The 115343-nt window shown below is 43.5% G+C and carries 73 protein-coding genes (2 of these 73 cut by a window edge); 40 read left to right on the forward strand and 33 right to left on the reverse strand.

Annotated elements, in window-relative coordinates:
* The 4 genes in view from H8B17_RS02995 to H8B17_RS03010 are tightly spaced (at most 24 nt apart) and all read right to left on the reverse strand, a layout consistent with a single transcriptional unit that may run on beyond the window.
* Positions 1-295 carry the 5' end (the start) of a glycine--tRNA ligase gene (locus tag H8B17_RS02995; protein ID WP_190307672.1) on the reverse strand. Its footprint begins 1175 nt before the window's first position, so the window shows 295 of its 1470 coding nt (coding positions 1-295); the start codon lies at positions 293-295; the stop codon falls past the left edge of the window.
* Positions 296-319: 24 nt separating this feature from the next.
* Complete coding sequence (bcp, locus tag H8B17_RS03000) at positions 320-787, reverse strand: thioredoxin-dependent thiol peroxidase (protein WP_190307673.1); 468 nt, start codon at positions 785-787, stop codon at positions 320-322.
* 7 nt (positions 788-794) lie between these two features.
* Entirely contained in the window at positions 795-2525 is a 1731-nt protein-coding gene (locus H8B17_RS03005) for a M23 family metallopeptidase (RefSeq protein WP_190307674.1), read from the reverse strand.
* A 10-nt stretch (positions 2526-2535) separates the two neighbouring features.
* Complete coding sequence (locus H8B17_RS03010) at positions 2536-3147, reverse strand: fumarylacetoacetate hydrolase family protein (protein ID WP_190307675.1); 612 nt, start codon at positions 3145-3147, stop codon at positions 2536-2538.
* 354 nt (positions 3148-3501) lie between these two features.
* Here H8B17_RS03010 and H8B17_RS03015 point away from each other — a divergent pair, with 354 nt between their 5' ends.
* Positions 3502-4140 carry a hypothetical protein gene (locus H8B17_RS03015; protein ID WP_190307676.1) on the forward strand — a complete coding sequence of 213 codons (639 nt, stop codon included), beginning with the start codon at positions 3502-3504 and terminating at the stop codon, positions 4138-4140.
* A 73-nt stretch (positions 4141-4213) separates the two neighbouring features.
* On the opposite strand, the gene nrdF is transcribed toward H8B17_RS03015, so the two are convergent.
* From nrdF to H8B17_RS03035, 4 genes are all read right to left on the reverse strand, one after another.
* The gene (gene nrdF / locus H8B17_RS03020; RefSeq protein WP_190307677.1) at positions 4214-5197 is read right to left on the reverse strand and encodes a class 1b ribonucleoside-diphosphate reductase subunit beta; all 984 of its coding nucleotides are present in this window, start codon (positions 5195-5197) and stop codon (positions 4214-4216) included.
* A 65-nt stretch (positions 5198-5262) separates the two neighbouring features.
* Positions 5263-7368: a class 1b ribonucleoside-diphosphate reductase subunit alpha gene (gene nrdE / locus H8B17_RS03025; protein WP_190307678.1), complete on the reverse strand. Its 2106-nt coding sequence runs from the start codon at positions 7366-7368 to the stop codon at positions 5263-5265.
* Complete coding sequence (nrdI, locus tag H8B17_RS03030) at positions 7328-7735, reverse strand: class Ib ribonucleoside-diphosphate reductase assembly flavoprotein NrdI (protein WP_190307679.1); 408 nt, start codon at positions 7733-7735, stop codon at positions 7328-7330. The genes nrdE and nrdI overlap by 41 nt, the downstream gene beginning before the upstream one ends.
* A 26-nt stretch (positions 7736-7761) precedes the next feature.
* A complete protein-coding gene (locus tag H8B17_RS03035) occupies positions 7762-7995 on the reverse strand; it encodes a glutaredoxin family protein (protein WP_165293451.1) in 234 nt (77 codons plus the stop codon).
* A gap of 634 nt (positions 7996-8629) precedes the next feature.
* Here H8B17_RS03035 and H8B17_RS03040 point away from each other — a divergent pair.
* The 17 genes from H8B17_RS03040 to H8B17_RS03120 all read left to right on the forward strand — a co-directional run bounded on the left by H8B17_RS03040 (position 8630) and on the right by H8B17_RS03120 (position 40383).
* Positions 8630-10180 carry a DUF6377 domain-containing protein gene (locus tag H8B17_RS03040; RefSeq protein WP_223816323.1) on the forward strand — a complete coding sequence of 517 codons (1551 nt, stop codon included), beginning with the start codon at positions 8630-8632 and terminating at the stop codon, positions 10178-10180.
* A gap of 313 nt (positions 10181-10493) precedes the next feature.
* Positions 10494-12371, forward strand: a complete 1878-nt coding sequence (locus H8B17_RS03045) for an RICIN domain-containing protein (RefSeq protein ID WP_223816324.1) — start codon at positions 10494-10496, stop codon at positions 12369-12371.
* A 37-nt stretch (positions 12372-12408) separates the two neighbouring features.
* A complete protein-coding gene (locus H8B17_RS03050; protein WP_190307681.1) occupies positions 12409-14775 on the forward strand; it encodes an alpha-L-rhamnosidase-related protein in 2367 nt (788 codons plus the stop codon).
* 63 nt (positions 14776-14838) lie between these two features.
* Complete coding sequence (locus H8B17_RS03055) at positions 14839-16221, forward strand: SGNH/GDSL hydrolase family protein (protein ID WP_190307682.1); 1383 nt, start codon at positions 14839-14841, stop codon at positions 16219-16221.
* 16 nt (positions 16222-16237) lie between these two features.
* Positions 16238-18790, forward strand: coding sequence for a glycoside hydrolase family 38 N-terminal domain-containing protein (locus H8B17_RS03060; RefSeq protein WP_223816325.1), 2553 nt, complete (start codon positions 16238-16240; stop codon positions 18788-18790).
* 20 nt (positions 18791-18810) lie between these two features.
* Entirely contained in the window at positions 18811-21153 is a 2343-nt protein-coding gene (locus H8B17_RS03065) for a GH92 family glycosyl hydrolase (RefSeq protein WP_190307684.1), read from the forward strand.
* A 7-nt stretch (positions 21154-21160) separates the two neighbouring features.
* Positions 21161-23857: a glycoside hydrolase family 2 protein gene (locus H8B17_RS03070; protein WP_223816326.1), complete on the forward strand. Its 2697-nt coding sequence runs from the start codon at positions 21161-21163 to the stop codon at positions 23855-23857.
* Between the two features lie 4 nt (positions 23858-23861).
* Positions 23862-26147 (forward strand): GH92 family glycosyl hydrolase, encoded by a 2286-nt coding sequence (locus H8B17_RS03075; protein WP_190307685.1) that lies wholly within the window; start codon positions 23862-23864, stop codon positions 26145-26147.
* 31 nt (positions 26148-26178) lie between these two features.
* On the forward strand, positions 26179-27906 hold the full coding sequence (locus H8B17_RS03080; RefSeq protein WP_190307686.1) for a RagB/SusD family nutrient uptake outer membrane protein: 1728 nt from the start codon (positions 26179-26181) through the stop codon (positions 27904-27906).
* Positions 27907-27919: 13 nt separating this feature from the next.
* Positions 27920-28363 carry a DUF5004 domain-containing protein gene (locus tag H8B17_RS03085; RefSeq protein WP_190307687.1) on the forward strand — a complete coding sequence of 148 codons (444 nt, stop codon included), beginning with the start codon at positions 27920-27922 and terminating at the stop codon, positions 28361-28363.
* A gap of 5 nt (positions 28364-28368) precedes the next feature.
* Positions 28369-29358: a DUF4961 domain-containing protein gene (locus H8B17_RS03090; RefSeq protein WP_190307688.1), complete on the forward strand. Its 990-nt coding sequence runs from the start codon at positions 28369-28371 to the stop codon at positions 29356-29358.
* 46 nt (positions 29359-29404) lie between these two features.
* Positions 29405-32485: a SusC/RagA family TonB-linked outer membrane protein gene (locus H8B17_RS03095; protein ID WP_223816327.1), complete on the forward strand. Its 3081-nt coding sequence runs from the start codon at positions 29405-29407 to the stop codon at positions 32483-32485.
* A 19-nt stretch (positions 32486-32504) separates the two neighbouring features.
* Positions 32505-34190 carry a RagB/SusD family nutrient uptake outer membrane protein gene (locus H8B17_RS03100; protein WP_190307689.1) on the forward strand — a complete coding sequence of 562 codons (1686 nt, stop codon included), beginning with the start codon at positions 32505-32507 and terminating at the stop codon, positions 34188-34190.
* A gap of 28 nt (positions 34191-34218) precedes the next feature.
* Positions 34219-37263 carry a SusC/RagA family TonB-linked outer membrane protein gene (locus tag H8B17_RS03105; protein ID WP_190307690.1) on the forward strand — a complete coding sequence of 1015 codons (3045 nt, stop codon included), beginning with the start codon at positions 34219-34221 and terminating at the stop codon, positions 37261-37263.
* 42 nt (positions 37264-37305) lie between these two features.
* Positions 37306-37740: a hypothetical protein gene (locus H8B17_RS03110; RefSeq protein WP_190307691.1), complete on the forward strand. Its 435-nt coding sequence runs from the start codon at positions 37306-37308 to the stop codon at positions 37738-37740.
* 10 nt (positions 37741-37750) lie between these two features.
* Positions 37751-38902, forward strand: coding sequence for a prolipoprotein diacylglyceryl transferase (locus tag H8B17_RS03115; protein ID WP_190307692.1), 1152 nt, complete (start codon positions 37751-37753; stop codon positions 38900-38902).
* 11 nt (positions 38903-38913) lie between these two features.
* Entirely contained in the window at positions 38914-40383 is a 1470-nt protein-coding gene (locus H8B17_RS03120; protein ID WP_190307693.1) for a S41 family peptidase, read from the forward strand.
* A gap of 28 nt (positions 40384-40411) precedes the next feature.
* Here the strand turns inward: H8B17_RS03120 and ilvA are convergent, their stop codons facing one another.
* The 19 genes from ilvA to H8B17_RS03215 all read right to left on the reverse strand — a co-directional run bounded on the left by ilvA (position 40412) and on the right by H8B17_RS03215 (position 65696).
* The gene (ilvA, locus tag H8B17_RS03125) at positions 40412-41650 is read right to left on the reverse strand and encodes a threonine ammonia-lyase IlvA (protein WP_190307694.1); all 1239 of its coding nucleotides are present in this window, start codon (positions 41648-41650) and stop codon (positions 40412-40414) included.
* Between the two features lie 5 nt (positions 41651-41655).
* A complete protein-coding gene (locus H8B17_RS03130) occupies positions 41656-42021 on the reverse strand; it encodes a YraN family protein (protein WP_190307695.1) in 366 nt (121 codons plus the stop codon).
* A 2-nt stretch (positions 42022-42023) separates the two neighbouring features.
* Positions 42024-43178, reverse strand: a complete 1155-nt coding sequence (locus tag H8B17_RS03135) for a 2-isopropylmalate synthase (protein ID WP_190307696.1) — start codon at positions 43176-43178, stop codon at positions 42024-42026.
* A gap of 74 nt (positions 43179-43252) precedes the next feature.
* Entirely contained in the window at positions 43253-44326 is a 1074-nt protein-coding gene (gene leuB / locus H8B17_RS03140; protein ID WP_190307697.1) for a 3-isopropylmalate dehydrogenase, read from the reverse strand.
* A gap of 14 nt (positions 44327-44340) precedes the next feature.
* Positions 44341-45837 (reverse strand): ATP-binding cassette domain-containing protein, encoded by a 1497-nt coding sequence (locus H8B17_RS03145; RefSeq protein WP_223816328.1) that lies wholly within the window; start codon positions 45835-45837, stop codon positions 44341-44343.
* Positions 45803-46405 carry a 3-isopropylmalate dehydratase small subunit gene (gene leuD, locus H8B17_RS03150; RefSeq protein WP_190307698.1) on the reverse strand — a complete coding sequence of 201 codons (603 nt, stop codon included), beginning with the start codon at positions 46403-46405 and terminating at the stop codon, positions 45803-45805. Before leuD ends, H8B17_RS03145 begins: the two co-directional genes overlap by 35 nt.
* Positions 46406-46442: 37 nt before the next feature.
* Positions 46443-47870 (reverse strand): 3-isopropylmalate dehydratase large subunit, encoded by a 1428-nt coding sequence (gene leuC, locus H8B17_RS03155; RefSeq protein ID WP_190307699.1) that lies wholly within the window; start codon positions 47868-47870, stop codon positions 46443-46445.
* Between the two features lie 87 nt (positions 47871-47957).
* Positions 47958-49439, reverse strand: coding sequence for a ketol-acid reductoisomerase (ilvC, locus tag H8B17_RS03160; protein WP_190307700.1), 1482 nt, complete (start codon positions 49437-49439; stop codon positions 47958-47960).
* A gap of 37 nt (positions 49440-49476) precedes the next feature.
* Positions 49477-49944, reverse strand: a complete 468-nt coding sequence (locus H8B17_RS03165) for a DinB family protein (protein ID WP_190307701.1) — start codon at positions 49942-49944, stop codon at positions 49477-49479.
* Between the two features lie 13 nt (positions 49945-49957).
* On the reverse strand, positions 49958-50548 hold the full coding sequence (gene ilvN, locus H8B17_RS03170) for an acetolactate synthase small subunit (protein ID WP_190307702.1): 591 nt from the start codon (positions 50546-50548) through the stop codon (positions 49958-49960).
* A gap of 12 nt (positions 50549-50560) precedes the next feature.
* A complete protein-coding gene (gene ilvB, locus H8B17_RS03175) occupies positions 50561-52303 on the reverse strand; it encodes a biosynthetic-type acetolactate synthase large subunit (RefSeq protein WP_190307703.1) in 1743 nt (580 codons plus the stop codon).
* A gap of 25 nt (positions 52304-52328) precedes the next feature.
* Positions 52329-54029 carry a dihydroxy-acid dehydratase gene (gene ilvD / locus H8B17_RS03180; protein WP_190307704.1) on the reverse strand — a complete coding sequence of 567 codons (1701 nt, stop codon included), beginning with the start codon at positions 54027-54029 and terminating at the stop codon, positions 52329-52331.
* Positions 54013-54903 carry a branched-chain amino acid transaminase gene (locus tag H8B17_RS03185; RefSeq protein WP_190307705.1) on the reverse strand — a complete coding sequence of 297 codons (891 nt, stop codon included), beginning with the start codon at positions 54901-54903 and terminating at the stop codon, positions 54013-54015. The genes ilvD and H8B17_RS03185 overlap by 17 nt, the downstream gene beginning before the upstream one ends.
* 319 nt (positions 54904-55222) lie before the next feature.
* Entirely contained in the window at positions 55223-55471 is a 249-nt protein-coding gene (gene atpC, locus H8B17_RS03190) for an ATP synthase F1 subunit epsilon (protein ID WP_190307706.1), read from the reverse strand.
* Between the two features lie 34 nt (positions 55472-55505).
* Complete coding sequence (gene atpD, locus H8B17_RS03195) at positions 55506-57008, reverse strand: F0F1 ATP synthase subunit beta (RefSeq protein WP_190307707.1); 1503 nt, start codon at positions 57006-57008, stop codon at positions 55506-55508.
* A 190-nt stretch (positions 57009-57198) separates the two neighbouring features.
* Positions 57199-59697, reverse strand: coding sequence for a phosphocholine-specific phospholipase C (locus H8B17_RS03200; RefSeq protein WP_190307708.1), 2499 nt, complete (start codon positions 59695-59697; stop codon positions 57199-57201).
* A 180-nt stretch (positions 59698-59877) separates the two neighbouring features.
* Positions 59878-61341 carry a SusD/RagB family nutrient-binding outer membrane lipoprotein gene (locus tag H8B17_RS03205; protein ID WP_190307709.1) on the reverse strand — a complete coding sequence of 488 codons (1464 nt, stop codon included), beginning with the start codon at positions 61339-61341 and terminating at the stop codon, positions 59878-59880.
* A 27-nt stretch (positions 61342-61368) separates the two neighbouring features.
* Positions 61369-64608 carry a SusC/RagA family TonB-linked outer membrane protein gene (locus H8B17_RS03210; RefSeq protein ID WP_223816329.1) on the reverse strand — a complete coding sequence of 1080 codons (3240 nt, stop codon included), beginning with the start codon at positions 64606-64608 and terminating at the stop codon, positions 61369-61371.
* 491 nt (positions 64609-65099) lie between these two features.
* Complete coding sequence (locus H8B17_RS03215; protein ID WP_190307710.1) at positions 65100-65696, reverse strand: hypothetical protein; 597 nt, start codon at positions 65694-65696, stop codon at positions 65100-65102.
* 245 nt (positions 65697-65941) lie between these two features.
* Here H8B17_RS03215 and H8B17_RS03220 point away from each other — a divergent pair, with 245 nt between their 5' ends.
* From H8B17_RS03220 to H8B17_RS03240, 5 genes are read left to right on the forward strand one after another with little or no spacing between them, the layout of a single operon-like run.
* Positions 65942-68695: an alpha-d-galacturonidase gene (locus H8B17_RS03220; RefSeq protein ID WP_190307711.1), complete on the forward strand. Its 2754-nt coding sequence runs from the start codon at positions 65942-65944 to the stop codon at positions 68693-68695.
* Positions 68696-68715: 20 nt separating this feature from the next.
* On the forward strand, positions 68716-70254 hold the full coding sequence (locus H8B17_RS03225; RefSeq protein ID WP_190307712.1) for an MGH1-like glycoside hydrolase domain-containing protein: 1539 nt from the start codon (positions 68716-68718) through the stop codon (positions 70252-70254).
* Positions 70251-71834, forward strand: coding sequence for a glycoside hydrolase family 28 protein (locus H8B17_RS03230; protein WP_190307713.1), 1584 nt, complete (start codon positions 70251-70253; stop codon positions 71832-71834). The genes H8B17_RS03225 and H8B17_RS03230 overlap by 4 nt, the downstream gene beginning before the upstream one ends.
* A 4-nt stretch (positions 71835-71838) precedes the next feature.
* Complete coding sequence (locus H8B17_RS03235) at positions 71839-74628, forward strand: glycoside hydrolase family 95 protein (RefSeq protein WP_190307714.1); 2790 nt, start codon at positions 71839-71841, stop codon at positions 74626-74628.
* A complete protein-coding gene (locus tag H8B17_RS03240) occupies positions 74628-78122 on the forward strand; it encodes a malectin domain-containing carbohydrate-binding protein (protein WP_190307715.1) in 3495 nt (1164 codons plus the stop codon). The genes H8B17_RS03235 and H8B17_RS03240 overlap by 1 nt, the downstream gene beginning before the upstream one ends.
* Before the next feature lie 450 nt (positions 78123-78572).
* Here H8B17_RS03240 and H8B17_RS03245 read toward each other — a convergent pair whose 3' ends face one another.
* The gene (locus H8B17_RS03245) at positions 78573-79448 is read right to left on the reverse strand and encodes an AraC family transcriptional regulator (RefSeq protein ID WP_190307716.1); all 876 of its coding nucleotides are present in this window, start codon (positions 79446-79448) and stop codon (positions 78573-78575) included.
* Between the two features lie 664 nt (positions 79449-80112).
* On the opposite strand from H8B17_RS03245, the gene H8B17_RS03250 reads away from it, so the two are divergent.
* From H8B17_RS03250 to H8B17_RS03275, 6 genes are all read left to right on the forward strand, one after another.
* Positions 80113-80760, forward strand: a complete 648-nt coding sequence (locus tag H8B17_RS03250) for a DUF3826 domain-containing protein (protein ID WP_190307717.1) — start codon at positions 80113-80115, stop codon at positions 80758-80760.
* Between the two features lie 56 nt (positions 80761-80816).
* Entirely contained in the window at positions 80817-84050 is a 3234-nt protein-coding gene (locus H8B17_RS03255) for a SusC/RagA family TonB-linked outer membrane protein (protein WP_190307718.1), read from the forward strand.
* A gap of 22 nt (positions 84051-84072) precedes the next feature.
* Positions 84073-86094: a RagB/SusD family nutrient uptake outer membrane protein gene (locus tag H8B17_RS03260; protein ID WP_190307719.1), complete on the forward strand. Its 2022-nt coding sequence runs from the start codon at positions 84073-84075 to the stop codon at positions 86092-86094.
* Positions 86095-86299: 205 nt separating this feature from the next.
* Complete coding sequence (locus H8B17_RS03265; RefSeq protein ID WP_190307720.1) at positions 86300-87466, forward strand: DUF3826 domain-containing protein; 1167 nt, start codon at positions 86300-86302, stop codon at positions 87464-87466.
* A gap of 137 nt (positions 87467-87603) precedes the next feature.
* On the forward strand, positions 87604-89250 hold the full coding sequence (locus H8B17_RS03270; RefSeq protein ID WP_190307721.1) for a polysaccharide lyase: 1647 nt from the start codon (positions 87604-87606) through the stop codon (positions 89248-89250).
* A 153-nt stretch (positions 89251-89403) separates the two neighbouring features.
* Entirely contained in the window at positions 89404-91050 is a 1647-nt protein-coding gene (locus tag H8B17_RS03275) for a pectate lyase family protein (RefSeq protein ID WP_223816330.1), read from the forward strand.
* An 85-nt stretch (positions 91051-91135) separates the two neighbouring features.
* Here H8B17_RS03275 and H8B17_RS03280 read toward each other — a convergent pair whose 3' ends face one another.
* From H8B17_RS03280 to H8B17_RS03290, 3 genes are all read right to left on the reverse strand, one after another.
* A complete protein-coding gene (locus H8B17_RS03280; RefSeq protein WP_223816331.1) occupies positions 91136-92458 on the reverse strand; it encodes an OmpA family protein in 1323 nt (440 codons plus the stop codon).
* 130 nt (positions 92459-92588) lie between these two features.
* Positions 92589-93107, reverse strand: a complete 519-nt coding sequence (locus H8B17_RS03285) for a hypothetical protein (protein ID WP_190307723.1) — start codon at positions 93105-93107, stop codon at positions 92589-92591.
* Between the two features lie 158 nt (positions 93108-93265).
* Entirely contained in the window at positions 93266-93988 is a 723-nt protein-coding gene (locus H8B17_RS03290) for a LytR/AlgR family response regulator transcription factor (RefSeq protein ID WP_190307724.1), read from the reverse strand.
* A gap of 261 nt (positions 93989-94249) precedes the next feature.
* Between H8B17_RS03290 and H8B17_RS03295 the strand changes: the two genes are divergently transcribed.
* Entirely contained in the window at positions 94250-94714 is a 465-nt protein-coding gene (locus H8B17_RS03295) for a Crp/Fnr family transcriptional regulator (protein ID WP_380934276.1), read from the forward strand.
* Here the strand turns inward: H8B17_RS03295 and H8B17_RS03300 are convergent.
* Entirely contained in the window at positions 94711-95340 is a 630-nt protein-coding gene (locus H8B17_RS03300) for a response regulator (protein WP_190307726.1), read from the reverse strand. The genes H8B17_RS03295 and H8B17_RS03300 overlap by 4 nt on opposite strands.
* Before the next feature lie 95 nt (positions 95341-95435).
* Positions 95436-97361 (reverse strand): tetratricopeptide repeat protein, encoded by a 1926-nt coding sequence (locus tag H8B17_RS03305; RefSeq protein ID WP_190307727.1) that lies wholly within the window; start codon positions 97359-97361, stop codon positions 95436-95438.
* Between the two features lie 232 nt (positions 97362-97593).
* Here H8B17_RS03305 and H8B17_RS03310 point away from each other — a divergent pair, with 232 nt between their 5' ends.
* From H8B17_RS03310 to H8B17_RS03355, 10 genes are all read left to right on the forward strand, one after another.
* On the forward strand, positions 97594-98238 hold the full coding sequence (locus H8B17_RS03310) for a hypothetical protein (protein ID WP_190307728.1): 645 nt from the start codon (positions 97594-97596) through the stop codon (positions 98236-98238).
* A 24-nt stretch (positions 98239-98262) separates the two neighbouring features.
* Positions 98263-98541 (forward strand): Bor/Iss family lipoprotein, encoded by a 279-nt coding sequence (locus H8B17_RS03315; protein WP_190307729.1) that lies wholly within the window; start codon positions 98263-98265, stop codon positions 98539-98541.
* A 469-nt stretch (positions 98542-99010) separates the two neighbouring features.
* Positions 99011-101623, forward strand: a complete 2613-nt coding sequence (locus H8B17_RS03320) for an outer membrane beta-barrel protein (RefSeq protein ID WP_190307730.1) — start codon at positions 99011-99013, stop codon at positions 101621-101623.
* 62 nt (positions 101624-101685) lie between these two features.
* Positions 101686-104181, forward strand: a complete 2496-nt coding sequence (locus tag H8B17_RS03325) for a pectate lyase family protein (protein WP_190307731.1) — start codon at positions 101686-101688, stop codon at positions 104179-104181.
* Between the two features lie 302 nt (positions 104182-104483).
* Entirely contained in the window at positions 104484-104711 is a 228-nt protein-coding gene (locus H8B17_RS03330; protein ID WP_223816332.1) for a hypothetical protein, read from the forward strand.
* Between the two features lie 607 nt (positions 104712-105318).
* On the forward strand, positions 105319-106938 hold the full coding sequence (locus H8B17_RS03335) for a DUF4957 domain-containing protein (protein WP_190307733.1): 1620 nt from the start codon (positions 105319-105321) through the stop codon (positions 106936-106938).
* 38 nt (positions 106939-106976) lie between these two features.
* A complete protein-coding gene (locus H8B17_RS03340; protein WP_223816333.1) occupies positions 106977-110216 on the forward strand; it encodes a SusC/RagA family TonB-linked outer membrane protein in 3240 nt (1079 codons plus the stop codon).
* An 18-nt stretch (positions 110217-110234) separates the two neighbouring features.
* Positions 110235-112160, forward strand: coding sequence for a RagB/SusD family nutrient uptake outer membrane protein (locus tag H8B17_RS03345; RefSeq protein ID WP_190307734.1), 1926 nt, complete (start codon positions 110235-110237; stop codon positions 112158-112160).
* 41 nt (positions 112161-112201) lie between these two features.
* Complete coding sequence (locus H8B17_RS03350; protein WP_190307735.1) at positions 112202-113158, forward strand: hypothetical protein; 957 nt, start codon at positions 112202-112204, stop codon at positions 113156-113158.
* 353 nt (positions 113159-113511) lie between these two features.
* On the forward strand, positions 113512-115343 hold the 5' portion of the coding sequence (locus H8B17_RS03355) for a SusC/RagA family TonB-linked outer membrane protein (RefSeq protein WP_190307736.1). Its footprint extends 1288 nt past the window's final position; the window shows 1832 of its 3120 coding nt (coding positions 1-1832); it begins with the start codon at positions 113512-113514; its stop codon lies beyond the right edge, outside the window.

Consider the following 115343-nt stretch of genomic DNA (forward strand, 5'->3'; position numbering starts at 1 on the left):
TCTTGGAATCCTTATTGTCTATCATAGGGTCATTAAACCCATCGACATGTCCAGACGCTTTCCAAGTCGTGGGATGCATGAAAATTGCCGCATCGATACCGACAATGTTTTCATTTAGTTGCACCATAGATTTCCACCAATAGGTCTTGAGGTTGTTTTTTAATTCTGAACCCATTTGACCATAATCGTACACGGCACTTAGACCGTCGTAAATTTCACTCGAAGGGAATACAAACCCGTATTCCTTGGCATGTGATATAATGTTTTTGAAAAAGTCGTCTGTTTGCTTACTCATAATCGCAAATATAGCTAAAAGAACTTAATCCTTACGCACTAAATCCCGAATCTGCTGGGAAGCATTTTTACTATCTACTTTCTTAATAATATGTTGGATAATACCTTGTTCGTCAATCACAAAAGTAGTTCGTGCCGTTCCCATATATTTCCGCCCATACATATTTTTCTCGACCCATACACCGTAGTCGTTTACGATTTTCTGATCTTCGTCTGCTAGCAAATGGAAAGGTAAGTCGAACTTGCTGATAAACTTTTGATGCGATTGTTCGCTGTCAATGCTGACGCCTATTACTTCGAACCCATCTTTAACCAGTGATTGATAATTATCCCGGAAATTACAAGCTTCGGTGGTACATCCTGGTGTGTTGTCTTTTGGGTAAAAATACAGGATAACTTTCTTGCCCTTGAAATCAGATAGTTGAATGATTTCTCCGTTTTGGTTTTTTGCTTCTATTGCAGGCGCTTTGTCGCCTATTTGTAGTGTCTCCATCGTTATTTTATCTTGTAAATTTTGCTTCAAATACCTGTTCGTTATCTTTCCAGTCCGTCACGATTAATCTAAAAGTATGTTGTCCCTTGGGAAGGGCAGCGTCAAAGGTATGCCATAGATGTCTATTTTTGGGGTCGTACTCCATCAGTACCCACTTGCCATCTATATAGCCATTAAAAGACTGTATACCCGAAAAATTGTCGCGGATGGTGAAATCAATTTTTGCTTGTGTACTTACATTTTTTCCGTTGCTCAAATTGCGGGGCGCGATAGTGGGTGCGACGGTGTCTACGGCAACGTAGAAACTCCCAAGATTTCGTGTGTTGACGGTTACCCAACCATCTTCAAATTTGCCTCCTTCTGAACCGTTCTCTACAGATGCGAGAAGAGCCTTGCTTTCCAAATGAGCAGGTAGGTTCGTGGGCTTGATACGTAGATTATACGTGCTAAATAAAGGTATCAAGTTGTTATGTACACGGTGGATCACAGAGTATCCACCTGCAGGTTGAGGGGCCGCATTGTAGGTGAAGTCTAAATCGCTATAGAGAACGCCTTTTGGCATATTTATTTGGACATCTTTGTTCTCAAATGTGTTCTCCGTATCGTATTTGAATAATTGGGTACCCTGACGTTTTTGCGGTGTGCGCTGTGCAGCAGCACCATTTTGTATTTTAAAGTTCAGCTCACTACAATTCCCTGCAATATCTTTTACGACATATTTCGCATCGTATACTTTATCGTCGGGTAACGATAGGACACCTTCATTTTTTAGGACTTTGAATATTTTAATGGGATTCCCTGGGTCTTTAAAGCTTTTTTGAACTTTTGCTTTTGTTTTGCGCCAATAAGGATAATCAATATAAGCATGTATGCCACGGGAGGTGTTGAAGTCAAGTTCCTCGAAGACGACGGTGGAAACAGCTTCTCCGCCAATGAAAAGTTCGATCGAATAAACACCATTCCGGAAACCTCCTGCGCGATGTCGATCAATGCTATTGATCCCTAATCCAAATTTTCCATTTACGTTAATAGGTGTATTTTGTGCCAAAGTATACACGCCATTTCGAATCGCCTTTACTTGCATAGCGCGTCTGGGCGTATGCTCGTTGAACAAATCGTCGTTCAGATCGTACACCATGATGTTGTTGATGGTGGGAAGAAATCGATCGTTAAAACGCAACCCGAACAATTGTGGGTTAAGTGGATGCTGCGTTTTGGTATCTCGAATTTCAAAATGGAGATGAGGACCGCCCGATGCGCCGGTGTTGCCCGCATTCCCTATATATTGTCCTTTTGTCAGTTTTACCACCCCGGAGTCTACCGTGACATCCACATCAAATCGTTGTTGCTTATATTGCTCTGCTCTGATAATATTGGTTAGCGCATCGTTGAATTTGTCCATGTGTAAGTACACCGTCGTGTATCCGTTCGGATGATCGATATAGACGGAGTTTCCGCCCCCACCAATCTGTACACGTACACGCGATACATGCCCCTCGGCCGCGGCATGTAAAGGCAAGCCTATACGTTGCTGTGTGCGGTAGTCGTCGCCCGCATGGAAATGTGTGGAGCGGAGTTCACCAAAAGTGCCAGACGCATCCATGGCTATGTTGAGCGGGTTACGAAAATATCCTTGGGGGTATTCGCGCGAAGTGATGATATCTTGATGCTGTGCGTTTACGTGCATGCTGCTGACGGTAAGCCCTAAGCACATGTATAATAATCTGTATAGTTTCATATCGGAATATCTATTTTATCTGACAACTGAACACGGAGTTATCTTGTATAAATCCTTCAAATTGATCACCTATCGCGATCGGGCCTACACCTACAGGTGTTCCGGTATAGATAAGGTCTCCTTTGCGTAATGTAATATATTTTGAAATGAAGACAATCAAGCTATCGATATCGAAAATCATGTCTTTTGTATTTCCTGATTGTACGATTTCATCGTTTTTCTTTAAAGAGAAAGCTATATTCTGTAGGTCAGGGAATTCTTCTTTTGGATAAAGTGGACTGATAACAGCAGAGTGATCAAATGATTTTGCCAACTCCCATGGTAACCCTTTTTCTTTATGCATAGATTGGATATCACGGGCAGTGAAGTCAATGCCTAAACCTATAGCATCCACATATTTATGCGCAAACTTGGGCGAGACATGCTTGCCCTCGTTGCAAATACGAAATACCAGTTCGACTTCGTAATGCACATCATTGGAAAATTCGGGGTAGTAAAAATCTTTGTTGTCTTTTAATAATGCGGTATCTGGTTTCATAAAGATAACCGGCTTATCGGGAACGGGGTTATTTAACTCTTTAGCGTGATCGATATAATTCCTGCCTACGGCGATAATTTTCATCTATTTATTTTTTTCTTAATGGCTGATGAGCGCTCGAGCAAATAACCGAGCTTGCGAGCTTATCAGAGATAATCATTCCCCTGTGTTAATGGTTATTTACATCTCGGGTTCATATATATTATTATTGTGCTCATAACAAAGATAAATAAAATGTTATAGGAGACAAGTTAACTTCGAGTTATCTACTTATCTATTTATAGGGGGTTAACAGGGGGATAGTAGGGGTATAATAGGGTATTAGTAGAGATAAAATCCCTATTAATACCCTGTAATTTCCCTATAAAATTGCACTTAAGGGATAATCTGTGTATATTGAGATCCCTATTAAATGATAACGAATTAAAAACGAAAATTATGGCTATACAGAAAGACGGACCAAACGGAGCTTATATCGGAAAAGTAGGCAGTGTTTACGGGTATGTACTCCATGGTCAGAACATTATCCGGGGAGCGCGGAAGCCATCCACAAAGAAACCTACACCGGCAATGCTCCTTAACCGAGCGAAAATGAAGGTTGCCAGTAGTTTTTCTACGATGTTAGTCCCTTGTTTACGTTATGGATATAGAGCGTTAGCACCCAAGGGCAGTCGGGTAGGAGCCGTGCAATTGGCACAATCACATATTTTCAAAGAATGTTTGGGGATTGATGAGGAAGGTAAGCCATATGTCAATCCGGAAAAAGTACGTGTATTTCGTGGCAGCTTGAATCCTCCGAAAGATTATTCGGTTTGGCGGGTAGATAATAGTTTACATTTTAAATGGGGTTATGAACCCATACGGGGTAGTCAAACCTATAGAGTTAATATTGTAGTTTACGATATTGATCATGCGTTTGTATTCAAGATTGCTGAAGAAGATGTGCATAAAGGTGAGTACAGTATGTTGTGTGATTTGTTAGCGTATAAAAAAGGACCGCTACATGTATATATGGGCGTTGTTGATGCATATACGGAGGAGCTGTCGGACTCGGTGTATGTTGGGGCGGTGGAGTAGGAAGCAATAAAAAACAAGCCTTTCTCTATATCGAAAAAGGCTTGTTTATAATAGATACGGTTTGTTAAACTTTTTATACTTCTACGGTAAGATCTAATTTGAAATCGTCATCTTTTAGGTGTACAATTTCCATAGCCTTCTCGTAGTTTGTAGATTTCTTCGAGAAGAAATCGTGCTGTGTAGTTTCTGTGTTTAACCCATTTAACACAATCGGATTCACTTGTTTAACTTCAAAAATAGGGTCGAAGCCGAGATTCATCAATGCTTTATTTCCATTGTAGCGTACATATTCTTTCACTTCAGCTGTTAAACCCACAACAGTGTAGAGCTCTTCGGTGTATTTAATCTCGTTTTCATACAGGTCGTTTAACAAGTTGAGGAAGCGTGCTTTTACCTCTTCTTTGTTTGGAAGCTTCGCAAATACTTCTTGCGCTATTAAACCTACGAATACGCCGTGGATGGATTCATCTGCTACAATCTTCTTAATAATGTCTGCAGAAGCCACCATTTGTCCTTGACCACATAACCAAAGAGGTAGGAAGAATCCGGAATAGAATAAGAAAGACTCTAATAGCACGGACGCGCCTAAAGCCATGAAAAGTTCTTCATCAGAGACTTTTTCCTTGTCAACGCCGCGGTAATATTTATCGATGGTGGCAGCTTTGTATTGTAAAAATTTGTTTTCCCTTACCCAACCGAACACATCGTTGATTTCGTTGGTTGTTGATACGGTGGTAAAAATAGTGGAGTATGATTTTGCATGTATGGCTTCCATCATACACATATACGATAATACCGCTTTATTCTGCAACGAGTCGATATGATCGATGATTTTAGGCATACCCGTATGGCTTTGGAGTGTATCCAATAGCGTCAATCCGCCCAATGCTTTCTTATAGCACTCTTTCATATCCCAACTTAATCCTTTCCAGCTGTCGATGTCTTTGGAAGGAATATACTCCGTGTCAATCCAGAATTGCTTAATATTCTGTTCCCAGAACATCAGCACATAGTCGTTTTCCGGGGTGTTCCAGTTTACCGCTTTATATTGTTTCATTTTGTGTCTGTTTTTATTCGTGATCACCAATAACGAGTGATCGGTTTCTGCCTTTTTACCCCCAATTATGCTGAGCAGGAGATACATTCTTCTACGGTTGATTTACGTGTACGCGTGTAGTACAGCGATTTCAAACCGAGTTTATGCCCATATATATAGTATTTCGCTAAATCTCTCGTGGTGTCTTTAGAATTGGTGTGAAGAATCGTAGACACACCCTGATCGATATGACGTTGAATGACGGAGATCAACTTCAATACCTTAAACTGATCCATATCGTATGCCGACTTGAAATAGAAGTAATTGTCGTTTGTCAGGTAAGGCATTGGATAATAAGTGGTGCTGTCTCCATACTCACGCACCTCGATGATATCCACCACCGGCATAACGGATGCGGTAGCATTCATGATATAGGAGGTCGACTGATTCGGCGCAATAGCCATGCGATAGGCATGGTAAATACCGTGCTCCTGGATTTGTGTTTTTAAGTTTTCCCAATCTTGTCTTGTTGGCACGTGAATACCATCAAACAACTCTTTCACCTTATCGGTAGTTGGTACATAATCTTGCGACGTATATTTATCGAAATAGGTGCCATCTGCGTAAGCTGATTTCTCAAAGCCCACGAATGTCTTACCACGCTCTTTGGCAATTTCCATCGATGCTTCCAGGGAGTAGTAATTCATCATCATAAAGAATGTATTGGCAAAATCTAAGGCTTCTGTAGATTCATACATAATGAAGCTCTTTGCCAGATAACCGTGAAGGTTCATCGCACCGAGTCCTACAGAATGTAATTCTCTGTTGGCTTTAGCAATAGAAGGTACCATTTCGATATCAGTTACGTCGGTTACCACCGTTAGGGCACGAGTAGCCGTTTTCACCGCTTCTTTAATACGTTTGTTGTCCATCACGGTCGCGATATTGAGTGATCCGAGATTACAGGAGATACCATAGCGGATGGTGTCTTCTTTACCATAGATCTCAATATCAGAAACTTCGGAAACTTGCATGATTTCGGTACACAAGTTAGAGAATTTCACTTGGCCTACACCATTTAAGGCATGTGCTCTATTGGCGTTTTCCTTGAAGAAAATGTAAGGGTATCCCGATTCCTTTTGGATCTGCGCAATACGCACTAATAAGTGGCGTGCATTGACTTTTTTCTTTTTAACGTTTGGATTGGTAATCAACTCATCATACATCTTGTCCATATCCATGTCGTCTAGGTACTGACCATACTCCTGCATGACGGTATGCGGATAGATCAGGTAGCATGGCTCATCTTTTTCCGCCATCTCCATAAATTTATCCGGAACAATAATGCCTATAGAAAGCGACTTGATACGTACTTTCTCATCGACATTGATTTTCTTACAATCCAGGAATTCTTCGATGTCGGCGTGGAAGATATTGAGGTAAACCGCTCCTGCACCTGGGCGTTGCCCCAATTGGTTGGCATAGGAGAACGTGTCTTCCATGATTTTCATGATAGGAAGGACACCACCGGCACGACCATCCACACCTTTGATGGCTTCTCCACGCGCCCGGATTTTGGAGATGTTAAAAGAGACCCCTCCACCGATAGAAGATAGTTTCATGGCGGAGTCGACAGCATATCCAATACCGTTCAAGTTGTCACCAATCTCATCTAAAAAACAAGATACCAATTCGCCGGAACGTTTTTTTCCAGCGTTCAAGAACGTCGGGGTAGCAGGCTGATATTCTTGATTGATCATGATTTCAGCATACTCGATAGCTTTTTGTATACCTTCTTCACGCGCAAGGAAAAGTGCTACCGCCACCACACGGTCTTCATAGCGTTCTAAGAATTTTTCACCCGAGTCATCGCGTAATGCGTAGCTTTGGAAGAATTTAAACGCAGCCATGAACGATTGGAAACGGAATTTTTTGGCATGGACATAGTTGTATACTTGTTCCATTTCTTCGAAGCTGAACCACTCGTAGAAATTGATATAGTAATTATGCTCAATCAGATAATCAATCTTCTCTTTTAACGTATAGAAGAAAACGGTGTTCTTATTTACGTGTTCCAAGAAATAGGCACGTACAGCCTCTTTGTCTTTATGTAAGCTATACTCCTCATCATGCTTAATCATGATTTCGTTATTAAGCAATATCCAATTTTTTGCTACCTCGTTTGCTATCATTGTATTGGTGTTTTATAATTTCAATAAATTGATTGATATCTTCCATCGTGCCCGAAAGCTCGAATTTCGTGGCGAGTGGAATATCGTAATCTTCGGATACCTTGTCGGCTGCTAACCCAAAGTTCCTGCCCCAGTTTCTGTTACCGCTGGAGGTCACGGAATAGATTTTATCCGCGTGGTTATCCATAAACATCTTCGTTTTTTCCGGCATAGATCCTAACTTGGTCGTATAAGTAACCAAGTGCCCAGATTCTTGGATTTCCAAGCTTTCTTCAATCTTATGCGCTTGCCATCCGGTTATTTGGATAACTTTGTTAATAAAGCGCTGGACATTTCCTGTTTTTGAATCGTAATATAGATGAACCATATCTCGCTCCGTTAAGGGTGAAACAATTAAAGGGCTATCGACGCCAATTCCTCGGGTTTGAAACCGATGATGCGCTGTTGTACTTCTTCGTTGTCAAGTACAAGGACCGTTGGAACCGTTCTGATTTTAAACTTAGCAGCTAAATCAGGTTGGTCGAACGGGTTGATGGTTTCGTATGTGATCCCTCTGTTGTCTAAGAAGGCTGACACTTGTGCGCATGGCGCACAGTCATTTTTTTCGAATTTAATGATTCTTGCCATGTTGTTGTAAGTTTAAATTTGCGGAGGTGGTGAACCATCTCCAAGAAGTTAAAACACGAGACTTGAGGCAGGTCTGCATCTCAAGCATAACAAATATCCAATATTTTAATTCTGGACGGTAGTGATACTTTTCCACATGCATAACAAACAGATCGAATAAACCGCGTTCTACGACTGTTTTTAAGTGTAATCTGTTGATAGATAGATTGTGATGGGGATGTTGATAACTTTAAAATTGCTTTTATAGACGAAAATTTATAGGAGGATTCCTGAAAAAATATATACCTCAAACAAGTAAAAAGCTGACGATATTTTGACTTGTTTTTCATCGGCTCTGTGTTTGAATCAATTGACTTTTTTTATGCTATAATAGCAGGTGGACAATTTGTGAATTTATATTTTTTGGAGGAGCTTATAGATAGATCCGATAATTACTTTTTTAAAGAAAAATGCCGATATCGGGGAACGATACGGTGTGGATATTCCACACCGTATTTGGTTTGTCTATGCATTTCACTTATATTGTACAGCCTTTCACGTAAAGTGGCCTTTAATTATTATTACATATTTAGAAGTGAAAAAGACATTACTAACCGTATTTTTTTTCTTATTTTCTGTAGCAAACATTTATAGTATGAGTGAGACTGACTCACTATTGGGTATCTTGGATAAGATGATTATTAATCGTAAGGAATACACTACAAAGAAAGAAGCGTATATTGAAAGTATCAAAAAGAAACTCCATAACACCATTGCTTTAGAAGACCGGTTTCGTCTTCATGATGAAATTATATCGGAATACCAATCTTTTAAATGCGATTCTGCCCTAGCTTATGTGGATCGTAACATTGCGGTCGCGCAAACTTTGGGAAATGAGGAATACCTCCAGAACAGTAAATTGAAACAGGCCTTCGTACTGTCCTTATCCGGTTTGTTTTCGCCGGCACGGGCGGTTCTGGAATCTATGGATTACCAAAAGCTGCCATCCTATCTCAAGGTATCGTATTGCTGGGGCTATATCCGCTATAACGAAAACCTGATAAAGTACATGGATAACCGGACCTATGAAAAATTATACCTTTCGGAGAATAGACGTTATCGGGATTCGCTGATGAATTTGTTAGGCCAGGGTAGCGACATGTACCTGAAAGAGAAATCGTTTAAGTTGAAAGCAGAAGAAGCATATCAAGAGTCGGCAGAGATACAGTTGGAGCTGTTTGCAAAGGTAGCACCGCATACACATGGATACGCGATGTCTGCCATGGGCCTGGCCATGGTGTTTAAAGAACTGGGGAATGTAGCGCTCGAAGAAAAATACCTGCTCCTGGCAGCGATAACCGATGTGCAATTGGCCGTGAAGGAAAACGAATCTTTATTGGCTTTAGCCATTTTTCAATATGAGAAAGGAGATGTGGACCGGGCGTTTAACTACGTACAGGCGTCTTTGGAAGATGCCAATTTTTATAATTCACGTTTTAGGAATGCCGTTATTGCCAAGGTTCATCCTATTATAGAAGCAACTTATTTGGCGAAAATTGAGCAACAAAAGAAAAATCTACGATTGTATGCACTAACCATCAGTGTTTTTGTTGTCGTTTTGATCGTTACGCTTTATTTTTTATATAAACAGATGAGAATGGTGTCTAAAGCCAGAAAAAATCTGAAAACGATCAATAATCAGCTTGTATCTGTCAATCAAAAACTGGATGAGGCTAATCTTATACGTGAGCGTTATATAGGATATTATATTAATCAGTGTGCTATCTATTTAGATAAACTGGAAGAATATAGGAAATATGTTCATCGAAAGATAAAGGCAGGGCAAATAGAAGATTTACAAAAATTAAGTTCGTCCAATCTTGTTTTTGAACGGGATACGGAAGCCTTATATTATGATTTTGATAAAACATTTTTTGAGGTTTATCCTAATTTTGTAGAGGAATTTAATAGTCTCCTGAAAGAGGGCGAGCGTTATGATCTAAAGAGACATCAGCTGAATACGGAACTTCGTATTTTTGCACTTATACGTTTGGGGATAACAGACGTAAATCAAATTGCCACCTTTCTTCGTTATTCTATGCAAACTATTTATAACTATAAGAGTAAAGTAAAGGGGAAGGCACTTGTGGATAGTGATAGTTTTGAAGAAAAGGTTAAGAAAATAGGGGGTTTTACACAAGGATAAATTCTATCCGATTTACCAAACGAACAATTTTCGTTTTGCTAAGTGGCTTGTTTGTAGCTATTTATATTTTTTTGCTTTTTAAACATTTACCAATACGCCTACTTGTACATACAGGTAGGCGTATTGGTTTATAAATTTGTGAGAAGTAAAACGAGGATGCGCTATCATGTCATTTGAATAGCACCAGCGGAGCGCTTAACCATTTAAAATTATAAACGCATATATATATAAATCTATTTTTTACACCATAGCATGACAAGTGCATAAAATATTTTTTTACGATATGTGGAATGATTAATCAATTTTAAATTATATGAAAAAACTACTAACTTTTATGCTTTTTGTCCTCTTCTTTGGGTGTGAAAAACAACACGATCTTCCCCCTAGCCCGGGACGGATGATTAAAGATTTTAAGTTGGAAACCGGACAGTATGGTAATGCCATCATCTATCAGGACGGTGATACTTTTAAGATATTAATAAGACTCGTCCAGGGAACCGATCTGACGAAGGTCGTACCCATATTCACGTTATCGGACGGCGCTATTAGCCGTCCGGCCTCTGGCGAAGCCATCGATGTATCCAAGGGGAATAAAGTTATTTTTACCGTTACGGCCGCATCGGGGGAGGTCAGACAATGGGAGGCCGAATTTAGAGCGTATGACTCCAGTATTTCCGATTATGATACGTATAGTATATCGGTGAACGACGGGTCGGCTGTTATGCAGGTACAGGGCGATCTGACTTTCAATGAAAAATATCTTGACAATGCCATAATCAACACCGCAACAGCGGAGGCAGCAGAAGACGAAAACCTCAAAAGATGGCAAGAGTGGGCTATCATCTATCATTCTTCGGAAGGAGATACCAAATATTATCAGCTGCGGAATCTACATAGCGGCATGTTCTTGAACGGTGTTTCTGATGGTGAACAGCTGAAGCAAAGCTGGGAATTGAAAAACGATACTGACCTGCAGTTGTGGAATATCGAGGAGTCGGTGGAGACCGGAAAATTTGAATTGGTAAACAAAGCTAACGGCCTGTACTTGACGTTGAGCGGGGATGGAGCTGTTTTGGCAGGGGCTAAACAGCATAATGAGGCCCAGCGTTGGGCGATCACTAAATTGCCCAGGGACAGTTACCGGGATGGCGATGTGACGAATTTCTTTAGCCGGACGACAGGCTCTGTGGCGTTTGATCAGGGCACGAGCATACCGCTTTCGGATGGGCGTGTGCTTTGGGTTACACAGGATGCCTGGCACCATGGGTCAATGGCCCCTAACGGAAATCTGTATGGAAACCACTTTATCTCTTATACCAATTCCATCATTATACAACCCTCCATTGACGATTGGGATCCAAACGCACCGATGATGACCAGACAAGGAGCGCACCACAATATTGGTAATATATGCCCCATTCCATCGGGTGCGAGCCGGAATTGGGTTGGTCCCGGTGTCGAGCTGGGTGAATATGTATATATCCACGGTGGAGAAGGATATGGTCTTGATGACACAGATCAGGCGGTGTACAGACTGAAAAAAGAGTCCGGAAATGAATGGAATCAAGTCGAAAGACTGGCGATCGCGAACATGACCGGTCAACTTGATATCCGGTATAAGGATGGTATGGTCAAATCCGATGACGGTTATGTCTATGTGTACGGAGAACGCACGGCACCGGAAACATTTGGATTTAATACCCTGTTGTACGTAGCGCGGTTTTCGCACGATGAGCCGACTGAATGGTCTTTTTGGGACGGATCAACATGGGGGCATACGCCTTTAGTTACCTCTTCCTCGGTAATTGCAGAAGGCAACGGAACCAATAACTTTGGTTATTTAAATGGTAAATTTCTTCACTTAACCATGGATCAAGGTTTTTATTGCGGCATTCCTTCCATCAATATGTACATCGCTACGTCCAGCAGCCCGACCGGACCGTTCACTTCAAGAAAGCTGGTGTACCACTTTACCGAATTTTATAAGGGGTATAATGCGCGTATATACACACCAATTATCCATACGATAGCACAAAATGACAGGGATGAACTTCTGTTGACATACAGTATTAACTATGGCGCTTGTGAAGAAAACAGTGAAAATGTGGTCAAGGAAGATGACGGCAATTTTGATCCCTACTATTACCGGGTAAAAGGTGTACGTATTCCGTACGAGATGATCGGCTTTTAGAATATTAAAAAAATTATAAATAAAAGATCAACAAGATATGATAAAGTATCTGTCTATCCTTTGCCTATTGTCCGGCTTTCTTTTCTTGTCAAAAGCTGCTTTTTCGCATGGCTATATGCAGAACAGCAGGCTTTGGAACGCAAAATGGATTTCAGAGAAGAGCGATGAGGGGCTGACATACGGTGTGTACCATTTTCGGAAAAGTATCGAACTCGCTGGAAAACCAGAAAGTTTCGTTATACATGTTTCGGCAGATAATCGCTATAAGTTATATGTCAACGGTCAAGTTGTATCGATGGGTCCCGCGCGTGGTGACCTTCATTTTTGGAACTATGAAACGGTAGACATCGCCCCTTATTTGGTTTCTGGACAAAATGTGGTGTCAGCGTTGGTGTGGAACGAGGCTGAATACAGGCCGGAAGCACAGATTAGTTTGCGGACAGCGTTTATTGTGCAGGGACATTCAGCATCCGAGGAAATATTGAATACGAACGGAAGCTGGAAATGTGTGAAGAGCCACGGACACCACCCTATTCCTGGATTTTTCTTTGCGGCGAGTAAAGGAGAGCTGGTCGATATGAACCAGACTATCAAAGATGATTGGCATGCCGTGCATTATGATGATCATAGCTGGTCATCCGCTCGGGAACTTTCTGACGGAAAAACCAAGGGAACGTCTGACGGCTGGACCTGGCAACTTGTGCCTTCTCCTTTGCCACAAATGGAACTGAGCTACGAACGTCTTGTCAAACTGCGGGCGGTCAGCGGCATGGAAGCACCGGTTTCCTTTCCGGCAAAGAAAGAAAACCTCACTATTCCGGCCAACCGTACCGTTACCTTGTTACTCGACCAGACCTATATGACCAACGCTTATGTTACACTTCTTTTTAGCAAAGGTAAGGGGGCGGGTATTTCTTTGGGATACGCCGAAACATTGTATGACCGGCACGAAGGTGACGAGCTCCGGAAAAGCAACCGTAATGAAGTAGAAAACAAAATATTTGTCGGCAGAATAGACAGCCTATTGGCCGATGGGACGGAGAACCAAACGTTTACTACGCTAAACTATCGTACTTACCGTTATCTGCGATTGATTGTCAGCACAAGCAACGAGCCGCTAATCATCAAAGACTTGTACGGCACTTTTACAGGGTACCCTTTTAAACAAAATTATGTACTTAACACGGGCAATAGCGAAATAGACCAAATATTGGATATCGGTTGGCGGACTGCCCGGCTAAACGCCTGGGAAACCTATATGGATTGTCCGTATTACGAACAGTTGCAGTATATTGGTGATACGCGTATACAGGCTATGATTTCATACTACAACAGTGGCGATGACAGGCTTGCCCGTTATGCGCTTGACCTGATGGATCGCTCACGCTTGACGGAAGGAGTCACCATGAGCCGCTATCCTACGCGCGGAACGCAGATTATATCTACGTTCTCTCTTTGGTATATCGGTATGTTGCATGACTATTGGATGTACCGCCCCGACAGCGATTTCATCAAGGAAAAACTGACCGGGCAACGGGCTATACTCGAATTTTTTGAAAAACTACAGCAACCGGATGGCTCTATCAAAGATTTGCCTTACTGGCGGTTTGTGGATTGGGTGGGCGATATGGGGTGGGGGCCTATGGGGCCGGACGGAAGCGCAGCCATCTATGATCTGCAGCTGCTGCTGGCATACCAATGGGCCTCAGAAATGGAGGCCGCGTTTGGACTAACCCACTTTGCCACCTATTACGAAGAAAAAGCCGCCCAATTAAAAGCCACCATAAAAAATAAATATTGGGATGGCGAAAAGAAACTATTTGCCGACACCAAGGAAAAGAAAGGTTTCTCGCAACATGCCAATTCGCTGGCTATCCTAGCAGGATTGATCGGCGAACAAGATCTGGCTACGGTGGGTAACAGCTTGCTCCAAAACACCGAATTAACGCCTTGCACCATATACTTCAAGTATTATCTCCATCAGGCATTGGCAAAAGCGGGATTGGGCGATGATTATATGAACTGGCTGGGTATCTGGCGCGAAAATATACAAATGGGATTAAGCACCTGGGCAGAAGACTCCCGCTTGCAAACTGTTCGGTCGGAATGCCATGCCTGGGGAGCCAGTCCGAATATTGAGTTTTTCAGAATCGTATTAGGAATCGATACGGATGCTCCGGGGTTTGCCCGCGTAAAAATTGAACCGCGTTTGGGTATAATGACCGATGTGCGTGGTGAAATGCCCCATCCGAACGGAAAAATTTCAGTCCATTATAAACAACAAAAGAATAAATGGAAAATCAGTGTAAACCTTCCAGAAAAAACGACCGGAAAATTCATTTGGAAAGGTCAGATTTACGCACTGGAAGCCGGTTCAAATATATTGTCACTAGGCGTAAAGTGAAATTAGAAAAGCGATATTAATTGTATACGTGTTGATTATAAAACCCAAAAATAAGTATTATCCATGAGGAGATTTTTTATAGGAATTTTAGTGCTTGCTCTCGGAGCGAATCCGTTGTTGGCGCAACAAATAGCACCATTTAAGGAAAATGATCGTGTCGTTTTCTTAGGGAATAGTATCACGGACGGTGGGCATTACCACGCGTATGTATGGCTCTATTACATGACGCGTTTCCCGACGATGAACCTAACGATTCTCAATGCCGGTATTGGCGGAGACCGCGTAGGGGATATGCTCAAACGCCTAGACGGAGATGTGTTCAGCAAACAGCCAACCGTGCTGTTGACCACCTTTGGTATGAATGATTCCGGATACTTTGAATACAACGGATCAGAGCCGGAGAAATTTGCTGACGAGAAAGTGGAGGAGTCCCACAACGGCTATAAACAGATGGAGGAAAGGTATAAAGGACTCGTGGGCACCAGGATCGTATTATTGGGAAGTTCACCTTATGATGAAGATGTAGTTATTCCGGATAACACACCATTGAAAAATAAAAATAAAGCGATGCAGCGTATCGTCGATTTTCAAAGAGCATCGGCAACAGCCAATAAATGGGAGTTTCTTGACTTTAATGAACCGATGACAGCCATTAGTAAGCGTGTTCAGCAAGAAGACCCCTCCTTTACCTTATCTGGAAATGATCGTGTACATCCAGACCTGGATGGCCACATGGTGATGGCATACCTTTTATTAAAAGCACAGGGGTTTAGTGGGCAGAAGGTAGCCAAAATGGAAATAAATGCGCCTAGCCAAAAGGTAATAACTGCTTTGAACTGTAACCTGTCCGATATCGTGAAAACAGGTACGGGTTGGAGTTTTGATTATCACGCAAACGCCCTTCCTTATCCGTTGGATACCGTGACAAGAGGATGGGGGAGTAAGAAGAGCGCCTTCGATGCACTTGCGGTGGTGCCTTTTATGGAAGAAATGAACCAAGAACTTTTGATCGTAAAAGGTTTGAAAGGAAATTATAAACTTCTTATTGATGGAGAAGAGATCGGCAAATGGTCGGCTGCGGAATTCGCAAAAGGTATAAATCTTGCCGCTTTGGATAACACACCTCAATATCAGCAGGCACTCCGTATTATGCATCTTAATGAAGAAAGATGGGAAATAGAACGCCGTTTCAGGGATTATGCCTGGGTGCAGTATAATTTTTTCCAACCGAAAGGATTGTTGGATGCCAATAACCGGCGGGCCATCGAGGTGTTCGACCAGTTCAAAGAAAAGGATGGGTGGCTACGGGCCAAAAGAGATCTTTACAGCAAGGCGATGTTTCCCGAAGTGAGACAGGCCTGGCAGCATGAAATGGACGTGTTGTTGCAGACGATCAAACAGGTTAGCGTACCAAAAACAAGAAAAATCAGCCTTGTTCGTAACTAATGCCATAATCCGACATATGATGAAGATGAGAATATTAACCCTTTTATTTCTTTTGCTATCGTCGTTCACCGTTTATGCACAGAAACCCTACTTTGTGGATGGATATCACGGCGGGGTGTATGGGCACTATCCAATGTGGGTGACGCAATTTATGGTGGATAAGTTGGCTGCTCACCCCGAATGGAAATTGGGTTTGGAGATAGAACCTGAAACATGGGACACGGTAAAACGAAACGAACCAACGGCCTATGCGCAATTTTCCAATATCGTGCGAGATAAGCGCATTGAATTTACAAATCCCACGTATGCACAGCCCTACTGTTACAACATCTCAGGAGAAAGTATTATACGGCAATTTGAATATGGTATGCGTAAGATGCGTGAACATTTTCCAGATGTTACGTATACGACCTACGCTGTTGAAGAACCCTGTTTTACAAGCAGCTTGCCTCAAATATTAAAGCAATTTGGTTTTAAATATGCTGTATTGAAATGTCCGAACACGTGTTGGGGTGGTTACACGACCGGATATGGAGGAGAACTGGTGAATTGGATCGGACCGGAAGGAACGTCTATATTAACCGTGCCACGATACGCATCGGAAGATTTAGAAGAAAATTCTACTTGGCAAACGACAGCGTGGAATAACTCGACTGCTTTTATACAAGCGGCCTACCAACAGGGAATTGATAATCCCGTAGGCATGTGTTATCAGGATGCGGGCTGGAAAAACGGCCCTTGGCTTGGTTCCGGTAAGCATATCAAGAACAATTCTACTTATGTAACCTGGACAGGGTACATCGAAGATATATCGTCTAGACAAACGGACGATAGCTGGCATTTTTCGCAGGAAGATGTTTTGGTCAACTTGATGTGGGGAAGCCAAGCATTGCAACGTATAGCACAGGATGTCCGGAAATCCGAAAATAATAGGGTGATGGCCGAGAAAATCAGTGCGATGGCCTATTTGGATAATAACTACCAACCATTAGCTGACGACGAAGATGAAGCATGGCGGACCTTGATGATGGCGCAGCATCATGATTCTTGGATTGTTCCTTATAATCGTCTGGACCAACAGCAAACATGGGAACAGGCGGTTCGTTCGTGGACGAATACGACAGATAGGTTATCCGAAAAGATCATACAGGAGGCGGTCTCCAGTTATGTAAAGGGCACATCGAAAAAAGGAAAAGATTTGGGCTATGTCCGGATTTTTAATACCGTTGCCGCAAAAAGATCAGCGGTTGTCCGTGTAAAATTACCGGCAACTTGGACGCAAAGAGATGTGACGCTTCATGATCGTAAAGGAGAAGAGTTGGCTTGTGTTATAGAGGAAAAGGATAATGCTTTATGGATCGTTTTTAAACCAAACGTGGCCACCTTGGGTTATGTAACCTATGCTTTGCGAAAAAATAGTCAACCTGTCAACAAAAAAGTGCAACAGGTGCGTTTTGATGCAGAAGGAAATTGCATCATAGAGAACGATATGTATAAGATAACGCTCGACAAATCTAATGGGGGCGTAATCACTAGTCTTTTCGCTAAGCATATCGATAATAGGCAATTCGTTGATCCCTACGGACCTTACGGTTTAGGGGAGATCGCGGGCCATTTTTATGAGGAAGGAAAATTTCATTCGTCAAAGGATAACCCCGCTACCATAACTGTTTTGGAAGATAACCCGTTTATCGTAAAGGTAAGGGTCGCGGGCTATATCGCTTCACACCCGATGGTCCAAGTAATCACGCTTGAGGCTGGCCAGCGACGGATAGACTTTGAGCTAACGGTTGATTGGCAGCGAAATGTGGGCATCGGTGAATATAAACAAGAGCATGACTGGACAGACAATAGGCGCGCATACACAGATGACAGGTACAAACTTAAAGTGATGTTTCCCAATAATCTCCAAGGTGCTAAGTTGTACAAAAATGCGCCTTTTGATGTATGTGAGAGCCGACATGAAAATACGTTTTTCGGGAATTGGGACGAAATCAAGCACAATGTGATTCTTCATTGGGTAGATCTGGTGGAAGAAGACCAGGAATATGGCCTGGCGCTCCTGTCCGATCATACCACGTCCTATCTCCATGGTTCGGATTACCCCTTGAGCCTTACCGCACAATATTCGGGCGTCGGGCTGTGGGGCGTGGACTATGAGATAACGGAAGCCTTAAAAATGCGCTATGCGTTGATCCCCCACGCGGGCAGATGGGACACGGCACAGATTGCTACCGAAAGCAACTGTTGGAATGAGCCCTTGCTGGGCGTATATGGAGGAGATTTCGTAGGTGAGGATAGGCAATTTGTTGCGGCGGGTCAAGCAGGAATAGAGGTGTCGGCGATGAAACTTGATCAGGAAGACCTCCTGCTTAGGCTTTTTAATGCGGAAGGCGTATCGGGCGTACACCAGATTAGGCTTGATTTCCCGGTAGAAGGTATAGAAGAGGTTTTGTTGGACGGTGAAAAGGTAGGTGCGCTACAAGTAGCGGATCATATGGGCAAACCAACCTTTTCCATGGATATACCTCGCTTTGGAATAAAAACAGTTCGAATAAAGAAAAAATAGATATAGCTAATTAAACATCGATGTTAAGGAGTATACAATTATGGGGGAGCCTTGTATCCTGTTTCCTGTTATTAAAATCCTGTGCGGTGGGTGATACAACAGCATACTCGTCTCCGGCGGATTATGTAAATCCCTTTATAGGGGCCAGTACAAGTGTGGGGATTGCCGAAGTTTATCATGGTTTAGGGAAGACGTTTCCGGGAGCTGCTACACCCTATGGTATGGTGCAGGTCAGCCCCAATACCATTACAGGAGGGGATAATAGTCCGGGGTATAGTTACGAGCATCAGACGATAGAAGGATTCGCTTTTACACAGATGAGTGGGGTCGGCTGGTTTGGGGATTTAGGAAATTTTCTGGTGATGCCTACGACAGGAAAACTGAAGGTTATTGCCGGGAAAGAAGATGGCAGTATCGAAGGGTACCGTTCGCACTACAATAAGCAAACGGAAATAGCAAAGGCAGGTTATTATGCCGTGGATTTAACAGATTATCATATCAAAGTGGAGACGACGGCTGCCGCGCATAGCGGAATGATCCGTTTCACGTTCCCGCAACATAAAGAATCGCGCATACAGATCGATCTTGCTCGTCGGGTAGGAGGGACAGCTATAAAACAGTATATCCATAAGGTGGATGAGCACACGATTAGGGGATGGATGTTGTGCACACCGGATGGCGGTGGATGGGGAAACGGTGAAGGGAATGCGGATTATACAGTTTACTTCTATGCACGATTCAGTAAACCCTTGGAAAATTATGGTTTCTGGACAGCTGATATTCCCGACAATTGGAAGCGAAAAAGAGATGAAGTTGTTAGCATCCCTTATTTAAGAGCGGTGGAAAAGGCCACTATTATACGGGACGAGGAAACCTTAGAAGGAAAGCACTTGGGTTTTTTCTCTGACTTTGAAACAAGCGAAAATGAGGAGGTTACTTTGCAGGTGGGTATTTCTTTTGTTGATATGGGCGGAGCAGAAAATAATTTTAGGAAGGAAATGGAAGGGAAGTCTTTTGATCAAATTCGGGAGGAAGCGTATGATTTATGGAATCAAGAACTGGATAGAGTGCATATCCAAGGTGGAACGGATGATCAGAAAACAATCTTCTATACCGCGCTTTATCACACGATGATTGATCCTCGTACATATACGGATGTAGACGGACGTTATATCGGTGGAGACAAGCAGGTACACCAAGAAAGCGGGTTTACAAAACGGACGATGTTCAGTGGTTGGGATGTTTTTCGAAGCCAGTTCCCGCTGCAAACCATTATAAATCCAAGATTGGTGGATGACCAACTTAACTCATTGATTACACTTGCGGAGGAATCTGGACGTGGATATTACGAGCGGTGGGAGATTATGAACGCCTATTCCGGATGTATGATCGGGAATCCGGCTTTATCTGTGCTGGCCGATGCCTATGTAAAAGGTATCCGAGGATACGATGTGGAAAAAGCCTATGCATTTGCCGTCAATACGTCTGAAAAATTCGGAAACGATTCTTTGGGTTATACAGCGGCGCCGTTCAGTATTTCAAATACGTTGGAATATGCGTATACAGATTGGTGCATCGCACAATTGGCAAACCGGCTTGGAAAACAAGAAGATGAACAGCTTTTCTTAGAAAAATCACAAGCATACAGGAATATCTTTGATACTGAAAAAGGCTGGTTCCGGCCTAGAAATACAGATGGTTCTTGGGAAATCTGGCCGGAGGGAGCGAGAACAAAAGAGTGGTATGGAACTGTTGAATGTAATCCTTACCAACAAGGGTGGTTTGTTCCGCATGATATTCCGGGGATGATACAGCTCATGGGTGGAAGGGAGAACGTATTGGAAGATTTGACAAGTTTTTTTGAACAGACACCGGACCATATGCTGTGGAATGATTATTATAACCATGCTAATGAACCTGTTCACCTCGTACCATTCTTATTTAATCACCTCGATGCACCTTGGGATACCCAGAAATGGACACGCCATATCTGTGACGAGGCGTATAAAAATTCCGTAGAAGGTATTGTGGGAAACGAGGATGTAGGACAAATGTCTGCTTGGTATGTATTGGCTTCCAGTGGTCTGCATCCCTCCTGTCCGGGAAGTACCCGTTTGGAGATAACCAGTCCACTATTTGATGAAGTTAAATTCCGTTTGGATAATGATTATTATTCGGGAACGCATTTCACGATTAAGACCCATAATAATACAGCTAAAAATATATATATCCAGAAAGCACTGTTAAATGGAAATCCCTATGATAAATGCTATATCGATTTTCAGGAGATCGCTGCAGGTGGAAAACTTGAGTTGTTCATGGGAGAACAGCCGAACAAGAAATGGGGTGTAGAAAGTAATTAAAAAGACAATGGGTATAATAAAGAAGATATTGTTTACCATGTTATCCTTGCTATTGGTTTCTGTTGCATGTAACGGACAGCTTCAGCAGCTATCGTTAAATAGTACCAATCCGGATATAACATGGTGGGTACAACCAAAAACAGAAGGTTCACCGTCGGGGTTTGAGATTTCAACTTCAGGTTATCGGATGGAAGACGCCGTCAAAGGCGTAGTTCCTGGGGTAGTGTTTACAGCATATGTAGAGGCGGATGAAGTGCCTGATCCGAACTATTCGGATAATATCCACCGTGTTGATGCGGCTTTTTTTAATCGCCCTTTTTGGTATCGAACAACCTTTCAACTGCCTACCTCGGTAAAACCGGGACAACAAATCTGGTTGCAGTTCGACAATACGAACCGGTATGCAGATTTTTATATGAATGGTGTAAAATTATCGGGAACACGAGAATCTACGAAAGATGTCAGTGGGCATATGCTACGTACCAAATATGAGGTTAGCCATTTGGTTAGCCATGATCAGGAGAATGTCGTCGCTGTACTGATTACCGATGCTGACCAAAAGAAGACAAGGGATGCCAAGGATCAATTTGGCGTAGTAGCCAGTCCGACCTATTTATCGGCCGCAAGCTGGGACTGGATGCCCTATGTGCCCGGACGATTGGCCGGTATAACGGGAAATGTATCGTTAAATTTTACCGGTGATGTGACCATGGAAGATCCTTGGGTAAGATCTGAGCTGGAATCGAATGACATTGCGTACTTATTTGTTTCAACGGAGTTGAAGAATGCTTCCGATCAGGCAAAAGAGGTCTTGCTATCCGGACGCATTCAACCGGGTAATATACAGTTCTCAAAGCAAGTACACTTGGAGGCCAATACGTCGAAGAAGATATATATGGACCGTAAAGAAATGGAGGCCCTCATTGTAAAGCAACCCAAGCTTTGGTGGCCTAATGGTTATGGAGAGCCGCATTTATATACGTGTACGTTGCGAAGTGAGATTGATGGTGCGGTATCCGATCAAAAGGAAATCACTTTTGGCATACGTCAGTATGAATACCAATATAGTCGAAACAATGCGGGATGGCCTGTTCTCCAGTTCTTTATCAACGGACAGCGCATATTTTTGAAAGGTGGCAATTGGGGTATGAGTGAATATTTGTTGCGGTGTTCCAGAAAAGAATACGAGACGAAGATAAAATTGCACAAAGACATGAATTATAATATGATTCGTCTTTGGACGGGTTGTGTTACAGATGATGCTTTTTATGATTACTGTGACCGTTATGGTATCATGGTCTGGGATGACTTCTGGCTTTATGTGGCTTATAATGATGTCGCAAATGATGAAGATTTTAAAGCAAATGCGTTGGATAAAGTGAAAAGATTAAGGAATCATCCGAGTATTGCACTATGGTGTGGAGCGAATGAAACACATCCTAAGCCAGAGTTGGATGGCTATCTCCGCAGCATTGTTGCTTTGGAAGACCATAATGACCGGATGTACAAGTCCAGTTCTAATCAAGATGGGCTATCTGGTAGTGGTTGGTGGGGCAATCAGCCGCCGAAGCATCATTTCGAAAACTCGGGGAGTAACCTGGCGTGGAATAATCCGCCTTATCCGTATGGTTCGGACCGGGGTTACGGATTGCGAACAGAAATTGGTACAGCGACTTTCCCGAATTATGAGAGTGTGAAAGAATTTATGCCGGCCGAGTCATTGTGGCCTTTGCCTACAGATGAGCAACTGGAAAAGGATGATGACAATGTGTGGAACAAGCATTATTTCGGAAAAGAGGCATCTAACGCAAGTCCGATTAATTATAAACGAGCGGTAAATACCCAATTTGGAGAGTCAGATAACCTGATTGCTTTTTGCGAAAAGGCACAATACCTCAATATAGAAGTGATGAAAGGGATATATGAAGCTTGGAATGATAAGATGTGGGAAGATGCATCGGGGTTATTGCTCTGGATGAGCCAATCGGCGTACCCTTCCTTTGTATGGCAAACGTATGATTACTATCATGACGCGACCGGGGCTTATTGGGGCGCTAAATATGCCTGTGAACCTTTGCATATACAATGGAACGCCGCTAATAATAGTGTGAAAGCGATAAATACAACATCCGAAGATCTGAAAGGGGCCGTGGCGACCGCGCGGGTTTTCACTTTTGGGGGTAAAGAATTAGCAGCGTATGGCCGCAGGGAAAAAGTGAACGTGCCGGCAAGTAACAAAAAAGAGGTTTACCGTTTAAACTTCGATTCCTGCAAAGCGTGTTTCGATGCTGAACTTACACCTTTACATTTTATAAAACTGGAACTAAAGGACAGTTTGGGAAATATGCTCTCCGAGAATTTTTATTGGCGGAACGGTGAAAAAGAACTTGACTATACGAAGCTCAATAAGCTGCCTGCTGCAGATCTGACTTTTACATTATTGGACAAAGCAGATGATGGAAAGCAGATCTTACTTAAAAATCAAGGAAAGAGTGTGGCTTTTGGTAATCGACTCCGACTTGTCCGACATGATACGCAGGAGCGGGTATTGCCTGTATTGTTTTCCGATAATTATTTCACCTTGATGCCGGGTGAGGAGAAAATCGTCCAGATTTCGGATTTAGAAGCAGGTCAATTTGATCTACTGTGGAAGCAATATGGATATAAAGAGGAACATGTTTTAGTAGTGAAGAAAAAAAAATAAACGGATGAAAATAAAAAATATAGTTTGGGTTGTTCTTTTTTCGCTTGGGATAACAACAGGTTATGCACAGGAGAAGGACTTGGTAAAGTATGTGAATACGTTGCAGGGGACAGATTCCGAATGGGCGTTGTCCTATGGGAATACCTACCCCACGGTAGGCTTGCCTTTTGCGATGCATTTTTTTTCTGCACAGACAGGAAAGAATGGTGATGGTTGGAAATACACCTATAAGGCGAATACGATCCGTGGTTTTCAGCAAGTACACCAGTGTAGTCCTTGGATGGGTGATTATGCGGTTTTCTCCCTGATGCCGGGAAAGGGAAACCTCCTTGTCAATGAAGATGAAAGAGCTTTGCCTTTTAACCATGATAATGAAATTGCTAAACCACATTATTATTCCGTAAAGTTTGATAACGGGATACAAGCAGAGATCAGTCCGGTAGAGCGTGGTGCGCACATGCGGTTCTCCTTTCCGAAAAAGGAAAAGGCTTATTTGATCTTAGACGGCTTTCTGAAGCATAGTCAAGTAAAGATCATTCCGGAAGAGCGCAAAATTATCGGCTATGTTAATAATGGTCGGTTCGTTCCTGAAAACTTCCGTAATTATTTTGTACTGGTTTTCAATCAGGATTTTAAGAGCTATGGCACGTGGGAAAATAGAGCGAATAAAATCTCTTCGGGAAATAGAGCGGATGAAGGAGAAGGCATTGGTGCTTACCTAGAATTTAAGCCGGGCACACGTGTAGAAGTGAAAATGGCATCTTCCTATATTGACCCCGATCAAGCATTACGGAATTTAAAACAGGAGCTGGACGGAAATAAAAATTTTGAAACGACCAAAACCAAAGCGTTCGATGTTTGGAATGCATGGTTAAACCGTATCGTAGTAGAAGGGGGAACAGAAGAAGAAAAAGCAACCTTCTACTCTTGTCTGTTTCGTGCCAATCTCTTTTCCCGTAAGTTCTATGAAATTGATCCAGCGGGTAATCCCTATTATTTCAGCCCGTATGACGGAAAAATTCACCTGGGCTATATGTATACGGATAATGGCTTTTGGGACACTTTTCGTTCCCAATTTCCATTGAGTAATATCCTACATCGTGAAATGCAGGGGCGCTATATGCAGTCTTTATTGGATGCGCAGCAACAGGCAGGCTTTCTTCCAACTTGGTCTAATCCGGGTATGTCCGGTGTGATGATCGGAAACCATGCGATTTCCTTACTAACGGATGCCTGGGTAAAAGGTGTGCGTACTTTTAATCCCGATAGTGCTTTGCACGCCTATTATCATGAGGTAACCAATAAAGGTTTTTATGGAGGTTCGAATGGTCGACAGGGTTGGGAAGCGTACTTTATCAAAGGATATATTCCGTATCAGGATGATTTGCATGAAAGCACCGCCAAAACATTAGAGTATGCTTATGATGATTTTTGTGCTTATCAACTGGCAAAAATGACGGGTAATAAATTCTACGAAAATATATTTGCCCGCCAGATGTATAATTACGTCAACGTTTTTGATAAAGATAGCAAATTTATGCGCGGACGATTGGCAAATGGCGAATGGATGCCAGATTTTGATCCGGTGGAATGGGGTGGTGCTTTTACCGAGGCCAATGCCTGGCAATATACGTGGTCAGTGATGCACGACATAAACGGACTGATTAATCTCATCGGCGGCGTAGATCGTTTCAACGCGAAATTAGATTCTTTATTCACGATGGAACAGACGATCAAGTATGGCAGCTATAAACAGGAAATACACGAGATGCGGGAAATGCTCTTGGCCAAAATGGGACAATATGCACATGGTAATCAACCGGTACAGCATGTTGCGTATTTATACAATTTCAGCGGCCAACCCTGGAAATCGCAGGAGCGGACGCGTAAAGTCATGTCCCAGCTGTACAACGCTTCGGAAAAAGGCTATCCAGGAGACGAAGATCAAGGCGGAATGTCTTCTTGGTATGTGTTAAGTGCGTTGGGAATTTATAGCGTATGTCCGGGAACGGACGAATATGTTTTTGGCAGCCCGGTCTTTGAGAAAGCTACCGTGAAGCTGGAAAACGGGAAGGAGTTTGTCGTGATTGCCAAGAATAACAGTCCGAAGAATGTCTATATACAGTCGGCGCAGTTGAATGGTGTTCCTTATGATAGGAATTTCATACGGTATGAGGACATCATACAAGGCGGAAAACTGGAATTTGTGATGGGAGCCTCTCCTAATATGAACAGGGGAGTTTCGATAGAATCCCGACCGTTTTCGTTGAGCCAGCTAGCAGGAGAGTAGCAAATAATTATAATACATTATAAATTAAATTATGAACAAGGAATATTTGATTTACGCAGTGTGTGCCATGCTGGCATTTGTGTCGTGCGAAAAACAGGGTTTTTTGGATTCGACACAGTCGACTGATCTGAACGAGCAAGTTGTTTTTTCGGATAGTGCCTACACGATTAATTTTCTTTCGGGGATATATGAAAATATAGGTTTTGCCACGGCACCTAAGCGCTTTGGTGGTGGCGGATTAGACGCTAGTACCGACGAAGCGGAAGGAGCAGGACTGGGCACGATTAACACGTTCATACAATTTGCGACAGGTACGGTCAATGCGAATATGATTACAAAGGACGCTTGGTCTACTTGTTATACGAACATCCGCAGATCCAATATTATGCTTAAAAATTTGCCGGATGCTCAGTTTGCTAACGATATCAAGGTGCGGGCTACTGCAGAAACACGGTTTTTGAGAGCGTATTATTATTTTATTCTTCTGGAGCATTACGGAGGTGTGCCGTTGATGGGGGATAGTGTTTACCGTGCTGATGATGTCGTCCCTTTTACCCGGAATACCTTTGCACAATGTGTGGACTATATTGTGCAGGAGTGTGATGCCGCTGCCGACGATCTACCGTGGGTACATACCGGTGAAAATTATGGACGTGTCAATAAGGCTGCTTGCTATGGTCTGAAATCCCGGGTATTGCTTTATGCCGCCAGTCCATTATTTAATGGAGGAGGATTGGCGACAGAAGAACCGCTGCGTAGTATCGTAGGTTACCCTAATGCAGATCAATCCAGATGGGAACAGGCAGAAGCGGCGGCAGAAGAGGTGATGACATCCGGTCAATATAGCTTACACCTCAACAATACCACCGAGCCCGGCTATGGTTTTTATGAAGTTTTCCATCTGCGTAAAAACAGCGAATACTTGTTGGCGAGGATGCAAGGCGGCAACCGGGAATTGGAAGCGACTTGGAACCCTCCTACTTTTGGGGTGGACAACCCCGGCGCTTATCCTTATTTGGAAATCGTAAACGCTTTCGGTATGCGAAATGGCTTACCTATAGATGACCCCAATTCGGGCTATGATCCGGCACGCCCCTATAACGATAGGGATCCGAGGTTGGCGAATACGATTACACGCGACCAATCCATGGCTTTTCACCGAGACGGCTTAGCGCGTCGGCCTGTCAATATTTTTATCGATAAAACCAATCCCAATAATGTTAGTTCGGGACAGGATGCAATCTATAAGGGTACGTCGACGGGTTTTTATGTCTATAAGATGATACATAGATTCGTGGTGGTGGATCAGTTCAATACCGAAACGCCGCGATGCCTGCCGATTATCCGGTATGCAGAGATCCTACTGAACTATGCCGAAGCACGTAATGAACACCTTGCTGTACCGGATGGGAAGGTCTATGAAGCTGTGGAAGCCATACGCCAGCGGGCTGGGCTTTCTCCCTATACCTTGCCGACGGGCCTTTCTCAGGCAGATATGCGCGCAATTATCCAAAACGAAAGACAAAAAGAACTGGCGTTCGAGGGCCATCGTTTTTTCGATGTACGTCGCTGGAAGATTGCTGAAACGATGGAAAACCGCCAGCTACACGGTACCGAACCTGTACGCGTAGCAGGTGTTACTACCTACAATACGATCGATGTGCGAAAAAGAGTGTTTAACCAGCGCATGTATCTCTGGCCAATTCCGCAATCGGAAGTTGCGAAATCGGTTGACCTACTACAAAATCCTGGATATTAAAAGAAAAGAAGAGATGAAAATCAAGCACTTATTATTATTTGTCTTCATTGCATTTGGCTATTTATTTCATGTCTCCTGTGAGGATGAGATGGCAAATATCGTTACGGATGAGCCCGTTAAAGACATAACCGGAAGTTGGAAAGTTGTCCAGCTGATGAGAAATGGCGAAGATTTGAGCCAACGATTAAATCTGACCGATTTTCGTGTAGATTTCAAAGCAGACGGGAACTATATCTTAGCAAATGAATTACCATTTGTATTAGTGGGATCCGGAACCTACACCTTGAATGATCCGCAGTATCCTTTCAGCGTACTGCTGACTGCTGATGGAGAATCGGAACAGATTGCTGTGAAACTTCAGTATCCGGTGGTGCGTGGAAAAAGACAGTTAAGTCTTTCATTCAGTCTGGGATGTGCCGGCAATACCTACCAATATAATTTTGAACGTGAAAACTAACAACCATGAAAAGACCATTTCAAAACCTCGTGTATTTATATATTCTGGCAGGACTGTCTTTGACCATCTTTTTAGTCCACTGTGGACTAAAAGCATTGACGGTTACCGTCCCGGCGCAAGCGCAGGTTGATGAACGCGTGACCTTCGTGATGCACAGTGGTGCGGAACCTCGTATAGAGGAACCCGGAACGTATACGACCCAACTGCTAGCGGGGATTATGGTTCCGAAAAACTGGAATGCAAGAGAACAGGCCGTACTGACCTATACAAGCCCGAAAGGGAACGGAACGTTGCGCATGATACCGGATTCGGAAATAGAGCCGGTATCGGGTGTGAGCTGGCACCAAGCGGCCAAGAATATGTTTGGCATCGGTCCAAACCTCGTGGACGATTTCGAGTGGATTATCTACAGGAGTACGCAATCGTATACGTTTTCCAACAATGAAGATATAGACTTCAATGTGCAGGTTGCATGTCATGTAGGATCTGAAAATATGTTGGTCCGTTTAGGGTTCTATGTGGGGTCTTCTATCGAGAATTTACGACCTGAGGACGACCAGTATAAGAAATTCACTTTTTCGGATGTCTTTGAGGTAACCGGTGGCGAAGGTGATGTGATTGACTTTGTCAACCCGCAACTGGGCACCATCCAGCCGGTAAGAAGTCTGGACAACGATATCATTACCCTTGTTTTTAATGGGGGTGTGATGAACACCGCACTGGATGGACTGAATGAAGTTTATCTGCGCGCACAGGCATTTGACAGCGATGGCCAAATGATCGAAGCGGTGATGGAGCAGAACGACAAGACAAAAATGAGCAGTATAGGCGGCAGACAGTTTCGTATTGATATATGGCCGAGGGGGTTCTTTGCGATTGAAAAGGGAAAGCAAATTGCCCGCGTGGAATATTTTTTCACCAGCGCCGATGGAACAAAAACGGTGGGGTATGGCAATACGGAAGAGCCTTTTCGATATACTTTCCGCTGTGAATAAGTTATCGGGGCAATCCAGGAATATGAATCAAAAAATGATCTGAAATATGATGAATCAGTATATAAAAATCAGTTTAATAGCGATGTTGTTTCTTTTTGTCGGACAGCATAGTGTTTTGGCTCGCTCTTTCCGACAAAGTGTGAAGGGGCTTCCGGTGAACGTTGTTGACGAATACGGAAAACCGCTGTTGGGAGCAAAGGTATACTCCTTAGCGGATGAGCTGCTTGGAGAGACGGACGAAACCGGAGATGTGCATGTGGAGGCGATCGCAGGGACGGAGATTATTGTCCGGCATCCGGCATATTACCCCAAAACGATCGTGGTGGCGTCCGGCATCCGGATAGCGATGGTGGTCAATTATCTAAAACAGGAAGAAATACGGGAAGTGCTTTATGATCAAAAAACAGATCAAAATCTGTTAGGAGCTGTATCTAGCGTATACAATAGCCAGCTTAAGACCACACCGACCCCGCTTTATTTAAATGCGTTAACCGGTAGACTCGCCGGGTTCTATGCGCAGGAAATCAGTGGCTTCCGATCGGCACGGTCAACGGCCATTACCTATGGTGATCTTGCGGGTTCCTTGCCTACGGAAGGTACAAAATACAGTTCCGCGCTCAGCGATAATAGTGAGGTCTTCCTTCAATTAAGAGGACAGCAACCCGTCACGATTATTGACGGCGTGCAACGGGAGATTTATTCCATCGACCCGGAAAGCATTGAATCCATTACTGTTGCGAAAGATGCGCTATCCTCTATTTTGTTAGGACAGCGCAGTTCAAGAGGCGTATTGCAGATCACCACCAAAAAAGGTATGGCAGGCCCTCCCCGAATCTCCTTTACGGCGCAGACAGGTGTGCAGGAAGCATTGAAGATGCCTGAACCGTTAAATGCTTATCAATATGCTTACCTCTACAACGAAGCCTTGGCGAACGTCGGGCGGCTACCGGCCTATTCGCAGGAAGAATTTGAATTCTTCCGTAACGGAAACTCGCCCCTGTTGTATCCGGATGTAAATTGGTATGATGCGGTGCTACGGAACAATAGCCCAATTACAAAGTATAATTTGGGTGTAAATGGAGGCATCCGTAACGCCCGATATGCGCTTTCGCTCAGTTATTTAAATCAGGAAGGAATGTTTCGGGAGTCGGATGAATTTGACTACGCGACCAATGCGAGTCAAAGCCGATACTTGATAAATAGTTCCATCGATGTGGATGTTACGAAAGATTTCACGATTGGATTACAGCTTTTCGGCCGTATTCAGGATGGTAGACAGCCGGGAGCTGGAACATCAAACATTATGAATGCTCTTTTTGCTACGCCCAATCATGCTTATCCTATCTTTAATGATAATGGTTCCTACGGAGGTTCTCCTCAGTTCAGAACGAATATTTATCAGCAAGTAATGGGCTCAGGTTACTTGATCGATAATACAAGGGACGTTTTTGCAAACCTGGATTTCAACTATAGACTTGACCAATGGTTGCCGGGCTTATATGCGAAGGGAAAGGTGAATGTATCAGCAACTTCCTCTAGTTTCATTAACCGATATCGGCAGCAACCGGTTTTTGATGTGCAATATAATGATGCCGGTGAATTGACCTATATACGTTATGGAAATATTGCGGATCAACCCAATTCATTTTCGACCACTTCTACGGCAAATTTCGTTTATTTTCAGGGGGCAATCGGATATGACGGACAAATTGCCGATAACCACCAGATAGGCGGAAAGCTATTTGTCGATCAGCAGACGGCTAACTACCAGTTTGATTTGCCTGCCATCCATACCAATTTTGCCGCAACGGGTAACTACGCTTATAGGCAAAAATACTATGCCGAACTGGCGGTAAACTATTCCGGTTTCAATCGCTTTCAGCCGGGTAGGAAATACGGAACGTTTTATGCACTGGGCATAGGCTGGGACTTGGCAAAGGAATCGTTTCTATCCACACAAATAGATTGGCTGAACCAATTGAAATTAAGAGCTACCTATGGAAAAACGGGTAACACCAACGAAGGCGCTTTGGGTTACTACAGTTGGCGCGCGGCTTACGGTCAAGGAGGTAACAATGGTTATGAATTTGGTTCGGAATATTCGTATGTCAATAGTTTGGAAGAGCGGGGTTTGGCTAATGTAAATGCCACCTGGGAGAAAGGAAATAAATTAAATATCGGCATGGATGCCTCTTTATGGAATTCCATGTTCCGGCTGACGGTCGAATATTACAGGGATCGCTATTACGACTTGCTCCAACAGCGTGGGTCGACGATCGAGATGATTGGGATAGGCTATCCAAATGAAAATATCGGCGAAAATCTGTTCGAAGGACAGGAAATCGACCTAACCTATCAAAACAATGTGGGTAAGTTTAACTATTTTATTGCCGCCAATGCGTCCCGTATGCGCACGGAAGTGCTGTATATGAACGAAGTACGTCGCGATTATTCTTGGAATTATCGTACGGGTATGCCGGTCGGCCAAACTTTTGGATATTTGGCAAACGGACTGATACAGACACAGGCGGAGGCGGATGCAGCACCGTTATTGGGTGGTAATGTGGTACGTCCGGGCGATGTAAAGCTGGTCGACCTGAATGGAGATGGAATCATCAATATACACGACCAAACAGCGATCGGCAACACGAAACCTATAATTTACTATGGGGCTACACTTGGGTTTAGCGTCTCCGGATTTGATTTTAGTGTGCTTTTACAAGGTGTTGCGAACCGGACTTACCAACAAATGGATTACTCCTTTGGCAACAATGGCGATAGCCAGGGCTATTCGTATATGATGGGACGCTGGACGCCAGAGACAGCCGAAACGGCGACTTACCCTCGTCTTACGGTTGGCTTTGATCCGACGAACACGCCTTATCTCAATACCTCCAGCTACTGGACACGCTCCGGGGAGTATCTACGGGTCAGAAATGTAGATCTAGGCTATACGATCCCCACCCATTTAAGCCGCAAAATCAATCTTTCGTCGTTTCGTGTTTTTGCCAATGCACAAAACCTTTTCACCTTTACGTCCTATGACCGATTGGATCCGGAGATCTCCGGGAATGCTGCTTATCCGGCGCAACGGACGATCGTTTTTGGTGTCAATATCAAATTATAAACCTAAGACAGATACCGCTATGAGATATATAGAATTAAAATGGACTTTATGGGTTGCAGTGGCAATCTTTGCACTCTCTTCTTGCAAGAGTGATCTAGAAAACGTGCCTATCGAGAACCAAACCTTGGAACAGGTTTTCGACACGAATGATTCGGCAGGTACCAATGCGAATCGCTTTTTGACAGATTGTTACCGTTATCTTCCCAATACAGGAAACCGGGTCGGCGGCGATTTCCTAGACGCGGGTACGGACGACGCTGTATCTTCCAATCCCACCAATACTTCGGTACAGCAGTTGGCTTTAGGCACTTACACGGATGATAGTTATCCGGATAATCGTTGGTCAGATTTCTATACAGGGATCCGCATTGCCAGTATTTTTATCCAAAATATCGACCGGGTTCCGTTGAAAGGTCAGTTGTCAAACGGCACACCATTAAAGCGTGTATGGAAAGCGGAAGCACGCTTTCTGCGGGCGATGTTTTATTTTGAACTGGTGAGACGGCATGGTGGCATCCCCTTACTGGGAGACAAGGTCTATCAACTGAGCGATGATATCGAGTTGCCACGTAATAGCTTTCAGGAATGTGTGGATTTTATCGTAACTGAATGTGATGCGATAAAAGATAGCTTGCGGGTGGATCCGTTTGACCTTCCTAACTACGGACGGCCTACGAAGGCGGCAGCGCTTGCTTTGAAATCGCGCATCTTGCTATACGCTGCAAGCCCGCTATACAATGGCGGGAATATTGGCGGACAGAATCCCCTGACGGGTTATGCCGATTTTTCGGTAGCTAGATGGCAGGCGGCAGAGCATGCTGCCAAAGAAATCATCGATCTTAACTTGTTCCAACTAGAGCCCGAATTTAAGCAGGTATTTATTACCCGCAACAATGAGCGGATATTTTCGAAGCAGGGCGGAAACAACACCAGTATAGAGAATAATAATGGGCCGATAGGGTATGCTGCAGGTGTTAACAACGGAAGAACCAGTCCTACGCAGGAATTTATAGAGGCATTCGGTATGATAAATGGTTTGGATATTACAGATCCCAATTCGGGATATAATGAGGACGATCCGTACAGCGGCCGTGATAAACGTTTCTATGCCACTGTTTTTTATAACGGAGCGATGTGGTTGAGTCGAGCCGTTCAAACGTTTGAAGGCGGGGCAGACAAGCCCGGCGGAACAAGGCAACAGACCAAGACGGGATATTATCTGCGGAAATTCATGGGCAACTTTGAAGAATCTGTCAATTACAGCGGTGTAAACCATGATCATATCCTATTTCGTTATGCGGAGACGTTGCTAAACTATGCCGAAGCACGAAACGAACGGCTGAGCGTGCCAGACCAAGCGGTTTATCAGGCGGTTGAAAATATTCGGAAACGTGCCGGTTTAAGTCCTTTTGAGCTTCCTTCCGGATTGAACCAGGAACAGATGCGGGCGGTTATTCGGAACGAACGCCGTAAAGAACTTGCTTTTGAGGAGCATCGTTTTTACGATATGCGCAGGTGGAAAATCGCCGAACAGGAGTTCAATAAGGAACTACATGGGATGGTTATTTACGAAACGGGTACAGGGACTATTCGTCAAGCTGTTCCCGTCTTGAAGATGAATTTTGAAAAGAAAATGTATCTGGCACCGATTCCATTCAATGAGGTCATTAAAAACCCGAATATGGAACAAAATCCGGAGTGGTAGTCCAATTATAATCTTATAAGCTATTGTGATGAAAAGAGCATTATATAACTTCATAATAATGGTTTTTGTGCCATTTTTAACCTTTGCACAATCGACCGTTACGGGGGTTGTGAAAAACAGTGCCGGACCTTTGTCCGGCGTAACCATCTCGGAGAAGGGGGGTAACGCTGTACAAACGGATCGGAACGGACGATTCAGTTTGTCGTTAAGCCGAAATAAAGAATTGATATTTACAAGTGTGGGGTATGTCTCGCAGGAAAGAACGGTGAAGGGCGGGGAGGAGTTAGAAATTATTCTCCAATCCAGTAGTCAGGATATTAATGAGGTCGTTGTTATTGGATTTGGTACGACCAAAAAATTGACCAATACGGGAGCCGTCAGTTCCATAAAAGGAGCCGAGATTCGCAATGTACCTACTTCCAGTGTGCAGAATGCGCTTACCGGTAGACTGCCTGGTTTTGTTTCCGTCCAACGTTCTGGTCAGCCAGGACGGGATGCTTCCGACTTTTATATCCGGGGTGTGAGTTCGCTGAACTCGGAGGGCAATCAACCCTTGATTATCGTGGACGATATTGAATATACGTACGAACAATTGTCCCAGATCAATGTGAATGAGATCGAAAGCATATCCATCCTGAAAGATGCATCCACTACAGCTGTATTTGGTATCAAAGGCGCAAATGGGGTGCTTGTGGTAAAAACACGTCGGGGAGAGTCTGGGACACCTCGGATTAATTTCCGCGCAGAATCGGGGATGCAGAGTCCGGTAACAAGACTAAATTTTTTAAATGCCTATGAAAGTGCATTGCTGTGGAATGAAGCCATCATGAATACAGATGGAGATAATACCAACCAACCTTTTAGTGCCGAGTCACTGGAGCGGTTTCGCTTAGGAGATGATCCTTATGGTCATCCAGATATCAACTGGTATGAACGTATTTTTAAACCGGTAAGCTTTCAATATAATACCAATGTGGATATTTCGGGAGGTAGTGAGAGCATTCGATATTTTATTTCAGGGGGTGCATTTTCGCAGGATGGTAACTTGTATACCTTTTCCAATGAAGGGGATCAGATCAATAATAATTACTATTATAGACGATATAACCTTCGATCCAATCTGGATGTACAGGCTACTAAAAGCTTAAAATTACGGTTGGATTTCAGGACAAATTTTGGTAATATCAATTCGCCTAGGGCAGGTAATATCGTTGGTGAGGTGTTTGATTTCAATAAAATACGGCCGTGGTCGGCTCCTTTCCTGAATCCGAACGGTTCATATACGTATGCTAACGATACACAGGATCTATTACCCACTGTTAACGCACGCTTAGCCACTGCCGGATATAATCTGGATAGACGGAATGATATTAATATCTTATTTGGCGGTACGCAGGAATTGGATGTGGTGACGAAAGGCTTGTCTTTCTCGACACGCATAGCCTACGCCAGCGTGGAGTCTAACGTACGGGAGCAGGCTAGGGACGAGATACCTGTGTATCGGTATTACCCATACACCGATAGTTATCTTCTGAAAGGAGGTTCGCCGTATGTTTTAGGTAATTATACGTTGCGTGCTTACCAAGGCGATTACAATAACCGCATGAATTTTCAGGCCAATTTTAATTACGATAGAACTTTTGGTATGCATCACGTTAATTCTCTTTTATTATACAACAGGGAATCTTATAAAACCAAAGGTGATAAGAGTACGAACTGGATTCCGCAGAATTTCCAGGGTTTTACTTGGCGTACGGGCTATAATTACAGCGAGAAATATTTGGTGGATCTGACTTTGGCCTATAATGGTTCGGATCGCTTCCAATCGGATAAACGTTATGGTCTTTTCCCTGCTGTTTCTGTAGGATATAACCTGTCTCAGGAAAAGTTCTTTCAGGAGGCATTCCATTTTGTTGACCTGTTTAAGCTTCGAGCCTCTTATGGTGTTGTTGGCTCAGACAAGGTGGCGGGAGATCGATACCTGTTTCAACAAGTCTACAACGGAGGAGGGGGATATTCCTTTGGAGAAACGCATCAATCCTCGGGTACGATCTATGAGGGAAATTTAGGGAATCCGCGCGTGACTTGGGAAAAGCAACGCTCGTTCGACGTAGGACTGGAAATGAACCTATTAAAAAACAAATTCTCCTTAGTCGTGGACTATTTCAACAATATTCGTTATGATCAATTGGTAACATCACAATCATTGCCTATCCATATCGGTGTGGGCGTTTCTCCAACGAATATAGCGCGTGTTCGCAACCGCGGTGTGGAATTTGAGTTGAACTATAATAATCACATTGGCGAATTCAATTATACTGTAAAGGGTGTATTGACCTATTTCAAAAATAAAATATTATTCCAGGATGAGCCTATGCCGGCTTATCCCTGGTTACAGCTGACAGGCCACCAGATCAATCAGCCCATTGGTTATCTATTTGATGGATTTTATACAGCAGAGAATATACCGGATAGTCCCAAACCTACCGGAGGGTATATTGTACAACCGGGTGATCTGCGTTACAAGGACCTCAATGACGATGGTATCATTGACGACTACGACAGAACGACGATAGGCCGACCGAATATCCCCAATACCAGTTTTGGTTTAACGCTTGGCGGAAGTTATAAAGGTTTCAGTTTTAGTGCGCTGTTGCAAGGAACGACCGACTATAGCTTTAGCGTGCAGGGAAGTGGTATTGAGCCGTTCCAAAGCCAGTTCCAGCCCATACACCAAGAACGCTGGACGCCTGAAACTGCTTCAACAGCGATGTTTCCCCGCCTGACCACGAACCCGACAACGATCAGTAGTCCTTCCTCCTACATGTCGGATTTTTGGTTAATTGATGCGACTTATCTTCGATTAAAAACAGTCGAGTTGGGTTATCAGTTGCCGGATCGTTGGTTGCCTTTCAAGATCAACAATGCGCGGGCTTATGTTAGTGGGTATAATCTATTTACCTGGACAAACTATTCGTTATATCAGCAAGATCCGGAAGTAACTTCTAATACGGCAGGGGATGCTTATCAAAACCAGCGCGTGATTAATCTGGGGATTCAAATAGGCTTATAAATGTTTTTTTAATATTTTAACATGTTTAATATGAATAATTTAATGAAAATTCTAGTTTTTGCTATCGTGGCAATGGGAGTATTTACTTTAGCTGCAAGAGGTACACATCTAAACAAAAATGATGTCAACAAACTTTCCGTATCAAGCTATAAGATTCGAGTTGTTGTCAACAAGGAACCTGACCCTTCTCCCACCGTTAATCGATATCGTATTGTAGCGTACGCGTATGCAGATAATGATACCACTATAAATGTCCCTATTCCTGGACCTATTACGGTAAATGGTCGGATAACTTGGAATGGAGGTATCAGTTATCATCCCTTAAGTGTGACAATTCCTCATTCAGGCATTTATTCCCAAAATTTTGAATGTGCCAAACCCGATGAGCTCACGGCAAACACTTTGGAATATCTTTCTTTGTCAACCTATAGTTTGGGGGGAATACCTGTTTCTTTTGATGGACTTTATTTTCAATAATTGACAGGATATGTTTCCAACGTTCTCCTCGTTAATCAACTACATCTTTGGTACAGATTTCTCTTGGCCAATCCCAACCTTTGGCTTTTTTGTCACGCTGGCTTTTGTACTTTCCTATCGGGTATTCAAAAGCGAATTTGTACGAAAAGAAAAACGAGGAGAATTTAAAGCCTTCGAAGAGCACGTGCAGTGGGACGCGAAGGCTATTTCTCTTCTTTTTTTAGGGTATGGGTTTTTGGGTTTTTTGGTTGGCTATAAGGGAATTGGTGCGTTATTGAATCTGGAGGCATTTTCCCATAACCCGCTTCGTTTTATTTTTTCGACACAAGGAAATTGGACGGTCGGATTGTTGTTGGCGCTGATCTCTTGTGTGCTCATAGGTCTTTTGTATAGAAAATGGATTTTCTTAAGGAACACGAAGGAAACACGATGGGTAAGACCGGTAGAGTTACTTCCTATGATGTTATTATGGGCGGGAATAACGGGATTTATTGGATCCAAAGTCTTTAATGTTTTTGAGGACGGACAGTTGCATCACGCCCATTCTATTTTTGAAATCTTGGATTTCAGTGGTCTTACTTTTTGGGGTGGATTTATTTTTGGGGCGATCAGCTATCTTTATATTGGCATGCGAAAGGGGATGGGATGGCGACATTTGGCGGATGTAGGATCGCTAGGCATGTTGGTCGCTTATGGTGTTGGTCGGATTGGATGTCATCTTTCTGGCGATGGTGATTGGGGGGTGGTGAACACCGTAGAAAAGCCATTTTCTTTCCTACCGGATTGGATGTGGTCTTTCCGCTTCCCCCACAATGTTATTGGGCAAGGAGAACATATCTCGGGATGTGAAGGCAAATATTGTTATATACTCCCGGATGGCGTATTTCCTACTTCGTTTTATGAAGCCTTCGTTATATTACTTGTTTTTGCTGTTCTTTGGAAAATAAAAGAACGTATCAAAACACCGGGGAGACTATTTGTTATTTACCTGTTTATTACGGGGACAGAACGGTTTCTAATTGAATTTATACGCATAAATTATAAATTTAACGTTTTTGGACTCTATTTATCGGAAGCCCAATTGGTCGGTTTTTTTATGGTATTGCTTGCTTTTCTACTAGGCGGATATCTAAAAAATAACTGTTATCTTAGTCATCGATAAATAGACATTAAATGAACCTATATAAATATTTGTTGTTATGCTGTTTGGGTATTTTGTTTGCTTGTAAGAAGGAGATAAAACCACCTGTAGAACCAAGGCCGGAACCGACCGAAGATGACCATATCAAGGCAGACATCTACGATTATTTTAATAAGTATTCCTTATGGACAGAACAGATTCCGGACCGAGATGAAAAAGAACGACTTGACTTTGCAAAGACGTATTCTTCGAACGGAAATCTCTTGACAGCCTTAAAAAATATGACGCCTTTTTATGCCGGATATAATGGAAGCATTGATCGCTTTTCATTCTTGGATGAATCTGATTCGGAGGGAAATTTAAGTTATGCAGACGGTTTTCGGATGGACACCAATGATGGATATGGCCTTAGTTTTGGATGGGGTGTACTCACTGCGAACGCGACAAAAGCGTACCCTGTTATTTATTTTGTAGAAGGAGGGTCTCCCGCACAAAAGGGCGATGTAAAACGAGGATCGATCGTTTACGCCATTAATGGTGACGAAGATATTACCGTTAGGTATAATGGGAGTAATCTGAATCAAACCGATGTGCGAGACTTTGCGAAAAAACTGGATGCTGCATTGGCAGCAAACTCATTAGATTTAAAAGTGGAAACAGCGGAAGGAGAGGAGAAGGAGTACACGCTGGCATATGGGAATTCCTATGACATTGACCCCGTAATTTTAGATACGGTTTATACGTACTCAGATAAAAAAATTGGTTATCTGGCATATTCATCTTTTGAAGAAGTATGGCCGAAGACGCATCAGAATTATAAAAAGCTAGAGGATGTTTTTGAATCTTTTAAAGAAGCCCATATTAAAGACCTTATCTTGGACTTACGATATAATACGGGAGGCTATGTGAGCACAGCGGAATATCTGGCGAATAAAATGGTTAAGGCAACCGATCACGGAAAATTGATGTTTAAGTATAAAGTGAACGAATATCTCGCAACATCCCTTGCTTATAAGAGTGATTTTCAAGATGTTTATTTTGAGAACAGTAACACCCAATTGGTATTGGAAAATGTTTATATTCTAGCGACGGAGCAGACGGCATCGGCTTCAGAATTGCTTATCAATGTACTTAAACCTTATCTAAATGTCACGATTATTGCGGAAACGAATCGAACGTATGGTAAACCGGTAGGTTTCTTCCCCGAGGAGATAACGGACGACGTGACGTTGTGGGTAACTTCTTTCAAGACGGTGAATGCTGCTGGATATACGGATTATTGGAATGGTATGCAGGTCGACGTTCCAAATATCGATGATTATATTTTTAAAGATTTTGGTGATTCCGAAGAGGATATGACCGCTAAAGCGTTAAGTCTTGCAGGCGTATCGACGTCTGGTATGCGGGCCTCTTCCAGAAAAAGCGCCACGGCAAATCGAGGTGTAAAAGTAGGAATTATCAATAAACCACATGAACGCAATATGCTAAAGAAGAAGCTTTAAAATTAACCCCGCTTGCAGCGGGATTAATTTATACCAAATACTCAAATAACGTCTGATCCTTATTCACCTCAATGAAATCGAATTTGTAGGACTTCATTCTTTCAATAAAAATGGTATAATCCTTCGGGTCGTTTAGTTCGATACCAATCAATGCCGGACCTCTTTCGCGTTCTGTCTTCTTAATATATTCAAATCGGGTAATATCATCCTTTGGCCCAAGTACTTCTGTTACGAGTAAACGTAAAGCGCCAGGACGCTGCGGGAAACGAACGATAAAGTAATGTTTAAAACCCTCGTATAGCAAGGACATTTCCTTAATTTCACTCATGCGGTCAATATCGTTGTTACCTCCGGAGACGATGCAAACGACCTTTTTGCCTTTTATTTCTTCTTTATGAAAATCCAAAGCAGCGATAGACAATGCGCCGGCGGGTTCCGCCACAATAGCGTCCTTATTATAGAGTTGTAAAATAGTGGTGCAGATTTTACCCTCAGGTATCGGCTTCACACTATCGAGCAGCTTGCTGCTAATCTCATAGGTTAAAGCACCTATTTTTTTTACCGCAGCGCCGTCCACAAATTTATTGATGTGTTCCAGTTCTATCGGGCCATTATTTCGCATGGCAGCAATCATGGAAGGTGCGCCTTCAGGCTCCACACCATATAGTTTCACGTGCGGCGCATGTTTTTTCATGTGATAGCTCAGCCCAGAAGATAGCCCACCGCCCCCTATAGGAATAATAACAGCGTCTACATCTGGAAGGTCTTCCAATATCTCCACGGCCACCGTACCTTGTCCTTCGATAATTTTTTCGTCATCGAAAGGAGGAATGAACGTCATATTGTGTTCTTTCGTGTATTCCAATGCTGCTTTCTGACAGTCGTCGAACGTATCTCCGGTTAATACAATTTCAATATTACCGTTGCCCCACATTTCCGTTTGTGTAATTTTTTGACGTGGAGTTGGGCCGGGCATGAAAATAACACCTTTAATATCCAATTTTTTACAGGACAGAGCGACGCCTTGCGCATGATTGCCTGCACTGGCACAGGTAACGCCCCGACGTTTTTCGTCCTCCGATAGGCTAACAATTTTGTTGTATGCGCCACGCAGTTTATACGAACGAACCACTTGTAGATCTTCCCGTTTTAAGTATACATCCGCATCGTATTTTTCGGAAAGGTGGATGTTGTATTGCAAAGGTGTGCGGTTCACAACGCCTTTTATGCGTTCTGCCGCTTGCAATGAATCTATGTTTAAGGTCATATTGTTTAAGAATAACTGCCCCAAAAAGCGTCTTTAACGAGTGAAATATCTTTTTTGCCGTTACGGCTATAAATGGAAACAATATCAAATCTGATATCGCCCTGATGGTTGATTCGTTTTAAAAAAACGCCGGCTGCTTTAATAAGGTTTTTCTGCTTTTTAAAATCGACAAACTGAAAAGGCTGGCCAAACTGTGTGGAGCTGCGCGTTTTTACTTCTACAAAAGCGAGTATATCCCCCTCTTTAGCAATGATATCTATTTCCCACCACTTGTATCGCCAATTTATTTGTAGAATTTGGTAGCCTTGGGTACGTAGAAACTCTTGTGCTTCCCCTTCGCCCTGCTTTCCAAATTCTAAATGTTTGGCCATGATTATTTTAACAACGTATGTAGATCCTCGTCGTCGATGTCTTTTTTTGCATCTGCCATGACGAGAAACTTTTCATAGATTACCGATAGGTTATCTTTGTCTAGCTGGTAACCCAGGCGTTCCAAATGGTGTTTTAATGCATGACGACCAGAACGAGCAGTCAAGATAATATCGGCCTCCAATAAGCCCACATCTTCCGGACGAATAATCTCGTAATTTTCACGATGTTTGAGGAATCCATCTTGATGGATACCAGAGCTGTGCGCAAAGGCATTTTTGCCCACAATAGCTTTGTTTGGTTGCACAGGCATACGCATCATAGAACTCACTTTACGAGAGATGTGCGTAAACATTTTGCTGTTGATGGTAGATGTTAAGCCTGGGAAGTGCTTGGCGTGTACTTGCATAATCATCGCAACTTCTTCTAGTGAAGTATTACCGGCACGTTCACCGATACCATTGATGGTGCATTCGACTTGACGTGCTCCGTTTTGAACGGCCGCAATGGAATTGGCTGTCGCTAACCCTAAATCATTGTGGCAATGTGCAGAGATGATAGCGTCATCGATGTTCTTCACGTTTTCCTTCAAATACTTGATTTTTGCACCGTATTGGTCTGGTAAGCAATAGCCATTGGTATCGGGAATGTTGACAACGGTCGCTCCTGCGGCAATAACCGCCTCTACCATTTTTGCTAAATAAACTAAATCTGCCCGACCGGCATCTTCTGCATAAAATTCGACATCTTCTACATACGATTTGGCATGTTTTACGGCGGCAACTGCACGTTCCAGAATTTCCTCACGTGTGGAATTGAATTTATATTGTATATGCATATCCGACGAGCCGATTCCCGTATGGATACGTGGACGTTTAGCATATTGCAATGCATCGGCAGCGACATCAATATCATTTTTGTTCGCCCGTGTGAGCGCGCAGATAATCACGTTGTCTACGGCTTTCGATAATTCGACAACCGACTGAAAATCGCCCGGGCTCGATACCGGGAACCCCGCTTCGATGATGTCTACGCCCAAAAGTTCTAAATCTTTTGCGATATCTACCTTTTCCGGAGTCGTTAATTGACAGCCAGGAACCTGTTCACCATCGCGTAGGGTCGTATCGAAAATATATAAATGATTAGGATCGTGTAGCATAGTCTTATAATTATCTAAAGATGATCGCCAATTGGCGCATCGGTTAAAAACCTAAAATTAAAAAATATTTTTCCTTATCTCAAACATTCCAATACTTTGGCTCCCATCTCGTTTGTGCCCAGTATACGCGTAGTAGGTGTCTCTGCACTGGCGATATCACCCGTTCTCCAACCTGCTTTCAGCGTGTCTGCGACGGCTTGGGTTACGGCTTTGGCTTCTTCCTGTAAGCCGAATGCAATATCAAGCATCAAGGCGGCTGATAAAATAGATGCTAGAGGGTTGGCTTTATTTTGTCCGGCAATATCATGTGCGGAGCCGTGAATAGGCTCGAAAAATCCCGTCCCGTCACCAATAGAGGCAGAAGCCAACATACCCATAGAACCGGCAATTTGAGAGGCCTCGTCGGTCAGGATATCTCCAAACAGATTGGCTGTTAGTACGACATCAAATTTTTTAGGATTCTTCACCAATTGCATGGCCGCATTGTCAATAAACATGTGCTCTGTTTCTACGTCCGGATATTCACGTGCTATTTCCTGCACAACATCTCGCCATAAGCGGGACGTTTCCAATACGTTTGCTTTGTCAACAGAGCAGAGCTTTTTGCTTCGCGTGCGGGCGGCTTCGTAAGCTTTACGTGCTATACGTTCTACTTCATAACGGTGGTAATTCATTAAATCTGAAGCAAAGCTATTGTCTTCACTGCGTATTTTTTCACCGAAATATACATCTCCGGTTAACTCCCGAAAGAACAAAATATCTGTTCCGCGTAAGATTTCGGGCTTTAGACTGGAAGCTTCCAACAACTCATCAAATAACAATATGGGACGAAGGTTGGCGTACAAGCCTAATTCTTTTCTTATTTTTAATAGCCCTTGTTCGGGTCTTACTTTTGCAGAGGGGTCGTTGTCATACTTCGCATGGCCTATCGCACCAAATAGAATAGCATCTGACGTTTTGGCTTTCGCTAAGGTTTCATCAGGCAGTGGATTACCGGTCTCTTCGATAGCCGTATGTCCCATTATGGCCTCGTCGAAGTTAAACGTGTGATCGTATTTCTTTGCTATTGTTTCTAATGCTTGTTTTCCCCAAGTCGTTACTTCTTGTCCAATACCATCTCCGGGGATAATTAAAATATTTTTGTTCATTTGTATATAATTATTTATATCGTTATTTCCTCTACTACTTCACCGTTCTCCAAAATAAGTTGATGTTCGATGCAAGAGGGCAATTGTGATTCGTAATGACCGACGTAAATCAACGTATTGCCATGTGTACACAGTTCGTCTACCACACTATTGAAATGTGTCGTTTGCGCCACATCCAGTCCTTGACACGGCTCGTCCAGTATCAGCAGTGGTGGATTTTTGATGATGGTTCTTGCCAAAAGAGCCAAACGCTGTTTCCCTAGCGGGAGTGTATGAAGCAATTGGTCTTTATGAGGAAGTAAATCGAAGAAATCCAATAATTGCTCTATGCGTTTTTTTTCTTCGTGTTTTACATCGATAAACCAACCGATGCTATCATAAAAACCCGATGCCACCGTATGCCATACGGTCGCATTTCGATCAAAATACCAGTGCATCTCCGGCGAGATAATACCTACTTTTTCCTTAATGTCCCAAATACTTTCCCCCGAGCCACGTTTGGTTCCAAACAACCAAATGTTGGAAGAGTAGGCTTGGGGATGATCTCCATTTAATAGGCTCAACAAAGTGGATTTACCAGAACCATTTGGTCCTTGTAATAACCATTTTTCACCTGCTTTTACCCTCCAGTTTATATTTTTTAATACGACTTTATCTCCGTAGCGAACAGATACATTTTTCAGCTCAACCATGGTTTGGCTCGTGCTTTCCGGCTCCTTTTGTAAGAAATAGGGGAGCGGTTTCTTTTCGCGGACAGCATCTTTTGAAAAATCCGTTGCCTGTTCTACCACGTTGAGCTGACCGTTTTCGATTTCTGCAAAACGATTGATACAAGTGGGGAGCTGTGGAGCGTTTGTGATCAAGATCAGTGTTGTCCCTCTGTGCGCAACCTCGTCAAAAATAGATAGCAGGTTCGTTCTAGATCGTTTGTCGAGCCCGGTAAACGGTTCGTCAATGATTAAAAGCTGTGGGTTAAGCCAAAGAGCTTGTACCAGTTGCAGTTTTTTATGTTCGCCACTAGATAGTTCGATGAGTTGTGTATCTCTACAGTTTTCGAAACCCAATGCGTATAAAATAGGTTCGACATCCGAATATTGAAGGTCGTTTTTCTGACCAAAATGGATGAGCTCCGCATAGACCGTGAGGGTGTCGTTTTTTTGGAACTTATTATAACGTTGTTGGTAATAAAAGTTGCGGTCTCCCTCCAGATTCGTAAACTGATACCAGTTAGAAACATAGTAACTACGTGGCGGACATGGATTATGTTCGTTAAAATGAAAGGTGATCTTTCCTGTCGTTTTCTCTTCTCCTACAATCGCTTTGGCTAACGATGTTTTCCCTGTTCCGCTTTTCCCGCCGATAACCCAATTTTCGCCGGGATATATATGCCAATTGAAATCGGACAATACCGCCTGACCAGCGTAGTGGAGATTCAAATGAGCAATATGGACGATAGGGTTATTGTGCATCATCATATTAACGATAAAATGAAAAGGGTCTTGTCCTTTCAAATTCTTCGATTTCTGCTGTATGGCTCAAGATGTAGTCGATATCATCGTAACCATTAATTAAACAAGATTTTTTATACGGGTTGATTTCAAATATAAAACTGTCCCCCGTTGCATTGATCGTTACGGTTTGCGCCTCTAAATTAACGGTTAGTTCCGCATCTGGATTGGCAAAAGTGGTGTTAAATATTTTCTCTAAAAATTCATCTGGAACGGTAATGGGCAAGACCGCGTTGTTTAGCGCATTGCCTTTGAAAATATCGGCAAAGAATGAACTGATGACAACGTCAAAACCATAATCTTGGATGGCCCATGCCGCATGTTCGCGAGAAGAGCCACAACCGAAATTTTTACCAGCTACCAATATTTTTCCGCTGTATGTCGGATTGTTCATCACGAAGTCCGCTTTTGGTTGTCCGTCACTATCATAACGCCAGTCGCGGAATAAATTATCGCCAAACCCCTCTCTTGTGGTCGCTTTCAAAAAGCGTGCAGGGATAATCTGGTCGGTGTCGACATTCTCGATTGGTAACGGCACGACCGAGGATGTTAATTTTTCAAATTTTTTCATCAGAATAATTTTTTAATGGCCATGAAGCTTGCAGAAATTATGCATTGTCTTTCACAACATCATATTCTGCCAATAACTCCCTAACGTCTACAATCTTTCCGCTCACAGCAGCAGCAGCAGCGGTTAGCGGGCTAGCCAGCATCGTACGTGCATTCGGACCCTGGCGGCCTTCAAAATTTCTGTTAGACGTCGAAACGCAATATTTTCCAGCTGGAATTTTATCTTCGTTCATACCTAAACAAGCCGAACAGCCTGGTTCGCGAAGCATAAAACCTGCTTCCTCAAATATTTTGTCTATACCTTCTTCTTTCGCTTGTGCTTCTACTTGTTTAGAGCCGGGAACAATCCAAACCTCAACATGAGCTGCTTTTTTCTTTCCTTGTACAAAAGAAGCAACAGCCCGTAAATCCTCGATACGGGAGTTCGTACAAGAACCGATGAAAACATAGTCTACAGGATGGCCTAATAATGTTTCATTATCTTGGAAGCCCATGTAATCCAAAGCTTTTCTATAGGATGGACGTTCGGATTCGGGTTGATCGACAGTTGCCGGAATCACCTCGGAGATACCAATTCCCATTCCTGGATTAGTTCCGTATGTAATCATGGGCTGAATGTCGGCTGCATCAAATTCCAATACCGCATCGAATTGTGCGTCTTCGTCGGAATATAATGTTTCCCAATAAGCAAGAGCCTTGTCCCAGTCTTCCCCTTTAGGTGCAAATTCACGACCATGAACATAGTCAAATGTGGTTTGATCGGGTGCAATAAGTCCGCCACGTGCACCCATTTCGATACTCATATTGCAGACAGTCATCCGGCCTTCCATACTTAACGAACGAATGGCTGAACCTGCAAATTCGACGAAATATCCTGTGCCGCCAGCAGCTGTTGTTTTAGAAATAATATACAACACGATATCTTTTGCACCAACGCCTTTTGCTAGCTCACCGTTGACCTCGATTTTCATCGTTTTTGGTTTTTGCTGCAATAGACATTGGGTAGCAAATACCTGTTCTACTTGCGAGGTGCCAATTCCAAACGCAATGGCGCCGAAAGCACCGTGTGTAGACGTGTGGCTGTCCCCACAGACCATCGTTTTTCCCGGTTGGGTGATGCCCAGCTCTGGTCCGATAACGTGCACGATGCCTTGGTAGGGGTGCCCCAAGCCATATAGTTCAATGCCAAACTCTTTACAGTTTTTGGTCAACATATCCACTTGGTACCGCGAAAGTTCTTCCTGGATAGGAAGATGTTGATTGAGCGTAGGTACGTTATGGTCGGCTGTGGCTACCGTTTGATTCGGACGAAAAACAGGTATTCCTCGTTTTCGCAACCCGTCGAACGCTTGAGGCGATGTGACCTCATGAATCAAATGTGTATCTATATACAAAATATCTGGGAAGCCCTCTTGGCGCTTGACAACGTGCGCATCCCAAATCTTCTCTACTAATGTTTTTCCCATTTCTCTCTTTTTTGTGATAGAGTTACAAAGTTACAAGATAGTCCTCTATTCCCTTGTAACTTTGTAACCCTTTGTCACTTATAATGCTTAAACAGTTTTGATCGCTTTCATCGCTGTCATCGCTTGGCGTAATTTGACGCCTACGATTTCCACAGGATGGTTGCGTAAGATTTCGTTAACTTGCACAAGCTGAATGTTATCTACGGAACCGTCTTTTCCTTCGTTGAAGTTTTTACCAACGATATCGGTATCTACTTTTTTCATGAAATCAGCCAATAGCGGTTTACACGCCTGATCGAATAAATAACAGCCATATTCAGCCGTGTCGGAAATGACGCGATTCATTTCGAATAATTTTTTGCGGGCAATCGTGTTTGCAATCAAAGGTGTTTCATGCAGGGATTCGTAATAAGCGGATTCCGCTTTTATACCTGCTTCCACCATAGTTTCAAAGGCTAATTCTACACCTGCTCTAACGAAAGCAACCATTAATAGATAATTATCAAAGTATTCCTGTTCGTTGATTTTAACATCACCGGCAGGTGTTTTTTCAAAAGCGGTTTCACCTGTTTCGGCTCTCCACTTTAATAAATTAGCATCTCCATTTGCCCAGTCTTCCATCATCGTTTTGCTAAACTCACCTGACATGATATCGTCTTGGTGTTTTTGGAATAGCGAGCGCATAATGTCTTTCAATTCCTCGGATATCTCAAAAGCTTTGATTTTCGCAGGGTTGGACAAACGATCCATCATACCACTTACACCACCGTGTTTCAAGGCTTCTGTGATGACTTCTACGCCGTATTGTACTAATTTTGACGCGTAGCCGGGATCAATACCTTTTTCTACCATTTTATCAAAAGATAGAATCGAGCCGGTTTGCAACAAACCACAAAGTATCGTTTGCTCACCCATCAAGTCAGACTTAACTTCGGCGACGAATGAAGACTTTAATACACCTGCACGGTGTCCACCTGTGCCCACACAATAGGCTTTTGCATATGGCCATCCCTTACCTTCAGGGTCATTCTCCGGGTGTACTGCAATTAAAGTGGGGACACCGAAACCTCTTAAATACTCCGCGCGGACTTCAGATCCTGGACACTTAGGTGCTACCATGATAACCGTAATATCTTTACGTATCTGCATACCTTCTTCTACAATGTTAAAGCCATGTGAGTAGGATAGGGCGGCTCCTTGTTTCATTAACGGTTGAACAGCATTGATAACCGACGTATGTTGTTTATCAGGTGTCAGGTTGATGACCAAGTCTGCCGACGGAATCAATTCTTCGTAGGTTCCTACGTTGAAGTTATTGTCCGTCGCATTTTTCCAAGAATCTCTTTTTTGTTCAATAGCTTCCTTACGTAACGCATAAGAAATGTCTAACCCGCTATCTCTAAGGTTTAAGCCTTGGTTCAAACCTTGCGCACCACATCCTACGATTACGATTTTTTTACCTTTTAAAGCATTAACGCCATCCGAGAATTCGTTTGAATCCATAAATTCAGCGTGTTTCAATTGATTTAATTGCTCTCTAAGAGGTAATGTGTTAAAATAATTTGCCATTGTTTTTGTTGTTATAATACGTTTGTTTTTGATTGATTTACTTTTTAATTGCTCTTCGTTGCGCAATGGCATAACCTAAATGCAAGTTATCGTGCCCTGAAGTGGTGACCAATACATCCGCGAAGTTGTGCAATGTAGCACCATAAGTTGCTGTATCGTACGGTTCGATATGCTGAAATATACCATTTTTATAGTCTTCCTCGATTTTTCCTATCGTAGAAAGTGCTAGTTCTTTCAGGGCTGTTACCTCTTCTGCAGACACAACATATGTCGGTCTCGAGCCTTTCTTATAAGCATCTAAATACCTAACGGATGATGTATCCGAAGTAATGCCCGTCCGCACATAGCAAAGGGTTTGTGTACTCACGACGATATGCCCGAAATTCCAGATGATGTTGTTGTTGAATCCTGCGGGAATCTGGTTCATTTCATCTAAAGAAAGTTCGTCCAATAACTGGATAAAGGCTTTCCTTGTATCTTTGATAAATTTGAAAGTTTCTGTCATTTTCGTTCCATTTCTACATCGTAAATACGCGCTCTTGCTGATTGAGGTATTCATTTTCTACAATTTCCGGTGCAGGTTCTTCGCGTTCGAACTGTTTTATTTTTTTATGAAAGCCAGCACTGTCCTTAATGATGGCAATACGGGCGCCACGTACGAATTCGATGAGTCCGTATTCACCTAGAGCGGCCGTCAAACGGTCGATTTCTTCCCGATGGCCTGCTGTTTCAAATACCGTATAATCATGTCGGATAACGACAGCAGACGCGCCGTACTCCCGAAGTAATCGTTCCACGGACGCCTTTTCAGCGATGATCTCGGTTGGAACTTTGTAAAGAGCTTGCTCTTGCCAGATTAATTCTTCGTCTGTATTGTAGTAGGCCTTTAAAACTTCGACCTGCTTTTCGATCTGCCGACACAGTTTGCGGACCACATCTTCGCTCTCATTAATTAAAATCGTGAATCGGTGAATGCCTTCTACCTCCGACGGTGAGGTATTCAAGCTTTCTACATTGATTTTTCTTCTGGAAAAGATACCCGAGATGCGTCCTATCATACCGATAGAATTCTCTGTGTACAACGTGATCGTATATTCTTGTTTTTCCATTTTTTTAATTTTTTACTTTAAGCGTATTTCCGATACAGATGCACCTTGTGGAACCATGGGGAAAACGTTGTTTTCCTTGCCGACCATGATCTCTAATAAGTAAGACCCATCATGATCGAGCATCGTCTTCAATGCCGCGTGTAGATCTTTGCGTTCGGAGATTTTGTTGCCGTCAATATGGTAGCCTTTTGCAACGGCTACAAAATCTGGGCTCGTTATATTCACAAAGGAATAGCGTCTATCGTTAAATAACTGCTGCCATTGGCGTACCATACCTAAAAACTCATTGTTGAGGATGAGAATTTTGACTTTTGCACCAAATTGCATAATCGTTCCCAATTCCTGGATAGTCATCTGGATTCCACCATCACCAATGATGGCAATCACGTCGCGCTCGGGGGCTCCGTACCATGCACCGATCGCCGCAGGTAACCCAAATCCCATTGTACCTAATCCTCCCGAAGTTACATTTGACTTCGATTTGTTGAATTTTGCATAACGACAAGCAACCATTTGATGCTGCCCTACGTCCGTGACAATCACGGCATCACCGCCGGTTAATTCATTTAAAACCTTGATCACTTCGCCCATCGTCATGATATCCGACGTGGGATTCAACTCATCTTGGATTACTTCCTCGACTTCTCTTTTCTCTAATTCACGGAATTCGGCCAACCAGGCACTATGATCATGCTGTTCGATGAGTTGCGTTAACAAAGGAAGCGTTTCCTTACAGTCGCCCCATACCGGCACGGTTGCCGCAACATTCTTATCGATTTCGGCCGGATCAATGTCCAAATGGATAACTTTTGCCTGCTTGGCATATTTATCTAATCGGCCTGTTACACGATCATCAAAGCGCATCCCAACGGCGATCAAGACATCACATTCATTGGTCATCACATTGGGCGCATAATTTCCGTGCATACCGAGCATGCCGACATGCAAAGGATGACCAGTCTCTAACGCACTCAACCCCATAACGGTCGTTGCGGCTGGAAACCCTCCCTTTTCGATGAAGTTTTTAAAATCTTGTTCTGCTTGACCCAAGATGACACCCTGTCCGAACAAAACAAAAGGTTTTTTAGCATTGTTTATGATCTCGGCCGCCTTTTCAACATATTCTTTTCGTACAATCGGTTTTGGTCTGTAGCTACGCACATGATCACATTTTTCATAACCTTTGTAATCAAACAATTGTATTTGCGCGTTTTTCGTAATATCAATTAAAACGGGACCCGGGCGTCCGGTTTTCGCAATATAGAATGCTTTTGCCAAAACACTTGGAATTTCCGTAGCGTCAGTAACTTGATAATTCCATTTTGTGACAGGTGTCGTGATATTGATGACATCTGTTTCTTGAAAGGCATCCGTCCCCAATAAAGAAGCAAACACCTGCCCTGTAACACATACGATAGGATTGCTATCGATCATGGCATCCGCTAGTCCGGTCACTAAATTGGTTGCTCCCGGGCCACTCGTGGCGAACGCGACGCCGACACGTCCCGATGTACGGGCATAACCCTGCGCTGCATGGACGCCACCCTGTTCATGACGGACCAAGATATGATTAAGCTTGTCGTTATAATCGTATAACGCATCGTAAATAGGCATAATTGCCCCACCTGGATAACCAAATATGGTATCTACCCCTTCCTGAATCAAAGCTTCCAGTACAGCTTGAGATCCACTTAATTGGGTTTTGTGGGCTGTTGGCTCTTGTGGCTTTGATAGCGTTTTTTCCAGTGTACTCATTTTAATCGTATTGAGGTTTTTTGATTTACAAATCTGTTACGCAGCCCTGTGATGCATTGGCTACTGTTTTCGCATATTTATATAATACACCTTTATTTACTTTTAATGCTGGTTGTTTCCAGTTTTCCCGACGGGTAGCAATCTCTTCGGCAGAGAGGTTAACATTGATGGTGTTGTTTACGGCGTCAATTTCGATAATATCATCATCCTCAACTAAACCAATAAGACCACCTTCGTAGGCTTCCGGCGTGATATGTCCGACCACAAACCCGTGTGTTCCGCCGGAGAAACGACCATCCGTGATCAGGGCAACGGATTTCCCCAGGCCTGCTCCGATAATTAAAGAGGTTGGTTTCAACATTTCTGGCATGCCAGGTGCACCTTTCGGTCCCTCGTTTTTGATGACGATAACATCTCCTGGTTTAACGCGTCCCGACGCAACTCCTTTTGCCAAATCCTGTTCCCCGTCAAACACGCGAGCTGGACCATTAAATTTTTCTCCTTCCTTGCCGGAAATTTTGGCTACAGAACCCTGTTCTGCCAAGTTACCGTATAAGATTTGTAAATGCCCAGTCGCTTTAATCGGTTTATCCAGCGGTTGTATGATTTGCTGGTCGTATTCCATTACCGATTTGACGTCAGCTAAATTCTCTGCAATGGTTTTTCCGGTAACGGTTAGACAATCTCCGTGTAATAGACCTTCATCCAATAGATATTTCATGACGGCAGGTGTACCACCGTACTGTTGTAAATCTTGCATCAAGAATTTGCCCGACGGTTTGAAATCCGCTAATACAGGTGTTTCGTCAGACATACGCTGGAAATCATCCGGGGTAATATCAACACCTACGGCTTTACCGATGGCGATAAAATGCAATACCGCATTGGTCGATCCACCCATAACCACAATCACACGCATGGCATTTTCGAACGCTTTGCGCGTCATGATGTCGGTCGGTTTGATGTCTTTTTCCAAAAGCGTGTATATATATTTTCCTACCTCCAGACATTCTTTCTTTTTTTCTTCCGATATGGCGGGGTTAGAAGAGGAATAGGGTAAACTCATGCCCAAAGCTTCAATAGCAGACGCCATGGTATTGGCCGTGTACATCCCGCCACAAGCACCTGCACCAGGACAAGTGTGGCGGATAACACCGTCGTAGTCCTCGTCCGAGATAGTGCCTGCAATTTTTTTACCTAGGGCTTCGAAAGCAGATACGATATTTAATTCTTCCCCTTTATAATGACCCGGTGCAATCGTTCCCCCATATACCATAATAGCAGGACGGTTTAATCTACCCATCGCCATAATAGCACCCGGCATGTTCTTATCACAACCAGGAATCGCAACGACACCATCATAATATTGGCCGCCACAGATGGTTTCGATACTGTCTGCAATAACATCACGAGAGACCAACGAATAACGCATCCCTTCGGTACCATTACTCATGCCATCACTTACGCCGATCGTTCCGAATGTAAGACCCACCAAGTCGTTGTTCCAAATACCTTGTTTTACCAATTGGGCCAAATCGTTCAAGTGCATATTACAGGTGTTTCCATCATACCCCATAGAAGCAATACCGACTTGCGCTTTATCCATATCGACGTCCGTAAGACCGATACCATACAGCATCGCTTTTGCTGCGGGCTGTGTTTCATCTTGTGTAAAGATGCGACTATACTTATTCATTACACTTTTCATGTCAGATGATGACTTCATAATTCTCTTCTTCTAAAACTAATTGTTTGTATTTCCTCTGGACGGTAGCTCCAATAGTATGCTCCCAATCTTCCTTATATATAATACGATCTACTTCCTTGATGCCAATGATTTCAGCGGCGGTACCACATAAAAATGCGCTATCCGCTTGGTGGACGTCTTGGATGGTCAGTTTCTTTTCGACTACGTCAATGTGCAGACCTTTGCATATTTCGATAACTGTCTGCCGCGTAATACCCGGAAATATATTTCCTAAAGGTGGCGTATATAGCTTAAAGTCTTTTTCGACAAATAAATTTTCACTCGATGCTTGGGCCAAAAAACCATCATGGTCTAACATAAGCGCCTCGTCAAATCCTTCACGGATAGCTTCACTCGATGCGAGAATGGCGTTGATGTATTGACCGGAGACCTTCGCTTCGATATGAAAAGACTTGGGGTGTAGACGTTGAACTCTGGATGTGCAGACACGAAGCAGATTTTGTCCCAAATAAGGCCCCCATTCCCAAGCGGCAATCATAATGCGTGCGTCTTTTGCGGAAGTAAGGTGCATATTGGACCCTGAAAACACAAGTGGCCGGATATAGGCGGAACGCAAATTATTAGTTTCTAATAAAGCATACGATTTTTCTATCAATAGTTGGTTGTCCCATTGATAGGGAAGATTAATGGCTTCACAAGAACGCTGTAAACGTGCGAAATGTTCTTCGGCTTTGAAAATTCTGGTGCCATGATGTGTACTATATGCCCGCAATCCCTCGAAAGCACCGTACCCATAATGCAGCGATTGACCGAATAAATCTATTCCGGCATCTGTGGCCTTTACGAAATCGCCGTCCAAATAAATGTAAGTGTCGTGATTATAATACTGCATGCTAACCTCCCTTTTCGCTATGCTCAAGGTAATGCTATTAAAAATTCTTTACAATAGCAAAACAAAGAATTTTGAAAAAGTTTATTGTTCCGTGTATTTAATTGTATTAAAATATAATTCTTTATTTTGTTTATTTTGTGTGTTTTAATTTTTGTCTTTGTAGACTAAAATTAAAATCGGTATAGTTATTCAAAATATGACTTTTCCCAAAAAAGTACGAAATTCTTCTTAAAATGGACAAAAGTCGAAGAGAAGTTGAAAAAAAATAGCCCGCAGTCTGAACCGCGAGCTACCTCATTGAATGTATTTTCTTGAACTATTATTCTTCGACGATTCCTTCTGCTAAGACCGTGATATGATTGTCCTTCGCTTCTACGACACCACCTTTAATAACGAAAACCGTGTGGCCCTGTGCATCCCGAATAATAACTTTTCCATCCTCTAAAGTAGATACGATAGGAGCGTGGTCTTGCAAAATTTGAAAGGATCCTGCGCTTCCAGGCACCGTTACAGCTGTAGCGTCACCTTCATATGCTAATTTATCTGGGGTAATAATCGTTAATCTCATATTTGTAATATATACACTTCCACTATATGCTTTATTAAACAGCTTCTGCTAATAATTTTTTGCCTTTTTCGATAGCTTCTTCCATATTACCCACCAAGTTAAACGCTGCTTCTGGATACTCGTCCACCTCACCATCAATAATCATGTTAAAACCTTTGATTGTATCTTTGATGTCAACAAGTACACCTTTTAGACCGGTGAATTGCTCTGCTACGTGGAACGGTTGTGACAAGAAACGTTGTACGCGACGTGCACGGTGAACGGTCAGCTTATCTTCTTCTGATAATTCATCCATACCCAAGATGGCGATGATATCTTGAAGTTCTTTATAACGTTGCAAGATTTCTTTTACGCGTTGCGCTGTGTTATAGTGCTCGTCACCTAATATAGCTGGTGATAAGATACGAGAAGTTGAATCAAGGGGGTCAACCGCAGGATAAATACCTAGTTCGGCAATTTTACGAGATAATACCGTTGTTGCATCTAAATGGGCAAAGGTTGTTGCCGGCGCAGGGTCAGTTAAGTCATCGGCAGGTACGTATACTGCTTGTACCGATGTAATAGAGCCGTTTTTGGTAGAGGTAATACGCTCTTGCATCAAACCCATCTCGGTTGCTAACGTTGGTTGATAACCGACGGCGGATGGCATACGTCCCAAAAGGGCCGATACCTCAGAACCTGCTTGCGTAAAACGGAAGATATTGTCAATAAAGAAAAGTATATCCCGTCCTTGGCCTTCTCCATCTCCATCACGGAAATATTCGGCTACGGTAAGTCCGGATAACGCAACACGAGCACGTGCCCCAGGAGGCTCGTTCATTTGCCCGAAAACGAAGGTACACTTGGAGTCTTTAAGCAATTCATTGTCGACTTTGTCCAAAGGCCATTCGCCTTTTTCCATACCTTCCATAAAAGGCTCACCATATTTGATAATGCCCGATTCAAGCATTTCACGTAACAAGTCGTTTCCTTCGCGCGTACGTTCTCCCACACCCGCAAATACGGAAAGTCCACCGTGCCCTTTGGCGATGTTGTTGATCAATTCCTGAATCAATACCGTTTTCCCTACACCAGCTCCACCGAATAGACCGATTTTACCACCTTTTGAGTAAGGTTCTAACAAGTCGATAACTTTAATACCTGTAAACAATACCTCTGTTTCGGTAGAAAGCTCGTCGAATTTAGGCGGTTCGTTATGGATAGGACGTCCGTTTGTCGTGTCTAATTCTTGGATACCATCTATGGCACCACCAACTACGTTAAATACACGGCCTTTGATTTCTTCGCCGACAGGCATTTTAATGGGAGCACCCGTGTCGACCACTTTCATTCCACGAACCAAACCTTCGGTTGCATCCATCGCGATAGTGCGAACGCGATCTTCACCTAAGTGTTGCTGGACTTCCAAAACGATGCGTTGACCATTGTCTTTTTCAATATACAAAGCATCGAAGATTTTAGGAAGACTGTCATTTTCGGCGAAGTTGACGTCAACTACGGGGCCGATAATCTGCGCTATTTTACCAATATTGGGCATATTATAGGGACTAAAAATAATTATTAATCAATTTTTACAGCGGATGGTCTTATACACCCACATTTTGGAATGCAAAAATAAACTATATCTTGTTAAAAGCAAAACGCTTATTGATAATAATTTAATTTTCTTTTTATCCAGGCCACCGATGAGCAATCTAGAAGATTTTAAGAAACTTCTTCTATTCGTATTAATTCGTTTCTACTTTTGCTATTTGAGGATCTGTATATCCTAAACGATCTGTTTCCACACGACCGGCATAACCCCACAGAAAATCTGGATAACCATTTACGGTTATTTCAAGATCATACCAATGTTGACTGGCTTGTAAATCGACGAGTTCTACGTGTCGCTCTCCGACTGGTATATGTATCTCTCTTGTTTCTTGCCCATAACCTTTATCCCGGATATATATCTGTATCGTTTCTTGCGATTTGTTTTCAAGTAATAACTGAATCTTTCCCGTGAAGTTTTTCTCTTGCTGTTCATATTTCAAAGAGCACGATACAGGGACGAGGTTATGTTTGTTTTTAAAACGTCGGAAAAAACCATTAGGACCATGTACGTGTATATCCGTTCCTTGATTTGGGGTATAGGTAAACTTATCGGAAAGTGTATCACCAGCCTTGACCGCATATTGACGTATGGCACCGTTCGCATATACGGTAAAAGGAGCGCCCGAACTTCTATTGCCAAAAATAGCATTATCAACATGGAAATTCAAGTCAAACGCGTCCTCTTCTATTTTTCCCTCGACGTATAATTCGTAAGGCAAAGGGCATGAAGGGCGGATTCCATTCTCTTGTTTAGGCATGAGCGCGGTATGATGTGGATGCGTTTTGCCTTTCATTAAATCTTCGCCTGTGAGCTGACCAAAGGTAGGTAACGCCTTATGTTGTGTTTGGTGGATGTTTTCTAAATAGGAATCACGGTTTAGAAATGGAAGTTTCTCATTTGCTTTCTTCTGCTTGGCTTCGCTGAATATAGATGTCAGATCACCACAGATTGTCCGTCGCCAATCGCTGATCTGGTTTGACGCAATATCGCGATTAAATTTATGGCTCAAGAATTTTTCCAGAAACTGTAAAGTAGATGTATGGTCGAATACCTGCGAGCACACCTTCCCTCCTTTGCTCCATGGTGATGCGACTATCATGGGAACGCGATAACCTAGCCCGATAGGGCCTGTACGGGCTGTTTTTTTACTCCTGCCTTCGGCGAGTTCTTGTTCTGCTGTGATATACTCTATAGCGGGGTCTATTCCGGCAGAGCATTTTCCACTATGGGCAACATAGGGATTGGGAGGGGTAAAGGGAGGGACATGATCAAAATAGCCATCATTCTCATCGTAGGTCAAAATAAAGATGGTTTTTTGCCAAATCTTCGGGTTCTGTGTGAGGATATCGATAATTTCTGAAATATACCAAGACCCATACCACGGCGAGCTGGGATGGTCAGAATAACGTTGCGCCGGTATTAACCAGGACACGGTGGGTAGTTCTCCCCCTTGCACATCTTGCCGAAATTGATGCAGTATATCGCCTTTTGGAGTGTCCATTTTCTGTTTTTTGCCGTTATAATCGATATACTCGAGTTTGTCTAAACGACGGTAATCTGGATCATTGCTATTGGTAATAAAGGCTTTTTGATAGAGTTTTTTTTCCCGTTGAGAAAGTTTGTCAAAGTTGGATGGAGACCAAGTTTTCAGTTCTTGTTTTGCGTTTTTTAAGACCTTTTTTTTCTGGTCTATTGCATCCTGCGTCTTGTTATATTGTTTGTCTTGACGAGAAATGTGACGTTGCTTTTGCTCGAGTTCCGCAATTTCTTTTGGTAACTTATCCGCTTGTATTTTGAGATTGGCAACGTAGCGGTCGGAAAACTGAACATTATATTTCTGAAATCGTTCGAGTGGATTACAGCTAAAACTAGCGAGCCAAGAGCGTTCTTCCCCACTAAAACCTCCACCGCAGCTCACATCATTTTGATAAATTTTCCACGGGACGCCAGCGTCTTCAAGCAATTCGGGGAACGTTGGCCATTTTCCTCCACCAAATGGTAATTCATTTCGCATTTCGGCTTTGGCGTTTTTATCCTGTTCCGTTCTTACCGTGCCGGTCCAAAAGAAAAAACGATTAGGCCAAGTACTCGTCATTGCGGAGCAGAAATGTTGATCACAGATTGTAAATGCGTCAGCCAGTGCATAGTTGAACGGAATATCTTGTCTGTTGTAATACCCCATTGTCAGCGGCATATGAGCATAATTCTTTCCGACACGTTTAGCCTCGATCCAGTTGTCATAGCGGCCTTCATTAAAGGCATCTACTTGGCTATGTCGAGAATGCGGTACTGCGCCCATCCATGTCGATTTGGAATCCATCAGATTTAACCGAAACGGAACAAAGGCGTTACCTTGTTTATCGGGTTGGAACCAAACTGGATTTCCATTAGGAAGTCGTATATATCGAGGGTCATTAAACCCTCTTACGCCTTGCAGTGTACCAAATCCATGATCGAACGACCGATTTTCCTGCATCAGGATAACGACATGCTCGGCGTCCATGAAAGTGCTTCCAGGTATCGGCTCAATGGCCAGAGCGCGCTGTATCGCCGTTGGGATCGTGTGTTCGATTCCTGCCATTCCCGTAAGTAACAATGCTTTTTTTAGAAAATCTCTTCGTTGGTTGTTCATCGTATTTTGGTTTAATTTATTGTCCGTCTTGTGCGATGTCAAGCTGTTTTGCTAATATCAGAAAGTATTTCATTTTTTTTCGTTTTATAACGTTTTTTTTACGTTATGAGTTTTTGCTGCGTTCAAAAAAAATAGAGACGTTGATTCAACGTCTCTATTTTTTTTGATAATGGATCTATTTTATTTCTCCCACCAAACTCTTGATAATGGAGAATCTCCATGCTCCATTTTATCCGCGGCGATTCTGTAGTTCTCGGGATTCGTTATGGATAACCTGTCATGATACATAAATCGTTTTGGCATCTCACCATCATGAAGCATGTGTGGCGTTTTCGGAAGTACAGGGTATCCTGTTCTGCGGTATTCAAACCATTGTTGGTAATCGCACATGTACAAAGCGAGGTATTTTTGGTTCATAATACGTTCCAAAGTGCCATCAAAAGCTGTAAGCGGGTTGTCGAAGTACGCTTCCCCCGGAGAGGATATGCCTATCCATTGCGTCATCCCGGCTATTGTTCCTTTCTTATAGGCTTCTTCTGCTTTGTCTAAATCGCCGAAATGTAGATATACCTCGCTTTTTATAAATTCTACCTCTGCATAAGGCATAATCATTTCATGAATCACGGTACCCAGCGTTGCGGGGATCATCAGATCTGGATTTGGAATGCTGGGGGTAAAGGTAAAAGTAGCCGTCTCGTCATGAGCTGCCGGAATCCCCTTGTAGCCTAGACTTGTTCCAGGAGGAATAGAAGCGGCTTCGCTCATAAAGAATGGTCTCCTAGGATCTTCATAATCATTTAGCATATTCACGAAAAATTCTGCCTTGGTTATGGTTAGGGTATAATCCTGCCTTCTGTTCCATGCGTAGTCGAAAGGACTTAGGCCGTTGATCTTCAAGATCGCCGCTTCTGCATTACTTTCGAATACCGGATATTTCGCCGGATTTTCGATGATTTCTTTTAACCTATTGTAACTGTCCATTTCAGTCCTTTTGCTCGTGCGCAAAAGGAGGCGCATCAGCAACGAATTATTGAATTTTTGCCAATATTGCTTGTTGTTGTTGAACAAGATGTCGCCGCCCGCCATTTCACCTTCGGTAGATGCATAGATGGTATTCGCTTGTTCTAAGCCGTCTATTAACAAAGTGTATATCTCTTTTTGTTCGTCAAATTTTGGTGTAGAAATGCCTTCATCCAATTTGATGGCTTCGCTGAAAGGGACATCGCCAAAAGCATCCGTGAGCATGCTCGCGGCATAGGCTTCCAATGTTTTGGCCACCGCCTGATAAACAGGTTGGTCTACCCGGATCGCGGCCTCTTCCATTTCTCTGATACTGCGCAGCCAAGTGTAGGCTTTGTTCCATGTGCCATTTCCAGCTGTTGGGGTAATATCGTAACGGTGCACCCCCGTAGCGGTTGCAGGGTAAGGGAAACCCACTTGCATAAGCTGCCAAGTAAAGTCATAGTTCCGGTTGCTGCTAAACGCGCCCATGTCATGAAGCAATGGGTTCATTAAGCTGTTGGGTACAACTACGTTAATATTGTTGGGGTCGATGTTCATTTCTTCAAGATGGCTGCAAGACGTGGCCAACAGGGCTGTGCTCAGGATAGCCGGAAGAATATAAGTCTTTATCGTATTTTTCATGATATATATTTCAATGCTATGGTGATATTATAGCGTTAAATTCAAATTAAAACCAAATGTGCGTGGTGTAGGAAGCTGTCCCATTTCCACACCAGGCATTATGGTAGCTCCATTGAGTGCAGCAGTTTCCGGATCAAAGATTGGGAACTTCGATATCAACAGCAAGTCACGACCGTAAAGGGCGACAGACAGGCCATTCAAACGCAAGCGCTCTGTAACTTCGCGTGGGAAGGTGTACTGGACACGAACTTCACGCAACTTCAGATAAGAAGCGTCCAAACTGTTGGTCTCGATGTTGGCTCTACGATAATAGTCCGAATAATATGAGTTTACCGCAACTTTAGTCGTGTTTGGTGAGTAGCTGCCGTCAGCGTTTTCCACAACACCTTCACCGATGACGTAACCTTCATCACGTCCTTTTAGGGTATGTAGTAGCTTCCCTTGTTCACTCATTTTATGGTGCGTTTGGGAATACACAATCCCTCCGTATTGCCCATCAACTAAAGCACTAAGCATGTAGTTTTTATAACGGAATTCATTATGGAATCCGCCACGCCAGGCAGGATAGGCGTTTCCGATGTATTTAATCGGAGACCTGAGAGAATGTCCAGATTGTGCGTTAAAGATGGTCTGGCCTTCCTCATTTTTGACTAAGCCAGCTCCCCAAATGTCGCCCATGGTTCCGCCTTTTACAGCAACAATAGAGGCTGTCCCACTTCTCATCATCTCCTGTTGTTCGAGTTCGAAATCTTCGCTGAGCCTTAATATTTTATTGTTGTTCTTCGCCCAGGTGATGGTGGGCGTCCAACTGAAATCACCACGCACCGGATGGCCTGTTAGCATAATTTCTACACCTTGATTGCGAATGTTGCCCCCATTGATAAAAGCATAGCTATATCCCGTTGTGATATCAACCGGGACGTGTAATACCTGATTAATCGTCGTGCTGTAATAGTAATTAACGTCTGCCGTTACCCTGTTTTTGAATAAAGAGAAATTAATCCCTGATTCAAAGGAATTCGAGGTTTCTGGCTTGAGCTCGGCGTTATTTCTCGTACTGGGCGGCGTAACCGATCCAGGGAACATACTTTGGTTGTATACCTTGTAAAGACGGTAAGGTTGGGTGTCGTTACCTACTTTCGCATAAGATAGTCGGAGTTTCGCAAAGGATATCTGTTGCGGCAAGTTGAAAATATCGGACAAAATAAAACTAGAGCTGATAGAAGGATAAAAATAGGAGTTGTTTCCTCTGGGAAGGGTAGATGACCAGTCATTTCTTGCGGTCAGATCAACAAATATCTTGTCGTCGAAAGAAAAGTTGGCCAATCCATATAAACCATTTACCTGTCTTTCGGATTTGAAGTGCTCCACATAAAGGTTGTTTAATGCGTTGGATAGTTTAAATATACCCGGTAGCATTAAGCCGTTCGCGGAGGTGCTTTTTGAGCGGCTTTCTTCCTTGCGTATATTTCCCCCTGCAGCGAGGGTCATCTTGATCCGGTCATTCAGCTGCTCGCGGTAATTAACTAAGAAGTCCGTGTTATGTTCCATCCACATGGCATCCTGCTCTTTATAGTATCCTTGAACAAATTGAGCAGTATTCCACGGCCGTTTCATGTCCCTAAAGTCCTGGCGATAATTTAAACCGGTTCGTACCATAGCATCCCATTTATCATTGATTTGGTAATTCAATTGGATATTTCCATCGATGTTATGGTTTTTCAAACCGTTGGTCATCTCGTGGGCGATAATGAAGGGATTGTCGATAAACGAGCTAAACGGATGTATCTGCTGAATTTGTTCCAGTCCGGGTTGCCATCTAGGTCTATATACGTCGAGGTCAATGTTCGGATTTTGGAAGATCATGAAATAGGCAATCGACTGGTTGTTATATCCTGTGGCCGGTAAATTATCGCTCGACTTATTGGTATACGATATTCTGGATGATACCGATAACTTATCCGTTACTGTAAATCTATTGTTGACAGAGGCGATAATACGTTCAAAGCCGGTATTCGGCATGAGCCAGTTGTTTTTGGTGTGCCCTAAAGAAAATCTTCCGGTATACTTGTCCGTTCCGGCTTCCATGGCAATGCTGTTCATAAACGTAGATCCCGTTCGCCAAAAGCCTTTGATATTGTCCTTGTACGGTACCCATGGTAGCCGATCGGTAGATTGTGCACCTGTTGTCGGGTCGTATTGAAAATAGGATTGTCCGGCAAATTTTGGCCCGAAAGCACTTGACGTACTACCGGTGTTTGGACCGTCATCGGAGGGCTGATAGGAGTAAAAAAGTTCCCCATCTGCATTTCGCTGATTGGTTCCTTGCCCATATTCGTATTGGTATTCTGGCCAACGGAGGACATCATTGATGCTGCTGTTCGAGCTGAATGTTATACCTATTCCTTTGGTGTTTTTTCCTGATTTGGTCGTTACGATCAATGCGCCATTGGCGGCACGGCTACCATACAGCGCTGTTGCCGCCGCGCCCTTAAGTACCGAGATGGATTCAATGTCGTCCGGGTTTAAATCGCTCAGTCCATTTCCAAAATCAATCGGGACATCGGCGCCACCTACACCGTAAGCATCCCCTACGCCCGAGCTCAATTTACCGTTCACGATTGGGATACCGTCAATCACAATCAAGGCCTCATTATTACCTTCTAAAGAACGATCGCCTCGTAGGTTAATGCGTGTGGAGCCAATTGGGCCCGAACTGGCCTGCGTGAGGTTTAGCCCGGCTACTTTTCCTTTCAGCGCATCACTCCAGTTAGAACTGGGTGCGTTTGTTAGCTCATCTCCTTTGACAGACGATATCGCATAGCCCAAACCTTTGGCCTCCCGCTCGATGCCGAGCGCCGTAACCACAACCTCTTCAACCTCTTGCGAGCTCGTGCTTAACGCGATGTTTCTTGTGCCTCCAGTGGCGAACCGTTCTTCGTGACTATTGTAGCCAATTAAGGCGAATGTAACGTTTACTCCCTGGTTCACCTGTATGGAGAACCCGCCCGTTTCATTCGTAGCGCCTAATGATCGTCCTTGACTGGAAATGGTTACTCCAGATAACGGTAGGCCCGTTTCTCGGTCGCGAACCACCCCTTGGATGGATACCTGTTCTTGATTTTCGGAACTGAACTGTGTGTGGGGGGAGTTATTCGCTTCCGCTGATTCAAACGGAGTGAATAACAAAAGCGCGGCTAAAGGTAGCATATAATTTCGCTTGGAAACTATACGGCCGCGTTTGGGATAGAGTAGAGTTTTCTTCATATCTATTGATAAAATAATGTTGATTTAAGATTTAATACTATCTTCTGCTTGATGGCTTATTTCTTTAAAACGAAATATTATGAAAGAAGTGTGTTCGATGGTTTGAATAACTATTGTTTTCTTGATCAGATTGTTTTTTATCGCCGTTATGTGGTTTATGTATCTTGCAGTTAAATAAAGCTGGTTTATAGCTTACAATATTAAGTATAAAAAACTTAATACACAAAAAATACGCAGACAAATGATGGTTAATTGTAATCAAACGAAAGTAATCGGTTGGTTTGTGAAATATTGAACGTAACAACATGATTGCAAAATGATCTTTTTTAAGAATTTCCTGCAATAGTAGGAAAGCTATGTTAGCTTTATGTTAACAATGTGTTACTAAAATATAATGGGTTGGTTTATCGAGGGTGGTGGGAGAATAAAAGCAACTAGAGGCGCAGATAGCTGTGCCTCTAGTTACAAAAAATAGCTTTGGAAAACCAATATTACGAATTCCGCTTCATCTGTTCATCGAGCAGCTGTCGTTTTAATTGTTGTTCTTTTTCCAATGATTTCTTGCGGAGCGCCTGCAATTCTTCTTGTAGATCCTCTGCTGTTTTCTTATGCTCGCCTGTGTCTACTTTTGCCTTCCTGAAGGAAGCTAATGTTACTACAAACGCTAAAACAAATACAATAATAATACTCCAAACCATGGTATGGTAGGATCCCTTCGCAAAATCGATCCCCAGAAAGGAAATGCTATTCGTTTTATGTTGTTCTACCTGCAAAGCAGCATCCAGTGTGGTTACTGAATCCCGTAGCGTATTGATGGTGCCTGTTGATGATGAAGAATTTGTCTTGAGTGTCGCAATCTCTTTTTGATAACGCGAAATAGAATCCAATACATTTCTCCGTACGATCTCTATATTTGTTCTTCGAATAAGTTTAAAGTCACCGGCCTGCGATCTGGATAAATTAGTAAGATTGTTGAATTGTTCATTCAATGTCCCTTCTTGAATGGCATAGGGTAACATTCGTTTGTTCTGTCCGAAAAGCGCAGTTGACGATACGATACAAGCGAACAACAAGAGTTTTTTTAACATAAGTTTTGAAATAATTAAAAATAATTGCTTCCTAGATGAAACGCTAAAGGTGGAAAATAAATAAGGGATTTGCAAAAAAAATAAATAAATATAGTCTGAGAAAGGATTATTTTTAATGTATTTACTATAGTATTTTTGCCTCTGTTTTGTGTAACTTATGCGTTATAATAGAGTGTGATGATAATATGCTGTAATAATAGGATAATTATACAGAGGAAAAATAGCATTTTTAATTGTTGCTTTGGATGATGAAGTTTTTTTTAAAGTATATTTTCCTGTTTTGCGTTTTCGGCCTGATGGGCCGCAACGCGCTTAGCGCCGAACCCATCCGAGTATTATACGCAGAAAATGAGGTTGTTAATCAACAGCGTTTACAGTATGCTGTGAACAAATTGACTGTTGCTACGCAGAAACCGTCAGCTGTGTTTAGGTTTGGTGAAACGGCACTGCAGAAGGGTGATCTGTTGCTCGGGGTTCTTGGAACAACAGCACGTTGGCAAGAACTTGTACCTGCTAAATTATTGGACGATCTGAAAAACAAGGAGTCGTTTGTTATCTATAGAAAAGACTCAACATCGCCGTTGATCATTGTAGGAAAAGACGAAACCGGTGTTTTATACGGCTGTGAGCAAGCGCTTGAGAACACGTTTTATGCGAATAAGCCAGTTTCTTATACGGATGCACCAGAAATGGTGCTTCGTGGCACCGCGATCGGCTTACAGAAAACGGAGTATCTGCCCGGACGTGATGTATACGAATACCCTTATACCGAAGACTTGTTCCCTTGGTTCTATGATAAAGAGCTTTGGGTTCAGTATTTAGATATGATGCTCGAAAACCGATACAATACCTTGTATTTGTGGAATGGACATCCTTTTTCTTCTTTAGTAAAATTGAAGGACTATCCTTATGCGCTGGAGGTCGACGACGAAACATTCGCGAAGAATGAGGAAATTTATCGTTTCCTAACCGAAGAAGCAAATAAACGCGGAATATGGGTTATTCAAATGTTTTACAATATTTTGTTACCGAAACCGTTTGCGGATAAGCATGGATTGAAAACACAAGAAAGAAACCGGGTTATCACACCGTTGATTTCGGATTATACCCGTAAATCCATTGCTGCGTTTGTGGAAAAATACCCGAATGTTGGATTATTGGTCACCCTAGGAGAAGCCATGGAAGGTGTTGGTCAGGATGATATTGATTGGTTTACAAAAACGATTATTCCGGGTGTAAAAGATGGTTTAAATGCCATACAGAGTGAGCTGGAACCGCCTATTATTCTACGGGCACATGATACGGATGCGCCAGCAGTAATGAAAGCCGCATTGCCGATCTATCAGAATCTATATACCTCCGCCAAATTTAACGGAGAGGCGCTGACCACTTACGAAACACGAGGGAAATGGGCTGAATTGCATCAAACTCTTGGGAGTATTGGTACCGTGCATATACAGAACGTACATATTCTGGCGAATCTCGAGCCGTTCCGCTATGCAGCACCTGACTTTATACAGAAATCAGTTAAATCGATGCATGATATCCATTTTTCTAATGGTCTTCATCTCTACCCACAAGCATCTTATTGGGACTGGCCCTATACGGCAGATAAGACTGACGAACGCTTATTGCAGGTGGAAAGGGACTGGATGTGGTATAAGGCCTGGGCCCGTTATGCATGGAAAGCTGCTCGTCCCGAAAACAAAGAAAAGATCTACTGGTCGTCGCTGTTAAGTAACTATTACGGACTCCCGGAAAAAGATGCAACAAATCTTCTTGTAGCACTGGACGAAGTCGGCGAAATATCACCCAAAATTCTTCGGCGCTTTGGCATTACGGATGGTAACCGTCAGACGTCCTCGTTGGGTATGCTGATGACACAGCTGATTAACCCTTATCGTTACGGACTTTTCACCTTGCTGTACGAATCAGAAGCACCCGAAGGTGAAATGATTATAGAATATGCCGAAAAACAGTTTAAAGGCGAGCAGCATGTTGGTGAAACGCCTATGCGTGTGGCCGATGAGATTGTAGCTCATGCCAACAAGGCTGTACAGGCAATACAAGGCATACAGCAATCCGCGCATAAAAATCAGGAGGAATTTCAGCGTTTGATCAATGATGTTTATATCCACCAAGCACTTGCCGAACACTACAGCTCCAAAGTAAAAGCAGCGATTCAGCTATTGGAATACAAGTATACGGAAGATGTAGAATCTCTCCGGAAAGCACTTCCCGATTTTGAGAAAAGTGTCGACGCTTATAAAAAGCTGACAGCGTTGACCACGGATAGCTATCTATATGCCAACAGCATGCAAACGAAGCAGCGTAAAATTCCTATGCGAGGCGTAGATGCCACTTTTAAGCATTGGACGGAGATGTTGCCAGTTTTCGAAACGGAACTGCACAACTTTCAGCAAGCAATAGATTCTATCGCATCGACAGCGGGTCAACCTAAAAAAGAGCGTAAGCTCCTTAACGAAAAGGAAGTTTCTGTAAAAGCAAATGTACAATACGCCGTTTTGAAGAAAGGTGCGAAACTGCATTTAGATCAAGAGTTAGTTGTAACGCATTTGGCAAACGAATTGGAAGGAATGAAAGCGGTCATGATCAATTCAGAAGATCAGAAGCTGAATGGGACAACGCTGAAATTTGAAAATGACCAAGCCGTAAAGGTTTTGGTAGGGTATTTTAATAATACGGATAAAGTCTTTGCGCCGAAGCCGGTTTTAGAAATTGATGCTACGGCCAATGATTATGGCCAAGCAGAAGCCAAGATCCGCCATGCGTTACGAATACAGTATATGCCGATGTTGGATATCCACACATACTCCTTTCCAAAGGGAAAGAACGAACTAAAAATACCCAAGGGAGAAGCACTGATTCTAGGCTTTATTGCCGATGACGAATTGCAGCATGCCTACAATGCGGATGTCGATAACCAAGGCGACGATATGGACGACCTTTTCGGTTATTATGAAGAAACTAAACTGTAACAGAAGAACAAATAACGCTCATGAAAATAAACAAACTCGCAGGTATCCTACTGTTCCTCCTGCCCGGTGCGCTCGCGGGCCAGGAAGATTTGAACGCTAAGCTCAATATGTATGTCGACAAGTTTAACAGTCAAGATAACGAAGCTGTTATCAACAAGATTGACAATAAAAATTCGGCGACGTGGATGAAAGATAATATCCCCTTGTTTGCCTGTCCTGACAGCGCTATCGAAGAAACGTATTATTTCCGGTGGTGGTCTTATCGAAAACACATCAAGGAAACGCCATCGGGAACGATCGTAACCGAGTTTATTGAGCCCGTATCGCACGCCGGTAAGTATAACTCCATCAGTTGTGCTTTAGGACACCATATCTATGAAGGACGGTGGTTACGTAATAGCGATTTTCTGAAAGAGTATGTGGACTTCTTTATGTATCATGCCGACGAAGGGGAGAACAGACCTCGGTTTCATCAATTTAGCTCTTGGGTGCCGGATGCGCTATTAGCCTATTATATGGTAGACAATGATAAAGGCTACCTGCTTGACCGCCTACAGGATCTGGATAAAGATTATTTGAAGTGGGAAGAGGAGCGTCAGCTTCCGAGCGGTATGTTTTGGCAACACGATGTCAAAGATGGTATGGAGGAATCGGTGTCGGGTGGACGACGTGTAGAAAATCGACGTCCGACCATTAATAGTTATATGTACGCGAACGCTCGTGCACTATCCACCATCGCGCAGCTGGCTGGCAAGGATAGCTTGAAACGAAACTACGATGCAAAAGCCGCGCGTTTACAGACACTTCTGTTAGACTCCTTATGGGATAAAGAAGATCAATTCTTCAAGACTCGTTTGGAAAACGGCGAGTTGCATTCCGCGCGTGAGGCAATAGGCTTTATTCCCTGGGGTTTTCATGCGGTACCCGATCAACGCTCGTATGCAGAAGCTTGGACGCAAGTGGTAGATACCGCTGGCTTTAAAGCTCCTTGGGGGTTGACAACCGCAGAGCGTAGGGAACCTACTTTCCGGACACGCGGAACGGGGCACAGCTGCGAATGGGACGGTGCAATATGGCCATTTGCCAGTAGCCAGACCCTGCGCGGTATGGCTAACTTTTTGGCAGACTATAAACAGGGAAAACAGATTACGAAAGCTGATTTCTATGAAGCGGTGCAGCAGTATGCAGCATCTCATGTAATGGACGGTAAAGCTTATATAGGCGAATACCAGGATGAAGTGACGGGTTTTTGGCTGAAGGGAGATAATCCCCGCAGCAAATTCTATAACCATTCTACTTTTGCCGATGTTATTATCCAAGACCTGATTGGTTTTAAACCCCAGCTTGGAAACACTTTCGAACTCAAACCTCTTATTCCACAAGAGCAATGGGCTTACTTTACGCTACAGGGTGTGCCCTATAAAAATAAAATTGTCGACATCTATTGGGATCTTGATGGAACGCAATACGGAAAAGGAAAAGGTCTGACCGTATATGCAGATGGTCAGCGTGTTGCACAATCTAAAAAACTAAAATCGCTAAAAGTTAATTTGAAATGATAAAGAAAGGAATTATGGTGTTGTGGCTGTTTGTAGCCACTATGGGGATGTCGGTACAGGCACAACAATATTATAACGTATTGGATTACGGCGGGAGCAATGACAGCACGGGGCTAAACACCGATGCTATTGCCAAAGCGATCGATGCCGCCGCAAGCAAAGGAGGCGGGACAGTCTATTTCCCTGCTGGGAAATACATTACTGGGCCGATACATTTTAAAAGCAATATTACTCTTTTTATCGATGCCGGCGCGGAGCTGCATTTCAGTGATGACTTTGATCATTATTTACCCATGGTGGAGTCGCGTTGGGAAGGTACAGAAGTGACTAACTTCTCTCCGTTGATTTATGGAACAGATCTTGAAAACATCGCCATCGTTGGTCGTGGCCTGATCGACGGTCATGGCGAAAAATGGTGGGGATACTCTGAAGTGACTATTCGCCAGCAAAAAGAAGGCGAAGAGACAAAATGGCAAAAGGAATTTAAAAGACTAAACAAAGACGTGTTGGCTCCCGATCTACCAGGTTGGGTAGAGCGCGGCTTCTTACGCCCGCCATTTATTCAATTTCTTCGTTGCGAAAATGTACAGATCAAGGATATCAAGATTCAAAACTCTCCTTTTTGGACGGTGAATCCACAATACTGCGATAACGTGACGATAGACGGTGTAACGATCTATAATCCAGAATCGCCTAATACCGACGGAATTAACCCAGAATCTTGTCGTAATGTGCATATTGCCAACTGCCATATTTCTGTAGGAGACGACTGTATCACCATCAAATCAGGTAAAGATCGTTCAGGTCGTAAAGTTAATATCCCGGCCGAAAATTATACTATCACCAATTGTACGATGTTGAACGGTCATGGTGGCGTCGTTATCGGAAGTGAAATGTCCGGAGGCGTGAAGAATATCGTGATCTCGAATTGTATATTCGATGGTACGGACCGCGGTATCCGCTTGAAAACGGCTCGTGGCCGCGGGGGTGTTGTGGAGAATATCCGCGTAAGCAATATTGTCATGCGCAATATCCGCGACCAAGCGATTGTATTGAATACGCAATATGCTAAAACAGACGTAGAGCCCGTATCCGAACGTACTCCGCAATTCAAAAATATTCATATCAGTAACATGAGCGGAACAACAAACCGTGTGAGCCGAATCCGCGGATTGGAGGAGATGCCTATTGAGAATATCAGCTTCAACAACATCAGCATGCAGGCAAAATCCGGCTTCGAAATAGAGAACGCGACGAAGATATCATTTAATCATGTACATGTGGATGTCGAAAATGAACCGTTTATCCAAGCGAAGAACGTGGATGTTCTGCATTTAACCGGAATCCACAACTACACACCGAAGAAAGACCGTCCGATGTTGGTGTTTGAGGGGGTTTCTGATGCTAATATACAACAGAACTTCCCGAGTGCAGGCACAGATACCTTTTTAGAACTCGTCGGAGACGACAATAAAGACATCTTTATACACAGCAATAATTTTAAAAATGTGCAACAGACCATAACGGGTAATACAGCATCCGCTGTCTTAACCAATAACATCGACGCACAAAAGAAATAGTACTATGCGCTTAACGTTTATCTTTCTTTCTCTTTATATAGCAAGTGCCGTGATGGCGCAGGGACAGAATAGGCTCTGGTACGATGAGCCTGCCCAAGAGTGGGAAGAAGCCCTGCCTATCGGGAATGGAAGGATGGGCGCCATGATATTTGGTGGTGACACTTTGGAAGAAGTGCAATTTAATGAAGAAACACTTTGGACGGGTGAGCCGCGAAATTATAATAGAAAAGGGGCGTATCGATATCTGGATACCATCCGGCTTTTGTTAGAACAGGGAAAACAACGCGAAGCAGAAGAGCTCGCGATGAACGAGTTCATGGGCCTGCAAAGCGAAACAGAGGATAATGGTCCTTGGTTGGCGCGCGTAGCCGCGGAGAGAAAGAAAGAGGACGGCGCCTATACCTACCATTTTGATGATGCCGATTGGGGCAAGATTCCCGTGCCCTCTTACGAAGGTTGGGAAGAAGTGGGGCTGGAAGGAGTTGATGGAGCTGCTTGGTTTCGGACGACTTTCGAGCTCACGGCAGAAGACTTAAAAAGTGACTGGGAGCTCGATCTAAATCGGGTTCGGCAGTATGATTATACCTATGTCAATGGCCAGTTGGTCGGTCATGAACAGGGAGATGGGACAAAGCGTTTATATACTGTTCCAAAAGAAATCCTTCGGGAAGGAACGAATGTAATCGCTGTACAGGTGATTAACTTGGTCGGCAAAGGCGGGATTTCGGGCTACAAAGACACCAGCATCCCGATTGGCTTTAAAAATGCAGCCGGGAAGTTTATCTCCATTGTTGGCGAATGGAAGTACTGGATCCAAGACTCCGAAGTCCCCAAAGTAGGGACATTCCAAGCATCCTACCAGCCATTTGGGCGCCTGAAGTTTCGCTTTCCAGCAGGAGATACCCAAGAATATGAACGCAGTTTAGATTTGGAAACCGGTCTAGCCGAAGTTCAATATAAAAGAGCAGGCGTACAGTTTTCCAGGGTCTATTTTGCCAGTTATCCCGATAATATGATCGGAATCCGCTTGACAGCCGATAAGCCCGGGCAGATTTCTTTCGGCTTGGCCATGGAAACAAAACATGAAAAACATCAGATCTGGAAGGTGGATGAACAAACTCTTGCGATGACCGTTGACGTCAAAGGAGGCGCGTTGGAGGGAACATCTTTCTTAACCGTCAAACTAGACGGTGGAACGATAACAGAACAAGATGGCCAATTACAAGTGAGAGATGCCCATAGCGCTGATATATATCTGACGGGGGCAACCAATTACGGCGACTATAAGACATTAGTTCCCGATTACATCGCCCCAGCCCAAGCACACCATCAAAAGGTAAAGAAAAAGACTTTCTCAAAGTTGCTCAAGAACCATCAACAAGATTATCGTCAATTGTTTAGCCGGTTTAGCATAGACTTGGGTGGAGAAGCGCAACGCGACATTCCGACCGATGAACGCCTACACCGTTTTGAATCAGCAGCAGACCCGGATTTAGTTGCCTTATATATGCAGTTCGGGCGCTATTTGCAGATTGCCAGTGCGCGTGAGGGAACACATCCGGCCAATCTTCAAGGTGTATGGAACCCTTGGTTAGAACCTTCGTGGGGAAGCAAATACACGACCAATATTAATCTCGAGATGAATTATTGGCCGACGGAGATACTCAACCTACCGGAGCTACACCATTCGCTGTTTCAGATGATTCGAGAGTTGAGCGAAGCCGGTCGTGAAACCGCACGTGAATATTACCATGCGCGAGGCTGGGTACTGCATCACAATACAGATGTCTGGCGTGGAACAGCGCCAATCAATAATTCCAATCACGGGATATGGCCAACGGGTGGCGCTTGGCTGTTGACCCATCTTTGGGAGCATTACCTGTTTAACCAAGACCCGAAAATTATTGCGGAGTATTACGACGTGATTAAGGGAGCGACGCTTTTCTTTAAAGATGTCTTGGTAAAGGATGAGCAGACAGGTTGGTTGGTCAGTACGCCTTCCAACTCTCCGGAGTATGGCGGATTGGTGAAAGGACCGACTATGGATCATCAAATTATACGGGCCCTGTTCGGCGTATTTTCCGAATCGGCGAAACTGCTCGGAAAAGATACCGCGCTACGCGACTCGATACAAACCATGTTGCCACAGATTGCGCCAAACCAAATCGGTCAATATGGGCAGTTGCAAGAATGGATGGAAGATCTCGATGATCCGGATAACAAGCATCGGCACGTTTCGCATTTATGGGGGCTACATCCCGGGAACGAAATTAATGCGGACGATACGCCGGAGTTAGTAGAAGCTGCTAAGCAGTCTCTACGAATGCGTGGTGATGATGGTACAGGATGGAGCTTAGCTTGGAAAATAAATTTTTGGGCTAGGTTGAAGGACGCACAACATACGTATACGATGATCAAAATGTTGTTACGCCCGGCTAGTAAAGCTGGTGGATCTTACCCGAACCTGTTCGATGCCCACCCACCTTTCCAGATTGATGGGAATTTTGGTGGCGCCGCTGGCATCGGCGAGATGTTGTTGCAGAGTCATACCACTTTTGTGGATGTTTTGCCAGCTCTTCCCCGAGAACTTCCCCAAGGAGAAGTGCGCGGCCTCAAGGCACGTGGCGGGTTTGAAATCGATCTGAAATGGTTCGACAACCATCTACAGCAAATTTCCGTAAAGTCGAATGCCGGCAAGCCACTAAAGCTTCGTTACGAGGGGAAAGTCGTGGAGATTCCAACCAAAAAGAATAAAACATATACATTCGATACAACACTTAATCTTTTAAAATAATGCATAAAGCCCTTGCCGGTATCACCTTCTTCTTTGTTTTTGTGACCCTTGCCCTTGCGCAAGAACCGCGTCAGATGATATCATTGGATGAAGACTGGCAAACTATTATGGACGAGGACGACTCGACCCGTTATCAAGGTTTTGAGCAGACGTCGTTTGTTGAAACGGACGACTGGAAATCGGTGGATGTTCCACATAACTGGGATCAGTACGGCGGATACCGGCGCCTGCTCCGTGGAAATCAATTCGGGTACGCCTGGTATCGTAAAGAATTTACCATTCAGCAGAAACCTGAGGGAAAACGTTTTTACGTTTTTTTTGAAGGTGTAGGTTCTTATGCTACCGTGTGGTTGAATGGACAGCAGGTCGGATACCATGCCGGAGGACGGACGACGTTTACCTTAGATGTAACGGATGCTATATACGCCGATGGACGCTCCAATTTATTGGCCGTACGTGCCGATCACCCGACGTTGATCCGGGATTTACCTTGGGTAGATGGCGGCGGCTCGGCCGAGCGTGGTTTTTCGGAGGGATCACAACCCATGGGAATCTTCCGGCCCGTTAGCCTCATCGTGAAAAATGAGGTTAATATCGCACCCTTTGGTGTGCATTATTGGAACGATGAAACGGCAGATGAAGACGGAGCGGAAATACAACAAACCGTAGAGATCGTGAATACCTCGAACCAAACTAGACGTTTGACTATCGTGACAAACATGCGAAATGCAAAGGGTAAAAAAATACACAGCAGTAAAGATGTGCTACAAATCGATGCACATATAACGAGCGAGTTTCCGTTGTCAACCCTCCAGGTAGCTAAACCCACTCTCTGGGATACCGAAGATCCTTATTTGTATACGATGGAAACCATTGTCCAAGAGGGAAGACGTGTCCTTGATCGGATAGAAACACCCTATGGCATACGTGCGATACGCTGGCCCAAAGGCATAAAGCCGATTGGAACAAACCAACTACTTGTAAATGGGAAGCCGGTGTTCATCCACGGTATTGCCGAATATGAACATAAATTAGGCGGTTCCCATGCTTTTACGGCAGAAGAGATAACCGCGCGGGTTCGGGATATGAAAGCTTTGGGTTTCAATTCATTCCGGGATGCCCATCAGCCGCACAATCTTCGTTATCAACAGTTTTGGGATCAAAACGGTATCTTATTATGGACGCAGATGGCGGCGCATATCTGGTTTGACAACGAAGCGTTTCGAACGAATTTCAAGAATCTGCTCCGCGATTGGGTAAAAGAACGGAGAAATAGCCCCTCTGTTTTCCTTTGGGGTATCGAAAATGAAAGCACTTTACCGGAAGATTTTGCCAGAGAATGTATGGATATCATCCGTTCACTTGACCCTACAGCCTCTATCCAACGTTTGGTGACCACCTGTAATGGCGGAGACGGTACGGATTGGGATGTGCCGCAAAACTGGACAGGAACTTATGGCGGGGATCACAACACCTATGGCGAAGACTTAAAGCGTCAACTATTAGTTGGCGAGTATGGTGCTTGGCGCACATTGGAGCTCCACGCCGAGCCTCCTTATCTTCCGAACCACCCGGTCTATAGCGAAGCGCGCTTTACAGAGATTCTGGAGACTAAGCTGCGCTTAGCCGACTCTGTAAAAGATGAAGCGATCGGACATTACCAGTGGCTGTGGAACTCCCACGACAACCCAGGAAGGATACAAGGAGGAGAGGGATTGCGGGACTTAGACAAGATCGGTCCGGTCAATTATAAAGGGTTATTGACCCCTTGGGGTGAGCCGACGGACGCCTATTATATGTACCGGGCGCATTACAGTGATAAAAAGAATGACCCGATGGTGCACATCGCATCCCATACTTGGCCTAACCGTTGGTTGGAGCCGGGAGTGAAAGATGCGATTCGGATCTTTTCCAACTGTGAAGAAGTGGAGCTTTTCAACGATTTGGAAAATATTTCCTTGGGCGTGCAAAAGCATCCGGGCTTTGGCAAGCCATTTGAGTTTAATGGCGTCGATGTCCAATATAATGTACTCTACGCAGAAGGTAGAAACGGCGGTAAGACAGTCGTTCGGGATACCATTATCCTGTTCAACATGCCGCAGAGCCCGAATTTTGAGCAGATGCGCGACGTATCATCGACTTTATTGAAAGGAGATGCGGATGCCCATTACCTGTATCGCGTGAACAGTGGCGGGCCGGCCTATACGGATGTATTTGATCAGGATTGGCTTGCGGATCAGCCCTACACAACGGAAGCAGGGTGGGGATCGTTATCCTGGGCGGATAACTTTGATGATATCTCCTCGACTTTTGCTAGCCAAAGACGCATCTTCGACCCCATTAAAGGGGTGGCCGATTGGGCCCTATTCCAAACGTTTCGTTATGGTCTAGATCAACTGGCTTATCGTTTTGACCTACCTGACGGAACGTATCAGGTGGAGCTTTATTTTGCCGAACCTTGGGTTGGCGGTGCCGGATTGAAGAATGGTACAGCGATGCGTCTTTTTGATGTGGCAATCAACAATGTCGTTCAAGAAAAAAATATCGATATATGGAAGGAAGTCGGGCATGATGCCGCACTGAAACGTAGCTATGAAGTAATGGTAGAGGGCGGGCAGCTAACGGTTCATTTCCCACATGTAGCAGCCGGACAAGCCGTTATTCAGGCGATTGCCATTGCTTCGGCGGATGCACAATCTGAAAACGAGAAAAAATTCACGCACTTTAATGCGGAGGTGAAAGCAGGAGCAGGTTCGAAAATAGAACGATGGATGGATATCGGGCAGACCTACGACACGGTGCAACAGCTGTCTTTCCACAAATTGCCGGGCTACCTTTATGGAGCGGACTATTTCACACGAAGCGGGAGTAGAGAAGATTTGTCTCTAACTTTCCGCCACCCTACGAATTTCTATCTTCTAACAAATGAAGAGCCAGCAGGTTACGAATTTATGGGGGACTCTGTCATGAATAATAAAGGAACCCATTACCAGATATACCGTAAAGTATTAGATGCAGGTGAGATTGTACAAGTACCCAAAGAGACCGTGGCCGACTTGGTGGTGTTCCAGCAACAGAGCGGCTTGCAGCCCGCGTTCGATTTGAAAGAGTCGGTAAGCTATAAAGCTCATGAAGCGTCAAATTACGAGAATATGCGGAAAATACACTTCCAGAAAAGCGATCGCTTACAGTATACTGATAATGATGGCTGGATGGAGTTTGAAATAAAAGTAGGCGTCGCAGACGTATACGCTTTGATGTTAAAATACCATAACGCATCCAAAGAGACAAGAGAGGCGACCATTGAATTAATTACAATGGATGATGTGGTTTTGAAGCCAGCAGAAACAGTTCGTTTAGAACCCACACGAGAAGGTAAATGGAACTATATTGATACCGACACCGGAACGATGATCAATGCAGGGACTTATCGCATAAGGGTTAAATCTATAGACGCCAAGGATATTTATATTGATGCTGTTGATGTTAAGTAGTCTTTCTTTTTTTTAGAAAAAAAGAAATAAAAAAATCGTCGCTTCGGATATTTGAGAGGGATTGTTTGTGCTAAGGATGAGTTTCTACAGACCTCAAACATCCGGATGCGACCCTTTGTGTTAATTGGGGGATAATACAATAATGTATGGTGTGTTAGCGCTTCTTTATAAAGATAATAGAATATCGTTCTTTCGGTTTCGAAGATAGCTATTAAACAAACATATAAGGCTAACACGAATGTAGACACCTACGCACGCGGAACGCGGGCTAAAACGGCCTTGTATCGTTCGGCGGCCATCTTTGAGCAGGCTATTCCGTAAAAAAACAGAATAATGTCTGAACGAAGTGAGTTTTATTCTGTTTAGGAATAGACAAACAAAGATAGCCGAACTATACTCAGCCTTGACTTTTTGTCCCCTTTTTTGTCAAGAAAAAAGGGGTAGAAAGAACTAATTACGATTAAGATATCTCTTTTTATACTCTAATGGTGTCAACCCCATAACCTTTTTAAAATGGCGGTAGAAATTTGATACGTTATTAAAACCACATTCGAAGCAGATCACTTCGGTCGGCATTTTATTTTCGACAAGTAGACGGCAAGCGTGGCTGATACGGATTTCCACTAAGAAATCATAATACGTTTTCCGTGTCATCATCTTAAAATATCGACAAAAAGAGGTGATACTCAGGTTGGCGATATTGGCAACCTCTTCCAAGGTAATGTCGTTTCTGTAATGCGTATGGGTGTAATTAAAAATATTGTTTAGACGGATGTTATCCGCTTCATTGGATTGATGAAAGGTTGTCTGGGTTTTGACGATGGTTTCACATTCATCACTTTCAGCAATCGTTTTTAAAATCTGCAATAAGGAGATGACCCTACCCAGCCCAGTTTCGTTCACACAATCATGCATGAGTTGAGCGACAAGACGTCTGGTTTCCCCCTTAATAAGCAAGCCACTTTTGGCTTTTTCAAATAACCTAGGAATTAAGTAAGATTCTGGAAGTTGGAGTAATTGCTTGCCCATACAGTCCGGGAGAAACTGTAATACGATCGCTTCGATGTTGTAATCTGGATTATTCTGGAAATACTCATCCTTGCATCGCCATGCGTGTGATAGCTTTTCACCCACCAAGATAATTTCGTCCGCTGCAAATTGACTGATATTATCCCCTATAAAACGAATACCTTCGCCACGGATAGTATAATGCAGCTCTAGTTCTGCATGGTAGTGCCACACATTCCCAAAATTTGGCATGATATCATGACGAGCGGAAAATGAGCTTTCCAATTCTGCCGGAAGTTTTCGATATAAAGGTTTCATATGTATACCATTTGTCTTTTAAAGGCCATATGGAATGTCCAGACGATATTCATCGGTGTTTGTATTTGATAATCATTGACATTTCATACTATTAACCAAATAATTTATGGCAGATATGTTATGTACGATTCTTGTTTCAGTTTTCGAATATAGGGTTTTTATTTCTTTTTCTATGGCAATATGCTATAATGAAAGGAGATTGTTACAAGCCAGTCCAATTTATTTTAAGCTTGAGGATATTCGCCATAGATGCCGGTTTTTCGATTGACCTACAGGTAAATACAAAATTGCTTATTAATATGATTTGCAACTTTTAGGTGTGATAAAGACCCGGGTTCTGATGTTAAGATAAAACTACGCCTTCAAATGTCGTAACATATTGTTAAATCTTGGATGATAATATATTATAGTGATTGGATAAATTAACACATTATTAACATGATAATATTATGTTATTTTGATCTTGCGATTAGTTACAGTTTCAGCTGTCGTGAAATGTTTTAACGTTAATCGATTGTTTTTTAGGGTATTGTCGATGAGAAGTGTGAGAATTGAAAGTATAGATTTCGTATTGCCTGTTGCTCAATGAATGCTTGATTTATGTACTTTTTTAACAGTCGGTTTATCTATAAGATATAAAAAAATAATATAATCATTGCTATATATGAAAGTTAATATGAAATGGTTCGCGGGGATACTATTGATGTTTTTTGTCGGAAAAGGATTTGCACAAACCGAGGAAGAAAAGTACCTTCAAGTCATTACGGAACGATCGGATAAAATTGTGACGACTTTGGGTATTACGGATTCGGTAAAATATAATCAAGTACGCGATGTGTTGGTTAACCAGTACGCTACATTAAATGCGCACCACGAGAATCGGGAAGCAGAAATTAAAAAGCTCAAAGGCACTTTTGCTGGACAGAAGGAGGCACTCGAGGAGGAACGTACGAAGTATGAAGCGAAGGAAGATGCTGCTCTTCGGGAGATACATCATACCTTTTTGGAAGCTTTGGGTAATTTGATACAATCCGAGCAAATAGAAAAGATTAAAGACGGCATGACATACGGCGTATTGCCGTTGACTTATGGTGCTTATCAGGATATGATACCGAGCTTAACCAGCGAGCAAAAAGCGAGAATTCTGGTTTATTTAACGGAGGCGCGGGAGCTGGCCATGGATGCTCCAGGCTCCAAAGAAAAGCATGGCGTATTTGGGAAATATAAAGGGCGAATTAATAATTATCTGTCTTCCGAAGGTTATAACCTGAAAGAAGAAGGAGACAGATGGGCAGAACGCCGTGCAAAGTAGGCCCTAATTAAAGTACCCCTAATTTTAATAGTATAGAATAGAGAATCAGATAAACCATGAAGAGTCAATTTTTATTACTTTGCCCTTTCTTTGCTGTAGCACCGTTGCAGATGACAATGGCTACGGTACCGAATGATCATGAGGCAGTTCATGCCGATCTTTTCGTAAACGTAACCGGTAAAGTCTCGGATCCGGAAGGAAATCCGGTGATTGGAGCCACTGTTGCCATAAAAGGAACAACAACGGGCACCAAAACAGATGTCGATGGTATATTTAGAATAAATTTACCACAGGGAGATGAGATATTAGTGATTAGCTACGTAGGTTATAAGACCATTGAATATCCAGTAAATAAGCAGACGAATGTAGAGATAACATTAGAACCTGCCGATGCACTAGATGAGGTGGTGGTTGTGGGATACGGCACGCAAAAGAAAGCGCACCTGACGGGTTCAGTGGAGACGGTAGACATGGAAGCGATAGAGGACCTGCCGGCGACTAATATCGGGGCTGCGCTAGCAGGACGTTTAGTCGGTGTTGATATTTCGGGAGGTACCTCCAGACCCGGCTCGAAGGCCGGTTTGGTAGTCCGTACAACAATTCCTTACGGAAAGGACGCCGGAACTACGGAGCCTTTATATGTCATTGATGGTGTGATACAGGTTGACGAACAGAATACGCCCGAGGCAACCCTTTTTCGGAATCTTGACCCCTCAGAGATAGAAAGTATATCGGTTCTGAAAGATGGTGCTGCGGCGGTATATGGTGTACGCGGGGCGAATGGTGTAGTTATCGTGACGACGAAAAGAGGAAAAGCGGGAGCCCCTAAGATTTCTTATAACGGTTCGATTGCGGTCAATGACAGAACCTACCGTACCAAAATGATGAATGCCTACGAGTTTGGGCAATATTTCAACATCATGAATGGGAAATACGGCGCCAATGTTCAGCCTACCGATGGTAACTACCGAGATCGAATATTTTCAGCAGACGAGTTAGAGCATTTTAAAGGTTTAGATTATAATTGGTTGGATGATGCTTGGAAAGCCTCCTATAATACACGACATGCGCTCAATTTGAGTGGAGGCTCTGAGCGGGCAACCTATTTTGCAGGTGTGACTTATAGTAAGCAGAACGGAAACTTAGGTACATTAGATTATAATAAATGGAATTTTAGGGCGGGAACCGATGTCAAGGTCGCGTCCAACTTTAAGGTTTCGTTACAAGTCTCCGGAAATGAGGATCAATTGGATAAAACCTTTAACAAAGTTTCGGGGGAAGGACAGGAAGATGATTATAAGAACCTCCTCTTAGCGGCGCCGTATGTGCCGGCTTATATAGATGGTTTACCGGTTAAACTGCCGGGACGGACAAATGATTTATCTGCCTATCATTTTTATGAAATTGAGCGTTTAGGCAATTTAGCAGAAACGGATTCCCGGTTCTTCTCTATCAATGCATCCGCTGAATACGAAGCACCGTTCTTAGAGGGGTTGAAAGCACGAATGACCTACGCCCGCAATATGCGCCATTCTGTGGGAAGCCAGATCGGTACAAAATATGACTTGTACGAATTTACAAGGAGAGGAGAACACGGGCACATCTACGAGGGTGCAACAAATCCTAAATCGCTCACTGTAAGCAATGGTAACCGCTTGTATTTTTCCAATAGAAGCGGAATCAATACACAGGTTAACTTCTTTTTAACCTATGAAAAGCAGATCGGAAAGCATAATTTCAGTGGTCTTTTTTCCGTAGAGCGCGGCGAAGCAGAAGGCGAACAGGAAGATGTTTGGAAATACGATCCGCTAGAGTCGACTAATGGTCAGTTTGGTACTGCTTTTGGTGAAATTGACGGACGTACATTTGCAAATGAATCGGGATCTCTGGGGTATATAGGGCGTGTCAACTACCGTTACGGCGAAAAATACCTCGCAGAGTTCCTTTTCCGTACCGATGCTTCTACCAAGTTTGCGCCCGAAAATTACTGGGGTAAATTTTACTCCCTATCGGCGGGTTGGGTTTTGAGTGAAGAAGATTTTTTCAAAGAAGTGAAAGGTATAAACCATTTAAAATTGCGTTATTCGGTTGGACTAATGGGAAATGATCAGTTTGCGGCATGGACATGGAGACAGCGTTATACGTACCAGGTTGGTAAAGGACCCGTATTCGGTGGGAATGGAAATGCACTGACTGGTATGAGAATGGAAAAATCGCCCAATAGGGATGCGACCTGGAGCGACGAATTCAAAAACAACCTTGGAATTGATGCCCGATTCTTGAATAATCGGCTTTCTGCGACCTTAGACGGATATTTCAATAAAGGGACAAATATATTGCTGGAGCGTGTCGGTAATGTTCCTGTCTCTGTAGGAGGATCTATTGCGGCAGAAAACTATGCACGCGTAAATAACTATGGATACGAGATATCCTTGGGATGGGACGATCAGATCGGTCGCGATTTTCGCTACGGTATTAGCGGTCGTTTGTCTTGGGGAGAATCGAAAATAATAGAGATTGACCATCCCGCAGCCTACGAAGCACAACCTTGGAATTCGGGAATAAACGGTTCAACGGGCGATCACGGTATGTGGGGGTATGATCACTTGGGGATGTTTAAAACGCAGGCGGAGATCGACGCGTACGTAAGCGAATATAATATCAAAGAAGTCTTTGGTACACAAGCAAACGACTTGCGTCCGGGTATGCTGTATTATCGGGATGTAAGAGGTGAGTTGCAAGCAGACGGTACGTTTGCAGAACCGGACGGGATTATCAACGAATTTGATCAGGTGCAATTAAGCAAGAAAGCAAATAATCCTTTTGCTTATGGTTTTACACTAAAAGCGGGATATAAGAGCTTTTCATTCGAGACGGTCATCACCGGTAGCTTTGGCGGATGGTCGGAGATTGGTGAAACGAAGCAATTGAATAATGATATCACGCGAGTATATAATAATCTTCCCGTGATTTGGAATGATATTTATGATCCGGAATTAAATCCAACAGGAACAATGCCAAACCCGCACTGGGAAAATATATATGGTGTCAGCTCCAATTTCTGGAGAACGAGTGCATTCAGAATGCGGGTAGCCAGCCTGAACTTGGGGTATACTTTACCCGGGAGCTTGATCGATCGTTTGAAAGTATCCAATGCGCGTTTGTATCTTTCGGCGATAAATCCGATGGCCTTATACCAGCCTTTTAGTTACAAAGATGCGTATGGTACCTCATGGGACTCTTATCCGAATCTAAAGACGTTCTCTTTCGGCCTTAATCTTACGCTATAATTACCATTAAATAAATTGAGAAATGAAGAAGTATCTATATATCAACCTGTTTCTATCCATACTCTTAATGCATACCAGCTGTAGTGATAAATTTCTGGAAGAAAAGCGAGATTTAGGAGCAGTTAATGAAGATGTTTTTATCGATCCAGTATTGGGACAGGCCTATATCGATTATGTGTACGGCATGTTCTTACCAGCTAACAATCAAACCGGGTTTATGCAGACAAATACAGCGTCTGAAAACGGCTCTTATAATACTGTGTTTACACAAACGACCGATGAATTAGCCGGTGAAACCGATTTTAACAAGCAATGGGCCAATATCTCCTATGTCAATAACCATGCAAATAAATATTTTGGTCAACGAATGACTACGAATATCAATAATAACACGTGGACGAGATTACGACAAATCAATCTGTTCTTAACGGAGGTAGACAAGTATGGGATGGACGAGGAACCTAAAAACCTGTTGAAAGGGCAGATGTACTTCTGGCGCGCGTGGCAATATTTTGAATTGGTCAGGCTTTATGGGGGGGTACCGTTGGTACTGGAACCGCAGAATCCGGCCGTGAGTGATATTGAAGAAAATTCAACCCCGCGTAGTTCGACCGCAGAAACCATCGCGCAGATTCTCTCCGATCTCGATATGGCAATGGAATTGCTGCCCGGTAGATGGGATGCGGCCAATTGGGGACGTATTACCAGTGGTGCGGCGGCGGCGGTAAAGGGTCGCGTATTATTGACCTATGCTAGTCCACTATTTAATCCAAACGATGAGGTAGAAAGGTGGCAAGCAGCTTACGATGCCAACTTGGAAGCAAAAACACTGTTGGAACAAAATGGTTTTGGGCTTTACCAGGAAGGAAATTTCGCGAATGGTGAGGCATGGGAAGGCATGTGGCATAAAGAAGAGGGAAATCCCGAGGCAATTATCGTTTTTGGATTCAATAATTTGGCAAAGGGCGGAAATTTTGCTAAAAATAGTGGTTGGGAGCAATCGATCCGGCCGACGGAAATAAATGGTGCGGGTTCGGTTTCACCGACTAAACAAATCGTAGAATCTTTTCCAATGAAAGACGGAAAAGCCATAGACGATGCCTCTTCTGCATATACTTATGATCCAAATAAGTTTTACAAAAATAGAGATCCCAGATTTTATAAATCGTTTGCCTATAATGGGGCTATATGGCCTTATGGTAGGGACGACCAATATAAACTATGGACGTACTCTTGGAGGGAAAGTGATGGCGGTGCATATAAGCCTACTGAAACACGGGGTGCTAATGCCAGTGGAATATATGTGCGCAAAGCATCGAATTTAGGCGCAAATAATTCCATCAACAACTTTGAAGAAAGCGGGACAGATTTTATGGAGTTCCGTTTTGCGGAGCTTGTTTTAAACCTTGCCGAGTGTGCTGTCGGAATTAATCGTCTTAATGAAGGATTAGAAGGTTTGGTCGCCATACGGGAACGTGCAGGTGTCGAAAACAATGATGGTTCGTACGGTCTAGCCGATGTTGCTGGAGATAGAAACAAATTGTTTAAAGCTATTCTCGATGAAAGAAAAGTAGAGTTTGCATATGAGGGCAAACGTTTCTACGATCTTAGGCGTTGGATGCTGTTCGACAACGAGACCGGGATGAATACGCGGCTTGGTATTCCGGAATTGAATGGTACACGACGGACCGGCTATCGCATTACCGTTAAAGACGGTGCAGGAGAGTATTTTGGCGCCGGGGATCCGCTATTGGTTGGAGATGGTGGTAGCGCACCGGTTATCGATAGAAACACCACAGAGTATCCGGGGGATATCAAAACACATGAAGAGTACGTCGATTATCTGTATGATAACTATTTCGTGGTGGAAGAAAGAGATGATTTGGATCGGACAAATGTCTCGCCTACATGGACATTTCAGTGGTACCCAGAATACTATTATTTCGGTATACATCAAAATGTATTGGAAAGTTCACCTTATTTAGAGCAAACCAAAGGATGGAATAGTATCACTGGAATGGGTACATTTGATCCCTTGCAATAAAAGACGTCAAAATATCAAATACAGGAAACACCTCATCCTTCTTTGGAAAGAGGTGTTTTTCTTTTATACGGAATTACATAGTTAATATTTGATATGAACAGGATAAAATAATATAAAATTGACTTTTTTGGTTTCTGTACTTTTGATTCGTAAACCTATAATAATCAGGATGATTTCCTAGTCAATAATGTTATAAATAAACGATATGAAAGCAGGATTTTTAATATTTTTTTTATCGACCAGTATTTTAGTTGCTCTAGGGCAAGCGGATCCCGAGTACCAATCGGTTGCTTCGGCGCGTGCAGAAAAAATTGTAGCGGAGGTAGAACCTGCATTGGCAAGCAGTATTAGGGGCAAGATCCGCGATGTAGTGGCGAACCAATATATTGCACTACATACTATCCACGCCGAGCGAGATCGCCAATTAGAGAAACAAGGGGCAAATAAGGAACGGGTTTTAGCTCATGCCGACTCCATGGTGGCAGAGAGACACGATCAATACATTACCGCATTACAGGAATTGTTAACAGCAGAACAGGTTGAGGCCATAAAAAATGGAATGACCTATTATACGGTACCAAAGACCTATAACAATTATCTCTTAATGCTACCTTTTGCGACGGAAGAAGAATTGGTGCTTATCCGGGAAAATCTGAAAGAAGCCCGTGAACATGCTATGGATGGAGGTTCGGCAAAGGAAAAACACGCTTGGTTTAATAAGTACAAAGGACGTATTGCCAATGCATTGGCTAGTCGAGGATATAATCTAAAAGAAGAAGGAGAAAGGTGGGCGGAAAGAAGAAATTTAGAGTCGTCCGCAACTTATATTACGGAATCTAATAGGGTAATGGAAAAATTAAGTATATCAGATAAATGGATAGAGGAGCAGATACGAAACCTGTTGGCTTTTCAATATCAGAAGATGGATGTTATTTATACTGATAAGCAATTGCAAACAGCCGAAATGGAGCGTGCATCGCTCGATGACGCGGAAAGAGAAAAACGCGCCGTTCAGATTTGGGAAGAAAGTAAAAATGCACTTGATGTGCAACGAGATAAATTTTTTAAAAAATTAGAACCATTGTTGAATAAGGAACAAATTGAGCTGGTTAAAAACGAAATGACGCATAACGGTTTTCAAAAAGAATTAACGCGTTTTGAAGAATTGCTGCCAGATTTGAACGATGAAGAAAAAGTTGTGATAATCGAATATTTAAAAGAAGCACGCGAGAATGCATTGAATGTGCAGACAAATAGAGAGCGGAATCAGTGGTTTGCTAAATATCGGGGTCGCGCGAATAACTATCTATCTAAGCAAGGATATGATTTAAAAAAGGCCACAGAAGATTTGGAGCAGAGAACGAAAAATTAGGGCAAAAAAGATATAGATAATATCCTATAGTCTCTCGTGAAGATAATATAGATAAGTCATTTTTTATACCCCTAACTTTGGTATAGCTAATATCGATTATCGATTATATGCCTGATATTATCATAAAATATTTATATATGAGTAAAAAATTATCATTTTTGATTGCGACAATTTTCACTTTGGTCGCGATAAACCAAGCAAAAGCGCAGTATCCAAAGATACCGGAGCAAGTACAAAAAGAAACAAATACAATGATGGAGGCTGCACGCCAGCGTTCAGACATTGCCTGGGGCAAAGCACTGCCCGTGATTGAGGAATATGCGAAACAGGGGAAGCCTTATATTCCTTGGGCATTTCGTCCTACAGATTTACCTCAGGCAGAGATTGCTGCATTTCCAGGTGCAGAGGGTGGTGGTAAATATACTTTCGGTGGACGAGGTGGAAAAGTGATCGTGGTGACTAGTTTGGAAGATCATGGTCCGGGAACACTTCGTGAAGCCTGTGAACAAGGAGGGCCGCGTATAATCGTCTTTAACGTCGCGGGTATTATTCGCTTGAAGACCCCGTTGATTATCCGGGCTCCTTATATCACGATTGCCGGCCAATCCGCTCCAGGAGATGGCGTCGTTGTGGCTGGGGAGTCGGTATGGATAGACACGCACGACGTGTTGATTCGCCATATGCGTTTCCGTAGAGGGGAGACCTACGTCGGACGCCGTGATGACGCTATCGGCGGTAATCCGGTTGGTAACATTATGATTGACCACGTTTCTGCCAGCTGGGGTCTAGACGAGAATATGTCGATGTACAGACATATGTATAACGACAGTACGGGTTCTCAGGAGAAGAAATATGGAACGGTGAATATCACCATCCAAAACTCTATCTTCTCCGAAGCACTGGATACTTGGAACCATGCCTTTGGTAGCACATTAGGAGGCGAGAACGCAACCTTTATGCGCAACCTTTGGGCGAATAATGCGGCCAGAAACCCTTCTATCGGGTGGAATGGTATTTTTAACTTTGCGAATAATGTCGTGTACAACTGGGTGCACCGTGCGATCGACGGGGGTGACTATCAAGCAACGTATAACATCTTTAATAACTATTTCAAACCAGGGCCAGCAACGCCGAAAGGAGAACCAATCAGCTATCGCTTATTGAAGCCAGAGTCCGGAAGAAGTAAGTTGCCCTATGTTGTCTTTGGCCGCGCGTATGTAGAAGGTAATATCGTCAACGGAAATACTAAAGTGACAGAGAACAACTGGGATGGTGGTGTTCAGGTCGAAAACAAAGCCGGTAACCTGATGAGTTTTGAGGAAGCAAAACCTTATTTTGCCGCTATGCGTGCGGCGAAACCTTTCCCTCATGCTGAATTCCGTGTTACCTCTGCTGAAGAAGCATATGAAGAAGTTTTAGCAAATGCCGGTGCCACTTTGCCGAAACGTGACGCCGTCGATCTTCGGATCGTGAAAGAAGTCAAAGATGGTAAACCAATACCGTTAGCCGAAAAAGACGTGCAATATCCGGAAGTTGACTTTGAGCACCGCAGACTGCCGAAAGATTCCTATAAAATGGGTATAATTACACACATCTCTCAGGTCGGTGGTTATCCTGAATATAATGGCAAACCTTATAAAGATTCGGACAATGATGGTATTCCAGATGATGTAGAAAAGAAAATGGGCTTAGATCCAAATAACGGAGAAGACTCGGCGGCGATAACGGAATCTGGTTACGCCAACATCGAGATCTACTTGAATGGATTAGGAGAGAAGTCATAATTTTTATAATTGGTTTATTCCCTTCGGTAGGAAAATGATCGGAGGGGATAATATTTTATAGATAATCGTAAATATGATATAAGTATTTGATAATAAATCATTTTACCTTTGGATTAAGCATTGTCTATAACTGATAACTAAATTTATATACCGATGTTTACAAGAATACTGAAACGGAATAATCTATACATACCCTTATTGGCGGTAACCCTCGGTTTGTGTAACCAGCAGGAGGTAAAAGCACAATATCCAGTTATTCCCGATTCTCTACAGAAAATGGCGGATGCGCGGGATAAAGCAGAAGAGCAACGTTTGGCAAAAGTATGGGAAGCGGCGAAAGCTGTGATGGATCAAGAAGGGAAACCTTATATTCCTTGGGCCGCGGAACCAAAAGATTTGCCGCAAGCGGATATACTGGCGTTTCCTGGTGCAGAGGGCGGAGGAGCCTATACCCCGGGGGGAAGAGGTGGTCGCATATTTGTGGTGACTAGTTTAGCCGATAGCGGGCCAGGCACATTACGCGAAGCCTGTGAAGCAGGTGGTGCCCGGATTATTGTATTCAACGTGGCGGGAATCATCCAGTTGGAGAAACCTATTATCGTGAAAGCACCGTATGTGACGATTGCGGGACAAACTGCTCCTGGAGATGGTGTTTGCGTGGCAGGTGAATCTTTTTTGATTGACACGCACGATGTCATCGTACGATTTATGCGCTTTCGTAGAGGTGTAAATGAAGTCACACGGAGGGACGATGCATTAGGTGGAAATGGCGTAGGCAATATTATGTTAGATCATGTTTCTGCTAGTTGGGGACTGGATGAAAATATGTCAATGTACCGTCATGTCTATGACAGAGGGGGCAAAGATTTAAAGTTGCCAACTGTAAACATCACGATACAGAATTCTATCTTTTCCGAAGCGCTGGATACGTATAATCACGCTTTTGGTAGTACCATAGGTGGTTTGAACAGTACATTTATGCGAAATTTATGGGCTTCGAATATCAGCCGTAACCCGTCTGTAGGGATGTATGGCGACTTTGGGTTTGTAAATAATGTGGTATGGAACTGGTGGAACCGGAGTGCGGATGGAGGCGATCACCGTTCCGAATATAATTTCATTAATAACTATTACAAACCCGGGCCGATTACGCCTTTGGATAAACCGATATCCTACCGTATCCTCAAACCGGAATCTGGCAGAAGCCAAGAAAATGCGAACATGTTTGGAAAAGCGTATGTGCATGGAAATATCGTGGAAGGAAATAAGCGTGTAACGAAAGACAATTGGGATGGGGGTGTACAACCGGAGGCTGAGGGGGATCTCAGTACGCTTTTAGCGAAAATAAAAATGGATAAGCCGTTTTCGCTTTCTAATTTCGGGAAAATATTAACCGCCCAGAAAGCTTACGACTATGTACTGAAAAATGTAGGTGCTACGCTACCAAAGCGTGATGCGGTAGACGAACGCATTGTCAAGCAAGTGAAAACGGGCAAAGTGTTTTATACAGAGCCTGCCGAGCCATTGGCGCCATCACCCTATGTGAAACGTAGATTACCGGTAGATTCCTATAAGCAGGGCATTATAACGGATGTAAACCAGGTCGGTGGCTATCCCGTCTATGCAGGAACACCGTACAAAGATTCCGACAATGACGGAATTCCGGATGATGTGGAAACAAAAATGGGCTTGGACGCCAGTAATCCGGACGATGCGGCACAAATTAGTGACAACGGATATGCACATATAGAGAACTACCTGAATAGTGTAGTTCCAGAAAAGACTGTTAAGCCTTTATAACCCCTTTTTAAAGGCGCTCTTTTATTAGTTTAGTTAGTTTGGTAGGCTGTTGCGATCGCAACAGCCTTTTTTTAGGAATGCCCGATTACAGTTTGGTAAATTCAACACGTCTATTTTGGGTTCTTCCCGCTTCGGAGTCATTCGTTGACACAGGAACCGCTTCACCTTTTCCGAGGGTCTCTAGCCTGTCTGTAGAGATGCTATGCGTCGATACTAATATCTCTTTGACGGCCGCAGCTCGCTGTTCACTTAACGTCAGATTTGTTTTATCATCCCCAACGTTATCTGTATGCCCTACGATTTGCAAGCGTAATTGCGGGTTTTCCAGCAGGAGATCGGCAACAGATTTTATAACGCCAAACGATTGTGGCTGTATACGTGAAGCGCCGGTATCAAACAGTATGCCGGTCGTCGTAAATGAGCCATTTTGAAGAAGATGCTGGCGAGGCGGTATCAAACCCTTGGCGATTTTGATATTACCGACATAAACGCCGATTTGTTCATCCTTATAAGGACTGCTCGCTAATTTGAAAAACAATTGATTAAACTCCCCGGCTTTTGCCACACCTTTTGGTGCATCATATAGCTTTTCTCCGTCAATCCATATTCGCAAACGTTCTTTCTGGACCTGTATAGCTACGTGGGCGATTCGTCCATACCATGTTTTTACCTTGTTTTCACTTTTTGCCGGACTGTTGAAATAACGGATATACTTTTCATATGAATCTAAACTAAAGGTTCCTGAATGGGCATGTGGTGAGATGTTTACATAGAAAGACTTGTCGCCATTTTGTTCATTGAGCAGTTTGTTTGATGTAGGGGATTGCTCACCCGAAGCGAATAAACCAAATCTAAACTCCGGAGCCATCCATCCCTGAAAGTCTATCTCGAAAACCATATCAAACTCTACGCTAAAATCTTGACCAAACCCTTGTTCATTACTCGTCAAAACGACGCTTCGTTGTGCCATGCGTAGCCACTTCCCTTCCACATTATTCAAATTAACGATAACCGAACTACCATTGCTATTCCATCCTGATGGCAATTCTCCAATGGGATCGTCGACAAAATTTGCCGCGTATAGTACGGAATCGCCAGGAATGAAATCGTATTTGCTGTAAGATTGGAGCGGGTTGTTATTTTGTGGTTCAGCAGCATGTGTGTTCGTTGATTGGTCTTGTTGTACCGTTGTATCCTGTCCGTTGGCAGTAGAAGCCGATTCTATAGCTTGATCGATCCCTTTGGATACCGCTTTGTCGGTTTCGTTTACTATTTTATTCACAGCCGTGTTTTCTATTCTGCCTTTTACCTTCTTCCATATTCCCTGGGAATAGAGCGGACTAATGATACATATCGAGTGTACCGCAAAGACCAGCATGATTCTTGTCCATATCACTGTTTTTTCCATCTTCATATACTTTTAAATAAGTTTTTCATAAATCTACTTACCTATGTATTTTGTCAACGATTTTTTCGACAAAGGGCGATTTTTGACGTTCTATGTTTTTGTTTTATCGACAAAATGCGCAGATCAGGTATTAGTTGAGTTTAAAAGTTACACCGATGTTTAATACCGCGGCGCCATACCCAATTTCAGCAAAGGCTCCAAATTTTTCGGAGAACCAGTACCTAGAACCAATATGCCCAGCCCAAAGGAAGCCACCGGCAGAAGTAGAAAACGGCGCGTCATCTGCACCATCCCATTTAACAGAAGCAACGTTATAGCCGAGCATGATCCCGCCGTATGGATCGAACTTTGTTGAATTTACTTTCAGATGGTAGGATCCTCTAGCTGCGGCTAAAATATGGGTATATTTCCAATTGCCGTACCCCCCAAAAGATTCCTTTTTGGTCGAAAAAGCCGTGTAGGCACCCACACTGACACGATCTGAAATAGCCTGTTCGTAGCTTAATCCAATAGGAATACCAAGACCACCTCCGATTCCTATGCCTAGGTTAAATATTTTGTCGCCTTTTTGGAAAGACTGCGCGGGAGAGCTTGTTGCGTACAAAATGTACGCCAGTGTAATAAATACAGTGCTTTTAATCTTTGTCATGATTTATTTTAAGTTTTAATTTTTGTGAAAGCAAAATTAGACGAGGGGAATGATCAAAATTTACGTGCTACTACGGAATGCCAAAAAATCAGTATTACCGTAGCACTACGGATTCCATGAATTAGTGGGTAATGCGGTAGATACGGGATATTTTGAAGCTAGTACATCAATTCTTTGATGGCTGGGAGATAGTTTCGACTAACGTTCAGCTCTACATTATTGGGTAGCGTGATGAACGTTTTGTGAATGTCCTTGTATAGTTCCTTTAGATGGTCCAGGTTCACGATGTATGATCGATGGATGCGTAAAAATTGTTGAGGGTCAAGTTTTTGCATAAGTTGTCCTATCCCCTGTGTACTTAAAAAAGACTCGTTGTGAAGGGTGAAGATCCATGTATAATCTTTATCTGCCTTTAAATGTGTGATTTCGGAAACAGGAATACAGGTCAAACGATTTCCTTTTTCGACCAGAATACGTCGCGGATATAAAGCTGCTTTATCTTGCAAAGGATCGGTGATGTCGTTATTCTTGCACCATAGCTTTTGTAAGGACATCTGTAAACGTTTGGTGGTAAAAGGTTTGAGAAGGTAGTCCACTGCGTCGTATTCAAAGGCTTTGGCGGCGTCGGTTGTACACTCAGAGGTCAAGACAACGGCCGGTAAATGTTCTGTTCTATCCAGTACCTCAAATCCATTGATGCCGGGCAATCTCACGCTGATGAACATCACATCTGGTTGAAGTGCGTCAATATACCGTAGAGCTTCCAGACCGTTGCTCGCCTCCCAGAAAATCGCGGGATACTGATTTTGTTTCACTTCATCAATAAGTTGCCTACGAAACAAACAATCCCGGTCCACGATAAGCAAAGTTTGTTTTCTCATATTTCGTTAATACCAAGTTCCGTCAAAAATAGGCGTCGAAGCATTGATTTAGAACTGACAAATGTCAGAAAATGAACTTCCTATAATTTTTTATTACCTTCGTGTTTATACAATTAGCAGATCATCAATATGCTTTTGCAATACCATTTTGAGCACGTATGCGCTTTTGCTAGGAATTATAATATACGCTTCACCCCTGATGAATTTGATATTATACGAACCCAAACTAAATGTGAAGTTTTACCAGCGCATACCATACTCATGGAACAAGGTAAAAAAGTGGATAAACTGTATTTTCTCAACCGGGGGATTGCAAGATTATACCGTGTTCATCATGGAGTAGATCATACATTAGGTATTGTTTCGGATCATTATTTTTTATCCACACCGTTATATCTGCAAAGTGGCGAGATTTCTACCTGTTCCTTGGAATCATTGAGTGAGATTGATGTGTTGATATGGGACAAGGAAAGCGCGCTCTACTTGAAAAAAAATATTCCAAAGATGGAATCCATGGATTTGGCGGTCATGGATACCTTACTCAGATGGCTGCAGGACATCCAGATCAATTCCATCTGTATGACGGCGGAAGAACGCTACATCCATTTGATGGAGACCCAACCGATTGTTGTTCAACAAGTTCCGTTAAAGTATATTGCATCATTTTTGGCCATACACCAGGACAGTTTAAGCAGGATCCGTAAAAATCTGGTACAACGGAGCTAAATAAGACCGCGGAGGTAAGCCTCTTTAACAAGTCCCGCGGTCGTTTTTATATTAAGCTTTTGATTGAGGCTGTGTCGGTGAGATTCCACGGTACGAACACTAAGGAAAAGCTTGTCGGCAATTTCCTGATTGGAATACTCGTTTGCTATCAAAGCCAGAATCTCGAGTTCCCTGTTGGTGAGCTTAACGTATGCTGTCGCTTTTCTGCCATGAATAGATTGCTGTAGGATTTGTTGTTCAATCTGCTTATCAATATACTGTTCCCCTGCTGCCACCGTTTCTATAGCCTGAAGAAGCGACTCTTTTTCTGTGCCCTTAAGTAAGTAGCCCATGGCACCATTCCGCATCATTTTTCGCACATATACCACATCGTCATGGTTAGTCAGTCCAATAACAGCAAGCTTTGGATATAAATTAAGTAACTTTTTACAAAGATCTATTCCGTTTGTATCGGGTAGCTCAATATCCAGTAAGAGCACATCCGGTAGCTGTTCACTCATTTTCCGTAATACATCGACACCGTCCTGAGCGGTGAATAGGACTTGATATGCCGGTTCATTTTGTAGCATTTTTAGAAGCCCATTGATGATCAAGGAATGATCGTCTATTATGCCAATAGTTATCATATATGCTGAAGTTATTTTCTTGTACAAAAGAAGAAAGAATGGAGACGGTATTTTACCGTATTAGTACGGAAAACATTTTATCGTATCAAATACGTTTAAAGATCAACAGTTGCTTTGTCCAAACATGCGGTCATAGGGCAGTCAATCTCTATAAATACAGATGTTCCCTTTCCGATGCAAGATCGAATATCAATGTTGCCCTGCAGTGATTTTACGCGATTATTTAAATTATGAAAACCAATACCGTTGACCCAAAGCGGTTCGGTGTCGAACCCTATTCCATTATCTTCAACGGTGATTAGCAAGCGTCCCTGTTCTTCGCTGAGTTGTACAATTCCTTCAGTAGCTTGTGCATGTTTCAAGATATTGGTCACGCATTCCTGGATGACACGGTAAATGGTTAATTGGGAACTCTTGTTTAATTCAGGAAGCTCGCCAATGACGTAGCAATGCATCTGAAAGTCCGGTTTATTTACCCTTTGGCAAAACGATTGAATGGCGTAGCCAAGCCCTTCCTCGAGAATCATTTCTGGCGCAAGGTTGTGGGAGATATTCCGTATTTCGCGCACGGCTATTTCTATCAATTGACTTATATCTTTGAACGTCGTATGGGGGTCGCTATGTTCGGTCATGGCATTGATTTGTAGGCTTGCTGCCGATAAGATACTGGCTACACCGTCGTGCAATTCCTTAGCTGTCCGTTCTCGTTCCCGTTCTTCACCTGCTAGTTGTGCTTCGATCAGCTTCTTTTGCAATTCCGTTGATTGTGCCTTTCGTTTTTGTCTGTTTAATAGCCGTATGACGACCAATCCAAAGGTTAACAGGAATATCGAAAATATATAGATCATAAACCATGTATTCTTGCGGTCGAGTTCGGCGGCCTGCTCTACAATTTTGAGATCCCGTTCGGCGATTTGTTTTCTGTTTTGCGCGGTTTCGTATCGTACTTCAAGTTCATGTATCGTCTTTTGTGTTTCTTGGTTTTGTAGCGAATCCTTTAATTGTGCATGTTTTTTTTGAAAATCCAGTGCTTGTTTGTAGTACCCCAGGGCTTCATTGATGTCGGCGCCATCTTTATATAAGTCGATAAGCTGCGGTGTTGCCAATTCCTTTACCGCTAGTTTATGGGCCTTTTCGAAATATTCTTTTGCAGCTTGTGCATTACCTATTTCTTTAAATACGCGCGACATACCCGATAGGGTATAAACCTCATTTCCTGGCATAGATTTCGGCGTGATGGCCAGCGCTTTGGAAAATGTCTCGAGTGCCAACGGATAATACCGCTGCATACGGTATACATCGGCGAGATTATTAAGTGCCTTGATTTCCATGGGCAGGTCTCCATAAGAACGTCCTATAGATAAGTACTGTTTTCCATGTTGTACAGCATCGGTCAGTTTTCCGGCCATAGCTTCCGCAACCATGACATTAACCAAGCTGTTGCCCATGGCCACAGTGTCCTTTAATTGCCGGGCAATCTCAAAGGACTGCCAAGCATATTGTAGACCTTTGTCCAGATCATGGAGATCCAGCAATAGAGAGCTCAAATTATTAAGATATTTTCTTCTATCAGACAAATCCTTGTAGGTCGGATCTTTGATTTCGTTGGAAATTTCCAGTGCACTGATTAAATTGTTTGCAGCGTCTTCTAGCCGTCCTTTAGCCTGATGTTGTAACGCAATATTATTATAGGCCGCCGCCGCTTTCGGTCGGTTATTTAGACGTAAACTTAGGGTTAATGCGAGCCGCGCATATTCCATAGCTTCATCAAACCGCACCTGATCATACAGAAATACACTGTAGTTGCCTGCGAATAACAACTTGCCTGATTCTGAATTCAATTGATTGGCAAGATTACCGGCTTGCCGGAAATAATATTCCGCAGAATCGGGAAATCTTGCCTTGTGTTTTTGTTTCGCCATTTCCACTAAATGTGAAATTTGAGTAGTGTCATTCCGCTCTATGAAAGAAGAAGTTTCGGAAGGTAGGACGACAAAAAGAAATAAATAAAATGTGTACATAGATAATCTAGTAATATTCTTTATGGAGCTGAAATATAGATCGTTTAAATTTTTCTACGCATTTCTTTCTACTAAAGTTGTTATTGATCGACGAAGCGCATTAGCGAGCGACTAAGATACAATGGAATTTTGATGCTGGACATCCGTACCAGTACGGAAAATTAGTGAATACGCTTTACTACAGTTGTTCCAAGGGTGATATCCGTTTAGTTTCGCAAAAAAAATAAATATTATGAAGAAAATTGTATTCATTGTTGTGTCAGGTTTGTTGTTGTTGATGTTGTTTTCCTGCAAGCGCGACGAAGATCGGGAACCGGAGAAACCGACATTTCCCTTTATGAAAGTGGGTAACCAGTGGAACTATAGGATGATAACCGAAGGTGGCGAGACGGAAATCAGCTATAAGATTGCAGATAAAGTGCAAGAAAACTACTTCAAGGTGCTGTTGAATTTTGTAGGTTCAGAACTGCCTTCGGTGGACCATTTTTGGTACGCTGATCAAGAGATTTTTACAATGGCAACGGGTTGGCCAGACAGTGACCTTAAATTTACGATGTTAGAAAAGGATGCTAAGGTTGGGGACCGTTGGGAATATTTTATTCCAGCACCTTTGGATCCGGAGGATGATGATCTTTCGGGAACGATCACCTATAAAATAATAGCGGTGGATGCTTCGACAACCGCCATTGGAAAGACGTTTACGGATGTATATAAAGTAAGGCACACGGCGTCGTCTCACCCGCAATTCTATGCGGACTATTTCATTAGTTTGTCATCGGGAATCATAAAAATGGAGGGAATGGGATATGTGCGGATTGATGACGAAGAGATTGCGTATTTTCCGCTGGCGTGGGAATTAAAATCAAAGAATTTTTAGTACAGAATTTTGTGTCAATTTACAATGAGAATGGAGTTGCTCTATGTGCTGTGTATACTAACGTTGATCGCTAACAATAAAACAGCCTATCCGCCAATAGATCAAAAAAAGATAATTTTAAATCACTACGCCGTATACGGATTATTACCGGAATCAAAAAACGGTACGGATACGGCATCAATGAAGTCGGGAAGTGGCCGTTTTAAAACTGATCGAACGTTTAAGAACGGTTTGTTTTCTGCCGTAACGTTAGGCGTATATACACCAAATAAGGAATTTGTAACCAGTGATGAGCTTCGCTAAGGTTTTTAAAATTCGCGTAGTCATATATACTATACGTACCATCGGGTTGACTGGTTTGCTTACTTTAACGTTTATAAGCGCAGTGGAAATTTATAATACATTATATTTTAATTGGGGAAGTCTTAACGCCTACGGGATAGGCTTTCTCATTGGAAATATATTGTTGCTTTTTTTTTCGATACTGCTAAGTTGCAGATTAGCAAAGTGTTTGTAGGGTAGAAAACGTCAGTAAGCCGGTTGATTTCTGAACGCATTGGGATGCCTGTTGAAGAAGTTTTGCGGTATCTTTCGTTGTATTCTGATATACAGTTTGTTAATTCGATAAGATATTGCAAGAAAGCGTAAAAATGATATAATAAACAATATACAAAGCCTATTACATTTGAATAGACGTAAATAGTTGATTCAATAGATACCTTTTTACACCTATTTATTTTACTGTTCAATATAAGTTTAGTAAGGCTCTGAGATGAAAAAATATTTGTTATTAATTTCATTCATTATAACGTCGTTGACTGTTTTTGCGCAAGGAATCCAGTTAAAAGGAGTAGTGGCCGATTCAACGGGTACTCCTATACCGGGGGCGTTGATTAGTCTCCAATCAGCTAACCAAAAATTGTCGATGTCTACCGATGTTAATGGTTTCTTCTTGTTTCCGGGAGTCCAAGATAGCACAGTGAACATCATCGTTCAATCTATGGGATATGATCATCTACAACAATCCTTTTCCGTAGATAGGAAACTTACCGTTAATGATATAGGAACGGTTAGATTACACAGTGCCAATAGTGTATTGGATGAGGTGATGGTCACGGCCATGATACCAGTTATCCTAAAGGAAGATACGGTACAATACGATGCGCGGGCATACCAAGTACGGGAGGGCGATGCGGTGGAAGAGATGGTGAAAAAGCTACCGGGCATCGATGTTGACAACGATGGAAATATCACGGCAAACGGTGAACCGATTACGAGTATACGTCTTGATGGTAAAGAATACTTCGGCGATGACGTCGCCGGTGCAATCCAGAATTTGCCTGCTGATATCGTGAAAAATCTACAAGTCATAGATGATTATGGCGAACAAGCAAATGAGACGGGGTTAAAAAGCGGTACGCCGGAAAAAGTGCTGAATATCAACCTTCAAGACGACAAAAAAAGAGGATATTTTGCCCGGGGTGCTGCAGGTTTGGGTACAGAGAATAGATACAATAGTCGATTAAGGGGGAATTATCTGAACGGAGAACAACAATTATCGCTAGACGCCCAAGCGAGCAATAATAGGGGCCGATCTTCGGGTGTTAATGATAGGAAGTCTGTCAAGGGGAACTATAGGGATAACTGGAACAAAAAATTAGAATCGTACGGCAATTACCGCTTTGATGTCAATGATAACGATAGTTGGGTAAATACCAGCAGCGAGACTTTTTTTCCGGATTATACGCGATATGAAGTAAAGGAAAGTAGTCGTCGGAGTAAAAGTAAAAGCCATCGCTTTTCCTGGAATTTCGAGTACCGTCCCGACACCAGTAATTATATAAAAATTGAACCCGACATCCGTTACGAAACGAATCGCGGTACGAATACGGAATCTAGTCAAATACAGCTTAACAACGCTACTTCACATCGGGAGACCCGCGGAGGATCAGCAGATCGTTCTATGGATCTAGGGCTGGAGGTCTTCTATAACCATAAATTTCGGAAACCGAGGCGAAATCTGACGCTGGAGATGGAAATCAATTCCGCTACTGGACAAGGAGACCGGCATGTACAGAATGACTATTTGGATACCGACGAAGAGGGCAATAGCGCCGCTGAACAACAATACCAAGACACCTATAACCGCGAGGGGAATCTTCGTTCCCAAGCCAGAGCTTCGTACTTTGAACCATTGAGTTCGGTGTCTTTCCTCGAACTGGCCTATCGGTGGAACCGTACGTCGAATGATATCTTAAAAGAAACGTTTGATATTGACCCTGCGGACGGGGACGAAACGCTTAATAAGAACTTGAGCAATGACTACGACTATCATTTTACGACCAACCGATTTGGACTTAATTATCGGCTGAAAAACGAAAAAATAAATTCAACCATCGGTTTGTTTGCACAGCCGTCCACCCTATCGGGTTTTGATTTTACCAGAGATATCGAGACGTTTCATCAACACTTTAACTGGGTACCATCACTTCGGTTTGCCTATCAGTTTTCCAGAGAGAAACAATTGGTGCTCGATTATGATGGGAACACGAATCAACCGAGTTTTCAGCAGCTACAGCCGGTGACGGATAACTCCAATCTCCAAAGTGTAATAACCGGTAACCCGAATCTCAAACCCGAATTTTCACATCGAGGAAAAGTAGAATATAGACAGACGGATACACATTTAGGCAGCTCGTTGTATGGCCGGATAAGTATTGAACAGGTAAACGACAAAATCGTGACGAGCAAGAACATTGCTGATGACGAGGTGAAACAAGAGATCAGTTACACCAATGTAAATGGCTCGTATAACGCTACCGGCGACTATTCGGTTACCGTACCGCTTAGCGAGCGAAAATTTGTTGTTTCTTATTACGGTGGTTCAAATTATAGCAATAATATTTCGTTAACCAATGACGAGCGTATCGTGGGTAAAAATTTAGGAGTAAGGCAGGGCGTCAAATTCCGTGTAGACCTGGAGGATATCGTTGACACAGAGTTAAACACCTCTTATAGCCACAACAATGCAAAGTTTTCAACTGCGTCGATGGATGATCGTTCCAGCAGCCAGTTTAATATAAGTCTGGAAGGTAGAAACTACTTTTTTGAAGATTTTACATTGGGATATGACTTGACTAAGAGGTTCAATAGAGGGTACAATGCTGGTATCGGGGATCCAACATTTTTGAGCGTCTATCTGGAACATCGTTTCCTAAAGAACAATCAGGCTGAAATCAGACTGCAAGGATTCGATATTTTTGGACAAAATACCGGCATACAACGTGATATTTTTGACAATGAAATCGTGGATACCCGGAGCAATCGTCTGAGTACCTACTTCATGCTGTCTTTTAATTACCGACTGCAGAATTTTGGAGGTTAATCGCTAACAAAGATCCTGTAGTAAACATTGTGAATTATAAACGTTAAAAAAACGAACAAAATATGTCTATAAAGAATATTATTTCCCATTTACTTCCCTATGGCTTTACCTTGTTTTGCCTATTAACGGCTCCATCAATTTTAGCCCAGCAGAAACCGGTGGTGAAGGTCGATCTTAATGAAACGAGCCGCCGAGTTGCTGAAACAAATGAAAGCGGTTATTCCTCTTGGCAGATAAAAGCAGGGAATTCTGACAGCTTTACGGAGGGTAATATAAAAATCACCTTCACAAAAGTGGATTCGGATAGGGGCGAGCTTGCCTCTGAATGGTACAAAGCAGGTATGGGGTCGCCTAACTTTGCCTATTTGGTTTCCGACGGCCTCACACTAAAAGACGGAGATGCAGCAGGAAAGATAGAAATGCGTATCAGCGGGTTACCCGAAGGCAAAAATACCTTACTGACTTATCATAACATCCCTCATAGCCCCGAAGGTAACACATTCAGTCCTATCGTGATTTCGCATAAGGATAAGAAGCTGACGGTGCAACCGAGTGTGAGAGCACTCAAAACGGCGGACGCTGTAACCGCTTATACACATCTGGATGTAAAGCAGGGCGAGGATGCCATTGTCGTATTTGAGGCCGGAGACCGAACAGATGCTGTTGTCAGGGATCTCGTTATCAACGCGTTCAAGATTAATACACCTGATGCGGCGAAGCAGGCACATTCGCCATCGCCGGGTAATGCCGATGAACATGCAGAACCGCAAGACAAAAAGCTTACTTTAACCTGGAGGGCGGCACCTGGGGCCACAAGACACGAAATATATTTTGGTTTGGATTCAACCACCATTGCAGACGCTACACCTGCCTCTCCCGAATTCAAAGGGGAGCAAAGCGCGACTGAATTTTTGACAGGAAACCTGTATAGTATGGATACCTATTACTGGCGTGTAGATGAAATAACGGGCGAAGGCAAAACGAAAGGTGATGTTTGGTATTTCCGGCCAGCGCAGCTGGCTTTTCCAGAGGCGGAAGGATATGGTCGACATGCACGTGGAGGTCGTGGCGGAAAAGTAGTAGAAGTCACCAACCTGAACGATAGCGGTCCGGGGAGCTTGCGGGAAGCCGTAGAGAATCACACGGGTCCGCGGACTATTGTTTTTGCCGTTTCAGGTATTATCCATCTGAAGTCCCGCTTGGTAGTGAACCAGCCTTATGTGACGATAGCCGGACAGACAGCACCTGGAAAAGGAATTTGTATTGCAGGAGCTCCTTTTGGATTCACAGGAAATGATGTGGTCGCGCAGCACCTGCGTGTTCGTTTAGGTGCGGGAAAAACAGCGGATGGAATGGGCTTAACGGGGGCAAACCATAGTATCGTAGACCATTGTTCCATTAGCTGGACGATCGACGAGGGTTTCAGCTCGCGTGGGGCAAAAAATATTACCTTACAACGAACGTTAATTTCCGAAGCGTTGAACTCGGCAGGGCATAGCAAATATGAGAAGGGTAAAATGCATGGGTATGCTGCCAGTATCGGTGGCGAAATCGGCAGCTTCCACCACAACCTGTTGGCGCATAACTATGGTAGAAATTGGAGCTTGGCTGGGGGATTGAACGGCGACGGGTTTTATAGTGGTAAACTGGATCTTCGCAATAACGTCGTGTATAACTGGGGAGCACGTGCGACAGACGGTGGCGCTCATGAAGTTAATTTTGTGAACAATTATTATAAACCGGGAGCGGGAACAACCCAGTTCTTTGCCTTCATCGGCGATCACGAAAATGTTGGAAAAGGGATGCAACGGTGCTATTTCGATGGTAATGTGATGCCGGGACACTTTGATGAACAAAACCAGGAAGAGGGTCGGAAAGCAAGATATAGCAATGGAGACTCCGAAAAATATGAAACATTTGTCGATCAGCCATTTTTTGATGCAAACGTAACGACCCATAGTGCACGGTTGGCTTATAAATTGGTGCTGTCTGATGTGGGTAACAACCGACCTGTGTTGGATGAACACGACCAGCGTATCATCCAAGAAACAATTGATAGCACCTATTCAGCAACAGGCAGCATATCCGGTAAACCGGGGTTCCCCGATCATCAGGACGATGTAGGCGGCTACGAGGATTATCCTGAAGTAAAACGTGCTGCTAACTGGGATAGTGATCACGACGGACTACCGGACTGGTGGGAAATCCATCGTGGGTTAAACCCGAATTCTCCGAAGGGTGATTTTTCAGATACCAATCTGGATAATAATCGCGATGGGTATACGGAATTAGATTATTATTTACAATGGATGTCCAAAGCGTACTTTAGCGCGGCAGCAGGGGAATCCTTAGAAATAGACCTTAAAGCATTGGCCAGAGGATTTACGAAAAAACCCATGTTCAAAGCAAGTAAGGCAGAGAACGGTACGGTATCGGTAGAAAACGGTAGAGCTATTTTCAAGCCGTCTACGGCTGGCGTAGGTTCGTTTGAGTTTACGGTTACCGACGCCGAAGGTGATAGTATGACCCGTAAGGTCAATATTCTTAGTGGGATATAATAGAATGACTAATTTGGACGTTCGTATCTTTTGATGTTTAACCTTGATTTTCTTTCGAACTATTTCAACCAAGTGCAGAGGACCAAGTAGTAATTATTTGTTTTACTGACTTTTTACCGAATATGAGCGCACGGGTACCGGATGTTTCTAGATCATATAACAGATAAAGTGTCTGGGTGACGTGCGTTCCCGTCGTTTTGCGGTACCTCAATAGCCCATTGCTGTATCTCTTGAACCTGATGAGGCCCTTCATGTGTTTGCCGAGACAGCGATATGCGCTCTCTACCTCCCTCAAGAAAGCAATGAAGTCCGTCCGATATCTTCCGCTGTCCCTCGACACCGGCAAGAGCCCCCTCGGTGCATTGTATCGGTACGTCTCTACGTTATATTCGTCCCTCTTTGTAACCTATTCCCCCTTCAATGTCGTCATCTCATACCTCGAAAATGTGTTGAGCAACGGCACTACCGTGTTGTCGTCCTTCGACATCACATTGATGCCCCTCGTAACCTCCTACACGGAGGACATGTAGACGTCGAGGTACCTCTTGCTGGCATAGATGCCCCTCGATATGATATTGAGTTCCTCCAGTAACGCGTTGATGTACCTCAACAAAGAAAAGAAGTCCTTCGTCAGGATAAAGAGGGAGCTCGTTAAGGCAATGAGGTCCCTCGCCATGTGTGTATAGAAGCCATCATTTTTTAGATATATGGATCAAGTATGTGTTCGATTGATAATATCTTATAATAAAAGGGCAATGCAATATAATATATGTGCAACGTTTATTATCAACTTTGTTACAACGACTAGCGATTATATATTTAAGTAAGGGATATTTCTTTAGTTCTATGTTAATATAGAATAGTATCCAAGAAAAAATAGGAGGGGAAGTATCACGGATATTGTGAAAAAAGGAGAGAGAATCGGCGTGTACTATGTACAATATTAACAGAGAGTGACAGATGCAACCGATTGTTTTTACGATAAACTAACTGAGCAGAATTACAGCATAGTCTTTTAATATTTGAAATAATGTAATATACCTTCTGCTGTACAATATATAGCGATGAGGGAGAATATAGATGATTTTTATAACAGTCTAAGTAGTAATTTAAATTAATAACAAATAACCTAAAAAGATGAGATTAAAAAAGTTTATGAGCCATGCCGTTTCATTTTACAGAACTGGGCTTCTGATGCTTTTGTTAGCTTCGATCTATGCCTGTAATAAGGATAGCGTGACTGGACCACCAACAAGTTTGACGGAGATGGGAAGTGCGATTACGCTCGTTCATGCTGATACCTCCTTAGTATTGCAGTGGGAGCGGGGACATGCGGCTTGGGAAGGCGACAGCCGTCAGGCGGTAGTATCCTACGAGGTGCAGGTTTCTTCTGACTCTACATTTAGTAACGCCGCTCAAAATGTATTCGATTTTATCACCGATTCTACCTCACTTTTCTTGAGTGATCAAGAACTGACACCACTGGAGCCTTATTTCGCTCGGGTACGTACCGTGTCCAGCACGGGGACAGGAGATTCTCCTTGGATGCGGACTTCACGCTTTCAAGTGAGGCCAATCGAGCTGTTTACGCCGATTAAAGTCTGGAACTTATCTCATGAAGCGGTAGTGCTGAATTTTGGAAGACATGGCGAGCTGACAAAAATGGTGGTGGAAAAAGCAGACGGAACTGATTCCCAGGAATTCGACGTGTCCAATGATAAATTAATTACCATGCAATTGGATGGGCTGACCTCGAACACTAATTACGTCGCCCGGCTTTTCCGTCACGATGATCGCTCGCTAGGTGAGCTTGAATTTAGTACTAAACCTACCGTAGAGGAGGCGGGTTATATTGACCTCAGAGGAAGTTCCGATCCGCAAATTCTGCAAAACACCTTGAATACGGTGCCTGATGGAAGTGTCATCGCACTGAAACGCGGTATGACTTATACCATGGGAGGATTTACGTTGGATCGTGGTGTAACCTTGATATCCGAACCAGGCTTTGGACCGCAAGCCCGTATTGAGATGTCTTCTTCCTTTAATGTGGAAGGAACCATGGATCTGATCAAGTTTGAAGATGTGCATTTTACTGGCGATATCGGCGGTAGTTATGTGTTTAACATCAGTAGAGTTGCTGCGATTAACAAAATTGAATTTGAAGCTTGTAGAATGTCCGAGCTACGCGGTGTGATGCGACTGCAGTCCGAAGGGGCGAAATCCGTGAATGAGTATGTGATCAATAACTCCATCGTGCAGAATATTGGGAATTACAACGCGCTTACGATAGATCATAACGATGCGAGCGTGCGTGATATCAGGTGGACAAACTCAACCTTCATCAATTTGCAATACCTGATGCGTCATGGTGGTTCGGTGAATGCTACTCTGAATGCCATGCTCATCGAAAATACCACGTTGTACCATTCGCCAAGCGACAACCGTAACATCATTGATGCTAGCCGCGGTGAGATTGGCAGCCTAACGGTTCGTAATACAATCATTGGTTATACATCGGGCGGGCGTTCCTTTAATCGCGTGATGCCGAATTCGATTACCGTGTCGAATAGTTTTGCAACTTCTGACATTACTTGGGGATCAAATACGCAACAAAGGATGATAGAAGGTGTAATCGCTTATGGACGAACCTCAGAAGAAGTATTTGCTAATCCGGATAAGACCAATTATGCGAATAGCGATTTGACCATTATCGATGCAGCGTTGTTTACTGTCGGTGACCCACGTTGGAGACCATAAGTGGAGAGGAGAACAAAGGAGATAAAACCTATTTTAGAATGAATAAACTTAAAATGAAGTATATGAAGAGTCGTGCTGATATGCCCCTAGCTTTTCTACGGGGAACGCGAAACGTGCTGTTGGCCTGCTTGCTAGTCGCTCCTTTTGCGGGAGTGGAGGCGGCCGATATACCTGCTCGAGAGCTGATGAAAATCGAGAATTTTGTCAACATAACAGGGAAAGTTATTGATCAGGATGGCAACCCTGTAGTGGGCGCCACCGTTTTGATAAAAGGAACAAAGTCGGGAGTACAGACCGATAAAGATGGAATGTTTAGAATAAACCTGCCTGAAGGAAACACACAATTGGTAGTGAGCTTTGTCGGCTATAAAGTACAGGAAGTCAACGTTGGTGGCATGACACGTATTACCGTTACACTGGAATCTACTGACGCAATCGAAGAAGTGATTGTAACAGGATACGGTACCCAGAAGCGTTCCGAAATTGTGGGATCCGTTGTAACCATTACCGGCGAAGAATTGATGGATATCCCGGCGCCAAATATCGCAGGTGCCCTGCGAAACCAGATTCCAGGTGTAGGCGTGAGCGAGGCCTCCGGCCGCCCTGGCTCGAGGATTACGCTGAATATTCGGGGGGCGAGTATGAGTGACGCTGGAGCTTCCATCAATGCGACAACTGAACCGCTCTATATCGTGGATGGGATAACCGTAACCTCTGATGTTTTTGATGCGTTGGATCCTTCCATGGTCGAAAATATTACCTTTCTAAAAGATGCCTCAGCAGCGATATATGGTGCCGCTGGTGCAAAAGGGGTAGTGCTTGTCACTACAAAACGGGGAAAACAGGGGAAACCCAGTATTTCCTATAATGGTTATCTAGGAGTTACGGATGCCGCGCGCAGGCCGGAGTTTCTTTCTGCATACGAATTGGCAGAATTCCTGAACGAAGGTTATTATATGGCGAATGCCTCCAGAGGCAGCTTCTTTTCTGAGGCGGATTTGGACTACCTGCGCGGGCTGGATGTGGATAGCTGGTACGATCAGCTTTGGAAGCCGGCAGTGATGCAAAGGCATAACCTGAGTATTTCCGGTGGCGGTGAAAATACGACCTTCTTTGTGGGCGGAAGCTTTCAGAACCAAGATGCGAACTATGCCGGTATGAAGCAGGATAAATACACCTTGCGTAGTGGATTAACGACGACCATTGTGGAAGGCTTAAAGGCCGATATTGCCTTTAATGTAGATCACAGCATTCGGGAGAGTAAAAACCAAATCGGGAACGAAACGGACGCAAGCTTCTATGAAGACATCGTATCTACACCCGATTGGTATCCGATGTACATTGACGGATATCCTGTTGATTTAGGCAATCGATCCAACCTCTTAGCAGCACTGAATTCCGGATACTTGGAGTCGCGTAAAGGACAGGGTTATAGCATTAATGCAAGTCTAACTTGGGAACCTAAGTTTTTAAAGGGTTTGTCTGCACGGGTGCAAATGTCGCAACGCGGAGGGAATGAAAATACGAACACGTATCGTCCGCCGTACCGCTTATACCAATTCGAACGCATGGGAAATAATAACGCATTCTTCTCGACGACGATGGATCCCGATGAAGAACCATGGGGAGTTGATAAGGACAACTCGTTAACACAGCCTACGCTAGCACAAAACAAGGGCTATCAGGGCTTTGTGACCTTGTCTTATAATAACACCTTTGCAGACCACACGCTGGGGGTTATTGTTGGAGGAGAACAAACGCGTGGTTATTCGGAAAATTTGGGTGTGCGATGGCTTACCCAGTTGGTTCCGGGCTTTGAAGATTATTGGGCATTTGATCAAAACACAATACAGCGTACAGCTAGAGCCATTACAGAGCATACCAAACGTTCAGGTTTTGGACGGGCTAGCTACGACTACAAGAAAAAATACATGCTTCAGGTAGTGGCACGTTTAGATGCTTCCTCGAATTTTGCACGAGGCGATCGCTGGGGCTGGTCACCAAGTGTAGGTGCCGGCTGGAACATTAGTGAGGAAGATTTTTTCAAAGACAATATCTCCTTTATCAACAATTTGAAATTGCGGGTCAACTGGGGGATTACAGGCGACGACCGCGTGTCGGAACGTCTCTGGCAGGAACGCTATCTGTTGGGGATTAATGACGGCTACTTGTTCGGCGACAATCAATATGGGGTTGGTGTAAATCCTTCTACATTCCCCAACTTGAACATCACTTGGGAGAAGAAAGAAACGTTCAACTTTGGATTGGATGCGACCCTGCTGAATAATAAAATGAACATTACTTTAGAGATCTTTAAAAATAGGACTTATGACGGTTTTGATAAGGGAGCAGATCAAACGAACCCGCTTTATGCCGGTCTGCTCGCACCGGTCGTTAACTACCGGGAGGCTTACAACTGGGGTTCGGAGATTTCGGTAGGTTATAAAACGAAATTAGCGGAAGACTGGAGCTTGAGCACGAATATGAACTTTGGCATCCCATTCTACGGAGGCTCCATTGTGACACAAATGCTTTATCCGCCAAATGATATCTTGGAAAAAGATTTGGATGATGGTAAATGGTTGGGGACAAAGTTCGGTGTAGATCCGCGAATTTACCACTCAGGTAATATAGGCTTCCGTACGCAAGGTATATTTCGTACCCGAGAACAATTGGATGCTTTTATGGTGGAAAATCCGAATTATACCATTAATGGGGAGGTTCCACAAGTAGGTTGGTTGGTCTACGAGGATGTCAACGGAGACGGTGTGGTGAACCACTTGGATCAGACCTTGCTTCAGGATCGTCGAACGAATAGTACGTTCGGTATGGGAGGGAATATTGGGATTAACTATAAAAGCTTTAGTTTACGAACAAACATCGTCATGAATTTTGGAGGTAGGGCGGCTATCGATAGCCGGGCAAGAACGAGACCGAGCCTTGATACCAATGTGCCGATACTTTGGCGTGATCGCTGGACGCCGGATGATCCGATGAATGGAATATATCCGCGCGCAGACGATCCTTATATTAATCGTCATGCGGATATATGGACCGTAAACGGAACGATGATCCGGATCAATAATATGACTTTTAGTTATAGCCTGCCGTCCAATGTCGCACGTCGCTTGGGGCTGGGAAGTGCGCGCATTCTCGCGACCGGAAATAACTTATGGGTACTGGTAAATCCATACAGTTACAAGGATCCATATACATCCAGCGCTTATAACTATCCTACAGTACGGACGCTTTCGCTGGGCTTGAGTGCTAGTTTGTAAACTTAATACGAAAGAGACATGAAAAAGAATATATATACAAGGATAAAAACAGGGGTGTTGGTCGCAATCTCATCGGCCGTCTTGCTTTCCTGTAATAATGATGATTTTTTTATCTTACCGGATAGAGGTGGAATAGATGCGGAAATATGGAGCATTGAGGGGGCTGTGGATTTTCACTTGAATGGAACTTATCAGGTAGTTATTCCGATGTTCCCTTGGGAATGGGGACGGGAGGCGAATGAGCGTTTTGATATACACATGGTAAGTGATGAGCATGTGTTTGCTTTCGGTGGAGGTTGGGGAGCGCAGGCGATGGGCATTACGGGAAACCCCTTGACAAACCACGATGTGCGTTATGTGGGAAACCGATACCAAACGGGCTATGGACTGAATCGCTACTATGATATTGCTCGCTGTAATAATGCCATTCGTTGGATTCCGGAGGGTGATTTAGATGCGGAAACCCAAGCGAGGTTTTTAGGGCAGTATCATGCGCTTCGTGCGATGGTCTATCTGGAGTTGGTGAAAGTATATGGCGGAGTCACTTTGGTGTTGGAGCCACAGGATCCGGACAATATTACAGCGCAAGGTCGTGCAAGTGCCCGTGCTTGTTTTGAGGTGATTATCGATGACTTGACGAAGGCGATGGAGTATTTGGAGGGGATAACCTGGACGGGGAATGATTGGGGACGCATTACCTACGAGGCTGCCGCGGCTTTGAAGGGGAAAGCCCTGCTGTACTGGGCAAGTCCGCAGTTTAATCCATTGGATGACCCTAAACATCCCTACGATGCTTCACGTTGGCAAGACGCCTTAATAGCGAATAGAGCCGCGTATGAAATTGGACTAGCCAACGGACACACCCTTGTTCCTGAATACGCGGATATATTTCGTATACAGGGATCTTCTAATCCGGAAACCTTGATTTCTCGACCGTATTCTTCGGACGTACAACGTAGAGGACACAACGGGGAACGCAAATGGCGACCGAGTTCCGAAGACGGATCGCCACATTTAGCCTACCGAGCAACAACAAAGTTGCTGGATGCCTATCCGATGAAGGATGGAAATCAACTGGGCGAAGACGGAGATTATACCTACGATCCGATTTTATTCTGGAAGGATAGAGACCCGCGTTTCGAAGCTACTTTTGCTTATAATGGTAGTACTTGGGCCTTGAGTGGAAACGCAAACCGCCGGCAATGGACCTATGAAGGTGCGTCCAATGATGGTCGTAGTGAAGGAGCCAATTGGGGTGTCTATTGCAAACGCTTTGCTTCGCCAACTCTGGCACGCACAGCTGTTGGCTACAACAACGATACCGGTGGAGGAAATCCTGTGGATTGGATCGAAATGCGCTTTGCGGAAGTGATGTTGAACCTCGCGGATTGTGCAAATGAAACCGGAGACATGGGGACAGCCAAGGAAATGGTACGCCAGATTCGCCAGCGTGCCGGCATTGAGCAAGGAAGCAATGACTACGGCCTCGGACATATTGCTAGTATCGAGGAAATGCGTGCGCTGTTGCTCAATGAGCGCATGATCGAGTTTCCTTTTGAGAATAAACGAAATGCTGACCTGCGTCGCACGCGGAATTGGCATAAACTATCGGGTGAAACATTGACGACGGTGATGATTGTAGTGGAACATGACGAGACAGCGAGTGACGCCGAAAAATTACGGAATGAGAAAATTGCGGAATTGGAAGCAATAGATCCAGAAACTGGACGGCCATTTCGGGATGGTATCGATATGAACGATCCGGTAGAGTATTCGCAACATTTTAAAGCACGAAGAATTGTGCAGGCGGCAAACTTCAGGCCTATCGATATTCCGGCGTACCATAATTTCTATACTTTCCACAACGACTATGTTTGGAGAGGTGTGGATATACACCCCACGATTGGCTGGGAGGGTGGGATTTTTGATCCGCTCGACGACTAATCAGGTTGTTTGATGAATTGATTAAATGATTAATGATGAAAATGATGAAATTTAAAAGATACCTGCCGATTTTCTTTACGCTATTGGCTTTTAGTGCCTGCAAGGTGGAGTCGGAAAATATATTTAACATGTTTGGGGATATCGAAGTTACCTTCCAAAATAGTAGTGAATTCGCCGTTACCCAAGATGCGGTGGTGAATGATGGCGATAGTGTGCACATCTATTTTACCGTTACCTCGGCAAAGGAGGATATGTACTCTGTGGTGGTAGATAGTACCAATGGTACCGGTACTTGGTCCACGGTGACCATCGATACAGAGGGTAATGAGCGTCGTTCCTTTTCCGGTGTGCGAAAGTTTAAGATGCAACGCGACGGAAAGGTAACCTTTCGTTTTTATGCCCGTGATTTCAAAGACGAGTATCTGGGAGACGGCTATACTTCCATTACAATAAATGCCCGCCCGAGCTTCGATCACTTTGTGAATAGACGGCTGTATGCACCGAATGAAAACACGCCGGAATTGCCGTGTTTTTTATCGCTCACAACAGGGCGAAGCTATAGTTATAGCGAAGGAAGCAGTGCGTCCGCTCAAATTGATTTTGGAATTGATACCGTGTTGACGGCGGATCCAAATAACCCTACGGAATTGGTGTATAACCTCTACTCAACAAGTGTGGAAGAATACCCCGTATCTTTCTATGATCTTTCCGGCTGGACCCAACGAGAAACGCTATTTAGTGTTCCGATCTATAATTACTCGAATACGAACTATACTCGTGTCTTGGTGTCCGGTAGTAAGATTCAGGAAGAAGCTGAGAAATTGACGATCGATCGTAAGCAAACAGATGGAATTCTTCATACTCAAGGCTTGACTCCGAATACTTTGTTGTACTTCCTGACACCCGAGGGCAAATATGGCGCCTTGTATGTAACGCAATCCACACAGGACACAGATGGCAAGCCGTATATCAATGTGCACGTAAAGATTCAGAAATAAACAGAATAAATAACCTAACTATGTTATTATCCATCCGAGCATGTCAAAAACATGTTCGGATTTTTTTATGCGTTGAGAATATAACGAGTCACGACAAAAGACAGATGTTTGGAAAATAGATGTTTGAATGATGTGATAATATTATATAGTGATAAGGTAATGCGATATAATATTATTACTCAGGTTTTTGTCAATTTTGTGGTAGAGGCTGACAGTTATAGATTAGTTTACAGTTTTTATCAATAATTGACCGATAAAGAGTACGTAGATGTAAAGTGTCGATGTAGAATATTAGCATCTTGGTTAACGAACTACTAACTAGGTTTCCATTCATATTATAAACATTATTAACTATGGTAAAATCAAGTAAAAAATGGATTTGGGCAGCCACCTGTGCATCGGCATTACTTTTTGCCCTGCCTATGCCCGGGCAAGCGCGTGTCGCCATGGAGTATCAACAAACGGAGATTACGGTGAGCGGACAAGTGCGGTCATCTCAAGGTGAGGCAATCGCAGGGGTTACCGTCCGTTATGGTGGTGCAGAAGCGTCTACCGATCAAAACGGGAGGTTTTCCTTTCAAATGGCTACAGCGGGAGACGTTGTTTTTTCGGCTGTTGGGTATGCTCCTCATACGGAGCGTGTAACGCAAGATACGGTTCTTAATGTGGTGCTGCAAGCTGGTGAATCCACATTGGAAGAAGTAGTCGTTATCGGTTATGGTTCGGTGAAAAGAAAGGACCTGACAGGAGCAGTGTCTTCGGTGAAAGCCGAGGAAATTGCCATGGCACCCGTTGCCAATCCGATAGAAGCGTTGCAGGGTCGGGTGGCGGGAGTGGATATCGCACGGGAATCTGGACAGGCTAATTCAGGATCTAGTATCCTCTTGCGTGGAAATAGATCGTTGACGGCAGGTAGTGAGCCCTTGTATATTATCGATGGTATACCCGGAAGTATCACGAACCTCAACCCCAATGATATCGAGAGTATCGATATCTTGAAAGATGCCGCTTCAACCGCTATTTACGGCTCTGCTGGGGCAAATGGTGTTTTTATTATCACGACGAAAAAAGCAAAGGTAGGCCGTGTGTCTGTTAATTTTGATGCCTATGCTGGCGTAAATGCGAATGGTCGTTACCCTTCTGCGTTACAACAAGACACCTGGCTACAGTATCTGGAAGATGGTTTTGTGGCGACGAACGGACGCCCGTCTGCCGATAGAAACGAACTGTTGACGGCTTGGAGCTTGAACCCTGAGCAGGTTAACCCCTATATTGACAACGGCAAATGGATAGACTGGGTGGATGAAACCTTGCGTACCGGTGTACAGCAGAATTACTCGCTTTCTGTCAACGGCGGAACGGAAAAGACACAAGGTTATTTCTCTCTCGGTTATAACTCGACGAAAGGGATCTACCGAAGTGATCAATCCGATTTGTTTACGGCAAGAGCGGGTGCGACAAGCAAAATTGCCGAATGGTTTACAGGTGGTATCGTAACAGGTCTGACCTGGAGAGATAACGAGAGCCGTCCGAGTCGCCTAAACAAGACATTCGACATGGCACCCATAGGGGAGGTTTATGATGCGATGGGTAATATCAACGTTTACCCCGTTGAGGGGATGACTATGCCAAGTCTACTAGCCGATGACATTCCAAATACATTACGTCAGAATTCAAAGCAACTGGCGGTAACCGTGAACCCTTATGTTGATGTTGATATCGCGAAAGGCCTGACTTTCCGTTCCATATTGGGAGCGACACTAAGTAACCGGAGAACTGGGAACTTTAACAGTGACCGCACGTATATGATGCTGACGGGGAGTTCAACGCCGATACGTAACGGCAGCTACGAAACTGCATTAGCATACAATTATGTATGGGAGAATATCTTAAATTATGAGACTAAGCTCGGACAGAACCATGACCTGTCGGCGACTTTGGTTTCGTCTTGGGCAGACAATCAAAGCGAAAGTTCTTATGCTTACAACGAAGGTTTCTTGTACGATGAATACGAGTTTTATGCGTTGCAGGGTGGAACAAAAGCGAATGTAATGTCAGGTTATTCGACAACCAAACGGATGTCGGTTGCCTCACGGATCAACTATGGATATAAAGGCCGTTATTTACTGACCTTGACACAACGTACCGATGGAGTTTCACAATTGGCACGTCGTTGGGATACGTT

The organism is Sphingobacterium arenae, from assembly GCF_014692505.1.
Taxonomy (GTDB): Bacteria; Bacteroidota; Bacteroidia; order Sphingobacteriales; family Sphingobacteriaceae; genus Sphingobacterium; species Sphingobacterium arenae.

What these genes read in the sequence shown, in the direction of transcription:
- H8B17_RS03350 (WP_190307735.1), top strand. Translation starts at nt 112,202, where the DNA reads ATGATGAAATTTAAAAGATACCTGCCGATTTTCTTTACGCTATTGGCT.
- H8B17_RS03100 (WP_190307689.1), top strand. Translation starts at nt 32,505, where the DNA reads ATGAGATATATAGAATTAAAATGGACTTTATGGGTTGCAGTGGCAATC.
- H8B17_RS03345 (WP_190307734.1), top strand. Translation starts at nt 110,235, where the DNA reads ATGAAAAAGAATATATATACAAGGATAAAAACAGGGGTGTTGGTCGCA.
- H8B17_RS03080 (WP_190307686.1), top strand. Translation starts at nt 26,179, where the DNA reads ATGAACAAGGAATATTTGATTTACGCAGTGTGTGCCATGCTGGCATTT.
- H8B17_RS03010 (WP_190307675.1), bottom strand. Translation starts at nt 3,147, where the DNA reads ATGAAAATTATCGCCGTAGGCAGGAATTATATCGATCACGCTAAAGAG.
- H8B17_RS03085 (WP_190307687.1), top strand. Translation starts at nt 27,920, where the DNA reads ATGAAAATCAAGCACTTATTATTATTTGTCTTCATTGCATTTGGCTAT.
- H8B17_RS03115 (WP_190307692.1), top strand. Translation starts at nt 37,751, where the DNA reads ATGTTTCCAACGTTCTCCTCGTTAATCAACTACATCTTTGGTACAGAT.
- H8B17_RS03245 (WP_190307716.1), bottom strand. Translation starts at nt 79,448, where the DNA reads ATGAAACCTTTATATCGAAAACTTCCGGCAGAATTGGAAAGCTCATTT.
- H8B17_RS03235 (WP_190307714.1), top strand. Translation starts at nt 71,839, where the DNA reads ATGCGCTTAACGTTTATCTTTCTTTCTCTTTATATAGCAAGTGCCGTG.
- H8B17_RS03290 (WP_190307724.1), bottom strand. Translation starts at nt 93,988, where the DNA reads ATGAGAAAACAAACTTTGCTTATCGTGGACCGGGATTGTTTGTTTCGT.
- H8B17_RS03275 (WP_223816330.1), top strand. Translation starts at nt 89,404, where the DNA reads ATGTTTACAAGAATACTGAAACGGAATAATCTATACATACCCTTATTG.
- nrdI (WP_190307679.1), bottom strand. Translation starts at nt 7,735, where the DNA reads ATGGTTCATCTATATTACGATTCAAAAACAGGAAATGTCCAGCGCTTT.
- H8B17_RS03230 (WP_190307713.1), top strand. Translation starts at nt 70,251, where the DNA reads ATGATAAAGAAAGGAATTATGGTGTTGTGGCTGTTTGTAGCCACTATG.
- H8B17_RS03225 (WP_190307712.1), top strand. Translation starts at nt 68,716, where the DNA reads ATGAAAATAAACAAACTCGCAGGTATCCTACTGTTCCTCCTGCCCGGT.
- H8B17_RS03050 (WP_190307681.1), top strand. Translation starts at nt 12,409, where the DNA reads ATGATAAAGTATCTGTCTATCCTTTGCCTATTGTCCGGCTTTCTTTTC.
- H8B17_RS03325 (WP_190307731.1), top strand. Translation starts at nt 101,686, where the DNA reads ATGTCTATAAAGAATATTATTTCCCATTTACTTCCCTATGGCTTTACC.
- H8B17_RS03005 (WP_190307674.1), bottom strand. Translation starts at nt 2,525, where the DNA reads ATGAAACTATACAGATTATTATACATGTGCTTAGGGCTTACCGTCAGC.
- H8B17_RS03090 (WP_190307688.1), top strand. Translation starts at nt 28,369, where the DNA reads ATGAAAAGACCATTTCAAAACCTCGTGTATTTATATATTCTGGCAGGA.
- H8B17_RS03105 (WP_190307690.1), top strand. Translation starts at nt 34,219, where the DNA reads ATGAAAAGAGCATTATATAACTTCATAATAATGGTTTTTGTGCCATTT.
- ilvB (WP_190307703.1), bottom strand. Translation starts at nt 52,303, where the DNA reads ATGAGTACACTGGAAAAAACGCTATCAAAGCCACAAGAGCCAACAGCC.
- H8B17_RS03110 (WP_190307691.1), top strand. Translation starts at nt 37,306, where the DNA reads ATGAAAATTCTAGTTTTTGCTATCGTGGCAATGGGAGTATTTACTTTA.
- nrdE (WP_190307678.1), bottom strand. Translation starts at nt 7,368, where the DNA reads ATGATAGCAAACGAGGTAGCAAAAAATTGGATATTGCTTAATAACGAA.
- H8B17_RS03070 (WP_223816326.1), top strand. Translation starts at nt 21,161, where the DNA reads ATGGGTATAATAAAGAAGATATTGTTTACCATGTTATCCTTGCTATTG.
- H8B17_RS03135 (WP_190307696.1), bottom strand. Translation starts at nt 43,178, where the DNA reads ATGCTACACGATCCTAATCATTTATATATTTTCGATACGACCCTACGC.
- H8B17_RS03270 (WP_190307721.1), top strand. Translation starts at nt 87,604, where the DNA reads ATGAGTAAAAAATTATCATTTTTGATTGCGACAATTTTCACTTTGGTC.
- leuD (WP_190307698.1), bottom strand. Translation starts at nt 46,405, where the DNA reads ATGAAAAAATTTGAAAAATTAACATCCTCGGTCGTGCCGTTACCAATC.
- ilvC (WP_190307700.1), bottom strand. Translation starts at nt 49,439, where the DNA reads ATGGCAAATTATTTTAACACATTACCTCTTAGAGAGCAATTAAATCAA.
- H8B17_RS03250 (WP_190307717.1), top strand. Translation starts at nt 80,113, where the DNA reads ATGAAAGTTAATATGAAATGGTTCGCGGGGATACTATTGATGTTTTTT.
- H8B17_RS03315 (WP_190307729.1), top strand. Translation starts at nt 98,263, where the DNA reads ATGAGAATGGAGTTGCTCTATGTGCTGTGTATACTAACGTTGATCGCT.
- nrdF (WP_190307677.1), bottom strand. Translation starts at nt 5,197, where the DNA reads ATGAAACAATATAAAGCGGTAAACTGGAACACCCCGGAAAACGACTAT.
- atpC (WP_190307706.1), bottom strand. Translation starts at nt 55,471, where the DNA reads ATGAGATTAACGATTATTACCCCAGATAAATTAGCATATGAAGGTGAC.
- H8B17_RS03205 (WP_190307709.1), bottom strand. Translation starts at nt 61,341, where the DNA reads ATGAAAAATACGATAAAGACTTATATTCTTCCGGCTATCCTGAGCACA.
- bcp (WP_190307673.1), bottom strand. Translation starts at nt 787, where the DNA reads ATGGAGACACTACAAATAGGCGACAAAGCGCCTGCAATAGAAGCAAAA.
- H8B17_RS03310 (WP_190307728.1), top strand. Translation starts at nt 97,594, where the DNA reads ATGAAGAAAATTGTATTCATTGTTGTGTCAGGTTTGTTGTTGTTGATG.
- H8B17_RS03045 (WP_223816324.1), top strand. Translation starts at nt 10,494, where the DNA reads ATGAAAAAACTACTAACTTTTATGCTTTTTGTCCTCTTCTTTGGGTGT.
- H8B17_RS03130 (WP_190307695.1), bottom strand. Translation starts at nt 42,021, where the DNA reads ATGGCCAAACATTTAGAATTTGGAAAGCAGGGCGAAGGGGAAGCACAA.
- H8B17_RS03210 (WP_223816329.1), bottom strand. Translation starts at nt 64,608, where the DNA reads ATGAAGAAAACTCTACTCTATCCCAAACGCGGCCGTATAGTTTCCAAG.
- H8B17_RS03335 (WP_190307733.1), top strand. Translation starts at nt 105,319, where the DNA reads ATGAGATTAAAAAAGTTTATGAGCCATGCCGTTTCATTTTACAGAACT.
- H8B17_RS03220 (WP_190307711.1), top strand. Translation starts at nt 65,942, where the DNA reads ATGATGAAGTTTTTTTTAAAGTATATTTTCCTGTTTTGCGTTTTCGGC.
- H8B17_RS03060 (WP_223816325.1), top strand. Translation starts at nt 16,238, where the DNA reads ATGATGAAGATGAGAATATTAACCCTTTTATTTCTTTTGCTATCGTCG.
- H8B17_RS03215 (WP_190307710.1), bottom strand. Translation starts at nt 65,696, where the DNA reads ATGTTAAAAAAACTCTTGTTGTTCGCTTGTATCGTATCGTCAACTGCG.
- H8B17_RS03265 (WP_190307720.1), top strand. Translation starts at nt 86,300, where the DNA reads ATGAAAGCAGGATTTTTAATATTTTTTTTATCGACCAGTATTTTAGTT.
- ilvD (WP_190307704.1), bottom strand. Translation starts at nt 54,029, where the DNA reads ATGAAGTCATCATCTGACATGAAAAGTGTAATGAATAAGTATAGTCGC.
- H8B17_RS03295 (WP_380934276.1), top strand. Translation starts at nt 94,250, where the DNA reads ATGGAACAAGGTAAAAAAGTGGATAAACTGTATTTTCTCAACCGGGGG.
- H8B17_RS03015 (WP_190307676.1), top strand. Translation starts at nt 3,502, where the DNA reads ATGGCTATACAGAAAGACGGACCAAACGGAGCTTATATCGGAAAAGTA.
- ilvN (WP_190307702.1), bottom strand. Translation starts at nt 50,548, where the DNA reads ATGGAAAAACAAGAATATACGATCACGTTGTACACAGAGAATTCTATC.
- H8B17_RS03165 (WP_190307701.1), bottom strand. Translation starts at nt 49,944, where the DNA reads ATGACAGAAACTTTCAAATTTATCAAAGATACAAGGAAAGCCTTTATC.
- leuC (WP_190307699.1), bottom strand. Translation starts at nt 47,870, where the DNA reads ATGGGAAAAACATTAGTAGAGAAGATTTGGGATGCGCACGTTGTCAAG.
- H8B17_RS03300 (WP_190307726.1), bottom strand. Translation starts at nt 95,340, where the DNA reads ATGATAACTATTGGCATAATAGACGATCATTCCTTGATCATCAATGGG.
- H8B17_RS03340 (WP_223816333.1), top strand. Translation starts at nt 106,977, where the DNA reads ATGAATAAACTTAAAATGAAGTATATGAAGAGTCGTGCTGATATGCCC.
- ilvA (WP_190307694.1), bottom strand. Translation starts at nt 41,650, where the DNA reads ATGACCTTAAACATAGATTCATTGCAAGCGGCAGAACGCATAAAAGGC.
- H8B17_RS03035 (WP_165293451.1), bottom strand. Translation starts at nt 7,995, where the DNA reads ATGGCAAGAATCATTAAATTCGAAAAAAATGACTGTGCGCCATGCGCA.
- H8B17_RS03240 (WP_190307715.1), top strand. Translation starts at nt 74,628, where the DNA reads ATGCATAAAGCCCTTGCCGGTATCACCTTCTTCTTTGTTTTTGTGACC.
- leuB (WP_190307697.1), bottom strand. Translation starts at nt 44,326, where the DNA reads ATGAACAAAAATATTTTAATTATCCCCGGAGATGGTATTGGACAAGAA.
- H8B17_RS03185 (WP_190307705.1), bottom strand. Translation starts at nt 54,903, where the DNA reads ATGCAGTATTATAATCACGACACTTACATTTATTTGGACGGCGATTTC.
- H8B17_RS03200 (WP_190307708.1), bottom strand. Translation starts at nt 59,697, where the DNA reads ATGAACAACCAACGAAGAGATTTTCTAAAAAAAGCATTGTTACTTACG.
- H8B17_RS03095 (WP_223816327.1), top strand. Translation starts at nt 29,405, where the DNA reads ATGATGAATCAGTATATAAAAATCAGTTTAATAGCGATGTTGTTTCTT.
- H8B17_RS03320 (WP_190307730.1), top strand. Translation starts at nt 99,011, where the DNA reads ATGAAAAAATATTTGTTATTAATTTCATTCATTATAACGTCGTTGACT.
- H8B17_RS03280 (WP_223816331.1), bottom strand. Translation starts at nt 92,458, where the DNA reads ATGGAAAAAACAGTGATATGGACAAGAATCATGCTGGTCTTTGCGGTA.
- H8B17_RS03040 (WP_223816323.1), top strand. Translation starts at nt 8,630, where the DNA reads ATGAGTGAGACTGACTCACTATTGGGTATCTTGGATAAGATGATTATT.
- H8B17_RS03065 (WP_190307684.1), top strand. Translation starts at nt 18,811, where the DNA reads ATGTTAAGGAGTATACAATTATGGGGGAGCCTTGTATCCTGTTTCCTG.
- H8B17_RS03305 (WP_190307727.1), bottom strand. Translation starts at nt 97,361, where the DNA reads ATGTACACATTTTATTTATTTCTTTTTGTCGTCCTACCTTCCGAAACT.
- H8B17_RS03285 (WP_190307723.1), bottom strand. Translation starts at nt 93,107, where the DNA reads ATGACAAAGATTAAAAGCACTGTATTTATTACACTGGCGTACATTTTG.
- H8B17_RS03260 (WP_190307719.1), top strand. Translation starts at nt 84,073, where the DNA reads ATGAAGAAGTATCTATATATCAACCTGTTTCTATCCATACTCTTAATG.
- H8B17_RS03120 (WP_190307693.1), top strand. Translation starts at nt 38,914, where the DNA reads ATGAACCTATATAAATATTTGTTGTTATGCTGTTTGGGTATTTTGTTT.
- H8B17_RS03075 (WP_190307685.1), top strand. Translation starts at nt 23,862, where the DNA reads ATGAAAATAAAAAATATAGTTTGGGTTGTTCTTTTTTCGCTTGGGATA.
- atpD (WP_190307707.1), bottom strand. Translation starts at nt 57,008, where the DNA reads ATGCCCAATATTGGTAAAATAGCGCAGATTATCGGCCCCGTAGTTGAC.
- H8B17_RS03055 (WP_190307682.1), top strand. Translation starts at nt 14,839, where the DNA reads ATGAGGAGATTTTTTATAGGAATTTTAGTGCTTGCTCTCGGAGCGAAT.
- H8B17_RS03330 (WP_223816332.1), top strand. Translation starts at nt 104,484, where the DNA reads ATGAAGTCCGTCCGATATCTTCCGCTGTCCCTCGACACCGGCAAGAGC.
- H8B17_RS03255 (WP_190307718.1), top strand. Translation starts at nt 80,817, where the DNA reads ATGAAGAGTCAATTTTTATTACTTTGCCCTTTCTTTGCTGTAGCACCG.